The following is a 111,780-nucleotide window of genomic DNA, read 5'->3' on the forward strand; positions in this document are numbered from 1 at the left end:
GCAGCGCCAGCCGATCGCGCGCGGCGACGAGCAGCGCCGGCAGGCAGGCCATCGAGCTCTGGGTGCTCGCCGCGATCGCGAGCGGCGGCGAGGCGGCGCGGAAAAAGCGCGCGGACGCGATGCCACCGCCGACGATGCCGAGCAGCATCGCGCACATCACTGCGCCCGCCAGCACGACCGACAGAAGCACGACATATTGGATCATGCTCGCGGCAAGGCCCAGGCCGATGCCGAGCGCGGCCTGCAGCGCCAGCAGGAAAACGCCGATCGGCGCCAGGCGGAGGACCCAGTCGATGATTACCAGCATGGTTTCGCCCACCCCTTTGATCAGGCAGGTGACCGTTTCGGCCTCGCGCGGGCCCAGGCGGGTGGTGGCAGCGCCGAAGATCGCCGCGAAAACGATCAGCGGTGTCATCGCCGCTTCGGCGGCGGCGGCGATCGGATTGACTGGAATGATCGTCAGCAACTGATCGGCGAAAGACGGCGTCGCCGGCATCGCCACGGCCCCCTTGAGCAACGCCGCGCCGAACTCCACGGGCGGCCACAGCGCCATCACACCGAGCGAAAGCAGCGCCCCGCCTAGCGAAGCGACCGTCAGCAGAAGCGCGAACAGGCCAAGCGTGATGCCGACGATGCGGCCGGCCGAGGCCTGGCGGATCACGGCGGCCACGCCATTTGCCATCAGGCAGAAGATCAGCGGAACGAGCGTCATTCGCAACGCGTTCAGCCAGAGCTGGCCGATCAGCGTGATGTGCTGGACGACCGCGATCATCGACGGTTCGCCGCGCCAGCGCAACATTATGCCGAACAGGAAGCCCGCGAGAAGTCCGCCGAGAATCCACGCCACCCGCCGCATTGCTTAGCCCCCGCCAGGAAGCGGGCAGCGTAGGAGGGGAAAGCGCCGAAGAGAAGAGCCTCGCAGCTCCCGCGCGTCACCGGTCCTGTCGCTTGACCGCGACTCCGCGCTATGGGATTCTGCCCCACAGCGGAATTTCCACGGGCGCGACGCCCGAACAGCCGGGCAGACACGGACATGGCAAGTCGTAGCATCACCATTGCCGGCGGGGGCGGCGGACCGGGCGGCTGGCGCGACTCGCTGGCCGGCCTCGGCAGGCGGGCCGGCGCGATCCTCGCCGCGATCGCGCTGCTCGGCACGACGATCGCGCTCGGCTTCGTGCTCGCCAGCTATCATGTCACCGATCCGGCCTGGAACACCGCGGCCGGTGGCCCCGCCCAGAATATCTTCGGCACGCCGGGCGCTTGGATCGCCGATGTTGCTCTCAGCATCTTCGGACCGGCGATCGCGATGGTGCTGCCGCTCGGGCTGCTCTGGGGCTTGCGATTGTGGCGCGGTCATCCGGTCGGCCGCTGGGGGCGCTCGCTGGCGATCGCGCTGTTCGCCGTGCTGTTGCTCGGGATCGGCTTGGCCCTTTTCCGCGGCGGCTCCGTCGCCGGTCTGCCTGCGGGCTTTGGCGGCAGCCTCGGCCTCGGCGGTGCGGCGCTGATCGCGATGGGGCTGAACCAGCTCGCCGATCCGATGCTCGCCAATGGCATCCGGCTAGGCTCGGCCGCGCTGTTCGCCATCCTCGGGGTGACGCTCTGGGCGTGGGGCCTCGGCCTGCTCGGCGACGAGCGTGACTGGCTGTTCCGGCGCGGCGCCTATGCGCGCCGTCCCCTCGAGCCGTTCGACGTGGACGAGAACGAGGAGGAGGGCGACAACGGTTTCGAGACGATTGACCGCGCGCCGGTCCCGATCCGCCCACCTCGTTACGCCCCCGTCGGCGAGAATGTCGCCGACGCCCCGCCGCCGGTGATCGCCGACCGCAAAAAGTCCGCGGCGCCCTCGGCCAAGGCGGTCGCGCGCGAGCGGCAGAACAGCCTGCCGCTCGGCGACACCTACAAGCTGCCCAGCCTCGGCCTGCTCGCGCCGCCGCAGCCGTCGAACAATAAGGTAATCGACAAGGCTGCGCTCGAACGCAATGCACGGCTGCTGGAAACGGTACTCGACGACTTCAACGTCAAGGGCCGGATCGTCGAGATCCGCCCAGGCCCCGTCGTCACCATGTACGAGCTCGAGCCGGCGGCCGGCATCAAGGCAAGCCGGGTGATCGCCCTCGCCGACGATATCGCTCGCAACATGTCGGCGATGTCGGCACGTATTGCGGTCATCCCGGGACGCACCGTGATCGGCATCGAGCTGCCCAACGCGAAACGTGAATCCGTATCACTGTCCGAACTCATTGCCAGCGACGCGTTCGAGGACATTACGGGGCTGGGCCTCGTCCTCGGGAAGAATATCGGCGGTGATCCCGTGGTCGCCGATCTCGCCCCGATGCCGCACCTACTCGTCGCAGGCACCACCGGCTCGGGCAAGTCGGTCGGGCTCAACTCGATGATCCTGTCGCTGCTCTACCGGATGACGCCGGATCAGTGCCGGATGATCATGATCGATCCGAAGATGCTCGAACTCAGCATCTACGACGACATCCCGCATCTGCTATCCCCGGTCGTCACCGATCCGCCCAAGGCGGTGCGCGCGCTCAAATGGGCGGTCGAGCAGATGGAGGACCGTTACCGGATGATGTCCTCGATCGGCGTCCGCGGCCTCGCCAGCTTCAACGAGAAGGTGCGCGCCGCCAAGACCAAGGGCCAGCCGCTCGGGCGGCGCGTCCAGACCGGCTATGATGCCGAAACCGGCCAGCCGATCTACGAGGAGGAGAAGCTCGAATTCGAGCCGATGCCGCAGATCGTCGTGATCGTCGACGAGCTCGCCGACCTGATGATGACCGCCGGAAAGGAGGTCGAGTTCCTGATCCAGCGGCTCGCACAGAAGGCGCGCGCGGCCGGCATCCACCTGATCATGGCCACCCAGCGGCCGTCGGTCGACGTCATCACCGGCGTCATCAAGGCGAACCTGCCGACCAGGATCAGCTTCCAGGTGACCAGCAAGATCGACAGCCGCACCATCCTCGGCGAGCAAGGTGCCGAACAGCTGCTCGGCAAGGGCGACATGCTCTACATGCCGGGCGGCAAGCAGATCATCCGTGTCCATGGGCCGTTCGTCTCCGACGACGAGGTCCGTGCGGTCGCCGACCACTGGCGCAGCCAGGGTACGCCCGATTATATCAATGCGGTTACCGAGGAGCCCGAGGACGGCGGCTTCGCGATGGAAGGCGGCCCCTCCGGCCCCGACGACCCCGAAACCCAGACCTATCGCCGCGCCATCCAGCTGGTTGTCGAGAACCGCAAGGCTTCGACGAGCTGGCTGCAGCGCCAGCTGCGCGTCGGCTATAATTCGGCGGCGCGGCTGATCGAGCGGCTCGAGAAGGACGGCATCGTCTCGACGCCCGACCATGTCGGCCGCCGCGAGGTGATGATCGAGGTCGCCGATCTGGGGCGCTTCTTGAGTTAAAGTGCATCCGATCTTCTCGGACCCGGCCCGTCGCCCCGGCGGAGGCCGGGCCGCGGTCGTCAAGCGCCTCGCGCTGCGGCAAGGGTAGCAGGTGCCTCGCCGCCTTCGGACCCTTTGCGCGTCGACAGGATCATCCCGATCGACGCGACGACCACCAGCGTCACCGCAAGCCACTGCAGAACGGTCAGCTGCTCGTGCAGCAGGACGGCGCCCGTAATCGCGCCGATGGCAGGCTCGACGCTCAGCAGCACGCCGAAGCTGTTCGACGGGATGCGCTTCAGCGCCACCATCTCGAGCGAATAAGGTATCGCGCTCGACAGGATTGCAGTGACGACGCCAAGCAGCAGCAGGCCGGGCGCCAGCAGCGCGCTTCCCGCCTGGTAGACGCCGACCGGCACCACCAGCAGCGCCGCGGTCGCCATGCCGAGGGCAACCGACTGGCCGCCATGGAGGTGGCCCGTCTGCTTGCCGAAGACGATATAGAGCCCCCAGAACAGCCCTGCGGCGAGCGCGAAGAGCATGCCGGTCGAATCGAGCGCATGATCCGCCGCGCGGATCGGCAGCAGCAGGAGCAACCCCGCCACCGCCAGCCCGACCATGGCGAAATGGACGGGGCGGCGGGAGGTCAGCAGCGCTACCGTCAGCGGCCCGAGAAACTCGATGGCGATCGCCAGGCCCAGCGGGATCGTCCGCAACGCCATGTAGAAGCACAGGTTCATGCTGCCCATCGCCGCGCCATATCTGGCCGTGGCAAGCAGGTCGGCGCGGGTCAGCCCGGCCTGCCAGGGGCGCCAGATCAGCATCAGGAGCAGTGCCGAGAATCCGACACGATAGGCAGTCGTCGCCTCGGCGCCGACCAGCGGGAAGAGCTGCTTGGCGAAGGAGGTGCCGATGCAGAAGGCGAATATCGATCCCAGCAGCGACAAATAGGGTAGCGCGGGATAAAGGCCGGCGAGTCTGCGCGGAATTATCGTGGTGAACATGGGGAGTGGATAGCCGAAATGCTCTGACGGTGTTCGGCGATTTCTGCCATGAAATGGCGGAAACAGGCGGACTGGCACCTCTTATGACTGAATCCATTGAAATCGATTCTTTCGATCGGCGAATCCTGGCGATCGTCAGGCGAAACGTCCTGGAGCCCGCGCGCGTGATCGCCGAGCAGGTCGGCCTGTCGGAAAGTGCCGTGCTGCGCCGCTTGCGCAGGCTGCGGTCCAGCGGTGTGATCATTGCCGACGTGGCGCTGATCGACACGGCCCGATTGGCGCCAGCCATCACCATCCATGTGCTTGTCGAGTTGATCCACAGCGGCCTGAAGGCAGAGCGCGCCTTTGCCGCGACCCTCGAACAGCGGCCAGAGGTGATAGCGGCATGGAATGTCACCGGCCGCACCGATTTCCTGCTGATCGTGTCGGTGCCGTCGATCGAAGCCTATCAGCGCTTCGCCGACGACGTGCTCGCCTCAGATGACAATGTTCGCGCCTTCGAGACGCTGGTCAGCCTGCGCGAGATCGTCCGGTTCGATCCGTTGCGCGCGGGCGAACCGGCCTGAACCGGCGACGGATCACCGGGTTACCGGGTCGCGCGGCTCCACGGTGCTGTTGTCGGGCGCCGCGCCCGGCGTCGAGCTGATCGGTGTACGGTCGATCGGTTCGACGGTGCTGGCATTGTCGGCGCGTTTCGATTCGCTGCTGTTGGGGCCGGCCATGTCCTGCCGCATGTTGCAGCCCGCCAGCGCCACGACCGACAACAACAGGGCAGCGGCCGCCTTGCCGCCGGTCACGAGTCCGCCTCGATATCCTCCCCGGCGCCCAGCACATCCTCCTCGTCGCGGTCGAGCTGTCGGTCGATCTCCTCCGCGATCAGGTCCATCTGGTCGTAACTGGCAACGATCTCCACGGTATTGCCGTCGTCCGTGTTGAAGTGGATCAGATAGTCGTCGTCGCGCTTGGTGATCTCGAACCCGGTGAGCGGTGGCATGAGCTATTCCTTTCGGCCTTGAGGATGGTGCGCACATCGTGGCGGCGGACGCCCTCTCAAACGGCCGAGATCACGCGGGGTTCAAGCGTGTCAGCGAAACAATCTGAAAATTATCAATATCTTATCGTGCATCAGTAGCGAAAGGGTGGAGGCTGCTGCAAGGTCGTCGAACCAAAATCGGGCGCGGAGCCATGACGGCTGGCAAGCCGTTGTCAACTGGACCGCTTCATGAGGAACAACCATGGGGCGGACCATCATCGGCCGGTTTGAAACCCGGCGGGGCGCCGAACTGGCGGTCGAGCATCTCGCCCAGGATCTCGGCGTCGAACGCAGCGACATCTTCATCGATCTACGCGGATCTTGCCCGGCCCCGTCACGGCGGCTGCCGACATCATCTTTCCGCTCATCCTAACCTCGCGCGCTGGATGGACCCGCACAGCGCGAAGGAGCGTTTGAGCGGCTGCCTGAAATGGGAGAACGACTATGCCAGCGACCAAGAAGAGCGGTGCGAAGGTTGATGGCCTTCACCGGCCGGTACAGCCATCCGATGAACTGGCCCAGATCGTGGGCTCCAAGCCGATGACGCGTGCCGACGTGGTCAGCAAGCTATGGGAATATATCAAAAAGCACGACCTTCAGGACGCGAAGGACCGCCGCAATATCAAGGCCGACGACAAGCTGGCCAAGGTGTTCGGCAAGAAGGAAGCGTCGATGTTCGAGATGAACAAGCATCTGGCTGCACACCTCAAGCCAGTGGTCGGTTCATAGGACCGTCGGCGAAGCCGACATCGTCAATCCGTTGCCACTCGATATTGGAGTGCACGCGCCGCATATCGCGTATATACAACCTTGCCTGCGCGGCCTCGCCGCAACAATGTCAGGCAGATCCGGAGCATATGATGCTCACCAATGTAGCCGGCACCGACCATCTGCTGAGACTTGCCGAGCGCGCCGGCGCACGCTTCGTGCTGAGTTCCACCAGCGAGGTATATGGCGATCCCGAGACCCATCCGCAGCATGGGGATTACGGCAGATGGGTAAGCTGCACCGGCCCGCGCGCCCGCCATGACGAAGGCAGACGCGCCGCCGAAACGATGACCTTCGATTTCGCGCGAATGCGCCGTGCCCGGGTTCGCGCCGCCAGGATCTTCAATAGCTACTGGCCACACATGCACCCCGACGACGGTCGCGTCGTTTCCAACCTGATCTGCCAGGCGTTTCGGGGAACGACATCACAATCTATGTCCACGGCGCATAGCGCATGGTTTGCGCGGGAGATCGGCAGCCGGTGGAACATGACAGGCTCCAAGGGTGCCGCAGCCTGAGCGCAATCCTCCGGCGCCCGGCGCCGACATGCCGTTCACGTTTGCTTTTGGCCCGCCTCGTCGCTGCGGCCGGGTCGGGCAGCAGGCGGTTAACTTATGTCAATCCTCTGTATTTTGTAATGGCTTAGGGTTGGCTGCACATGACAAATGAAGATGTACTCGCCACCAGGCTTAGCAATTTTACAAAGCTGTCCGACGAAGAGTGCCAGGCATTGCGCATGCTCGCACGCGACCGGGTCCGGCGGGTCGGCGCGCGCGTTGATCTCGTCCGGGAGGGTGAACGGCCCCGCAGCGTATTCCTGATTCTCTCGGGCTGGGCCTACCGCTACAAGACGATGGAAGACGGACGACGGCAGATCGTCAGCTTTTTGCTGCCCGGCGACCTGTGCGATCTCAACAACTTCGTCCTTGCGGAGATGGATCACACGATCAGCGCCCTGACCGCTCTGCACTTCGTCGAGCTGCCGCACGAGCGCGTCGCTCAGATCTGCGAGGAATTCCCCCGCATCGCACGTGCACTGTGGTGGCATATGCTGTCAGCGATATCGACACAGCGACAGTGGACCGTCAGCCTGTCGCGCAGCGCGCACGAACGCATCGGCCACTTGTTCTGCGAACTGTTCCTGCGGCTCCAGACGGTGGGGCTTACACGCGGCAACATGTGCGATCTGCCGCCTACCCAGACCGAACTGGCAGAGGCTACCGGCTTGACTCCGGTGCACGTCAACCGGACCCTTCAGGAAATGCGCGCCGAAGGATTGATCGTGCTGAAGGACAGGATATTGGAAATCCCTGACCTTGCGCGACTACAGCACGCGGTGCTGTTCACGCCGAACTATCTCCACCTTGGCCAGGCGGAGGCTGGGACGAGTGTCGAAAAGGACGTCGCACCCGCGGTGGAGATCTGATGAACCAGCAGGAGATCGAGATCGCTGCACTGCGAAGCGCCCTCAAACAGGCGCAGGTGCGGCACGAGGAAGACGCATCGAGGATCGCCGAGCTGGAGGCTCAGGCGGTTGCCGCGCGCGCCGATCTTCAGCATTATGTTCGGAATACGCTGGCCGTGGTCCGGTCGATCGCGCGCCGTACCGCCGCCAATTCCGAAAGCGTCGAGGACTATCAGGATAATCTCGATGGCCGGATATCGGCATTTGCCCGCGTCCAGTCGGTGTTGATGCGCAATCCTGGCAGCGGCATCGATCTCGGATTGCTGATCGCCGACGAACTGATCGCCTTTGGAGTGGGGCTCGGGAAGGAGGCGCGACTGGACGGCGCTCCGCTCCGGCTCAAGCCCAAGCCCGCCGGGCTGCTGGGTCTGGCCATTCACGAACTGGCGGTGAACTCGATCAAGGTCGGCGCGCTTGCCGTCGGCGGCAGCATCGCCGTCGCCTGGTCGGTAGAGCCTAATGGTTCGGAACCGGGCCTGCGGATCAACTGGTCGGAAGCCGGCAAGGTCCCCGGCGCGGACATGAATGAGAAGAAGCAGGGATTTGGCCCCGAGGTGCTCAAGGAGGCCATTGCCTACGAATTGTCGGGATCGGCCATCATCGATGTCTCTTCCACCGGTCTGATGTGCCGCATCCACCTCCCGCTCGAATGTCTGCTGAACTGAACGCGCGGTGATGGCGGGCGGGGTCCGCAACGGGTGGCCTCTTCCTGATGCAGTCCTGTCGCGAACGCCGGAACCATCATGCCCGCCGCGCGATTCCCGGAAAAGCACCAGGAGCCCGTAAATGTCCTTCCTCGACAGGATCATCGCCATCGTAACGCCGGGCGAGAGCGAGCAGGATCGCGCCGCAGCCCGCCATAATGCACGCCAGGTGGCAAGCCCCGGCGACTGGCTGAACATGGTGCTCGATCATCATGAGCAGATCGAGGCGGCCTTCGCGAAGGTGCTGCGGGCCGTGGATTCCCGTGCGCGAACCACTGCCCAGAAAGATCTTGCGGTGCTGTTGACCAGCCATTCCAATGCGGAAGAATCGGTGCTTTATCCGGCTCTGGCCGAAAGTGGCGAGAAGGGCGCGGCCAGCCTGGCCTATGAGGAGCAGGCCATGGCCAAGGTCCAGATGGCCCTGATCGAGAAGATGGATCCTGCTTCGCAGGACTATATCGAGACGCTCGAGCATATTCGCGGCGCGGTGATCCATCACATGTACGAGGAGGAGAGCCACTGGCTCATCGAACTGAGGCAGCATGCGCCGGCCGGTGACCATGAGATGCTGACGTCGCGCTATGCGGAAGAGATCGCGCGCTATTCAGGCGCGGAACTGGCTTGATGGCCAGGGCGGTGCTGGCACCGGCTGAGAGAACGAGACTATGACGGACCGCGACAAGAAGACCGGACGACCGGAACTGAAGAGCGGCTATACGGGCGACGAAGAACCGAGCGAGCCCGAACCGGGCCCGCCGATCCGCACCGAAAGCTTTACGGCCGAACAGAACCGCGGCCTGCGGCCACCCCGGGAGGGGAGCGGCGTCGTCATTGGCAGCGGAGCCGCGGCAGGCGGCGGTGGCGGCGCGGAGGACCATGACACGGACCCACAAGCGGGAGACGGCGCGCGGCGCGTCAAGCATGCGGAACGGCGACCTTCAGAGGGCGGCGACGCGCCCGTCGGAGGCAGCCGGTAGTAGGCGGCGGCCTTTAGCTCAGGCAAGCATGGTCTGCACCAGATCGGCGATACGACACGCCTTCAGCGGCTTTTCCACCCGCATGATGTCGGCGAAGCGGTCGGGAACGGCCCATTCGTCGTAGCCGGTGGCGAAGAGGAACGGAATGCCGCGCTCTTTCAGAAGATCGGCGATTGGAAAGATCATCTTGCCCCGCAGGTTGATGTCCAGCACCGCCGCATCGATCTTGGTCTGTGCCCGGATCAGGGTGGCAGCTTCATCTACCGACGGCACGGGACCGAGGATATCAGCGCCAAGCTGGCTCAGCTCGTCACGCAGATCGTCGGCGAGAAGATACTCGTCTTCGGCGATAAGAATCTGGCATCCCTTGAGTTTCTGATCAGCCATTGCTCGTCTCCAATCGAATGTCCTCGCAGGGAACGTTCACCTCGATCGTACAATGTACGCCGTCAGGCTCGAACGCGTAGCTCGTCCGCGCACCAAGCGAATAGGGCAGTGCACGCTCGATCAATTCCCTACCATAGCCACTTCCCCGCGAGCACTCGTCGCTCGGTATCGCGCCGACGCCACGCTCCCGCCAGTCAATCCACAAAGGGCGCTCGTCCCCTTTTGCACCTCCTACGCGCCAACACACCTGAAGGCCTCCTTCTGCCCTTGAAAAGGCACCATATTTCACAGCATTTGTCGTAAGCTCATGCAAGGCCAGCGCGAGCGTCTGAACCGCGGCTGAGCGGAGCGATACCCCTTTCGGGCCGTCAAGCGAGATCCGCTCGGCCCATTCAACACTGTTTAGCGGCACCTGTGCAGCAAGCTCCGACCGCAGCAGCGCATCGAAGGTAACTCTCATGCCGTCACGTTGCGACAACAGGCCCTGCACGCGCGAAAGGGCCTGGAGCCGGTCCTCGATGCACTTCTGGAACTCTTCAAGGGTATCGCTGTCCTTCAGCGTCCGGGTGGTGACGGATTGCACCACCGCCATCAGATTGCGCGTCCGGTGTTGCAGCTCGGCCACAAGCACCGCCTGTTCCTGCTGCAGCTGAAGGATGTCGTCGACGTCCGTTGAAGTGCCGAGCCATTCCACAGGGCCGCCATCGTCGCCGCCGACCGGCAATGCGCGCGTGCGGAAATGGCGATAGCGACCTTCGTCGAGGTGTAGGATACGTGCCTCGAACTCGAGCACGCCGCCTCCTACAGCATTGCCCCATGCTGCCAGCGCGTCACTGCGATCGTCGGGATGGAAAGCGTCCAGCCAGCCCATCCCTCGACACTCATCGGCGGTCTGGCCGGTATAACTCGTCCATTGCGGGCTGGACCATGTCCACTGTCCTCCATCCAATGCGCGCCACACGAGTTGCGGCATGCCTTCGATCAGGGTGCGGAAGCGCAACTCGCTCTGCTTGAGCGCGTCGAGCATGGTGCGCTGGTCGTGGATGTCCGTGCCTGCCGCGAACCACGCGATGATCTTGCCCTGATCGTCGCGCAGCGGCTCCGCCCTGATCAGCAACCAGCGGTAACCGCCTTTCCTGTCACCGATCCGCAATTCGGCCTGATAGGCCCAGCCTTCGGATATGGTGGTGGCCCAGGCGGCGCGGGCCGCATCGCGGTCCATGGGATGAACCATGTCGATCCAGCCGCGGCCATGCGCTTCCGCTTCATTCTGCCCGGTATAGGAGAACCAGCGCCGATTGAACCAGTCGGCATCGCCAGCGGCATCGGTACGCCACAGCAGATCGGGCACGAGATCGGCAATCGCGCGGAGCGACGCTTCCGTGCGCAGCAATGTTCGATTGACCTCCTGCACCTCGCGGGTCCGTTCCTCAACACGCCGGTCGAGGTGCTGGTTGATCTCGTGGAGTGTGTTGTTGGCGGCTTCCAGCTCCTCGGCGAGCACCTGCATCTCCTCGAACGCTACGCGCAGTGCTTCCTCGCTTTCGTTCAGCCGCCGCGCGGCTGCATGATCGGTTGGTTCCTCGGCCAGGCGCCGCAGGGCGAACTGCCTGTGCGCCTCGCGCAGTTCGTGCGATAGGTCCGCGACGCGCCGGAGCAGCCGATCCCGATCCTCGACGAGGCGTTCATTCTCCTCGAACGCCGACTCAAGCGCAGCCTTCAATTGCTCAACCTCATCGAGCAATCTCACATCGCTACGTGACCTGTCATAATCCGCGGTCATATTCGAACCCTGTTACAGGCAGGATAACGCAAGAGCACGTCAAAAGACGCCAAAAATTAATCCACTGCGAACCCCCAAAGTCGTTTGCATCGTTATCGAGGGGAAGGAGATTGTCCTGTCTACCAAGGACATCATCGTAATTGCTTGTCCGCCGGCGGGATCGAGGCTCTGCAGCGCCTGTGTGCCAGCCTGCGTGGTGACCTTCCATCGGCGATCTTCGTCGCCCGGCATCTTTCGCCTTCCACCCGCAGCGTCCGGCCAGAGCTTCTCGCCAAGGGGCCCGCTTCGCGCCGTATCGCCGGCGGAGGGGCATGAGATCGAGCCCGTCATATCCATGTGGCGGCGCCCGATAGTCCGAACAAGATTTCTGCGAGGAGGCGGCGCGCGACGACGAGCCGACCTCCTGCTGCGGTAAGCCGTTCAGATGATTAACCCTGCTTAGGGGCACCCGTTGCCGCTGGACTAATCTGCACGCTATGATCGATCGGGTGATATTGGAGCACCGCAGTCTCGACATTTCCAAGCCGGTGCTCTGCGGGCAAGCGGGCAGCGAGCGGATACTCGTCGAGCTGGATACCAGCGCCACGATGAAGCTGTGCCCGCAGGGCAGCAGCGCCGACACGCAGCGTGTCATCGACCAGGGTTATGACCGGATCGTGCGCGCAGTCGAGCGGCTGCTCGAGGCGCGCTGTTCCGAGCGCTCGCGCGTCGATCACAGGACCCACATCATCGTCTCCGCACTGGATCTGGACGCGGAATAATCTGATTTGCCACCTCGCGGGAAAGTCTTCGTCGACGCCGCAACGATAGGAACGACCTCGTCGCTGATGCGGTTGAGCCGTTTCATCAAGCGGAGAATAGAACATGGACACGCCGGCAAGGTCGCGCGCGACGGCCGACGCCGCCCGACCGCCTGCTGGCGATCCGCCGATCCAGCCGATGGAGGCGCGTCTCGCCGATACGCTTCCCGTGGGAGCAGGCTGGCAATATGAGCCCAAATGGGACGGTTTTCGCGCGATCGCGGTACGGCGTGGCGGGCCTGTCTCGCTGACATCGAAGTCCGGCAAGCCGCTCGACCGCTATTTCCCGGACATCGTCGCCACACTCGAAGCCGTGGCCGAATGCGAGTTCGTCCTGGATGGCGAACTGGTGATCCCGGTCGGCGATCATCTCTCCTTCGGAGCGCTGCAGGCGCGCCTCCATCCGGCGGCCAGCCGCGTCGCACGCCTGGTGCGCGAAGCCCCTGCCCAATTCATTATCTTCGATTGCCTGTCGTCGCGCGGCAACCGGCTCGACGGAGCGCCATTGCGCCGACGGCGCGCGGCGTTGGTAGCGCTATTCGCTGATCTCGACCGGCCCGACCTGCTGCTGTCTCCGGCGACGACGGACGCCGGCATCGCGCAGCGCTGGCTCGACGACAGCGGCGGCGCACTCGATGGCGTCATCGCAAAGCCCCTCGCCGAGCCCTATCGCGCCGGTGAACGCGCGATGGTGAAGGTCAAGCAGCTACGCACCGCCGACTGTGTGGTCGGCGGCTATCGCGAAACCGACAACAGGGAGGTCGCGTCGCTGCTCCTCGGGCTTTACGACGAAGCAGGACGGCTCGATCATGTCGGCTTCACTTCGGCATTCGCCGCGGAGGATCGCCGGCAGTTGAGCGCCGTCGTCGAGCAGCATCGCGGCGGGCCCGGCTTCACCGGCGACCGGCCCGGCGGCCCCAGCCGGTGGAACGCCGGCAAGGAGAAGCCATGGATTCCGCTCCACCCCGAACTGGTAGCGGAAGTGATCTACGATCAGATCACCGACGGCCGCTTCCGCCACGGCACGCGCTTCCTCCGCTGGCGCCCGGACAAGAATCCCGCGCAGTGCGATCGCAGCCAGTTGGTTCGCGAGCTGCGCCCCAGCGAGCTCGCCGATGTCATCGCGCCTTCACCGGCCCGACTGCGATAAAGCAGAGCTACATTTTCCAGCCTTTGGAACCACTTGACGATTTAGATGCAATCACCAAAATATCGAATCGGCGGTTTCGCCATTTTGGAAGGAGTGACAGGAAGAAAGGAGGCAGATCCATGTCCCTCTCCCATTTTCGCCATCCCCTCGATGTCGCCGAACATCCCAGCCTCGAACCTGAGGTCAAGCGCGCCATCCTCGCATCCTGGGCTTCGGATGCCGCAGCGATATCCGGAAAGCCGGCCTTGCKGCGCCCGGCGGGACTCGGCCGTCCCGTTCCGGTGGACGACGTCCTCGACGCGCTGAAGTCACTCGATAGCTGAGAGGAGGAAATCATGTCGAACAAGTTCCTCACCTATCTCGAGCGGGAACATGCGCGACTGGAGCAGCTTGTCGCGAACGAAGCCCGCAAGCTCCAGCCCAGCCAAATCGAACTCGCGCGCCTCAAGAAGATGAAGCTGGCGGTGAAGGACCAGATCGCCGCGTGGCAGCACGACAGCCGGGCGCTTGCCAGCGCCTGAAGCGCCGGGGCGGGTCGCCCCGCCCCGGCATGCGCATCATTGGCGATCGGGATCATCGTGGACCCAGGCGGCGATCTGGTCCTGCTGCCCTTCCGACGGCGGCGGAACATCGCCTTCCTCGTCGGGGCCGAACCAGGCCTGCTCGTCGTCATCGCTGCCGCGCGGTATCGGCGGCGTGCCGTGCCGAGCCCTCACGATCGGCAGGTGATCCTGGATCGCCTGCTCGCGACGTCCGAGACGACGGGCGATCTCCGACACCGGCGCGCCGGCGGTGTCGAGCTGCTGCACCAATTCCAGATCGGCCTGGGTCCACTCGGGATCGCTGACATCGTCAACCATGATCTTCTCTCCGCGCATCCGTCGCGCGGACGACGAGGCATGCCGTGTAAACTTAGCATGGCCCGGTGCGTTCCACCCCAGAGCTGAGCCGTTCGGGCTACAGGCACAGGGCGAGAAGCGGCGGAGCTGGTGATGGCAGCAAAGAAGCTCAAGGTCTTCAGGACGACGATCGGCTTCCACGACGCCTATGTGGCCGCGCCCAGCCAGAAGGCGGCGCTCGCAGCCTGGGGCAGCGACCATAATCTGTTCGCGACCGGCGCGGCCGAACAGGTCAGCGACGCCGCCCTGACCGCGGAACCGCTGGCGAAGCCCGGCGAGGTGATAAAGAAGGTGCGCGGCTCGGTCGGTGAACATCTCGCCGCACTCACGGAAACGAGCCGGCCACGCCGCAGAGCCCGGCCCACCCCTGCCGCGACACCCGTCCTCCCGCGCCCGAGCCGCGCAGAACTGGATCGCGCCGAACAGGCGCTGGAAAAGGCGAAGGCCGCTCGCGACGAAACCATGGAGCAGCTTGCCCGGGAGGAAGCAGACTTGGCGCGCCGCCGCCGGAATCTGGAGCGCAGGCATGAGCGCGAGGCAGAACGGCTTGCCTGCATCCTCGACGAAAAACGCAGCGAATATTACAAGGCGATGGCCTCATGGCGCAGCGGATGAGCCTTCATCGGCACGAATTCGCCGCCTCAACAGCCAATCGCCAGGCCGCTACGGGGGAGAAGCGACCTGGCGACATCATGGGCATACCAGATATCTGGGGGGGTAACTGGCAGCTCCATAGATAGATGGTACCGCCGATGCAGCGCTAATCCATGATGGCGCGTTTATACGTCTCGGCGCGTGCAGGCGCCCGCTTGGCGCTACGCGGCGGGAATAGTTGATGATATCGGCGATGGTCCTGGTTGCGAAGAGGGAAGCATGAAGAAGATTGGCCTTTTGATCCTGCCTGCCGTGCTGACGCTGGGAGCGGCGCAGCCTGGCGCGATCGTCGACGGCAACCAGACGAAGCCCGCGGAAGGCGAACGGATGAGGTCGGTTCGGGACAGCGCCGGGCGGATCGCGTCCCAACCGGTGAAGGATGTCGGCGTGGTGCGCACCAATTTCCCTCCGGTCCTGCTCGCGGCGCGCGAGGACCCCTACAGCCTCAACGGCATCAAGACGTGCCGACAGATCTCCGCCGCTTTCGCCGAGCTCAGCGAAGCGCTCGGCCCCGATTTCGCCGCAGGGCCGGCCAAGAAGGAAAACCGCGCCGGCAAGCTTGCCGAAGCAGGCGGGCAGACGGTGGTCAACTCGCTTATCCCATTTCGCGGCCTGGTGCGGGAGATAACCGGTGCCGCACCGGCGCAGCGCCGGCTGAACAGCGCCATCGACGCGGGCTACGCCAGGCGGGGATTTCTGCGCGGGCTGCACACCGCCCGTCGATGCCGGACACCGCTGAGCTGAGGCTTAAGCGTCGGCATCGATTATTTGCTGGCCGCGGCTGGCCAGCACGCTATCGTCATCGCTCAGCAGAGGGAGAGGAAGCCAATGCTCGTCATGTTCGTCGGTACCGACAGGGTCGAAACCGCGGTCAATGCGTCGCAGATCACCTTCATATCCTCGGTGACCGAGGGAACCCGCATCCGCTTCGGCGAAGGCCGCAGCGTCACGGTCACCGAACCGATGGCGGAAGTTGTCGAAAAACTCAACGAGATGCTGAGACCGCACGAATAGGACGCCGTGGTCCTGATACCGAAGAGCATAGCTTGGGCGTAGCGCCCGCGTGATCAAGGTCCAAACCATCGACGAGAGCCTGATTCACGCTTTCGGTGGGAAGCGCATAGCGCTTCCACCTCAAACGATCAGGCTCTAAGACGGCCAAATGGAACGCCAAGACGTCATCATCCTCGGCGGTGGGCTGGTCGGCCTTACGCTCGGCATCGCGCTCGCCCGTCACCAGATCAGCGCGGCCGTCATCGATCCGGCCGATCCCGACCGGACGCTCGACGCCGGTTTCGACGGCCGTGCCTCGGCTGTCGCGAGCGCACCCTGGCGGATGCTGCAGGCGATCGGCGTGGGCGCCCTGCTGGAAGGCAAGGGCTGTCCGATCCAGTCGATCAAGGTGCAGGACGGGCTGAGTCCCGAGGCGTTGATGTTCGAACCATCGGCCGACGACGGCGCGTTGGGCCATATGTTCGAGAATCGCGACCTGCGGCGTGCGCTCGATAGCGCCGCGCGAGCGACCGAGGGTCTGACATTGTTGCGGCCATCGCGCCCTGTCGACGTCCAGCGCGATCTCGACGGGGTTCGCGTGACGCTCGCCGATGGGCAGGTCGTCACCGGTTCGCTGCTCATCGGTGCCGAGGGCCGCCAGTCGCCCAGCAGGGAAGCGGCCGGGATCAGCGTCGCCCGCTGGAGCTACGAGCATGTCGCGATGATCGCGTCGATCGCGCACGAAAAACCGCATGGCGGGGTCGCCCATGAGATATTCTACCCGGCCGGGCCGTTTGCGATCCTGCCGCTGATCGACGGGCAGGAGGGCGAGCACCGTTCGGCGCTGGTGTGGACCGTCGACAAGAAGCAGGCACCCGCGATGCTCGGCCTGCCCGACCGCGCCTATCAGGCCGAGGCCGAAAAGCGGATGGGCGGCATATTGGGGCAGGTGAGGATGATCTCTCCACGCAGCTCCTTTCCACTCGGCTTCCATCATGCCGCGCGGATTACCGACACGCGCTTTGCGCTGGTCGGCGACGCTGCGCACGGGATCCACCCGATCGCCGGGCAGGGCGTCAATCTCGGCTATCGCGATGTCGCGGCTCTGACCGAAGTTCTGGTCGAGGGCATGCGCCTTGGCCTCGATCCGGGCGACGCCCAGCTGCTCGCGCGCTATCAGCGCTGGCGCAGCCTCGACAGCTTCATGGTCGCCGCCTCGACCGACGGCCTGACCCGGCTGTTCGGCATTCCCGGACGCACGGCAAGGACGGTGCGGCGGATCGGCCTGGGCGCGGTGCAGCGCCTGGGGCCATTGAAGGGGCGGTTCATGTCCGAGGCGCGCGGCGAGACCGGCGCGTTGCCAAGGTTGCTGCAGGGACTGGCGATCTAGGGATTGCGCGTCTTTGCGGGGAGGGAAGGTCTATTTCCGAATCTTCCGAGCCTCTTCGACCAGCATGACCGGCACGCCCTCGCGCACCGGGAAGGCCAGACCCGCTGCTTCGGACACCAGCTCACCCGCCGCTTCGTCATAGCGTAGCGGCGTCCGGGTCACCGGACATACCAGCACAGCGAGCAGTTCCGGATCGAGGGTCATTGGAGCGTCGCGGGTTCGTCGTCCCCGCGACGGAAGAAGCCGAGGAACTGAGCGAGCAGATCGGCACGGTCGGCAAGGGTTGCGGATTCGAGCAGCGCCTGCTTGGCCGCCGCGTCGAATGGCGCGATCGCCGCGATGGCGTTGACCAGTGTCTCGTCATCGAGCCGGCTGACCGCGGTCCAGTCGACCGCGACCCCGCGGCTGTCGGCGAAGCGCCGCGCCTCTCGCTCGATTTCGGCACGGACGATGCTGGGCAATGGGTCGGGAGCCCCGGCATCGGCAAAACCCGAAAGGTCGGCCTCGACTTGCCGAAACGGAGTCGAGACTTCGAGTTCGCGCAGCACGCGGAAGCGGCTGATTCCGTCGAGCACCAAGTTGAAACGGCCGTCGTCGAGCCGTTCAACCTCGCGGATATGGCCGATGCAGCCCACATCGAACAATGGTGGGGGCTCGCCCGGTCCGCGCGGCTGGATCATCGCGATGCGCCGGTCGCGCGCCAGCGCGTCGGACACCAGCGCCCGATAGCGGGGTTCGAAGATATGGAGCGGCAACTGGCTGCGTGGAAACAGCAGGGCGCCTGCCAGCGGAAAGATCGACAGGCGTTGCCCCACCAGCTGCGCCATGATCAGGTGAACAGGATAGCCGAGAGCCGGCGGCGCTGGTCGCGCACCCATCCATCCTCGAGGCCAACCACCTCCATCAGCTTGAGCAGTCGGGCGCGTGCGGCACCCTCGTTCCAGTCGCGATCCCGGGCTATGATTTCGAGCAGCTGATCCGCGGCGCCATCGCGATCGTTGGCCGCCATCAGCCCGCCCGCCAGGTCGAAACGGGCCTCGTGGTCGTCCGGATCGGCTGCGACCCGCGCTCGCAGCGGGCCGAGATCGTCGACCGGCTGCGCCTCGCGGGCGAGCGCCACGGCGGCCAGGGCGCGTGCGATCGGCGCGTCCTTGGTCTTGTCGGCCGGCACCGTCGCAAGCAGCGCATCGGCCTCGTCGAGATCGCCGGCCTTGACCATCGTGCGAGCAAGGCCTGAAATCACGCCGGAATCCTCCGGTGCCATCTCGATCAACTGGTTGAACACCGACAGCGCGCGCTCAACATCGCCAGCCTCGAGCACCTCCTCGCCCATCGCGATGAGCGGCGCGATATCCTCTTGCAGCCTGCCGGCCGCGCCCTGGACCGGCACCTGGCGCAATATCTGGTCGAGCATCTGGGTGAGCTGGCTCTCGGTGCGCGCCGGCGTCAGGTCGGCGACAAGCTGCCCCTGGAACAGCGCATAGACGGTCGGGATCGACTGGACGCGAAACTGCGCCGCGATCATCTTCTGCTCGTCGACGTTGATCTTGACGAGGATTACGCCCTTGTCGGCATAATCCTGCGCCACCTTGTCGAGCATCGGTGCGAGCGCCTTGCACGGCCCGCACCATTCGGCCCAGAAATCAAGGATTACCAGCGAGGTCATCGACGGTTCGACCACGTCCCGCTTGAACGCTTCGATCGCTTCCCGTTCCGCCGCGCTCATCCCCAACGTCGCCACCAATGATTCTCCTGCAGGCCTTTGGTCTGCCCCCTTATGTGGGAGGCTGCCGCCCGATGCCAAGTCCCCGATATTTTATGCGAATCAGGCTTGCGGAGGAAACACCCCCACGCTAATAGCCGCGCCTCGACCGCAGGCAGGCCCTGCGGACGGCGCCAGAGCGGGCGTAGCTCAGGGGTAGAGCACAACCTTGCCAAGGTTGGGGTCGAGGGTTCGAATCCCTTCGCCCGCTCCAGTTTCTTCATTACATATCAACCACTTATGCTGTTACCCACAGCCGCTAAGTGTTTGTTGATTGGTGCCAGCCACCACCTCACCACCACGGATAGGTTGGGGCGCGTCGGCCTCGGTTTGGCACACATCACACCGAAATCTGCAAGAACGGGAGGGGAAAGCATTCCCCTGCCGCCGCGCCAATGTCGCGGCAGACCCTTTCTGCGGGCGGCTCCGCCCCCCAGGCTGTGCAGAAACTCGCAGGCCGCCCCCGAAAAATCGGCCCAAAAGATCTTAGGATCAGGCGACCCCGATCAATTTCCGGTGGCCAAAAGCATTCACGGCATGGAGGGCGTTAAATGCCAGGCTCGACAGAGCAGCGTCCGCTATCACGGCCCTTACTCTCACTCCGCTTATGCGGCAGCTTCATGAGGCCTGTCGAGGATGAGCCGAACAGATGCCTCAACGTCGAGCAGTATTTCCTTTAACGAATCGCTTTTCGGATGACCCGGCAGGCTGTCCATATGTATCGCGATCGCGTTCCAGAACATAAGCCCACATAGCCCCACGCGTGCCTGGGCGATGTGCGGAGGCAGATGAGACAAGCTGATCCGGATGCACTCCAGCCAGAATTCCAGCGCGGGCGTGCCGGAGCGGTCGACGGAGGAGTCGAACGGATCGCTAAGCAAGCCTGCCAGCCGCATGTGCAGCAGGAAACGGACATGCGCATAGGGTGCCAGTTCGTCCGCCGCATCGAGGGCGGGCCTTGTTACCCAAAGCCAGGCGATGAAGGCGTCGATTCCATCCGGGTTGGAGCATTTGTCGATCGCTTGGCCCCGGATAGCTTCAGCTTCTTGTAAGCGCATCTCGACCGTGGCGCGCAGGAGCTGTTGGATGGTACCGAAATGATAGGTGACCGCCGCCACGTTGCGCTGGCCGGCAATTTGCGCGACCCGGCGAAGCGTGACCGCCTCGAGCCCATGTTCGGCGACCAGCACCTCCGCGGCAAGACACAGGGATCGGCGTGCGGCGCTACCTCTTTTTTCGTTCATAACCCTTCATTCCATCACAAGCGCGCTGATTCAATTAAATCCTTTGATTTAATCTCCACGCCCCTTATCCACAGGACGCAATCGAGGGAGAGGGATATGGAGATCAAGCAGCTTCCTGGGCCGTTCGGCGTCGCGGTCGAAGGTATCGATCTTAGCTGCGATATGTCGGATACGACCATTCGCTCGCTGATCGGCTTGCTGCATGAGAACCAAATTCTCGTCATTCGGAACCAGCGCCTTACTGATGAAGACTATGTACGCTTCGGCTACAAATGGGGCCGCCCGCTGTCTTTCATGATCAAGTCGCATACCCAGAACGAACATCCTGAGCTGATCCGCGTTAACAACGCCGCGTCGACGCCCGCGCGCTACCGCGACGGCGCAATGCATTGGCATGCCGACAGCACTTACGAAAAGGAGCCGGCGAGCGTCACGATGCTGTACGGCGTTGAAGCGCCCGAGGTTGGCGGCGAGACATTGATCGCCAGCGCGCGCTTTGCCTATGACGCTTTGGACGAAGAGACCAGGCAGCGTATCGACGGGCTGACCGCTCAGCATTGCCTTGGCGGATCACCCGAACTGCCGGGCGAGAAGATCCCTATTGTCGCCGACCAGATCGCCATGCAGGGCGTTCAGCAGCACCCGCTCGTGCTGCGCCATCCGGTGACGGGCACGAAGGCGATCTTCACCTCCGGCACGGCCTTCGGTGCGGTCGGCCTGGAACGCGAGGAAGGACGCGAGCTCATCGACAAGCTTCGCCGCCACATTACTCGTCCGGAGTTTGTCACCAGCTACAAGATCGAGGCCGGCGACGTCTTTCTGTGGGACAATTTCCAGGTGCTGCACAGTGCGACCCCGATCGAATATTCTGACGAGGATGGGAAGCGTCGCCTGCTGTATCGGATCAGCACCAAGGGGCTACCGGACCTCTGTCAACAGGCGGCCTGAGGCGGCAGCACTGCACGTCGATTCGGCAATCAGGAGATCGGTATGGCGCGTTTCATTCTCGTTCATGGCGCTTGGCACGGCGGCTGGTGCTGGGAAGAGATCGTGCCCCGGCTGCAAGCTCTCGGCCACGAGGTGAACGCGCCGGATTTGCCTGGCATGGGAGCCGATGCCGCCTCGGGTCACGTCGCCACGCTCGACGAATGGGGGATGTTCATCGCGGGCATGGCCAGTGCTCGGGATGAGCCGGCGATCCTGGTGGGGCACAGTCGCGGCGGTATCGTCGTTAGCCGGGCTGCAGAGATCGCACCGGGCGCGGTGCGACGGCTCGTCTATCTGGCCGCGATGATGCCGATACCGGGTGAATCAATGGGCGATATTTTCGAGCGCCCGGAGAGCGGCCATGGCTCGGGCATCGCGGCGGCGATAAGCGTATCTGGGGACGGCAACACGATGATCCTGCACGGACGCGAGGCGGCGCTCGCGGCCTTCTACGGCATGACGCCTCCAGATCAGGCCGAAGCTGCATTCACGCGTCTAACGCCCGAACCGACAAGCATGCGGGCTGCTCCGGTCAATCTTTCCGAGTCACGGTATGGAACGGTTCCTCGCAACTACATATACTGCGAGAGAGATCAGTCCGTCCTGCCTGAGCTGCAGCGATACATGGTGAGCCGTCAGCCTTGCGACACCTATGTGCTCGAGACGGATCATTCGCCATTCTACTCGGCGCCTGACGAATTGACTGCCATGTTGCACGACCTCGCGGCTGCCGAAGGACAACCCGGATAATAGGGGCAGGGACGATTTGCTGCGCATCGACGCTCTATGCGAGCGATCGCGACGTCTTCCTGTTCCTCGTCGACGACCTCCACCCGATCGAGGCCGGGCGCCGCCCAAACGGCGACCCCGATCTCTTCTTCCGCGGTTTCTACGCCCGGAACAGCGAGGTGGGCTCGAAGACACTCGGCATGGCCTCCTTGCATCTCCGGGCGGTGTGCATGAACCGCAACATCTGGGGCGCGGACCGCTTCGAGGAAATCAGCATCAGGCACAGCAAGTTCGCCGCCAACCGCTTCGCGCATGAGGCGGCGCCAGCGCTGGAGAATGTCGCATCATCGTCGCCGGCCCCGTTCATTCAGGGATCAAAGCGGCGCGCGAACGCATCGTCGCTCGCAAGGCGTGAAAAATCAATTTGGTTCCGCTATTTACACGGGCTGCGCGAGGAGCTTGGGTTCATGCATGCCAGCTTTGCACCTGCCCCGCCGGTGCTTGCGCGTTTGCACCATCCATGAGAGGGGTCGCCAAAGGCTCGCACGATGGGCTGCAGGGGGGTATGGCTATGGCGGCAGTGGCACCGACAGCAGTATCGCGTGGCGTCGCCCGTCCGATCGTTCGCCGGATTTTCGCCGCGTGCCTCATGGTCGTGGCCCTGCCGCTTTGCCTGGGCGGCGCCTATCTGCTCTTTCTCGGCGGCTCGCCCTATTATGCCCTGGCCGGCCTGGCGACGCTGGCCTCGGGCGTGCTGACCTGGCGAGGCGACCGCCGCGGCGCGCTCCTCTACGCCGCGCTGCTGGTCGTCACGGTCCCCTGGGCGATATGGGAGGCGGGCTTCGATGGCTGGGCGCTCGCCGCCCGGCTATTCGCTCCGGCGGTACTCGGGCTCGGGTTCCTGCTGCCCGGGGTTTCACGGGGGCCGTCGGCAGAGCGCCGCCCGGCGTTCCGCACCGCCCTGCGCTGTGCGGCAGCGCTTGCCGTCGCCGCGTTGCTCGGCGCCATGATGCACGCGATCGGGCCGGGCGAGCTGCCCGATCCGCTCTATCAGACAGGCGGCCCCGTCGCCACGCCGCCGCCGCTGCCGGCGGCGCAGATCGCGAACGCCGCGCCTGCCGGAGAGTGGCACAACTACGGAAACGACCCGGCGGGCAGCCGCTTCAGCGAGCTGGCCCAGATCAACGCCGGCAATGTGAAGGATCTGCAGGTCGCCTGGACGATCGAAGCCGGCACGCGCCCTGCCAAGGTGGTGGCTTGGCTGCAGACGACGCCGCTGATGGTCGACGATACGCTGTATCTGTGCACCGGCGCGAACGATGTCCTCGCCGTCGATCCGGAGACCGGCCGTCTGCGCTGGCGATACGAAGCCGGCGTCGATCGCGCGATCAGCTCGCACATGGTCTGCCGCGGGGTCGCCTATTATGCGGTGCCGAATGCCGCTGGCCCTTGCGCCAAGCGCATCTTCACCAACACCAGCGACGCGCGGCTGATCGCGCTGGATGCGCTGACCGGCCGGCCCTGCGGGGGGTTCGGCGTCGGTGGCGCGGCCGATCTCACGGCGGGAATGGGCGCGGTGAAGCGGGGCTACTATGCGGTGACCTCGGCGCCCACGATCGTGCGCGGCAAGATCATCCTGGGCGGCGCCGTAACCGACGGCCAGTACTGGGGCGAGCCGTCCGGCGTCATCCGGGCGTTCGACGCGGTGACCGGCAAGCTGGCCTGGGCCTTCGACATGGGACGCCCGCACGAGCACGGCGAGCCGCAGGCCGGGCAGCACTATACCGAGGCGACGCCCAACAGCTGGGCCCCGATGAGCGCCGATCCGGCGCTCGGCCTCGTCTATGTGCCGACCGGCAACGCCACGCCTGATTATTACGGCGCGCAGCGGCGTCCCTTCGACGATGCCTACTCCAGCTCGGTGATCGCGCTCGACGTCGACAGCGGGGAGGTGCGCTGGTCCTTCCAGACGGTGCACCACGACCTGTGGGACTACGACGTCGCCGCCCAGCCGACCCTGGTCGACATACGCCGTGCCAATGGCGTCGAACATGCGCTGCTCCAGCCCACCAAGCGCGGCGAGATTTTCCTGCTCGACCGGGCCACCGGGCGTCCGCTCGCCCCGGTCGAAGAGAAACCGGTGTCGCAGAGCGGCGCGGCCCCCGGCGAGCGTCCCTCGAAGACCCAGCCGTTCTCTCTGGGCATGCCCTCCTTCAGCGGCGCGCTGTGGCGCGAGCGCGACATGTGGGGGCTCACTCCGCTCGATCAGCTGTGGTGCCGCATCCAGTTTCGCAAACTGCGCTACGAAGGCCGGATGAATCTGCCGGGCCTCGATCCGTCGCTCACCGAACCCGGCTTCATGGGCGGCATCGACTGGGGCGGCGTGTCGGTCGATCGCGATCGCGATCTGATGATCGTGAACTCCAATCGCATTGGCAACGTCAATCGGCTCATTCCGCGCCGGCAGGCCGACGCGATGGGGCTCAGCAAGGCCAGCCTGCGCGGCGAATCGGCAGGCGCCGTGCCGCAGATGGGCACCCCGTTCGCGGTGACGGCCACACCCTTCCTGTCACCGCTCGGAGCTCCGTGCAACGAACCGCCCTTCGGCCTGATCTCCGCGGTCGATCTGCGGACCCGCAGGGTCGTCTGGTCGCGTCCGCTGGGCACCGCGCAGGACAGCGGCCCCCGTGGCCTCGCCTCGATGCTGCCGATCACGATGGGCGTGCCGAACGTCGGCGGATCGATCGTGACGCGCGGAGGCCTGGCCTTCATCGCCGCAACCCAGGAACGCGCGATCCGCGCGATCGACGTGCGCGACGGCACGCTGCGCTGGAAGGCCCGCCTGCCAGCGGGCGGCCAGGCGACGCCGATGACCTTCTGGTCGCCCCGTTCGCGGCGACAGTTCATCGTCATCGCGGCGGGCGGGCACGCCTATTACGGGACCAAGCCGGGCAACTACATCGTCGCCTTCGCGCTGCCGCGGCCTTAGCGCAGCGGCGGAAGTCCCGCCTCCGTCTGAGCGCTATCGCCGCTCATCCGCATGGGGTGCGGCCCGCTCCCGCATCTGTTGCCTGCAATATCGTTTCCAATCGAGCGAATTCCACTATCAGGTAGCCGTAGATGGGGAGCCGGGCCCCCTCATCACGCCAGGTCTGCATGGCGAGGCGCAACGCGCCCACTGCGACCATGGCGGTCGTCTTCAGTTCTTCGTTCAAAATCGCCGGCCACATCCGACACAGGCAGCCGAACATCGTCTGCTCCAGCCTGAGGAACATCGCCTGCTTGTGTGCGGCGAGCGTGACATTGGATTCGAGCAGGGCATCCACCGTTGCGGCCTGGCGCAGGTCCTGTTCTGCGCTGAGCCGAAGCAGACTGTTTCGCGCCGCCTGCAATGGCCCCTGGTCTGCCGCCTCGCTGCTCATGATCCCCGGCAGATCGTTGACGAAGCCTTCCTGCCAATATTTGAGGGTGTCCTCCTTCGTCCGGAAATGCAGGTAGAGCGTGCGCGGCGAAATCCCGGAAGCCGCCGCGATGGCCGCCAGGGTCGTGTTCTCGTAGCCTTGGCCGACGTAGAGTCGCAGGCTCTCCTCGGCAATCCGCCTGCGTCTCGCCTGGTTCTTGCGTGCCCTGAGGCCCGCGCCCTTCGCGTCCATCATTCCTCTCGAAATCGCCTATTTTCGACGCGGACCAGGTCCGCGCGCGGCACGACTAGCACACGCCGTCCGTCCCCATGCAATTCCGTTTGGCGGATGGCACGGAACGGTGTAGAGATAAATGCAGTTACTGCACTTTTTAGATGCAGAGCGCGGTGGAGCGGATGATGGCGGTGACCGACCTTGGGCTCTTGAGGGTGCTTTCGCTCAAGGGTTTGGCAGGCGAGCAAGCGGTGCACGATGCGCTGCGCACTGGCGACAGCCGGGCGCGCATCGACGCTGCCTTGGCCGCAGGCGACGTGCGAGAGCTGCCGCGGGGCTTTGCGCTGACGCCACAAGGCCGCGCCGGAGTGGCTGAAGGCATTGCGGCGGAAGCCGGCGCGGTCGATGGACCGGCGATTGATGCGCTCTACGAGCGCTTCTGCACGTTGAACGCCGCGTTCAAGGCGCTGATGCGCGACTGGCAGGTGCGTCAGACTGCCGATGGCGAGGTGCCCAACGACCACGGCGATGACGCCTATGACGACGCGCTGGTCGAGCGCCTCGGCACGATCCATCAAGAGCTGACGCCGCTGCTCGACGCGATCGTGGCGGTTGCGCCGCGGCTGGCGGGCTGTGCCCCGCGCTTTGCCGATGCGCTCGCGGCTCTCCGTGCGGGGGACAAGGCCATGATGGCGCGGCCGATGATCGACAGCTACCACACGGTCTGGTTTGAACTGCACGAGGACCTGATCGGCCTCACCGGCAGGACCCGCGCCGCCGAGGCCGCCGCCGGGCGGGGAGATTGATGGGGCGCTACGTCTTCGGCATGGGCGACGCGATCCCCGCGGATACTGCCGTTGCCCGCGCGCTGCTGGGCGGCAAGGGGGCAGGCCTGTTCGAGATGCGGCGTCTGGGCATCGGCGTGCCCCCCGCGTTCGTCATCACGACAGAGGCATTCGCCAGGTGGCGGTCATCGGGATCGATCGCCTTCCTCGACGAAGAGCTCGCCGAGCAGCTTGGCGAGTTGGGGAGGGAGCTCGGTCGCACATTCGGTGGGCGCGAGCGCCCGCTGGTCGTCAGCGTTCGCTCCGGTGCTGCGGCGTCGATGCCGGGCATGATGGACACGATACTGAACCTTGGTCTCGACGACGCGTCTGTGGCGGGGCTGGCAGACATGGTGTCGCCGGATCGCGCATCGCGCGCTTACGATCGCTTGCGCACCACCTATGCCGAGATCGTCGGCGCCTCCTTGCCGCCCGATCCGTTCGATCAACTGCGCGGCGCAATCGCCGCAGTCTTCTCATCGTGGGATAGCGCGCGCGCGCGCACCTATCGCACGCGTGCCGCGATATCGGACGATCTGGGCACCGCGGTCACGGTGCAGGCGATGGTGTTCGGCACCGCGCCCGGCTTTTCCGGAACGGGCGTCCTGTTCACGCGCCACCCCTCGACAGGCGAACCGGAGCCGATGGGGGACTGGCTTCAGGATGCGCAGGGCGAGGATGTCGTTGCCGGTGGACACCAGACCGAGCCGCTCAGCGTCCTCGCCGCAGCGCGCCCCGATCTCTGGGCGGATCTCCGTCGGGTCGCCGCCACCCTGGAGGGGCATGTTCAGGACATGTGCGACATCGAGTTCACGGTGGAAGCCGGGGTGCTCTGGGCACTGCAGTATCGCCGCGGCAAGCGCAGTCCGCTCGCGGCGGTGCGCATAGCAACCGATCTGGCCGACGATCCGGCCATGAGCTTCTCCCGGCGTGATGCGGTAGCGCGGATCGCGCCGGAGACCATTGCGGCGCTGCTCGCCGAACGCGACGCGTCAACCGTAGCCGAACCCTTGGCTACGGGGCTGGGCGCATCCCCGGGTGTCGCATCGGGCAAGGCTTGCTTCAGCGTCAACGCCGCGCTCGATGCGGCTGACCAGGGCGTAGCCGTCATCCTCGTGCGGCCCGAAACCTCGCCCGACGACATTCCGGGAATGGACGCGGCGGAAGGGATATTGACCGCCACGGGCGGCCTGGTCAGCCACGCCGCCATCGTCGCGCGCGAATGGTGCAAGCCGGCCGTGGTCGGCACGACCGCCTTGTCGTTCGACGGCGCGACGGTCCGCATCGCTGGCCAGATTCTTTGCGAGGGCGACGAGCTGACCATTGACGGAACGAGCGGGCACATATTCCGCGGCCAGGTCACCGCAACCGCGGCCGCATTGCCGCGCTGCGCCGAACGGCTGATCGGCTGGGCGGGCGAGATTGCCGGGCGATCGGGTGGAGATCCCATCGCGCTGCTCAGCGATGCGCATTCGCGGCTGGCGCCGCGTTCAAAGGAGAACGCATGATCGACGCGGCAGATGAGGGACTGCACCTTCAGGAATGCGACCCGCAGAAAAACTGGATGGAGAACATGTGCTTCTTCGGCTTCGACGAGGCCGCCGACGCCGGGTTTCTCATCCACGTCAAGCACCGGCCGAACGAGGACATCGTCGAATTCCGGTTCGGCGCGAAGATCGGCGGGCAATCCTGCAGCTATGGCGTGGTCCACCCGATCAACGGAACGCTGGCCTACCCGGAGTTCCAGCTGGCGTGCTGGGAGCCGGACCGGCTCTGGACCATCACGGGTCAGGGGCAGGGCTGGCCGATCGAGGCGGTCGGTGGGGTGATGGGCCTCCCGGCGAGCCGCGCCGCGCCGCTGGCGTTCTCGATCGACCTCGAATGGAGCGCGACGATCCCGTCCGTCCACTGGGGGGTGATCCACGACGAATCGACCAGTGCACCGGGCGGGGCGCACTATGACCAGGGCGGGCGCTTTACCGGAACCATCCGGATCGGCGATGCCGAGGCCCGGGTCGATGCGCTCGCCTATCGGGATCACAGCTGGGGGCCGCGAAACTTCATGCAGATGAAGTGCGTGCGCTACATGGCGTTCGTCTCCGCGGACATGCGGACCTATTACGACGGGCTGCTGATGGATCACGGCGACCGGCAGACCGGCTTTTCTTATACCGTCGAGGACGGCGTCGGGCGACGCGGGCCGACCCCGCACTACGAGGTGCTCGAGGGCGAGGACTGGGACAATGCCTATCGCAAGATCGCCTATACGGTCGACGGCCGCCGCTATGTCGCGACGACCATCTGGAACCTGATGCTGCCGCTGGTGCCCGAGCGCTACCTGTCGAACGTCGCGATGGTCCGCATGGATCTGCCCGATGGCGGAACCGGTTTCGGCATCGTCGAGCGAGGGCGGCTGTTCGGGGATGACGACCTGAACCGCTGGCAGTCCGCGGCCCGCGCGCCGGCCGCCTGACCGTCCCGGAAACAGCCGACTGGAACCGCCATGCAGTTCGAACCCGCCAACGAAATCCATGCCATCAGCGAGCCGGGGGTGCGCTGGTCGCGCGTCAACGTCTCCGAATCCTTTCCGAACGTCGCCAAGCCATTGAGCTGGGCGTTCTTCGGGGAAGGGGCCAACCTCTCCTGGCGGCCGATTTTCGAGAACTTCGGGCTGATCGCGCCGGGCGAGCCGCTCCCGGGCTCGCGTGATACCGGATACATCCGGCTCTTCTTCGGCCGCTGCGCGATCAACATGGATGCGATGAGCACCGACGTGAAGCTCATGCCGGGCGATCACAGCGCCGATCATGCCCGGGACCTGTTTTCCGAGGATTTCGACGCGTCGCCGCAGTTGGAGGGGGAGCGCTTCTACGACCGGGAGAAGTTCCTGGCCTATTGCCACGGCGTCGCCGACATCGTCGTTCGCGAGTTCGACGAGATCATGGTCTTCTGGCGCGAGCTTGTCGGGCCGCAAGGGCTGGTGGAAGGCAAGGATCCGGTCGCCACGTACCGCGATGCGTTTGCGCGCTACGTGCGGGTCCAGACCAATCATTCGGCGAATTCCTCGCTGAGTCAGCAGCATTTTTCCCGCGCGACCGCGCTCGCGCAGGATGCCGGCCTGCCCGAGCTCGCCTCGAGCCTGACGACCGGGATCGGCGATACCTTCGACACCCGCGCGATGGCGGGCCTGTGGGCGGTCAGCCGCGGGCAGCGGACACTGGAAGACTACCTGGCCGAACTCGGCTTCCAGGAGACCTCCGGGGACGACATCTCGACCGCCTCCTGGCGCGAGAGTCCCGGGGCGATCCGGGCGCTCGTCGAGAACTACCGCAAGATGGACGAATCCGCCTCGCCGCTGGCCAGCGAACATATGCGGGTGGCGCAGCGCCGCGAGGCCGAGGCCCGGATCATCGCAGCGCTCCCGGAAGGCCGGCGCGAGGAAGCGCGCGCGCATTTCGCGGACCTGTCCCGGGCGATGCGGGTCCGAGAACTGGGCAAGGCGTCCTACCGCGTCGCCATCGACGTGGGCCGGGCGGCGGCCCGCGCGCGGGGCCGCGACCTGCAGCGTCTGGGCTGCATCGATGCCGCGGACGACGTGTTTTTCCTCACAGTCGACGAATGCATCGACGGTCCGCCGCGCGATTTCCGCGATGTGGTGGACGAGCGCAAGGCGATTCACGCCCGTTATGCGCAGCTGGACATTCCCGGCTCGTGGACCGGCAACCCCGAGCCGATCGCGTCGGAGACACGGATGGGCTCGGTCGAAATCGTGCGCGGCATTGGCGTATCCGCCGGGATCGCGGAGGGCCCGGTCCGGGTGGTCATCGACCATATCGCCGCCGAGGAGATGGAACCGGGCGAGATCCTCGTCACCAGCACCACTGATCCCAGCTGGGGGCCGTTTTTCGTGATGGCCGGGGCGCTGGTGATCGACATCGGCGGCCCGATGAGCCACGGCGCGATCATCGCGCGCGAACTCGGTATTCCCTGCGCGATCAACACCCGCGACGGTACCCGCCAGCTGCGCGACGGGATGATCGTGCGGGTCGACGGCGGCACGGGCGAGGTCCGCGTCCTCGCCGAGGCCGACACGCGCTGACGCCAACGGAGCCATGGTGCGCCTGGACGGCGAGCGGGGACTCGTCGCCCTGCTATAGCTGGGCAGCGGCGCGACGGGATCGGCAACAGGCTCGTCCGGAAGCCGGTTCTGTTTCCCGCCTGCATTTCCGAGCCGAATCAATGTTGCGCGCCGCTGCCGGAAGCGCTTTAGTGCGCCGGCGCCCGCCCAACGCCGCGCCAACAACCACCATCGGGAGACAGCTCCATGTCGATCAATGACCACGATTCCCTCACCGCGCGCGCCGAAGCCGGACGGGCGATGGCGCGGCAGGTGCTGAGCGGCATCGATATCGGCGGCATCGCCGGCTGGAGCGACTATCAGTGGATGACGATGAGCCAGCTGTTCGCGGAGATCTGGACGCTGCCGGAGCTCTCGATGCGCGACAAGCGGTTGCTGGTGCTGGGCGTGCTGGCCGCAGTGGGCAAGCAGGAGAAATTCGGCATCCATCTGACCTCGGCGCTGCGCAATGGCGAGTTCACTGCCGCGCAGGCGCGTGAAATCCCGCTGCTGCTGGTCCACTATGTCGGCCATCCGCTGGGCAGCGACCTGCCCGGCGTTGCCGAAGACTCGATTCGCGCGGCTGGCGTGACCGACTGAACCGGATGGCCGCCGCGGGCGAGACCCTGGGCTTCGTGGGCCTCGGCAACATCGGCGGGCCGATGGCGCGACGGATGGCCAGCCAGGCGCCGGGGGCGATCATATTCGACGCCGTGCCGGCAGCGATGACGGCGCTGGCCGGCCATGCCGAGCTGGCTGGGAGCAGTGCCGAGCTCGGCCGGCGGGCGCGGATCGTCGGCGTGTGCGTCCGCGATGATGCCGAGGTCGAGGCGGTGGTGGCCGGACCGGAGGGCCTGCTTGCCGGCATGGCGGCGGGCGGGTGCATCCTTGTCCACAGCACGGTGGGGCTCGACACGATCCGTCGGCTGCATGCGGTGGCCGCGGAGCGCGGAGTGGCGCTGCTCGATGCCGGGGTGACCGGTGGGGCGGTGCGCGCCGCCGAGGGCCGGCTGGTGACGATGATCGGCGGCAGCGCCGACGCGTTCGCACGGGCGCGGGTGCTGGCCGCGACGTTTTCCTGCGACGTGATCCATGCCGGGCCGCTGGGCACGGGGATCATCCTCAAGATCTGCAACAACGTGATCAGCTATGGCTTCGCAATGGCCGCCAGCGAGGGGCTGGGGCTGGCCGAGGCGGCGGGCATTGATGCCGAGGCGCTGCGCCGCGTGTTGATCGGAAACGGCAACATGAACGAACTGGTTGCCGCCTATCTGGCCGGGCGTGCCGGGGCCGGGCTGACCACGCGGGTCCATGCCCGGGCGCTGGCTGCCAAGGACCTGGGCCATGCCGCCGAACTGGCGCGCGAGGTGGGCTGGGCCGGCGAAGGGATCGAAGCGGTGCTTCGGCTGCTGCCGGGGATTTTCGCCGATTAGAGCGTAATGAGGAAAAGGCGTGACCGGTTGCGGGGCCATGGCGGGCGGCGGAAACATGAGCGACGCCTATGTCGAACAGGCCCGCTATCAGGGCGCATTCAACCTGACCGGGGAGCCGAGCCTGACCTTCCCCCGCCGGCAAGACCGCACAGGGCATGCCGATCGGCATACAGGTCGTCGGCCGGAGAATGGAAGACGAGGTGCGGCTACCTGTGGTGCACGCGTTCCAGCAAGCAACGGATTGGCATCGTAGGAAACCGGCCTCGCTTGGCTAGAGCCGCGTGCTCTTAATCTGAAGCACTTCCCGCTCATCCTGAGTAGGCATTGAGCGAAGTCGAAATGGCGTATCGAAGGACGTCCTTCGATACGGGGCTTCGGCAAGCTCAGCCCCTACTCAGGATGAGCGGTTCATATTAAAGGCGGGACGCTCTAGATTTCGAGGCAGATGGGATCATCTGCCGGCTCGGAAATCACGGAAAACGGACAAAATCTAGACTCGATCCGGTTCAATCTGAACGGGATCGAGTCTGGGCCCACTGCGCTTGCCGGACGAGGCAGGCAGGTCAGATCGTTGCGCCCGCGCCGACAGGTTCCGCGCCGACGTTCACGCAGACGAAGGTCACCGGCTCGGCCCCTTCGACGCGCCAGCCGTGGAGGATCCCGCGATCGACTACCAGATCGCCCGCTCCCAGCTCTACCTCGCCCGTCTCGAGGATCAGGGTGATGCGGCCGCTGAGAAAGAACATGTAGTCGATCGTGTTCGAGGCATGCATCGGAAAGCTCGAGCCGGGCTCCATCCTGGCGATCGAGAATCCTGTTCCGCCGCGCAGCAGATCCATGCTGGGCGGAACGTTGCCCGTGTCGGTAGTGCCCTCGTTGCTGACCGGCAGCGCGGTACTCCAGGCGATGACTGTTCCGCCGTCCGGGGCGGAGAGGCGGTCGTCGAAGATGACGCTCGAGCGTCCCTGCTCGTCCAGTCCGGTGACGACCCGGCGATAGCCAGCGCTCATTTGACGATCCTCTGCGTTTGCGCCGGCATCGCGGCATTGGCCTTGCGGCGAGCCTATATTCGCGCTCGCGCGGTCACTCGCCCCGTCCGCTCGGACGAGGCCAGGAGCCTCGTGCGGGTGCAATGCGATCGCCCGGGTGGTATCAACTTGCCGGAAGGACCGGCATGGCGCGGTTCGTGCCGAAGGCCCCTGGCTGACGGCAGGTCGTGGGATGAAAGCAGCGATGACGGACGGACGGCGGCTTCGGATCGGTTTCGTAGGGGTGCAGCCGGGGCGGAGCTGGGCGGCGGTGGCGCACATTTCGGCGCTGCGCGCGCTGGAGCATGAGTTCGAGATCGCGGCGGTCGCCAACACCACTCTCGCCAGCGCAGAGGCCGCGGCCCGCGATTGCGGCATCCCCCGCGCCTTCGCCAGCGTGGACGAGATGGTCGCGTCGGACGCGGTGGACATGGTGGCCGTGACGGTCAAGGTCCCGTATCATTTCGACATCGTCAGCAAGGCGATTGCGGCGGGCAAGCACGTGCTGTGCGAATGGCCGCTCGGCAACGGGCTGGCGGAGGCCGAGGCGCTCGCCAAACAGGCGCGAGAGCGGGGAGTGCTCGCGGTCATCGGCACCCAGGCGGTGGCCGCACCGGAGATCGCGCGGGTGCGGCAGATCATCGCCGAGGGGCGGATCGGCGCGGTCCGCTCGACGAGCATCACCGCCTATGGCGGGGGTGTCGCGTCCGACGAGATCGCACAGATCTATGCCTATATGCTCGATCGGCGGAACGGAGCGAACATGCTGACCATCCCGGTCGGGCACGCGCTGGCGGCGCTGCGCTCGGTACTGGGGGACTTCGCCACGGTCTCGGCAATCCTGGCGACCCGGCAGACGAGCGTGCGGGTTGCGGAGACCGGCGAGACCATGACGAGGGACGCGCCCGACGAGGTGCTGCTCCAGGGACGGCTCGACAGCGGCGCGCTGGTCTCGCTTCATTACCGACCGGGGCCGAGCCGGGCGAACGGGTTCGTCTGGGAGATCAGCGGCACCGAGGGCGCGATCACCGTAACCGGCGAGATGGGCAATCTCCAGATGACCGGGCTTGCGGTGACGCTGCTGCGCGATGGCGGTACGCCCGAGCGGATCGAGCCGCTTATGCCGGCTGGACTCACGCTGCCCGAGCACCCGATCCCGCGCAACGTCGGCTGCCTCTATGCGATGATCGCCGCCGACCTGCAGCACGGAACCCGAACCGCGCCGGACTTCGACGATGCCGTGCGGACGCATCGGGTGATCGCCGCCATGGAGCGCGCGTCGGACGAGGGGCGCCAGATTGCGGTCGGGCAGGCTGGATCGACGGTCTGACCGACTGAATGACTGGCCGGCTGACGCCGGTAGGATCATGGCGAGGGGCTGAAGCCATCGGTCCTTCCACCCGTTCGAACAGCGCGCGGCAGGCGCCGATGGCGTCCGTCGGCAGCTGACGGCGGCGCGCAGCTACTCCGCGGCTTCGGGCAGTGCCGCTGCCGTCGTCCAGCCCAGTCGGGGGATCGTGATCGAGCGCTTGCCCGACAGGTCGGTGCGCAGCACGAAGATGCCCTGCTCCTCCATATAGGCGATCAGTCGGCGGACCCGCCCTTGCGAATGGGTGCCATAGACCTGCGCAAGCGCTGCATCGCTGGGCGCTTCGAGCGCGTCGCGGGCGGCGCGGGCCACCAGCAGGAACGGCGCGAGCATATCGTCGGGCAATGATGCGCCGAGCGCCATGGCGTCGAGCCAGCCTTCGTCCAGTTCACCGAACAGCCCCGCGCGCGCCATCGCCAGCCGGCGGCGGAAGCCGGCCAGATCGAGCCCGCTGTCGGCCAGCCGATGCATCCGGCAGCGCACGCCGAAATCCTGGAACAGGATCACGGGCGCGCGGTAGGTCGCGTCCGGATCGTCGACGATCTCGCGCAGCACCTCGTCGATCACCGCCTCGCGTTCCTCGTCGGCCAGCGCCGGCGTGTTCACCGGCGCCGCTGTCGGCGTCAGCGTAGGACCGCCGCGGCTGATCGCGCGGAGCAGATCGTCGCTGGTCGGTGCGGGTGTCCGGGGCGCGGGCGGAGGAGGGGCGGGCCGATCGTCGCCGGGCGCGAACAGCAGGCCCTGCAGCTCCTCTCGGCCGGCCGCGGCGGTCGGGAGCGGCACCAGCTTGGGACTGCCGCTGCGCGCCGAGGTGGCGACCGCCCCGACGGTCACCGCAACGGGCCGGCGGGACACGGCGGGGCCCAGGGCAAGGAACTGCCCGCGCGGCAGGTCGCGGATCTGCTCGGCCTGGCGGCGCTCCATGCCCAGCAGGTCGGCGGCGCGGGCCATGTCGATGTCCAGGAAGGTCCGCCCCATCATGAAGTTCGACGCTTCGGCGGCGACATTCTTGGCGAGCTTGGCAAGCCGCTGGGTGGCGATCACCCCGGCAAGCCCGCGCTTGCGGCCGCGGCACATGAGGTTCGTCATCGCTCCCAGCGAGGCGCGGCGGGCCTCGTCCGATACCTCGCCGGCGACTGCGGGCGCAAACAGCTGCGCCTCGTCGACCACCACCAGCGCCGGATACCAATGATCGCGCGGAGCATCGAACAGCGCCGCCAGGAAGGTCGCGGCGCAGCGCATCTGCGCCTCGATCTCGAGTTCGTCGAGCGCCAGCACAACCGACACGCGATGCTCGCGGATCCGGGCGGCGAGGCGGGCGATTTCGATTTCGCTATGGTCCCCGGCCTGGATCGCAACATGACCGAAACGATCGGCCAGGGTCACGAAGTCGCCCTCCGGGTCGATCACCACCTGCTGGACGACATCGGCCGATTCCTCGAGCAGCCGGCGCAGCAGATGCGACTTTCCAGACCCCGAATTGCCCTGGACGAGCAGGCGGGTGGCGAGCAGCTCCTCGACGTCGAAAAATACCGATTGTCCGGGGCTGCTGGTGCCGATGTCGATTCGTGCGGTCACGCTGCCGTCTTGGCGGATCGGTGGCACGGTTCAAGGGGCTGACCGAGAAAACTGTGGATGACTCGGGCTATGAGGAGCGGCCCGGCTTCTTTCCGTCACCCCGGCCCTTCGACTGCCTGCAAGGCAGGCGCGGAGGATGAACTTCAGCCAAAGGCTGAAGGCCGGGGTCCCGGTCGTCAGGGACGGAGTTTAGGCTGCGCGCCTCTCCTGAGATTCCGGCCTCCGCCGGGTGACGAAGAGAGTTGGGCATCTGTCCAACGGCCCGCTTCCGCCGGTCTGGCGGGAGTCCTATATCCTCGCCCATGACCGATGCCGCAGAACTGCCCGCTATTCCCAGCCTGTCCCTGGCCACCGCGGACACTGATCCCGGCGCCTTCGCTCAGGCGATCGGCCGGTCTTTCGAGCGATTCGGTTTCGCGGTCGTGGCCGATCACGGCATTCCTGCAGAGCTGATCGCTCGCGCCGAGGAGACGGCCAAGCTGTTCTTCGCGCTGCCGGAGGAGGTGAAACGCAGCTACCATATTCCGGGGCAGGGCGGCGCGCGCGGCTATACGCCGTTCAAGGTCGAGACTGCCAGGGACGCCACCCATCCCGATCTGAAGGAGTTCTGGCATATCGGTCGCGAACTGCCGCCCGGCCACCGCTTCGAGGAGGTCATGCCCGCCAATATCTGGCCGAACGAGCTGGAGGCGTTCCGCGACACCTATCTGGCGCTGTTCGGCGTCTTCGACAGGGCGGGGCTGCGCATCCTGTCGGCGATCGCGCGCTACCTTGGCCTCGCGCCCGGCTTCTTCGACGACAAGGTCGAGGACGGCAATTCGGTGCTGCGCCTGCTCCACTATCCGCCGATCGGCGCCAACGCGTCCGGCATCCGCGCCGGCGCGCATGAGGATATCAATGCGATCACGCTGCTGCTCGGCGCGGAGGAGGGTGGGCTGCAGCTCCTCGACAGGGATGGCCGCTGGCTGTCTGTGGACATCGCGCCAGGCGAGCTGGTGGTGAACATCGGCGACATGCTCCAGCGGCTGACTAACGGGCGGCTGCCTTCGACCAGCCACAGGGTGATGAACCCGCCGCCCGAACGACGCGGCGTCGCACGCTATTCGATGCCGTTCTTCCTGCATTTCCGGCCGGACTACCTGATCGAGACGCTGCCGCAGACGATCACGCCGGACCGGCCGGACCAGTTTCCGGAACCGATCACGGCAAACGAGTTCCTGTTGCAGCGCTTGCGCGAGATCAAGCTGATGTGACGAAGAAGATGGGCTTTCACTCGTGTCAGCTGTTGCGCTAGCCTGATCCCCGATAAAAAAGGGATCCCGATGCGCATCACCACCCGCCTCGCTGCCCTCGCGATGGTCATCCTGCCGATCTCCGCTCATGCCGCCGACGACAAGAAGGCCGAAGCGCCCGACAGTCCGGTGCCACCGCCGATCGTCGCGGTGACCAGGCACAAGGGCAGCTTCGGCGGCCAGTCGATCGCCTACACGGCAACGACCGGCGAGACCTATCTGAAAGACAAGGACGGCAAGCCGCTCGCTGCGATCTTTTCGACCGCCTATGTAAAGAACGGCGGCGATCCCAGGACCCGGCCGATCATCTTCCTGTATAATGGCGGCCCCGGATCGGCGTCGCTCTGGCTGCACATGGGTGCGTTCGGGCCGAAGCGGGTCGTGATCCCCGAGGCACGCGACGATGGCGCGCCACCCTATCCGCTGGTCGACAATCCCGACAGCCTGCTCGATGTCGCCGATATCGTCTTCATCGATCCGGTCGGCACCGGCTTCGCCCATGCAATCGGCAAGAAGGAAGCCAAGGATTATTGGGGCGTGTCTGCCGACGCCAAGTCGGTTGCCGAGTTCATCCGCATATGGCTGAGCGACAATGGCCGCTGGAACTCGCCCAAATATATCGGCGGCGAGAGCTATGGCACGACCCGCTCGGTCGCCTTGGTGAGCGAACTCGAGGGCCAGTATAACGACGTCGCGCTCGACGGCATCATCCTGATCTCGACGGTTCTCGATTTCGGCGCGACAGCACAGGCGCAGGGCAATGAGATGCCCTATATCCTCAACCTGCCGTCGATGGCGACGACCGCCTGGTTTCACCATAAGATCGCCAATCCGCCCGCCACCGCCGCGGAGGTCGCGGCCCAGGCCCGCGCCTTCGCGATCGGCCCGTATGCCGCGGCGTTGCTCAAAGGCAACCAGCTGGGCGCGGAGGAGCGCGCGTCGGTGCGCGCGGAGCTCGCGAGGCTGAGCGGCCTGTCCGAGCAGTTCGTCGACAACGCCAATCTGCGCGTCAGCCCAGGCCGCTTCTACAAGGAGCTGCTACGCGACAAGGGGTTGACCATCGGCCGCCTCGACACCCGCTACACCGGAGCCGATTACGACCGTGCCGGCGAGGAGCCCGATAATGATCCCAGCTTCTACGCGATCGACGGCGCCTATACCGCGGCGATCAACAGTTATCTTCGCGAGGACCTGAAGCTCAAGATCGACCGCCAATATGTGACGATCGCCGGCGTCGGCGACTGGGACTGGAAGCTCGCCGACCAGAAGGGTCGGGACGGCGAGGTCTATGTCAATGTCGCGCCCTATCTGGGCCGGGCGATGCGCGAGAATAGCGGCCTGCGGGTGTTCGTGGCCCAGGGCTGGTATGATTTCGCGACACCCTTCTTCGCCGCCGAATATTCGATGAGCCGGCCGGGCTTCGATCCGGCCCGGATCCAGTTTCATTATTACGACGCGGGTCACATGATGTATGTGCGGCCCGACGATCTGCACAAGCTGAGCACGGACGTGCGGGCGTTTATCCGGGCGCGGTGATCAGAGCACATATCGCATCGCAAGCCCGCCCAGCGCGGAGCCGCCGAGCAGCCCGAACACCCCGACCCGGAACCGCAGCATCGTGACGACCGCCGCACCGGACAGCGCCGCGGCCGCCCAGTCGACCGTCGCAAGCTCGGGCCGCGCCAGGTGCAGCGGCCCGAGGCGCAATTGCCCGACTGCCCCGAACCAATAATGCAGCGCGAACCAGCAGGCGAGATTGAGGATCACGCCGACCACCGCCGCGCCGATCGCCGCCAGCGCCGAGGCCAGCGCGCGGTTGCCGCGGAGCCGTTCGACGAAAGGTGCGCCGACGAATATCCACAGGAAGCAGGGCACGAACGTCACCCAGGTGGTCAGCAAGCCGCCGAGCGTGCCCGCCAGCAGCGGATCGAGCCCGCCGGGGTGGCGATAGGCGGCGAGGAACCCGACATATTGGGTGACGATGATCAGCGGCCCTGGCGTGCTTTCCGCAAGCCCCAGCCCATCGAGCATCTCGCCGGGCGTTATCCAGTGATATTGTTCCACCGCCGCCTGGCCCACCCATGCGAGCACCGCATAGGCGCCGCCGAAGGTAAGCATCGCCATCCTGGAGAAGAAGGTTGCGATCGGCGCGAGCGCGCTGTCGGCAGGCGCATGGAGCAGCAGCAGTGCGACCGGAATCAACCATGCGGCGAGGAGCGTCGCCGCAACGCCTGCGAGCCGGCCGAAGCTCTGGCGGGAATGGTCGGGCATTTCCGTGCCGAGCGCACTGTCGGCATCGCTGAGCGACCCGGTCGAGCCGGGGTGACTCGATCCAGGGGTGAAGAGGGTGAGATGCCTCCATCCCGACACCCAGCCGGCCAGCCCGGCGGCGAGGATCACCAGCGGGAAGGGCAGGTGGAGCAGGAAAAGGCCGAGGAAGGCGAAGAACGCCACCGCCATGGCGGCGCGGTTGCGGAGAGAGCGCCGCCCGATCCGCACCACCGCCTGGAAGACGATCGCGACCACCGCGGCCTTGATTCCGAACAACAACGCCGCGACCGGTGGCGCGGCGACCGCGAGCACATAGAGCCAGGACAGCGCCATGATCGCGATCATGCCGGGCAGCACGAACAACACGCCCGCCGCCAGCCCGCCTTTGATTCGATGGAGCAGCCAGCCGATATAGATGGCGAGCTGCTGCGCCTCGGGGCCGGGGAGCATCATGCAGAAGTTGAGCGCGTGAAGGAAGCGCGCTTCGCCGATCCATTTCTTTTCGTCGACGAGAATGCGATGCATCACCGCGATCTGGCCTGCCGGCCCGCCGAAGCTGAGGAGTGCGATCCGGGCCCAGACGCGCAGTGCCTCGCCAAAGCCGATGCCGTGCCCGGGCGAGCCGGTGGCGCCCTGGTCCATCTAGCCTCGGCCGCGATAGCCGGGCACGCCCTGGTCGGGTACCCACAGCCCCGCGGGCGGTGCACCCGATTGCCAGAAGACGTCGATCGGGATGCCGCCGCGCGGATACCAGTAGCCGCCGATGCGGAGCCACTTGGGCTGCATCTCCGCAAATAGACGCTCGCCGATACCCACTGTGCAATCCTCATGGAAGGCGGCATGGTTGCGAAAGGCGCCGAGAAACAGCTTGAGCGATTTCGATTCGACGATGGTCTCGCCCGGCGCATAGTCGATAACCAGATGCGCGAAATCCGGCTGGCCGGTCACCGGGCAGAGCGAGGTGAACTCGGGCGCGGCGAAGCGTATCAGGTACAGCGCGGCGGCACGCGGGTTGGGAACATAGTCGAGCACTGCCAGTTCGGGAGAGGCGGGCAGGCTGCTGGTCTTGCCAAGATGGATGGTGGACATGATGCGCTCTTAGACGACTTGGGCGCACCGTGCCAACGCGTACCAAAATTACAATTTGAACAATATCGATGGAACATACTTGCTATCTTGATGCCGTTGCTATAATAAAAGATCACCTCCCCGGGTATTGATTCGCTGCCGCTGTGGCCGGATGATGCACTGTGCCCTTTAGAGGAGGTAATTATGGAAATGCTGGTTTCGACGGAGTGGCTCGAAGGCGAACTTGGCGCCAACGATCTGCGCGTCGTCGATGCGACCTATTTCGCGCTGGATCCGGCGCGCGATCCTCTCGCCGAATATGAGGCCGGTCACGTCCCTGGTGCGATCTTCCTCGATCTAGGCAATCTCAAGGACGACAACTCGGACTTGCCGGGCATGCTGCCCCCGGCGGAGAAGTTCGCGAGCCGGATGCAGTCGCTGGGCCTTGGCGACGGCAGCCGCATCGTCCTGTACGACAACAGCCCGCACCGGACGGCGGCGCGTGCCTGGTATATGTTCCGCATGTTCGGCGCGAACCAGGTGGCGATTCTCGACGGCGGCCTGCATAAATGGGTCGCCGAGGGGCGTCCGCTCGAACAGGGCAAGGTCAAGCTGCGCCACCGTCACTTCACAGTGTGGCGCGATCCGGCCGCCGTGCGCGATATCGACCAGATGAAGGCCAATGTCGCGAGCGGCGCCGAGGAGGTTGTCGACGCCCGTTCGGCGGCGCGCTTCACCGGCGAGGAAGCCGATCCGCGCGGTCTCGCATCGGGCCATATCCCGGGGTCGCGGAATCTGCCCTACGACCAGCTTCTCAATGCCGATGGTACCTTCAAGAGCAAGGACGAGATCCGCGCCGCCTTCGAGGCCGCCGGCGTGGACCCGGCCAAGCCGCTCGTCACGACCTGCGGTTCCGGCATAACCGCCTCGGTGCTGCTGTTCGGCGCGGCACTGCTCGGGCGCGAGGATATTGCGCTCTATGACGGGTCGTGGAGCGAGTGGGGCTTGCGCCCGGACACCGAAAAGGAGATCGGTGCCGCGTGCAAGACGACGAGCGCAGCAGCCTGAAGCCTGGTACCCGGCTGGTGACAGCCGGGCGCCACGCGTCATCCGCCGGCCGGGGGATCGTCAATCCCCCGGTCTGGCGCGCCTCCACGATCTTGTTCGACAGCGTGGCCGATCTGCGCGCCGCGGTCCGCAGGCCGAATGATGGCCTATATTATGGCCGGCGCGGCACCCCGACACAGTGGGCGCTCGCCGATGCGCTGACCGAACTGGAACCTGGCGCGGAAGGGACGATGCTCTATCCGTCCGGCGTGGCTGCAGTCACCTCGGTGCTGCTGTCGCTGCTGTCGCCGGGCGACGATCTGCTGATGGTGGACAGCGCCTATGAGCCGACCCGCGCGATCTGCAACGGCCTGCTCAAACGGATGGGCGTAACCACCCGATATTATGATCCGATGATGGGTGGCGGCATATCCGCCCTTATCGAGGACCGGACCCGGGCGATCTTCCTGGAAAGCCCGGGCAGCCTCACTTTCGAGGTGCAGGACGTGCCGGCGATCAGCGCCGCTGCCCGCGCCCGCGGCGTCACGACCGTGCTCGACAATACATGGGCGACGCCGCTGTTCTTCCCGGCCATTGCGCATGGCGTCGACATCAGCATCCTGGCCTGCACCAAATATATCGTTGGCCATTCGGACGTGATGATGGGATCGGCCACCGCCGGCCCGGGCCATTTCCAGGCGCTTCGCCGTGCCAGCCTGTCGCTGGGCCAGTGCGTCAGCCCCGACGACGCCTATCTGGCTGCGCGGGGCCTTCGCACACTCGGCGTCCGGCTGCGCCAGCACCAGGACGGGGCACTCGCCATCGCCCGCTGGCTCGAACAGCAGCCGCAGGTCGCGCGGGTGCTGCACCCCGCCTTGCCGGGCTGTCCCGGCCATGATCTGTGGCAGCGCGACTTTTCGGGCGCAGCCGGGCTGTTCAGCATCGTGCTCGATGGCGGGGACGATGCGGCCCGGGCGGCGATGATCGACGGGCTCGCCTTGTTCGGAATCGGTTTCTCCTGGGGCGGCTATGAAAGCCTCGCGCTGCCTGTCGATCCCGTCGGGCTCCGGACCGCCACCCGATGGGACGCCGAAGGCCCGGTCGTGCGGTTCCACATCGGCCTCGAGGACCCCGCGGATCTCATCGCGGATCTCGCGCGGGGGCTGGCGCGATTCGACGCTGCGCGAGGATGAAGCGATTCTGAACGAAGCTGACCGGGCGATCGATTTTTCCGCTGAGCCCGGCAGAGTGACATTCCGCTGCTGCTCAGATGGCCGGCGTGGAAACCAGCATTTCGAGCCGGCGGAGCGCTGATCCGAGCGAATTGCCTAAAAAACGGGCGGCCGCGGCAGTCGCTGCGTCGGCCGGGCCTGCCCGGCCGAGGATCAGTCCCAGACCCGCCATGCCGGTCGTTTCCGCCTCGCGCAGAATGGCGTCGAAACGCCGACGCGTGATCGAGTTCGCGGCAGTGTAACGCGCGGCGAGCGCTGCCCTACAATCCGCGCTATTTCCGTATTGCGGCGCGTCATCATCACGCCTTGCAACCGCCATGTCGTTGAGGAGTCCGAGCGCCAGATGGACCGGCGCGAGAATGTCTTCAGCGGCCGCAGGCACGGCGTTCTCGGTGGAGATGCGGCGATCGAGCATGGGAGACACCTGGCAACAAGCTGAAATAGACAGCAATCACTAGTGGATATTGCTTAATATTCGGTCAATCCCGGCTGCACCCGTTCGCGCGCCACGCACCGTCACAAATCGGAAATATCAGTGTTGCGGTATGGCAACACTATTGACCCAAGATGGGGCGTCTCACCGGATAAGCGTTGTGCAACGCAAGATGCTGCTGCACAAACGCACCGCTTCGTGCAGCAGTCGGCTCGTCCCTCTTTCGAGGGTTCAAAGAAGTCTGGCGCGGACGAGCAGGGGAACGGATCGAAGTTTTATATAAGGGGAATACCTATGCGCGCTTCCATGATCGGTCTTTCGGCCCTTGCGTTGGTCGCTTCCGCCGCACCTGCCCTGGCGCAGGACGACGTCAAGGATTTCACGCTGACCGGCAGTGCTGCCATCGTCAGCGACTATCGTTTCCGCGGCATCTCGCAGTCGGGCAAGCGCTTCGCTGCCCAGGCGAGCGCCACGCTGACCCACAGCTCGGGTTTCTACGGCAGCTTCTGGACCTCGTCGATCGATGATTATGTCGCGGCGGGCGCCGACGCCGAGCTCGATCTGATCGCAGGCTACTCCACCACCGTCGAAGGCTTCACGCTCGATGGCGGCGTGCTCTACTACGTCTATCCTTCGGCTTCGAAGGGCGTGAACACCGACTTCTTCGAGCCCTACGCCTCGATCAAGTACACCGTCGGCCCGGCAACCCTGAAGGGCGGCGTCGCCTATGCTCCCAAGCAGAAGGCGATCGCATCGCCGATCCTGGGCGGCACCAAGGACGACAACCTCTATCTGTATGCCGAAGCTTCGGGCGCGATCCCGGACACCGGATTCTCGCTGACCAGCCACGTCGGCTATTCGAAGGGCCGCAGCTTCCTGACCGCTGGCCTGAAGGACTATGTCGATTGGAACCTCGGCGCCGCCTACACCTGGCGCAACGCGACGTTCGCCGTGTCCTATGTCGATACCGACGCCAAGAAGGGCGAGTTCGTGGGCAATGCTCCGGCGTTCCGCAACGTCGCCAAGGCTGGCGTCGTCGGCTCGGTGACCTACGCCTTCTAAGATCGCGCGTCACGCGTAACAGGGAAGGGGTCGCGGCATGCCGCGGCCCCTTTTTGTCGTCCGGCCATGCTCTTGCGAGGGAAAACCCGTGCGTCAGCGGCTGGCGGCGACCAGCTTCCATGTCACCGGATGGCAAGGCGCGGCAATCAGTCGCTCGGTCGGGCCTTCCTCGATGATTACGCCGGCATCCATGACCGCGATCCGGTGGCACAGCCTCCTTGCCACGGCGAGATCGTGGGTAATCATCAGCACCGCGAGACCGCGGCTGCGTTGAAGCTCGGCGAGCAGGTCGAGGATCGTGCCTGCGACCAGCACATCGAGTGCGGAGGTGGCTTCGTCGAGCAGCAGCAGGGCGGGATCGGGGCCGAGCGCGCGGGCGATCGCCACCCGCTGTGCCTGGCCGCCGGACAGGCCGCCAGGCCGGCGGTCCCCCAGCGCGGGATCGAGCCCCACCTCGCCGAGCACGGCGGCGACCCGCCTGGCCACCGCGGCCCTGTCCAGCTCCGGCCGAAGCCGGCGGAGCGGCTCGGCGACGATGTCGGCGACCCGCCAAAGTGGATCGAGGCTGGCGACCGGATCCTGGAAGACCGGCTGGAGGCCGGCGCGGTCGCTAGGCCGCATCGCGTGGCGTGGCGGCAGCGGCTGGCCGCGCCAATCCACGTCGCCGCGGTCGATCGGGCCGAGCCGGGCAATGGCGCGCGCCAGGGTCGACTTGCCCGATCCCGATCCGCCGACGATCGCCAGCGCTTCGCCTTCGGCGATAGCAAGATCGGCGCCCGCCACCGCCTGGAACCGGCCGCGCCGCCAGCCCGGCCGCGCGAACGACACCGCGACACCGCGCGCCTCGACCAGCGGCGCGCCGATCGGCCCGAGCGGCGGCGGCGGGCCGTCGAGCCTGGGGCTCGCCGCGATCAACGCGCGCGCATAGTCGCTGGCGGGATTGCGCAGCAGCATCGGCGCCGGGCCGGTCTCGACGATCTGCCCGTCGTGCAGCACCGCCACCTGATCGGCGTGATCGGCGACGGCGGCGAGATCATGGCTGACCAGCAGCAATGCCATGCCCTGTTCCGAACATAGCCGCCGGAGCAGCGCCATGATCTCGGCGCGCAGCATCGCGTCCAGCGCGGTCGTCGGCTCGTCGGCGACGAGCAGCTTAGGGCGATGGGCAATGGCCATCGCGATCAGCGCGCGCTGCCGCTGGCCGCCAGACAGGCGGTGCGGATATTGATCGAGCCGCTCGGCCGCCCGGTCGAGGCCGACCCGTTCGAGGGCCGCCACCATCTCCGCGCGGGAAGGGCGGCGTGCGCCTGCCTGGGTCCAGGCCTCGCGCAGCTGGGCGCCGATCGTCAGGTGGGGGGTCAGCGCGGTCAGCGGCTGCTGGAACACGAAGCCGACATCCCGTCCGCGGATGATCCGCAGCCGCCCCTCATCGGCGCCGACCAGCTCCTCGCCGGCCAGTCGGAACGAGCCTTCGACCACCGCAGGCGAGAGACCGAACGGCGCGAGGCAGGTCTGGCTCTTGCCCGATCCCGAGGCGCCGACCAGCGCGAGCGACCGGCCGGCCTCGATGCGGAAGCCGATATCATGCACGATCGGCCGGCCGGCGATGGCGATACGCAGGCCTTCGGCCACGAGCAGGCTCATAGCGCGAACCGGTCGCGCAGCGTCTCACCGATGCGGGTCAGGCACAGCAGGATTGCCACGAGAACGATGCCGGGCAGCAGCAGCGCGTGCGGGGCGATGTCCATGTCATCCGCCCCGTCCTTGATCAGGATGCCGAGCGATGTCATCGGCTCCTGCACGCCCAGGCCGAGGAAGCTGAGGAAGCTCTCGATCATCACCACCTGGGGGATGGTCAGCAGCAGGTAGGCGATGGCGACCCCGGCGATATTGGGCAGCATGTGGCGCAGCACGATCGCGGCCGGCGGGACGCCCGCGGCCTCGGCGGCGGTGATGAACGGGCGCTGCTTGAGCGCGAGCATCTGCCCACGCACCACCCGCGCCATGGTCAGCCACTCGACCGCGCCGATGCCGAGGAACACCAGCAGGATGGATCGGCCGAATACCACCATCAGCAGGATGACGACGAACATGAACGGCAGCGCGTAGAGGGCGTCGACCACGCGCATCATCGCCTCGTCCATCTTCCCGCCGGACCAGCCGGCGATGGCGCCCCATGTGACGCCCACGATCAGCGAGACCAGCGCCGCCGCGGCCGCCACGCCCAGCGTCACGCGGGTGCCGACCAGGGTGCGCGCGAGCAGGTCACGGCCCACGCTGTCGGTGCCCATCGGGTGGCCTGCGGTCAGCGGTGCGGCGCGCACCGCGTTCCAGTCGATCATGTCATATCGCCAGTCGAGCGCCAGCGGGCCAAGCGCCGCGGCGATGGCGATGATTGCGAGGATCGTGAGCGCCGTCCTCATCGCCCTAATCCACCACCGCGCATCCTGGGGAGCCACTGAGCTTGCCGAAGTGGCGTCTCGAAGGAGCCAGCCGTCCTTCGAGACGGGCCTTCGCCTTGGCTCAGTCCCTCCTCAGGATGAGCGTTTGGGGTTGATCCCAGCCCGTTCACCGCCGCGCCCGCGGGTCGAGCCAGCCATAAGCGAGGTCGGCGAGCAGGTTGAACAGGATGATCAGCGCCGCGTAGAGCGTGACCACCCCGAGCACGAGCGGATAATCGCGGTTGAGCGCGCCCTGCACGAAATAGCGGCCGAGCCCCGGCAACGCGAAGACCGTCTCGATTACGACGGCACCCGTCAGCAGCCCGGCGGCGGCAGGCCCCAGATAGGAGGCGACCGGAACCAGCGCCGGCCGCAGCGCATGGACGATCAGCACGCGTCCTCCGCCCAGGCCGCGCGCCCGTGCCATGCGGATATGGTCCTGGCCCAGCACTTCGGCGAGCCCGGCGCGGGCCAGCTTCGCAATGGCGCCCGCGGCCGGCAGGGCAAGCGCGATCACCGGCAGGATAAGGTGCGCCGCGTCGCCATCGCCCCAGCCGGAGACGGGAAGCCATCCGGCCCACAGACCGAGCAGCAGGGCCAGCAACGGGCCTGTGACGAAGCTCGGCAGGGCGGTGAGCAGGGTCGCTACGAGCATCAGGGTCCGGTCGACGGGGCCGCCCGCTTTCGCCGCTGCGCTCAAGCCCGCGCCGAGCCCGAGCAGCAGCGCCAGCAGCAGTGCCAGGCCGCCCAGGGTGAGCGAGATCGGCAGCCCGCGGGCGATGAGATCGGTGACGGTGAAGTCGCGATAAACCAGCGAGGGACCGAAATCGCCATGCAACAGCCGCCAGAGATAGCGGCCGATCTGTTCGGGCAGCGGCCGATCGAGCCCGTAGCTGGCCATCAGCGCGGCGCGCGTTTCGGGATCGAGCGGGCGCTCGCCGTCGAACGGACCGCCCGGCGCGACACGCATCAGCAGGAAGGAGAGGATCACAACCGCCGCCAGCGTCGGCAAGGCGGTGAGCAGGCGGCGACGGATCAGGTCAAGCATGCTGTTATCCCTTCCCCTTCAGGGGAGGGGTTGGGGTGGGGGCTGTCCTCCACTCCAACGTCGGTCTCGATGAGATGCGGAGCCCGCACCCCTGCCCCTCGCCTGAAGGGGAGGGGTGAGAAAGGCGAAGGCGCGTCCCCCTCAGTTGCCGAGGGAGACGCTGGCGTTCGCGCCGTTCGTCGCGGCGGCGGCGAGGATGGTGCGGGTGGCGGGGCCCTTGTCGACCAGGTTGTCGCGGGTGTCGGCGACCGACGAGCGGATGCCCGGCTCGGGCACCGTCCTGGTCAGGCCGATGATATCCTTCTCGGTCTGGCTCTTGGCCGGCTGGGTGCCGGAGAACATCGCCGACAATGCCTGCTGGCTCGAATCGGCCTCCTGCGGGCGGGGCGCGCCGGGCTTGGGCGGCACCAGCACGAAATCGGGCGGGATGGTGAGCGGCGCGCGCTTGGACACGGCGAAGGCGTCCAGGGTGGTGCGGCCGGCCATCACGCCAGGGCGATCGCCCCGGCTGCTGCACCCGGCGAGCAGCGCCATGGCGACGAGCGCCGAACCGAGAAGCAACTTAGACCGCATCGACATTCTCCGCAGGAGCCTTGGGTTCGCGCACCAGAAGGGCGCGCGCCACCAGAAGCAATACACCAATGGTAATCGCGGCGTCCGCGACATTGAAGACCAAAAAGGGATGCCAGTTCCCGATATGCAGATCGAGGAAGTCGGCGACATAGCCGAGCCGCGCCCGATCGGTGATATTTCCCGCCGCACCGCCGAGGACAAGGCCGAGCGCCGCGACCTCCGGCCGCGCTTTCTCGCGGCAGATCCATAGACTGATGGCGGCTGCGATCAGCGCGGTCATCGCCACCAGGATCCAGCGCTCCTTGTTGGAAGCGGCGATCAGGAATCCCATCGACACGCCGTAATTCTCGACCCAGCGCAGATCGAAGAAGCTGGTGAGCGTCACCAGCCCACGCTCCGGCAAGGCGAGCGGCGTCATGATCAGCCATTTGGACAACTGATCGATGACGAAGATCGCGGCGGCTATGCCGAAGCCGAGCGGGCGATGGGTGATGCGGGCGAGCTCAGCCATGCACCACCGTCTCGCAGCGACTGCACAACGTACCTTCGCTCTTCACCTCGGGCAGGTGTCGCCAGCAGCGGCCGCATTTCTCATATTCGGTTTTCTGCACTTCGAACGCGATCGGATCGGCACCATTGGCCAGGTCGGCGGCGGCGGCGTCCCCGTCGCAGACCTCCACCCTGGCGACGATACCGATCTCGGCCATGTCGGCCGTGCGCAGCAGCGCGGTTTCACCGGGCGCGTAGCTGATGGCGGTCACGTCGACCTCGAGGCTCGATCCGATGATCTTCTCGCGGCGCAGCGGCTCGATCTCGCCGGTCAGCTTCGTCCGGTAGCGGCGCAGCAATTCCCAGCGCATCCGAAGGTCGTCATTGGCCCAGCCGGCGTCGACCTCGGGCCAGGTGAGCAGGTGGACCGATTCGGCGTCCGGAAAGCGCGTGGTCCACACCTCCTCGGCGGTGAAGCAGAGGATCGGCGCGGCATAGCGGACCAGCGCATGGAACAGGATGTCGAGCACGGTGCGATAGGCGCGGCGCTTGAGATCGTCCGGGGCGTCGCAATAGAGCGAGTCCTTGCGGATATCGAAGAAAAAGGCGGACAGGTCGTTGTTCGCGAAATCGACCAGCGCGCGGGCATAGCGGTTCAGCTCGAACGCGCCCGTCGCATCCCTGAGTTCGGCATCGAGGCTCGCGAGCAGATGGAGTATGTAGAGCTCCATCTCGGGCATTTCGCCGACCGGGAGCTTCTCGGCATCGCTGAAGCCCTCGAGCGCGCCGAGCAGGTAGCGGAAGCTGTTGCGCAGCTTGCGATAGGCGTCGGAAGTGCCGGCGAGGATCTCCTTGCCGATGCGGACATCCTCGAAATAGTCGGTCGAGGCGACCCACAGGCGCAGGATGTCGGCGCCGCTCTCGTTGATGATCTTGAGCGGATCGACGACATTGCCCTGGCTCTTCGACATCTTGCGGCCCTGGCCGTCGAGCGCGAAGCCATGGGTGAGCACTGCGTCATAGGGCGCGCGGCGGCGGGTGCCGCAGCTTTCGAGCAGCGACGACTGGAACCAGCCGCGATGCTGGTCCGATCCTTCGAGATAGAGATCGGCGCGGGTGCCGACGCCATAGCGCGCCTCGACGGTGAAGGCGTGGGTCGAACCGGAATCGAACCACACGTCGAGGATGTCGTTGACCGGCTCATAGTCGGCGGCGCTGTAGTCGGGGCCGAGCAGATCCTGGTGGTTCGCAGTGAACCAGGCGTCGGCACCGCCCGCCTCGAACGCGGCGACGATGCGCGCATTGACGGCCGGATCGCGCAGATAATCACCCGACTTGGCGTTGACATAGAGCGCGATCGGCACACCCCAGGCGCGCTGGCGGCTGATGACCCAGTCGGGGCGGCCGGCGACCATCGCGTGGATGCGGTTGCGCGCCTTCTCGGGCACCCAGCGGGTCTGCTCGATCGCGTCGAGCGCGACGTCGCGCAGCGTCGCGCCATTGCCCTGCGCCTTGAGGATCGCTTCCTCCTCGGCGCAGCGCGGGGCGATGCCGTCCTCGATCGGCCGGTCCATCGGGATGAACCATTGCGGCGTGCAGCGGAAGATCACCTTGGCCTTGGAGCGCCAGCTGTGCGGATAGCTGTGCTTGAAGTCGGCGCTCGCCGCGAGCAGACCGCCGGCCTCGCGCAGGTCGCTGCAGATCGGGCCATCGGGCGCGTTGAGCTTCGGCGCGATCACCGAGCCCTGGCCGCCGAGCCACGCCCAGTCGGCGCGATACCTGCCGTCCCCCTCGACCGCGAACACCGGATCGATGCCGTGCGCCTTGCACAGGAAGAAATCGTCCTCGCCATGATCCGGCGCCATATGGACGAGCCCGGTGCCCGCGTCGGTGGTGACGAAATCGCCGGCGAGGAACGGGCGGGGTTTGGCGAAGAAGCCGCCGAGCTTGTGCATCGGGTGGCGGGCGATGGTGCCGGCGAGGTCGGAACCTTTACCGCGCCAAAGTTCGTCGGAGTTGTTGATCGCCATATCGTCAACCGTGGATCTACCAAAGCGGCTGCCCGTCGTGCGTGCGAGGAATGACTTCCAAAGATCGGGGCTCAAAAGCACCTTCTTCGATGAGTCATCGTCAAATCCGATATTGACGAGCACATACTCAACCTCCGGCCCATAGGCCAAAGCCTGGTTCACCGGAATCGTCCAAGGCGTCGTCGTCCAGATCACCGCATAAGCGCCGACCAACTCGGCGATCGGGCTCTCGACGATCTCGAACGCCACATCGATCTGCGTCGAGACGATGTCCTCATATTCGACCTCGGCCTCGGCCAGCGCGGTCTTCTCGACCGGCGACCACATCACCGGCTTGGCGCCGCGATAGAGCTGGCCGCTCTCGGCGAACTTGAGCAGCTCGCCGACGATCGCCGCCTCGGACGCGTAGTTCATCGTCAGATAGGGATCGTCCCAGTCGCCCTGGACGCCCAGCCGCTTGAACTGCTCGCGCTGCACGCCGACCCATTTCTCGGCATAGGCGCGGCATTCGGCGCGGAACTGGACGGGGTCGACCTCGTCCTTGTTGAGCTTCTTGGCGCGATAGGCTTCCTCGACCTTCCACTCGATCGGCAGGCCGTGACAGTCCCAGCCGGGAACATAGGGCGCGTCCTTGCCGGTCAGCGACTGGCTGCGGACGATGATGTCCTTGAGCACCTTGTTCATCGCATGGCCCATATGGATGTCGCCATTGGCGTAGGGCGGGCCGTCGTGGAGGAGGAAGCGCGGCTTGCCGGCGCGCGCGGCGCGGAGCTGGCCGTACAGGTCGTCCGCCGCCCATTTCGCGAGGATCGCCGGTTCCTTCTGGGCGAGGCCGGCCTTCATCGGGAAATCGGTCTTCGGCAGGAAGACGGTGGCGCGGTAATCGGGCGTCGAGCTGTCGGTCATCAAAACTATCTCAAACCCGCTCATCCTGAGGAGGGGCCGAGCCTGGCGAGGGCCCGTCTCGAAGGATCCTTCGAGACGCCATTTCGCCTTCGCTCAATGGCTCCTCAGGATGAGCGGCGTAAATGGGTCGGGCAGGCCCTACGCGACCGGGCTGTACGCGGCAAGTATCCGCTTCGCCTCGGCGCAATCCTTGTCCATCTGCGCCATCAGCGGATCGAGGCCGTCGAACTTCGCCTCGGGCCGGAGATAGGCGATCATCTCGATCTCGATGCACTGATCGTACAGGCTTTCCGAGAAATCGAAGAAATGCGTTTCGAGCAGTTCCTTCGGCGGTTCGAAGGTCGGTCGGATGCCCAGATTGGCCGCGCCGTTCAGCACCCGCCCGTCGGGCAGGAGGCCGCGCACGGCGTAGACGCCATATTTGGGCCGGAGATAGCGGTCCAGCGCGATGTTTGCGGTGGGATAGCCGATCGTCCGGCCGAGCTTGTCGCCATGCTGGACCAGGCCCTGGATCCGATAGGGGCGGGTGAGCAGCCGCGCCGCTTCGATCGGATCGCCACCCACCAGCGCCTGGCGAATGCGGCTCGACGAGATCGGTCCTCCGTCGTCCGTGACGGGGCCGATCGCCTCGGCCGTCAGGCCTTGCGGCGGGCCGAGTTCGGCGAGCAGCGCGACATCGCCGGAGCGAGCCTTGCCGAAGGTGAAGTCCTGGCCGGTCACGACATGCGCGGCGCCCGTGCGGCCGATCAGCCATTCGGAGATGAAATCGGCGGCCGAAACATTGGCGAGCGCGGCGTTGAAGGTGAATACCAGCATCGCGTCGGCGCCGGCCTTCGCGAACAGGTCCGCGCGCTGCTCCAGCGTGGTCAGCCGGAAGGGCGGCGTATCGGGCCGGAAATAGCGGACGGGGTGCGGATCGAAGCTGGCGACGAGCACCGGCCGGCCGGTCGCGCGGCCGTTGGCGATTGCCGCGCCGACAACCGCCTGATGCCCCCTGTGGAAGCCGTCGAAATTCCCCAGCGCCACCACGCCCCCACGCAGATGCTCGGGAACCGGGCGGTCGCATGTCAGCCGCTCCATGCCGCGCCTATAGGTAGTCGCGGGGGACGGCGCAATCAGCGGCGGTGCAAAGTGATGAAACTATAGCCGGGGCGGCCGTCGGCGGCCGGGTGATCCTCGCGCGCGGCCTCGCGCCAGGCGGCCGGATCGAAGGCGGGCACGATGGCGTCGCCGTCGGGCGCGGCGTCGATCTCGGTCAGCTCGATACGATCGGCGTGGGGCAGCAGCAGCGCATAGATCTCGGCCCCGCCGACCACCGACAGCCGATCGTTTTCGGCTGCGGCAATCGCCTCCGCCACATCATGGAAGACCTCCGCGCCTTCCGCCCGCCATCCCGTATCGCGCGTCAGGACGATGTGCCGCCGGCCGGGCAGCAGGCCGGGCAGGCTTTCGAAGGTCTTGCGCCCCATCAGCATCGGTGCGCCCTGCGTCAGCGCCTTGAAATGCTTGAGGTCTGCGGGCAGGCGCCAGGGAAGGTTGCCGTCGCGCCCGATCACGCCGTTCCGGGCGCGCGCCAGGACGAAGACGATCTCGGGTTTCACACCGCCACCTCGGCCTTGATGTGCGGGTGGGGATCATAGCCCTCGATCTCGAAATCCTCGGGCGCATAGGCGAACATGCTCGACGGCTTGCGCGCGAAACGCAGCGTGGGGAAGGCGCGCGGCTGGCGCGAGAGCTGTTCCTCGACCAGATGGCCGTGGTTCGAATAGACATGGGTGTCGGCGCCCATCCACACCAGCTCGCCGGGCTCGAGATCGGTCTGCTGCGCCAGCATCCGGATCAGCACCGCCGCCTCGAAGATGTTGAACGGGAAGCCGAGGCCGAGATCGCACGAGCGCTGGTACAGGATGCCCGACAGCCGGCCGTTGGCCACATGATATTGATAGGTCATGTGGCAGGGCGGCAATGCCATTCCGGCGAGCTCGGGCACGTTCCAGCCGGTGAAGATCAGCCGGCGCGAGGCGGGGTTGCTGCGGATCATCTCGACGAGGTCGGCGATCTGGTTGACGCCCTTCTCCTCGCGCCGGAACAGCCCGTCGCCGACCGGCGTGTAGCGCGGCCAATCGACCCATTGCTTGCCATAGACCGGGCCGAGATCGCCCCATCGGGCCGCGAAGTCCGGATCCTCGACGATTCGCTGCTCGAAGACATCGCGGTCGATCGCCTCGCCGGTTTCCCGGCGATATTTGTCGAGCGGCCAGTCGGTCCAGATATGGACGTTCTGGCCGACCAGCGGGCGGATATTGGTGTCGCCCGACAGGAACCAGATCAGCTCCTTGATCGCGCTCTTCCAGAATATCCGCTTGGTGGTGATCAGCGGCACCGTGCCGTCCGACAGGTCGAACCGCATCGTCACGCCGAATAGCGCCCGGGTTCCGACGCCGGTGCGGTCGGTCCGCTCGTCGCCGCCATACCAGGCGCGCGCCATGGCATCGAGATATTGCTGTTCGGGGTGATCGCTCATGACGATGGGTTAGCCGCTACGCCCCCCGACTTTCAAGGCCGCTGCCCGGGAAGGGCGGCGAGCGTCAGGCCTGCCGGTTCAGCAGCGGCTTGATCGGGGAAATATCATAGCCGGCCTCGGCAGCCTTCTGCGCCAGCCGGTCGGCATCGTCGCCATCGGCGCCCCGCGCGAGCGCCCAGCAGAAGGTGGAGCGGGTGCCCGAGCGGCAGAAGGCGAGCACCGGGCCCTCGGCCTTGGCGAGCGCGTCGCGCATCGCCGCGATCTGGCTGGGCGCGAAGCCGCCCGGCGTGATCGGGATCGCGACATAGGCGAGCCCGGCCGCGCGCGCGGCCTCGCGGATCACGTCGCCGCTCGGCTGGCCCGGCTCTTCCTGCTCGGGCCGGTTGTTGATGATCATGGTGAAGCCCTGCGCGGCCGCCGTGGCGACATCGTCGGGACCGATCTGCGCCGCTACCGATATGCTGTCGTCGATCTTGCGGAACATGGGGTCTCTCCTCAGCCTCGATAATCGCGAATGGCGGCGAGGAACGCGTCGCCATAGGTTTCCAGTTTCTTTGCCCCTACCCCCGAAACCTGGGCGAGGCCACCCAGCGAATCGGGCTTGGCCGCCGCCATTTCACGCAGGGTGACGTCGGTGAAGACGACATAGGGCGGCACCCCCTGGGCCTTGGCCAGATCGCGGCGCAGGCTCCTCAGCACCTCGAACAGCGGATCGTGCGGATAGTCCGGCTTGCCGTCGCGGGCCTTGCGGCGGCGCTGCCGTTCGGGCGGCAGGACCAGCTGCAGCGGCTCCTCGCCCTTCAGGATCGACTTCGCCGCCGGGCCGAAGGACAGGCCGCCATAATCGTCGGCGCGCAGCGCGTCGCGCGCGAGCAGCGCCCGCGCCACCGGCTTGATCAGCTTCTGCTCGGCCTCGTCGGCGATGCCGAACACCGACAGGCGGTGATGGCCGAGGCCCAGTATCTTGTCGGTCTCGCGCCCCGCCAGCACGTCGGCCAGATGGGTGACGCCGTAGCGCATCTCGGTGCGGAAGGCGGCGGAGAGCAGCTTCTGCGCGACGACGCTGGCGTCGACGCCGGTCGGCGGGCTGAGGCAGTTGTCGCAATTGCCGCAGGCGGGCGGCGGGCTCTCGCCGAAATGCCGGAGCAGGATCGCGCGGCGGCAGCCCGGCGCCTCGACCAGCATCGCCATCGCGTTGAGCCGCTGGCGCTCGCCCGAACGGCGGCTCTCCTCGACATCGGTCTCGATCCGGCGCCGCGCGCGGGCGAAGTCCTCGGCGCCCCAGAACAGCTGGGTCACCGCCGGATCGCCGTCGCGCCCGGCGCGGCCGGTCTCCTGATAATAGGCCTCGATCGACTTGGGCAGGCCGGCATGGGCGACGAAGCGGACATCGGGCTTGTCGATCCCCATCCCGAACGCGACGGTGGCGACCATCACCATGTCCTCGGACGCGACGAACGCCTTCTGGTTGGCGGCCCGCACGCGCGGATCGAGCCCCGCATGATAGGCGCGGGTCGGCCGGCCGCCGCCGCCGAGCTGCGCCGCGAGCTTCTCGGTCGCGTCGCGGGTGGGGGCGTAGATGATGCCGGGGCCGGGATTGTCGTCGAGCAGCTGGGCGAGCTGCCGGCCGACGCCATCGCGTGGGCTGATGCCGTAGCGCAGGTTGGCGCGGTCGAAGCCGGCGAGGATCAGGCCGTCGCGCTCGATGCCGAGCTGCGCCAATATGTCGTCGCGGGTGTGGCTGTCGGCGGTCGCGGTCAGCGCCAGGCGCGGCACATCGGGGCGGGTGTCGAGCAGGCCGCGCAGCAGGCGGTAGTCGGGGCGGAAGTCATGCCCCCATTCGGAGACGCAATGCGCCTCGTCGATCGCGATCAGGGCCAGCGGCACCTGGCTGATCAGCCGGCGGAAGCCCTCGCTCGAAACCCGCTCCGGGGCGACATAGAGCAGGTCGAGCTCGCCGCCGCGCAGCCGGTCGATCGTCTCGTCGCGATTGTCGTCGGCCGAGGTGAGCGCGGCGGCGCGGATGCCGGCCGCCTCCGCCGAGCGCACCTGATCGTGCATCAGCGCGATCAGCGGCGACACGACCAGCCCGGTCCCCTCGCGGCACAAGGCCGGGATCTGGTAGGTCAGCGACTTGCCCGCCCCGGTGGGCATCACCGCCAGCGTGTTCCGCCCGGCCATGACGCGATCGATCACGTCCTGCTGGCGCCCCCGGAACTGCGCATAGCCGAAGGTTCGCTGAAGGGCTTCCAGGGGGGTGGGCATCCGGCGCTTCTAGCCGAAGATCGGGTGGTGTCGAGGGTGTCGAACAAGTGGCGATGAGATTGATCCGCTCATCCAGAGTAAGGGCTGAGCTTGGCGAAGACCGCATCGAAGGACGTCCTTCGAGACGCAACTTCGCCAAGCTCAGTAGCTCCTCAGGATGAGCGGTATCTTGCTCAGCGTAAACCAAACAGACTCTAGGAAACCGGCCGCCTCGGCCCCCGCCGGTTCATCCATCGCTGCGCCGGCAGCTCGAAGCCATGATAGAGCATCGCCGAAACCCCGAGCACCAGCAGCAGGAACAGGCCGAGCAGCGGCAGCGGCACGTCGCTGGGATCGCGGACGAACGCCATCTTGAACAGCAGGAACAGCAGCGCATGGGCGAGGTAGGTCGCATAGCTGATCTCGCCCAGCCAGTGGACCACCCGGACCCTGAGCGGGTTGGGCCCGTCCGCGCCGAGCGCGAGCAGCAGCAGCAGGCTGACGAAGACGAACGGCAGGGCGAGCGGCTCCGGCGCCCCCGCGGCGAAACCCAGCAGCCCGCCGATCACGCAGAGTCCCGCGACCAGCCGCGGCCGCCGCGGCGCCTCCCGCCAGCGCAGCCACAGCGCCGCCACGATCGTCCCCATCGCGAATTCGAGCAGGCAGCGGGGCAGGCCGAGATCGGGGATGTCGTTGCCGAGCAGCGCCTTGCCCGAGGCGTGGAACAGTCCGAACAGCGCCAGCATCAGCAGCGCGAGGATCGCCAGCAGCGCGACGCCCGGCAGCCGCCGCCAGTCGATCCGCAGCACCAGCAGCGGAAACAGCAGATAGGCGCCGAGTTCGCAGCTGATCGACCAGGCCGGGACGTTCCAGCCCAGCCCGTCGATCAGCCCCCAATTTTGCAGCAGCAGCAGGTGGAAGGGCAGCGTCTCCCACGCGAAGCCGAGCGGCATGCCCCGCCCGGTGCCGAGGCACAGCAGCGCCAGGCCAACCGCCGCCAGCAGGATCAGCAGGTGGAGCGGATAGATCCGCGCGATCCGCCGCCACAGGAAATGCGGCACCGCCCGCCAGCGCTGCTCGCGCAGCATCTGCCCATAGTTGAGCCAGATCACGAAGCCCGACAGGATGAAGAAGAAGTCGACCGCCAGATAACCCCGCGCCAGCACCTCGACCAGCGGCGCGGGCAGCCGCCCGGCCGCGCTGTCCCGGATATGATAGAGCACGACATACCACGCCGCGATCCCGCGCGCCGATGTCAGCGGACGAAGTTCATCCCGGACCTGCAAACCGCTCCCCTTTGCCCCAACATGCGCCACCCAGCGATCGCGGGACCTTTGCGTAGGTGCGCCACCACTTCAAAATCGTCATTCCCGCCCTTCGACTGCCTGCAAGGCAGGCGCTCAGGATAAACTTCAGCCAAGGGCTGAAGGCGGGAATCCACCGGCAAACGACCTCCGAACCAAGAGAGGCTTGACCAAGCCGCCAAGTGGATTCCCGCCTTCGCGGGAATGACGATAAAGGCGAGCAAAGACTTGCGCAAAGGTACCCCACTGGTGGGGTCCAGTCAGCGCCCCGCCGCGCCTTGTTTCCCCGCGATGCTGGCCTATATCCCTGATATGGTTTTCCGAAATGCCTTTCTCCGCTTTTCGGCTCATGGGGGTAGCCTCATGACGCGCCTGCGCCCCTCGGGGCTCCGCAGCCGCTAAACACGCGCACGGGCGCCCGAGGCAGTCTCCTAATATCCGATGATCAAGCGCTCCGATCGGCCCGCCGATCGAGGGCGATGTGCTGCCAGGAGAAAATGCATGCACCGCGATATGCTGTCGCAGGACATAATCGCTGTCCTGATAAACCGCCGTGAAACCATCGAAGCCGTGATGGCCCAACATCTCGCCGGCACCCATCAGGGCGCTGCGACCGACGAGGACAAATTCGCCTCTCACCGGCTCTTCGAAGCCCTGCTCGATGGCTTGAAAGCTGAGCCGCCGAGGCTCGATTATCGCGAGGTCCGGCGCCACGCGGGCCGCTTCGGAGACGGTCTGACCGCGATCCTAAGAGATGTGCTGGGACCGGACATATCCGAGGCGTCCCTGGCGCGATGCGTCGATCGCTATTGGACGACATTGCAGGCCGCAGCCGTCTGATCGGTCCGCTTCGGCCCGCGGTGGGGCGCAGTGGTCCGGCCGCGCGCTTCTCATGGAGATTCCCATGTCATCCAGTTTCGTCGTCGAGATGGACGGCCGCGTCGTCGGCCTTGCGGTGCGCTGCAAGGGCGGCTTCCGCTTCTTCGCCTCGGAGCATCTCTTGCGCCCGCTCGACCGCGTCCTCTTCCCGCGCGTCCGTGCGCTGCTCCGGGCAGTCTACGAGAAAGGTAGGTCGCAGGTGAAAAACACGCCCGATAAGCAGGGGCCGTCCCGGACGGATCGCAGCAGAAAGCAACGGCCATGAAGAACGTCCGCGCAACGGCCCGGCCTCCCATCCATATGATCGACGAGGAAGCCGACGCGCTCGGCGACCTCGCGATCAGCGTCGGCAAACGTCTGCCCCACATCGGCCAATTGCTGCTTGAGGAGGTTTCCCGGGCGCAGATTTCGAGTGCGGAGGCGCTTCCCGCAGGCGTCGTAACGATGAATGCGTTCGTCGAGTTCAAGGACGAGGCGAGCGACACCGTCCGCGCCGTGCAGCTCGTCTTCCCCCGCGATGCCGACATCGCCAATGGGCGGATTTCGATCCTGACGCCGATCGGGGCCGGGCTGATCGGATTGAGCCAGGGTCAGTCGATCCTGTGGCCGGACCGCGACGGCAACGAACGCAAGCTGACCATCGTCAAAGTGAATCAGGCGGCAACAACCGCCTGATTCCGATTAGCGGTTGGCGTCTGCCCATATTTGAGCCAGATCACGAAGCCCGAAGGGATGAAGATGAAGTCGACTGCAGGACGGCCCCGCGCCTGCGGGTCGACCAGCGGCGCGGGCGATCGGCCGGCGGTGGGACAAAGCGGCCGTTCGCAGGTCTGCTGGCGAACGGCAGCTGCGACCGAAAGCCGACGTTGGTTTGCGAGGCTAAGAACGGGCTGGGTTAGGGGACGTTGCTGACAGTCCGCTTCTGGCAATTCATAGGCTAAAGCGGACGTCGGCACGTGCAATGGCCTGAGGCAGCATTTGACACGTCCGATCCATTATAAGTGGATAGGGCCATGACGGGGCTTGTGTTGGCAGGCAAACATGCTGAAGTGGAAGCATGGCCGAAACGATCTTCCGATGGCTGCACATCAGCGACCTCCATGTCGGCGTCGACGGGCAAAACTGGCTGTGGCCAAGCTTCAAGGCGTCGTGGCACGATGATATTGCCCGGCAATTCGACCAGGCTGGAGCCTGGGACGCGGTGCTGTTCACCGGCGACCTGACCCAGCAGGCCGCCACTGAGGAGTTCGTCGAGCTCGACGCCATTCTCGCAGAAATGTGGGAATGGTTTGACCAGTTGGGCTTCCGTCCTACCCTCGTTACCATCCCGGGCAATCACGATCTGGTTCGGCCGGCGGCCCGTGCGGCTGAGACGCTGGCGCTCGGTCAATATTGGGACGAGCCCGAGCTCCGCGGCGACCTGCTCGCCGGCAAGGGCAAGGACTATGAAACCTTCCTGGCTGGCCGCTTCCAGTCCTACCGGCTCTGGCGTGATCGCGCGGTCGCGAACGGCCTGCATGCCACCCCTGAAGCCGATGGTTGGATGCCTGGCGACGCCGCCTACCGACTGCCGGTGGGCGATGCCACCATCGGCATCGTGGGGCTCAATTCCGCCTGGCTGCAGCTCGGCGCCCGGTCCCAAGGACGCCTGGCGGTCGAGCCGCGCCAGCTGCTGGCTGTCACCGGCAATGACCCCGATCGGTGGACCGCGTCCAACAGCGCCAATCTGCTGTTGACTCACCACCCGCGCGACTGGCTCCACGCCGACGCCCTGGCGGATTGGAACGGTCAGATCGAGGTCAACGGCCGCTTCGACCTGCATCTCTTCGGCCATATGCATGATCATGACATGCGCTCGACCGTGCAGGGCGGCGGCGCCCCGCGTCGCCAGGTGCAGGCCTCGTCGCTGTTCGGTCTGGAGAAGCTATCCGATGGCCGCACCGACCGAATCCAAGGTTACACGGTAAACACGCTGAGCGACGAGGGCCAGCGCCGCCTGTTTACGATGCGGCCGCGCAAGCTTATCACTCTCAAGGACGGCAGCCCCAAGCTTGCCGCCGATGTCGACCTCGGACTGATCGACGACCAATATCTTGTTCATTCCTATGCGAGAAGGGCCGGGCATCCCGCGCCACCGGGCGTAATCGGACCGAGCGAAATCAGCCTGGCGAGCACCCCGGACCAGATCGCGGCGGACCTTGAAACAATCCGCTACCATGTCCGGCCCGAGCCAGCGCATCGCAATGTCCGCCGCGTCGACCTCCGCCAGGCGTGCCACGCCTTGGCGGACGATCGCATTGTGTGGATCGTTGCCGATTGGGGCATGGGCGAGGACGGATTCCTCGGTGCGACGCTTGCCGAACTCAACGAGGTCGATGCTCGCATCTATCGCTTCGACCTCAGCGAGTTCCGAACCCGCGAACAGTTCTTCGAGGACAGTAAGGCCAGGTTCGGCGCGAGCTTCGAAGCGCTGTGCGGCAATATAGCCGCCGCCGGTCCCTGCTTCGTCATTTTGAATGATATCCCCGTGGATCTCGCCACCGATACCGGCCGGCCGTCGATCGAGAGCGACATCGAGGCGATCGCCACCATCCTGACCGACTTTGCCGCCAATGCGCGCGTCGTGCTGCGCGCGCAACGTCCCCCCGCCGCCGGACGGCGACGCGGCCTGGTCCATCTGCGCGCGCTCGACGAGGCAGACGTCGCGACCTACCTGCGCGACGCCCGCCCCGATGACGAAACTGTCGCCAAGATTGAGAACGTCAGCGGCCTGTTTCGCCACACCGACGGCGTGCCCAGCCGGCTCGACGAAGCCCTTCGCGAGCTCGACGTAACCTCGATTGAGGATGTGCTGAGCGCCAATAGCGATTTTGGCGATCGCGGCCTGGCGGCGACCGCGCCTCCGGCCCTGGTCGCCGCCGTCGGCCAGATCGAGGATCCCGACGATCCTGCCGACCTGCGTGCCTTCGAACTGCTGAAAGCTCTGTCGCTCCTCCCGCGCGGTGACCAGTTGAGTAGCATCGCCCGGCTGCATGGGCCCCGCCCATTCCGGCCGGCGCACGCATTGGCGCTGACCGGGCGGGCGCTCGCCGACAGCAACCAGTTGACTCTGCTCGGACAGAGTGGTGCCACCGGCCCGGCCCGGACCCTCGTCATCCCGCGTCCGGTTCGGGAATATGTGCTCGAACGTATGCCAGACGAAGAGACTCGCTCGCTCAACCGCAAGATCATTGAGCATTTCTTCGGGCACGATTGGAAATCGGGCGAAATCGCGGGGTCGCCGGCTGTCCGTCAAGCCTATCGGTCACATTGCGACACGCACGCCATCGCCAATGCCAATATGCTCATCGTCAGGCTGTTCCGGCGTGCCGCCACCGATGGCGACGCCCTCGAACTGGAGGCCGCGATCCGCCTAGCATCGGCCTTCGCCGAATGCCTGATCACGGGCAGCCATCACCGCAGCGCCGCATCACTGTGCGACGATGTCCTCCCGCTTTTTCCACCCTATGGATATCAGCGGCAACGCACCATTCTCGAGCACGAACGCGCCCGGTCGCTGCGGATGATCAATAAGACGCGGGAAGCCTGTGACGCGTTCGAACAGCTCGACACGAGCCAGCTCAGCAAGACCCAGAACCAAAGCGTCAAGCTCAATATCGCCCTGGGGTACAGCACGCTGGACGAACCGGTGCCTGCGGCCGCCGCGGCACGGGCCTGCATCGCCATCGATCCGCAATCGCATCGCGCACTGCAAGCCGAAGCGATCCTCGCCGGCCAGATCGATGACCCAACGAAACGGCAGGCGAAGCTCAAAAAATTGCTGAGGCGCTGCAAGCAGCGCAAGGCGCATGTGGCAGCGCATAACGTCGTCATCACGCTGGCAGGCGACGCCAAGCTCGCCGGTGATGAGGACCAGGCAGCCACGCTTTATCGCGAGGTCATCGCGTCGGCCAGTAGGGAGCAGGATTATTACAACGAGGCCCGGGCGATCGCGCTGCTGACCGGCTTGAGGAAAACGGGCACACGGATCAGCGACCAGGACAAGAGCCGCCTGATCAACGCATATCATTTTGCGCATAACGAGCGCGACCGGCTGCTGTTCAATCAATGTCATAAGGCGCTGTGGGATATTTTCGAGCAGGACGGTGACATCCGCAACCTGCTCAGCCTTTTCCGCAACAGCTCGTTCATCTGGCGCCTCCATCGTCAGGAAGACGAAGAAATTCAGTATCTAAGCCGGTTGCAGGACCTGCAGTCGCACATGCAACAACCATCGCGCGATCGCGATTATTTTCTGGTGCGCGTCGTCATTATCCTTGGCGCGGGACCAGGCTCGACTGCGCCCCTTCTCTCCGACGACTAGGCCCTGCATTACCGCACCCGCCGCCTATATCGATCCGTATGGATCTGCCGACACTCGACCGCTTCCCTGCCGTCAGCGCACGAAGATGATCGCGAGACGAAGGTGGATTAAAAGGCGGGCATTGCCGGCTCGGCCAGCAGGCGCCTGGCGCCTCCGGCGCGTCGATAGCGTAGAGCCAATCTGAGCGCCGCTTCGCGCCGCAGCGGATATCGTGAACGAACGACCGTTTTTGGGCAGCTTGGGGAGGCCGCCGAAGGTCCAAGATGTCGGCGGATCTCGTCGGACGGCCTCGCGCAACCCGAATGACCGCTTTCGTCAGATTGCGACGTTCGCGCCGTCAAATGCAAACGAACGGGTGTGGTCGACACCAGCCGGAGGTGCCGAGCCCAGCGAACGGCAGCGAACTCTGCGTTGTGGGCCGGAACCGGCCGTTCCGGACTTGCCCAAAAGGAGGCCTTTCACGCACGCCGAAATTTGGCCAGATCCCCGTCACAAGCGGAATGATGCTGTCTCGCGGGCTCGATCGGGGAGGAAATGCCCCCCCCACGCTACATGTTCCCATTATGTTCTATGATTGTAGGCCCGCCCTTGCTACCCTTCGACGATGAACGAGATGACCAGCACACCGCCGATCGCGCGGAGGCGCTTCGCTGTTGCGAGGGACGTGCTCCGGACGGGCCAGCCCCTGGCGCGGCTGGGGGACGAGGAGCGCCTCGACGCATTTTCACATCCGGCGCACCATCTCCAGGTGCGCGCCGGAACCCCTCCAAAGCGAAAATATAAAAAAACGAGCGAACAACCCCATGCACCCGGGAATTCGAGCGCAAACAGCGCAAAAGACGCCCCCGGCGCGCGCCGCCCCCAGCCTCTACGCCGCCTCGCGCTCCTCGGCTTCGCTCGCCTGGCGCATCCACATCTCGGCATAGAGGCCGTCGCGCGCCAGCAGTTCGGCGTGGCCGCCGCGCTCGACGATGCGGCCGGCTTCCAGCACCAATATCTCGTCGGCGTGCGCGACGGTCGACAGGCGGTGGGCGATGACGATGGTGGTGCGGCCCTGCTCGACGCCGCGCAGGGTGGTCTGGATGTCGGCTTCGGTGCGGCTGTCCAGCGCGCTGGTCGCCTCGTCGAGGATCAGCAGCGGCGGGTTCTTCAGCAGGGTGCGGGCGATCGCCACGCGCTGCTTCTCGCCGCCCGACAGCTTGAGCCCGCGCTCGCCGACGCGGGTGTTGTAGCCCTGCGGCAGCGACAGGATGAAATCGTGGATCGCGGCGCCGCGCGCGGCTTCCTCGATCTCCGCCTGGCTGGCGCCGTCGCGGCCATAGCCGATATTATAGCCGATCGTGTCGTTGAACAGCACCGTGTCCTGCGGGACGATGCCGATCGCCTGGCGCAGCGAGGCCTGCGTCACCTTCGCGATGTCCTGGCCGTCGATCGTCACCCGGCCGCTGCTGATGTCGTAGAAGCGGTAGAGGATCCGCGCGAGCGTCGACTTGCCCGCGCCCGACGGGCCGACCACCGCCAGCGTGCCGCCGGGGCGGATCGCCAGGTCGATGCCCTTCAATATCTCGCGCTCGGGATCATAGGCGAAGTGGACGTCCTCGAAGCGGACCATGCCGCCGTCGATCTTCAGTGGCACCGCGTCGGGCGCGTCGACCACCTCGGCGGGCGTGTCGATCAGCCGGAAGATCGCCTCCATGTCGATCAGGCCCTGGCGGATCTCGCGATAGACCATGCCGAGCATGTCGAGCGGGCGGAACAGCTGGCTCAGCATCGTGTTGACGAACACCACGTCGCCCGGCGAGAACCAGCCCCTGCTCCAGCCATAGACGCTATAGCCCATCGCCCCCGCCATCATAAGGTTGGTGATCAGCGACTGGCCGATGTTGAGCGCCGCCAGCGAGCCTTCATTCTTTGTCGCGGCCTTCGCATAGGCGGCGATGGCGACGCCGTAATTGTCGGCCTCGCGCTTCTCGGCGTTGAAATATTTGACCGTCTCATAGTTGAGCAGCGCATCGACCGCGCGCGCGGCGGCGCGGGTGTCTTGCTCGACCATCTCGCGGCGCATCTTCGATCGCCATTCGGTGACCCTGCGGGTGAAGACGATATAGCCGGCAATCGCGACCACCGTCGCGGCGACCAGCCCCGGGCCGAACTTCACCAGGAAGATCAGGCAGACGGCGGTCAGCTCGAACAGGGTGGGGCCGATGTTGAACAGCAGGAAATAGAGCATCGTGTCGATGCTCTTGGTGCCGCGTTCGACGATCTTGGTGAGCGCGCCGGTGCGGCGCTCGAGATGGAAGCGCAGCGACAGGCGGTGCAGTTGCCAGAACACTTCGAGCGACAGCCGGCGGGCGGCATCCTGGCCGACCAGCTCGAAGATCGCGTTTCGCAGATTGTCGAACAGCACGCCGCCGAAGCGCGCCCCGGCATAGGCGACCACCAGCGCGACCGCGATCGCGACGCCCGGCTCCAGCCCCGGCGCCATCCGGTCGATCGCCGCCTTGTAGGCGAACGGCATCAGCAGCACGACCGCCTTCGACGACAGCACCAGCACCATCGCGATCAGCACGCGGGCGCGCAGCGCCGGCTCCCCCTTGGGCCAGAGATAGGGCAGGAAGCGCCGGAGCGTGGCGAGGCCATGCTCGGGGTTGGCGTTGCTGGCGGAGGCGTGATCGGGTGGCATGGTCCGCCAAGATAGGGATGGCGGGCCGATAGGGGAAGATCGGCCCGTCATGCCCGCCATTGCCCGGCGGCGTTGTTGCCGACAGGATGGACGTCGGCCCCATGCGCGGCGATCCTGCCGGGCGGGATCGCCGGCGGCGCCTGTCACCATGAGGAGAGTTGAATTGCCCGATCTGCTTTGCTTCGACGTGGATGACGGCATCGCCACGCTCACGCTCAACAACCCCGAGTTGTACAATCCCATCTCCGACATCGCGATGGTCGAGGCGATCGAGGGCGCGCTGGCCCGGCTCAACGAGGATTTCTCGATCCGTGTCGCGATCCTGACCGGGGCGGGGAAGGGGTTCAGCTCTGGCGGCAACCTGCGGGAGCTCGGGCAGCCCGGCGGACTGGGCGGCGGCGCGCCGGCGGATACGCCCGCCGCTTACAAGCGCGGAATCCAACGCATACCACTGGCTTTCCAGGCTGTCGAAGTGCCGATCATCGCCGCGGTCAACGGGGCCGCGATCGGCGCCGGCTGCGATCTGGCGTGCATGTGCGACATCCGCATCGCCGGCGAGAGTGCGGTCTTCGCCGAGAGCTTCGTCAAGCTGGCGCTGGTTCCGGGCGATGGCGGGGCCTGGTTGCTGCCCAGGATTGTCGGCCATTCCAAGGCTGCCGAGATGGCCTTTACCGGCGATCGGCTCAGCGCCCGCGAAGCGCTGGAGTGCGGACTCGTCTCCCGCGTCGTCGCGGACGCGGATCTTATGGATGAAGCGCGGGCCCTGGCGGCGCGGATCGCGGTCAACCCGCCGCACGCGCTCCGCATGACCAAGAGACTGCTGATGCACGGGCGGGACAGTCGGCTTGCCGAGCATCTGGAGATGGCGGCGAGCTTCCAGGCGCTCGCGCACAGCACCGCCGACCAGCGTGAAGCCGTCGCGGCGTTCAACGAGAAGCGCAAGCCGAACTTCACCGGTGCCTAGCGGGAGGCGCGGCCGATGCGCGCTCCCGGAAGAGCGCTCTATCCCCGGATTCCCATCTGGGTTCATCCCACTGCCGCGGCCTTGATAGATTACGCCTATCTTGTCATGATCTTCGGCCATGCAGCTGCGCTTGCTACGATATTTCACGACGCTGGCGCGCGAGCAGCATTTCGCCCGCGCGGCCCAGGCCTGCGGTGTCACCCAGCCGACGCTGTCGGCGGGCATCGTCGCCCTGGAAGAGCAGTTCGGACACCGCCTGGTCCTGCGTGACCGACGCTATATGGGATTGTCCGCCGAGGGCCAGGCGATGTTGCCGTGGGCGCAGCAGCTGGTCGCGGTGTTCGACGGCATGGCGGATGCGATGGCGGCGATGACCGGCCCGATCCAGGGCGAGTTCAGGCTGGGTGCGATTCCGGCGGCCATGCCGGCCGTCGGCCATATCGCGCACGCGCTGCTGGATCAGCATCCGGGGCTGACTCTGTCGGTTCGCTCGATGACGTCGCGCGAGATCGAGCGGGCGCTGGGCGGTTTCGAGCTCGATGCCGGGCTTACCTATCTCGACCATGAGCCACCCGCCGACATGCTCACTGCGCCGCTCTATTCCGAACGCTATATCTTCCTTTCCCGGCTCGGCGGAGCTTTCGCCGGCCGCGACAGCGTCGGCTGGCAAGAGGCTTCCACGGCGGACCTGTGCCTGTTGCACCAGGGCATGCAGAACCGGCGGATCCTGGACGCGAGGCTCGCCGAGCGGGGGCTTGCGCTCAATCCCCGCGCGACGGCTGACAGCTATGTCGCCCTGCTCGCAATGGTCCAGTCCGGCGGTTTCGCGACAATCGTCCCCGACAGCTATCTCGCGCTTCTGCCCGGCCTCAGCTGGGCGCAGATATTGCCGTTCGAGGAGCCGATTCCGGCCAGCCGGATAGGCTTCATCATCCCCAACCGCGCGCCGATCGGCCCACTGGCCAGCGTCGCACTGTCCGCGGTCGGGCGCATCAGGATCCCCGGCATGGCCGCATGATAGACTATATCTATCAATCATCCGAATTAGTGATTTGACCGATGCTTGCGGTCGTATCAAGGCAGCAGCATGATCATTGCGAAACAGGAAGCTATCGAAGACGTCGTCGCGCGGCTGTCCGCGGCGCAGGGATCGAGGCGGGGCGCCTTGCTGCCGCTGTTGCACGACCTGCAGCGCGAGCTGGGGTGGATCGACGATGCTGCGGTCGCCGCGGTCGCGGCCGCGCTGAACCTGAGCCGAGCCGAGGTCCACGGCGTAGTGACCTTCTATCATGATTTCCGCCGTGTCCCGGCCGGTCGGCACGTCGTGAAATGTTGTCGGGCCGAAAGCTGCCAGGCGCGTGGCGGGGCTGCAACGGAGCAGGCGCTGGCAGAACGGCTCGGCGTCGCGATGGGTGAAACTCGCGCCGATGGACAGGTGACGCTCGAGCCGGTCTATTGCCTCGGCCTGTGCGCGATTGGGCCCAACGTGCTGATCGATGGCGAGCCGATGGCGCGGATCGACGGCCAGGCTGCGATCGAGCGGATCGCGGCGCGGGTGGCGGCATGACCCGGGTCTACATCAGCAAGGATATGGCATCGGTCGCGCTCGGCGCCGACGCGCTGGCCGATGCTTTCTCCGCGGCGGGCTGTGAGGTGGTCCGTACCGGCAGCCGTGGCCTGTTCGCTATCGAGCCGCTGGTCGAGATCGACAGTGAAGAGGGCCGGATCGGCTATGGGCCGGTCGCTCTCGAGGATGTCGCGGCGGTGTTGGCAGGCGACCATCCCAACCGACTGGGGTCGGTTGAGGCGCTGCCATTCTTCGCGAAACAGCAGCGCTTCACCTTTGCCCGCTGCGGCCTGAACGATCCGCTCGATCTTGCCGCCTACGCGCGGACCGGCGGCTGGCAAGGGCTGGGGGCGGCGCGGGCGATGGAACCCCAGGCCATAGTCGACGCGGTCAAGCAGTCGGGTCTGCGCGGGCGCGGCGGTGCTGGTTTCCCGACCGGGATCAAGTGGCAGACCGTGCTCGACGCCCGCGCCGATGAGAAGTTCATCGTGTGCAATGCCGATGAGGGCGACAGCGGCACCTTCGCCGATCGCATGCTGATGGAAGGCGATCCCTATAGCCTGATCGAAGGCATGGCCATTGCTGCCCAGGCTGTCGGCGCGGACCACGGTTATATCTATATCCGCTCCGAATACCCCCATGCGATCAAGACGATGCAGCAGGCGATCCTGCGTTCGGAGGCTGAGGTCGCGCCGTTCACGCTGGAGGTCCGTGTCGGCGCGGGAGCCTATGTCTGCGGCGAGGAGACCGCGCTGCTCGACTCGATCGAGGGCAAGCGCGGCCAGGTTCGCGCCAAGCCGCCGCTGCCCGCGATATCGGGGCTGTTCGGCCAGCCTACCGTGATCAACAATGTGCTCAGCCTGGCTGCGGTTCCCTTCATCCTGGCCCATGGCCCGGAAGCCTATGCGGCGGTTGGCTTCGGCCGCTCGCGGGGAACAATGCCGGTGCAGCTGGCGGGCAACGTCAGGCATGGCGGGTTGTTCGAGATCGGTTTCGGCATCACCCTGGGGGAGCTGGTCGACGAGATCGGCGGGGGCACTGCGACCGGGCGGCCTGTGCGCGCGGTTCAGGTGGGTGGCCCGCTGGGCGCCTATTTCCCGCCGTCGATGTTCCACCTGCCGTTTGACTATGAGGCCTTTGCGGCGGCCGGCGGGCTGATCGGCCATGCCGGGATCACCGTGTTCGACGACAGCGTCGACATGGCGGGCATGGCGCGCTTCGCCATGGAGTTCTGTGCGGTCGAGAGCTGCGGAAAATGCACGCCCTGCCGGATCGGATCGACCCGCGGGGTGGAGACGATCGATCGCATCATCGCGGGCGGCCGGCATGGCGGCGCGGTGGAGGCGCTGCCGCAGATGCGCAATGCCAAGCCGGGAGCCCGGACGGTAGAGCAGGAGATCGTCGTGCTGCGCGAACTGTGCGACACGATGAAATACGGATCGCTCTGCGCGCTGGGTGGTTTTACACCCTATCCGGTGCTGAGTGCGCTCGATTATTTTCCCGAGGATTTCGGCGGCGCACCGGCGCTGACCCAGGCGGCGGAGTAGGCCCATGGCGTGGATTGGCGAAATCGACCTGGGCACGCGTCCGGCACCGGCCGCTGGCCCGATGGTGTCGCTGATGATCGACGACCAGCCGGTGCAGGTACCGGAAGGCACCTCGATCATGCGCGCCGCAGCGCTGATGGGCACCTCGATCCCGAAGCTTTGCGCGACCGACACGCTCGAATCCTTTGGTTCGTGCCGGCTGTGCCTGGTCGAGATCGATGGCCGTGCCGGCTATCCGGCCTCCTGCACCACGCCGGTCGTGCCCGGCATGGTGGTACGCACCCAGAGCGAACGGCTCAAGGAGCTGCGCAAGGGGGTGATGGAACTCTACATCTCCGATCACCCGCTCGATTGCCTGACCTGTTCGGCCAATGGCGATTGCGAATTGCAGGACATGGCGGGGGCGGTCGGCCTGCGTGACGTGCGCTATGGGTATGAGGGCGAGAACCACCTCGCGGCCGCCAAGGACGAGTCCAATCCTTATTTCACGTTCGACAGCACCAAGTGCATCGTCTGTTCGCGCTGCGTCCGCGCCTGCGACGAGGTGCAGGGGACGCTCGCGCTGACCGTTGACGGGCGCGGTTTCGGCTCGCAGATCGCCGCGAGCCAGAAGCAGGACTTCCTCTCCTCGGAGTGCGTGAGCTGCGGTGCCTGCGTGCAGGCTTGTCCGACCGCGGCGCTCAACGAGAAGAGCGTGATCGAGATCGGCACGCCCGACCGCGCAGTGGTCACCACCTGTGCCTATTGCGGAGTCGGCTGCACCTTCCGTGCGGAAATGCGCGGCGAGGAGCTGGTGCGGATGGTGCCGTGGAAGGACGGCAAGGCCAATCGCGGCCATAGCTGCGTCAAGGGCCGCTTCGCCTGGGGTTATGCCAAGCATCGCGAGCGTATCCTGAAGCCTATGATCCGCAGCTCGATCGACCAGCCCTGGCGCGAGGTCGAATGGGACGAGGCGATCGCCTACACGGCCTCCGAGTTTCGCCGCATCCAGGCGAAATATGGCGTCCGGTCGGTTGGCGGAATTACGTCGAGCCGCTGCACCAACGAGGAAACATTCCTCGTCCAGAAGCTGATCCGCCAGGGCTTCGGCAACAATAATGTCGATACCTGCGCACGTGTCTGCCACTCGCCGACCGGCTATGGACTGAAGACGACCTTCGGCACCTCCGCGGGCACGCAGGATTTCGACAGCGTGATGCATGCCGACGTCATGATGGTGATCGGTGCCAATCCAACCGACGGCCATCCGGTGTTCGCGAGCCGCATGAAGCGGCGGCTGCGCCAGGGTGCGCGGCTGATCGTGGTCGATCCGCGCCGCATAGACCTGGTCCGCACGCCGCATGTCGAAGCCGATCATCACCTTCCGCTCAAGCCCGGCACCAATGTCGCCGTGCTGACCGCGATGGCGCATGTCATCGTCGAGGAAGGGCTGGCCGACGAAGCCTTCATCCGCACGCGCTGCGACTGGGACGAGTATCAGGACTGGGCGGCGTTCGTATCCGAGCCGCACCGCTCACCCGAGGCCACCGAGCCGTTGACCAACGTACCCGCCGCCGAGCTTCGCGCTGCGGCCCGGCTCTACGCGACCGGCGGCAACGCCGCGATCTATTATGGTCTCGGCGTTACCGAGCATAGTCAGGGATCGTCGACGGTGATGGCGATCGCCAATCTTGCCATGGCAACCGGCAATATCGGTCGCGAAGGAACCGGCGTGAACCCGCTGCGCGGCCAGAACAACGTCCAGGGCGCCTGTGACATGGGCAGCTTCCCCCATGAGTTTTCCGGCTATCGGCATGTCTCCGACAGCGGTACGCGCGCGTTGTTCGAAGAGGTCTGGGGCGTCACGCTCGATGCCGAGCCCGGGCTGCGCATTCCCAACATGCTTGATGCAGCCACCGAGGGCGCGTTCAAGGGGTTGTTCGTCCAGGGCGAGGATATCCTCCAGTCCGATCCGAACACCACCCACGTCGCGGCGGGGCTCGCGGCGATGGAATGCGTCGTCGTGCAGGACCTGTTCCTCAACGAAACCGCGAACTACGCGCACATCTTCCTGCCGGGCTCGACCTTTCTCGAGAAGGACGGGACCTTCACCAATGCCGAGCGCCGCATCCAGCGCGTCCGCAAGGTGATGGCGCCGTCGAACGGATATGGCGACTGGGAGGTGGTCCAGCTGGTCGCGCAGGCGATGGGGCTCGACTGGACCTATGCCCATCCGTCGGAGATCATGGACGAGATCGCCCGGCTGACGCCCAGCTTCGCCGGCGTCAGCTATGCCGCACTCGACGAACATGGTTCGATGCAGTGGCCGGCCAATGACAAGGCGCCCGCCGGCACGCCGATGATGCACATCGACGGTTTCGCGCGCGGCAAGGGGAAGTTCGTCGTTACGGATTATGTGGCGACCGACGAGAAGACCGGCCCGCGCTTTCCGCTGCTGCTGACCACCGGGCGCATCCTCAGCCACTATAATGTGGGTGCGCAGACCCGGCGGACCGACAACGTCGCCTGGCATCCGGAGGATCTGCTCGAAATCCATCCGGCCGATGCCGAGAACCGCGGGATCAAGGACGGAGACTGGGTGTCGCTGCGCAGCCGGGCTGGCGAGACGACATTGCGAGCCACCGTGACCGAGCGGGTCGCGCCGGGCGTGGTCTATACCACCTTCCACCATCCGGTGACGCAGGCCAATGTCATCACCACCGACTTTTCGGACTGGGCGACAAATTGCCCCGAGTACAAGGTGACGGCTGTCCAGGTTGGCCTCTCCAATGGTCCATCGGACTGGCAGGAACATTACGCCGAACAGGCCCGCCGCAGCCGGCGGATCGAACCTCTCGAGGCGGCCGAATGACAAGCGATGCCGATGGTCGCCTGATCTACATGGCCAACCAGATCGCCCGCAACTTCGAGGCGCTGGGGCATCACAATGCGGTGGCGGCCACCGCAGATCATATCCTCGCCTTCTGGGATCCGCGCATGAAGGCGCATATCTTCGCGTTGGGCGAAGATATGCACGCGGGCCTCTCTCCGATCGCCGCGGCGGCGGTGGCGCAGTTGCGCGCCGGCCGCGAGCCTGCGTCGCAGACCCGCGCAACGCGCTTCGCCGGTGCCATCGAACCGGGCGGCTCCGACGCCGGCTGAACCCTTCCGGCTTAGCCGGCAGCAGTAGCGCGCGACCATTCCTGCGGCGCTGCGTAAGATATTTCATGGGATCGGATTCGCTGCTCCGACGTTGACCGCCGAGTTGCCAGCGGTGCTGTCCGCTTCAGCCTCCGTCACATGGGAAGCCGGATATGCTGCCGAGGTCTATTACAGCCTCCATCCGGTTGCGTCGCGCAATATGACCCGAATGACCGGCTTGGCATCGATTCGTCGGCGGGCGCGAAGGCGTGCCTGGCCGCGTTCGCCGCATGGAGGCGGCCCATGACTGTTGGCGGCGGGGCGAAGTTGCTGGCCATCCTCGCGCCGGTCGCGCTGGCAGGCTGCGGCGGCGTGATGGATCCGCAGGGACCAGTGGGCGCGGCTGAGCGGACGATCCTGCTCAACAGTCTTGCGATCATGCTGGCCATCGTGATCCCCACGATCATTGCCCTGCTCGGCTTCGCCTGGTGGTTCAGGGCCGGCAACAAGAAGGCACGCTATCTGCCCGACTGGGCTTATTCGGGCCGTGTCGAGCTCGTCGTTTGGTCGATCCCCATCCTGGTGATCCTGTTCCTGGCGGGCGTGATCTGGGTCGGCAGCCATCAGCTCGATCCCTATCGTCCGCTTCCTGCCGCCAACACGCCGATCGAGGTGCAGGTCGTCTCGCTCGACTGGAAATGGCTGTTCATCTATCCCGCGCAGGGCGTCGCCAGTGTCAACGAGCTGGTCGTGCCCGCCGGCGTGCCGGTGCACTTCTCGCTTACCTCGGCCAGCGTGATGAACGCCTTCTTCGTGCCGCAGCTCGGCAGCATGATCTACGCGATGAACGGCATGGTCTCGCAGCTGCACCTGCAAGCGGACCGCCCCGGAACCTATGATGGCCTGTCCGCTCACTATAGCGGCGATGGCTTCTCCGACATGCATTTCGTCACCCGCGCCGTCCCGGCCGATCGATTCGTCGGCTGGGTCGCCCGGACGAGATCGGCGGGACCTGTGCTCGATGCGCGCAGCTATGCGGCGCTGGCGCGGCACAGCGTGGAGCGGCGGCCCTTCACCTATCGCGCCGTCGCGCCGGGGCTATTCGATGCGATCGCCACGCAGAAGATCCCGCCTTCGCCGGGTCCCGGCATCGGACGCACCGATATGCCCCATGATGTTTCGCCGCGAGATGTAGGATGAACTGGTTCGGGAAGCTCGACTGGTCCGCAGTTCCGCTGGACCAGCCCATCCCGCTGATGGCGTCCTCGGTGACCGGCGGCGGCATTGTCGCGGTGCTGTTCTACGCTTGGCGAAGGGGTTGGTGGCCGTATCTATGGCGCGAGTGGATCACCAGCGTCGACCATAAGCGCATCGGGGTGATGTATATCCTGCTCGCGCTGGTGATGTTGTTGCGGGGGTTTGCCGACGCGATCATGATGCGATCGCAGCAGTCGCTGGCGACGCATGGGGCGCTCGGCTACCTGCCGCCCGAACATTATAACCAGATCTTCTCGGCACACGGCACGATCATGATCTTCTTCGGTGCGATGCCGTTCATCATCGGGCTGATGAACTATATCGTGCCACTCCAGCTGGGCGTGCGCGACGTTGCCTTCCCGACGCTCAACTCGGTCGGCTTCTGGTTGACCGCTTCGGGCGCCTTACTGGTCAATATCAGCCTGGTGGTCGGCGAATTCGCGCGCACCGGCTGGCTGCCTTATCCACCCCTGTCGGAGCTTGCTTATTCGCCGGGTGTCGGTGTCGATTATTATCTCTGGGCGCTGCAAATAGCCGGTGTGGGGACGCTCATTACCGGTATCAACCTCGTTACCACCATCCTGAAGATGCGTGCTCCCGGCATGTCCTACATGCGCATGTCGATGTTCTGCTGGACCAGCATGGCGTCCAGCCTGCTGATCGTGGCGGCTTTCCCCATCCTCACCGCGACGCTCGCGATGCTGACGCTCGATCGTTATGCCGGCTTCCACTTCTTCACGAACGAGGCGGGCGGCAACCCCATGATGTTCGTGAACCTGATCTGGGCCTGGGGCCATCCCGAAGTCTACATCCTTGTCCTGCCGGCCTTCGGCATCTTCTCCGAGATATTCTCGACTTTTTCTCGCAAGCCGCTGTTCGGCTATCGCTCGATGGTGATGGCGACGATGTTCATCTGCATCGTCTCCTTCTTTGTCTGGGCGCATCATTTCTTCACCATGGGCGCCGACGCCGACGTCAATGGTTTCTTTGGGATAGCAACGTCGATCATTGCAGTCGGGACCGGCGTGAAGGTGTATAACTGGATTTTTACCATGTATGGCGGCCGTGTTCACTTTCAGGTGCCGATGCTGTGGGCGCTGGGTTTTGTCGTCACCTTCGTCATCGGCGGGATGACCGGTGTGCTGCTAGCAGTGCCGCCGGCCGACTTCGTGCTCCACAACTCGATGTTCCTCGTAGCGCATTTCCACAATGTCATCATCGGTGGCGTATTGTTCGGCGCCTTTGCCGGCTACGAATATTGGTTCCCCAAGGCATTTGGTTTCCGTCTTCACGAAGGTTGGGGCAAGGCGGCATTCTGGCTGACGATCACCGGTTTCTTCGTTACTTTCATGCCGCTTTATGCCGCGGGTCTGGAGGGGATGACGCGAAGACTGCAGCACATCGACAATCCGGCGTGGGACAAGTGGGTGATGTTGGCAGGATTGGGCACGATCATCATCGCGCTCGGCGCGGTGTCGCAGATCGTCCAACTCGTTGTCAGCATCAGGATGCGCGACCAGCTGCGCGACGTCACCGGCGATCCATGGGACGGACGAAGCCTCGAATGGGTGACGCCGTCGCCACCGCCGAGCTTCAACTTCCCGGTACTGCACGACGTGCATGGTGAGGAGGCTTATTGGAGCATAAAGCAGGCAGCAATTGCTGAGCAGCGCCTCCCGGACGAGCCCGACTACGAGTCGATCGAGATGCCGCGCAACAGTTCTACTGGTTTCGTCACCGCCTTCTTCACCAGTTTCATGGGCTTTGCACTGATCTGGCACATATGGTGGATGGTCGCACTTGGCTTCGTCGGCGCCTATGCGACCTTCGCCGTCTTCGCGTGGCGCGACCATGACAAATATGAGGTGCCGGCCGAGGAGGTCGCGCGCGTCGACCGCGCCCGCCGCGCGGCGCGCAATGCGGAATGGCTGGCCGCGCAGGGGAAGCCGGCGTGAGCAGCGCCGCGACGACGCCCTCCGGCATCTCGGCCGCGAATCGCCAGCGCGATCCGTACCGGATCGGCCATGACCGGCACGCTCATCGCGATGGCGGCGCGCGCGGCCATGGCGAGGGCGGTCCTGCACCCAAGCGCGTCATCGTCGGCTTTGGTTTTTGGATCTTCCTGCTGTCGGACATCGTCATGTTCGCGGGCTTCTTCGCTGCCTACGCGGTGCTGGCCGGATCGACCGCCGGCGGACCCAGCGGGCGCGACCTGTTCGATCTACAGCGCGTGGCGATCCAGACGGGCTGCCTGCTCGCGAGCAGCTTCACCTGCGGCCTGAGCTACGTCGCCGCGACGCGCCGCAACCAGCTTCAGGTCCAATTGTGGCTGCTGGTCACCGGTCTGCTCGGCCTCGCCTTCGTCACTCTCGAGCTGATCGAGTTCGTCGAGATGATGATGCAGGGTGCCGGCCCCGACCGCAGCGCCTTCCTTTCGGCCTTCTTCGCGCTGGTTGGCTGTCACGGCCTGCACGTGACCTTGGGCGGACTGTGGCTGCTTACGATGATGGCGCAGATCTGGGTCAAGGGATTCCGGCCGCGCATCATGCGGCGATTTCTCTGCTTCAATCTGTTCTGGCACGCGCTCGACATCATCTGGGTGGCGCTGTTCACGATCGTCTATCTATTGGGAGCAGGCATGTGACAGAACCTCCCGGCACTGGCCTCGACGACAACGATGACGATGCTGCGCCGGGCGACGAGTGCCATGGCGGGCCAAGCGAAGCGCATGGCCTGGGCATCTATGTTGCCGGACTGGCGCTAGCAGTTGCGTTGACGGCGGCGAGCTTCGCCACAGCCGCCTATGACATCGTCTGGGAGCCGGCGATTCCCGCGGCGCTCATCGCTCTGGCGGTGGCACAGATTGGCGTCCATCTGGTTTTTTTCTTGCACATCACCAGCGGCCCAGAGCACACCAACAACAGCCTGGCGCTCGCCTTCGGGCTATTCGTCGTCGTACTGGTGGTGGGCGGGTCGATCTGGATCATGGGTCATCTCAACCATCGCGTGATGCCGATGAGGCAGATGATGCAGATGCAGCGATAGGGACTGAGATCTGTCGCTTCGATTGGCGTCGAACTCAAACTCGAAATTGACTGGCGACATATAGTTGTTTGTAGTAGGAAAACTTTGCGTAGAGTGTCTGCAATTCATCGGTCGGGCGACGCGGTCGCTATTTTTCGATGCGAAAAGGTGCAGTCGAAGTTGGCTTTTCCGCGCACCGCATTATAGGGCGGGCGTTCCCAATGGAGTTTTTGATGTCTGACGATAACCTGCTTGAATTGACCGCCGAGATCGTGGCCGCTCACCTTTCATCGAACACGGTGGCAGCGAACGATGTGGCATCGCTTATAAAGAGCGTTCACGGCGCCTTGTCCGGATTGGGTGCGCCCGTTCCCGAACCTGAGGTGAAGCAAGAGCCGGCGGTGTCTATTCGCGCTTCGGTCAAGCCCGACTACATCGTCTGCCTCGAAGACGGCAAGAAGCTCAAGATGCTCAAGCGTCATTTGATGACCCATTATCAAATGACACCTGGTGAGTATCGGGCGAAGTGGAATCTCCCGGCTGATTACCCGATGGTGGCACCGAATTACGCAAATCAGCGTAAGGAACTGGCACTCAAGATCGGTCTTGGCCAGAAACGAAAAGCGGCACCCGTTCCGGAAACCGTGGCTGCGCCCAAGGCTGCCCCCGCGGCCAAGCCTGCCTCTGTCGCAAAGGCTGCGCCTGCCAAGGCTGCCACGGCAAAGGCTGTCGCTGCTGCAAAGGCTGCCCCTGCGAAACCGGCGGCGGCACGAAAAAAGGCGGCCGCAGTCATAGCGGCACCGGCGCCTGCGCCAGCACCGAAGACTCGTAAGCCCAGGGCTCGCAAAGCGGAAGCTTGATCGACGGCCGGGGCGGCTGTCAGTCGCCCCGGTTCGGGCTGCATTCTCGATGCATTTCCTGCTGTCGTCGCACCACGCCGGTGCAGATGGCGTGATCGCAACTTCTTGCGGGAGCGGCTGATCCAGCCGCTCCCGCATAGATGATTCTACCATGTCGAACGCGGTAGATACCCAATCTTCTAGCCACTTGCGGACAGCCCTTCACCCCGGCTAGAGCGTCGAGCGGCCAGATGGATCGTTCAATGCCATGGAATGTTCTTTGCTCCCGCCTTTTCCGAGTTGCCGGTGATTTCATCAGCCCAATAGATGGTCTAGTGCGTGGCTCCTCCTTCGTGGATTTCTTCCTGTGTCGCTCGTAATGCCCACCCCCGATGTCGAAACACTCGCGCGGCGCGACGACATCATTGCCGCACTTCGCAGGATCGTGCCCGGCGAGGGCGTGATCGACGATGCGGCGGAACTCCGTCCCTACGAAAGCGACGGCCTCACCATCTACCGTCAGCCGCCCATGGTTGTCGTCCTGCCCGAGACCGTCGAACAGGTTTCGGCAATCCTTCGCTGGTGTCATGCCCACGGCGTCAAGGTCGTGCCGCGCGGTGCGGGAACATCATTGTCGGGCGGTGCGCTGCCGCTGGCCGATGCGGTGCTGCTCGGCATGTCGAAGTTCAGCCGCATCATCGACATCAGCTATGAAGACCGGCTGGCCATCGTCCAGCCCGGCGTGACGAATCTCGCCATCACCCGCGCGGTGGAGGGGAGGGGCTTTTATTATGCGCCCGATCCGTCGAGCCAGATCGCCTGCACGATCGGCGGTAACGTAGCTGAAAATTCCGGCGGTGTGCATTGCCTCAAATACGGACTGACCACGAACAACGTCCTCTCTGTCGAGCTGGTTACCATGGAGGGCGAGGTGCTTCGGCTTGGTGGCCGCCATCTCGATCCGGCGGGGCTCGATCTGCTGGGGGTCATTGTCGGTTCGGAGGGGCTGCTCGGAGTTGTTACTGAAGTAACCGTCCGCATCCTGCCCCGTCCGCAGGCGGCGCGCGCCTTGCTGATCGGATTTGCGACGGTGGAGAGTGCTGGGCAGTGCGTCGCTGATGTCATCGCCGCCGGGATCATCCCAGCGGGCATGGAAATGATGGATCGTCCCGCCATCCATGCCGCTGAAGCCTTTGTGCAGGTCGGCTACCCACTCGATGTCGACGCGCTGCTGATTGTGGAGTTGGACGGTCCCGTCGCCGAATGCGATCACCTGATCGACGAAGTTGCCCGCATCGCCACCGCGCATGGCGCAGTCTCGCTGCGCGTCTCCCACGACGATCAAGAGCGCCTGGCTTTCTGGGCCGGCCGCAAGGCGGCGTTCCCCGCCGTCGGCCGTCTCGCGCCGGATTATTACTGCATGGACGGCACTATCCCCCGCCGTCACCTGCCCGAAGTCCTGCGCCGCATATCGATCATGGCCGAACAACATAGCCTGGCGGTGGCCAATGTGTTTCACGCCGGGGACGGCAATCTCCACCCACTGATCCTCTACGACGCGCAGAAGCCGGGCGACATCCAACGTGCCGAAGATTTTGGCAACGACATTCTCCGCCTGTGCGTCGAGATGGGTGGCGTGCTGACCGGCGAACACGGCGTGGGCGTCGAGAAACGCGATCTCATGCCCATCATGTTCAGCCAGACCGACCTCGACCATCAGCAGCGCGTCAAATGTGCATTCGATCCCGACCTGCTGCTCAACCCCGGCAAGGTCTTCCCCACTCTCCACCGGTGCGCCGAGGTCGGCCGAATGCATGTCCATGGCGGCAAGTTGCCGTTCCCCGAGCTTCCGCGGTTCTGATGCTGCAGCCAGCGACAATCGATGAACTTGCGGGGCTGTTCGCCGAAGCGGCGGCGCGCGGCCGGAAGATCGAATTACGCGGCGGCGGCAGCAAGTCCTCGCTCGGTGCGGATCGCCAGGCCGATATCGTCGACATGCGGAGCTTCAGCGGCATCGCCGATTATGATCCGCCCGAACTGGTCCTGACGGTCGGCGCGGGGACACCGCTCGCCGAGGTCGAGCGCTTGGTCGACAACCAGAACCAGATGCTTGCCTTCGATCCTTTCGATCATGGCCCGGTGCTTGGCGGAACATCCGGGCAGGCGACCATCGGCGGCGTCATCGCGGCGGGCGTCGGCGGTTCCGGGCGGCTGACCGCGGGCGGAGCACGCGATCATCTGCTCGGCTTCACAGCCGTTTCAGGACGCGGTGAGCGTTTCGTGGGCGGCGCCAAGGTGGTCAAGAACGTCACCGGCTACGATCTGCCCAAACTTGTCGCCGGCAGTTGGGGGCGCCTTGCGGCGCTCACCGAAGTGACGCTGAAGGTGCTGCCCCGGCCACCTGTGGTCGTGACCATGGCCGTTGCCGGTCTCGATCATCACGCGGCGCAAAGGGCAATGGCCTGCGCTATGGGCAGCTCGGCGGAAGTCGGCGCGGCTGCCCACCTTCCCGTTGGTCCGGATTCAACGGCACTGACGCTGTTCCGCGTGCCGGGCTTCGCCCCCTCGGTTGCCGCGCGCTGCGCTGCGCTGCCGGAACTGCTGCGCGATCACGGCCGCCTTTTCGCCTTGCCGGAGGATGAGGCGGCGGTGTGTTGGACGGCGATCCGCGAGGTGCGGCCATTGCGCGACGCGCCGGTGCTTTGGAAAATCAATGTGGCGCCATCGAGTGGTCCCGCACTGGTCGATCACTTCGCTCCGCTCGGCGCCAGCTGGCTGTTCGACTGGGCCGGCGGCCTCGTGTGGTTGGGCTTTGATGGCAATCCGGGGCTGGTGCGGCAGGCCGCGGAGGCGGTTGGCGGTCATGCCACGCTGGTCCGTGCGCCCGATGCCCTGCGCAACACGCTGCCGATGCAGCATCCTCGGATGCCAGGCGTCGCCGCGCTCGAAGCCCGTGTTCGCCGAGCGTTCGATCCCGCCGGGATATTCGAGACCGGCCGCTTTCTGGACGATAACGATGCGCACTGACTTCACCGCAGAACAGCTTGCCGATCCGGCCACGGCCGTTGCCGAAGCCGTGATCCGTAAATGTGTGCATTGCGGTTTCTGCACAGCGACTTGCCCGACCTATGTATTGCTTGGCGACGAACTCGATAGTCCCCGCGGCCGCATCTACCTGATCCAGAACATGCTGGAGACCGAGGCTGTCCCGACGCCGGAGGTGGTCAAGCATGTTGACCGCTGCCTGTCCTGCCTCGCGTGCATGACGACATGCCCCTCGGGCGTGAATTACATGCACCTGGTCGATCATGCCCGCGCCTATATTGAGGCACGATATCGTCGCCCGCTCCTGGACCGCCTGTATCGCGCTGTGTTGGCGGCGGTACTTCCGTATCCCGGCCGGTTCCGACTGGCGATCCGGCTGGCACGACTTGGCCGGCCGTTCTTGCCGGCAATGCGTCGGGTCGGGCAGTTGAAGCCGCTCGCAGCGATGGTGGCCATGGCCCCGGCGAGGCTGCCCGCAATCGCCTCAACCACTCCGGCGCCTGCGCGGGAGCGGCGCGGGCGGGTCGCCCTGATGCAAGGCTGCGCGGAGCCGGTGCTGCGTCCCGAGATTCGCGCAGCGACCGTTCGCTTGCTGAACCGCGCCGGTTACGATGTAGTCTTCGCATCGGGAGAAGGATGTTGTGGCGCGCTTGTCCATCACATGGGGCGTGACGCTGACGGGCGGGCGGCGGCGCGGCGGAATGTTGATGCCTGGACGCGCGAACTGGAGAACGGCCCCCTTGATGCGATAGTGATCACCGCATCCGGCTGCGGGACGACGATCAAAGACTATGGCTTCATGCTGCGCGACGATGCTGCCTATGCCGCCAAGGCTGCCCGTATTTCGTTGCTGGCAAAGGATGTCAGCGAGATACTGCGCTCAACCGGGTTGCCGCCCGCGGTCGGGGTCAAGCCGCTGAAGCTTGCCTATCACGCGGCCTGCTCGATCCAGCATGGCCAGCGGGCGGGCGAACACGCGCTCAGCCTGCTGCGCGAGGTCGGATTCGATGTCAGCACACCGACCGAAGCCCATTTGTGCTGCGGCTCGGCTGGAACCTACAACATACTACAACCCGATATCGCCGCGCAGCTGGGGGACAGAAAAGCAGATCGGCTGCGCGCGTTGGCACCCGATGTCGTCGCTACCGGAAATGTCGGTTGCGAACTGCAAATCGGCAGCAGGATGGCTTTGCCGGTCGTGCATGTCGCAGAACTCCTGGACTGGGCTACGGGAGGCCCCGTTCCTCGACGGTTGGTGGACATTGGCGTGGAAGATCGGAACGCCGATGAGATGTCGATCCACTCGGTGGGAGCCGATCGATAATAGTGCACCCATAGTGGGTCGTTCTCAGAACGGTTTGTTCTCGTTATTCCGCTGGCTGCCCATCGTTATCGGCAACCCCGCGCGCAGGACCTTCACCAGCCGGCTGTTTTTGGGTTAACAGATGCCGGCGCTGTGGATAGAGCCCATATCGGATCTTCGTCCGGCTGGAACTCGCTGAGTATGGGCCGTAATTTTCCTGAGCTTATATGCGGCAGAGGATAGAATTCGGGAAGCTGGCAGATGCCCATGTCGGCTAATGCCGCATGTCGCCGGCCGTCGGAGGTCAGCTATGAGACGGTGCGGCGCTGGGATGGTAAGTTCGGCGGTGCCTCCAGCCGACCACTGCAGGGCTGCGAAGCCCTCACCTCTCTGCACCTCGACGAGATGGTCGTGCGGATCGGCGGCGAGCCTTGCTGCGTACTGTTGACGAGGAAGGCGAGGTGCGCGACCTCCTGGTCCGGTGTCGCCGCGACAGGAAGGCCGCGATCCGGTCGACATCCTCATAACCATCAGAATCACAAAAGGAACGGCATTGCATCTAGGCCAATCAGACGACGTCGGCCCCGAGCACAGCTGACAGGTATGTTCGAAATCAAAGCTGTGGGGAGGTTTGGATGGTCTTGGTATCGCCCGACGCCGTGCGCTCGTCACCGGTTCGAGGAGCGGCATGGGCTCGGCCATTGTGAAAAATCTCGCCGTGTTCGGTGCGGAGCCGGACGGCGCGTGGATAACTAGGCTGCGCGAGCTGCAGGACATCTGGGGGGGCATCCACCATCCTTGCGGCACGTCACCGACCTCGCGGCCGCAGTGGCCCTTCGCCGCCTATTTCGAGGGAGCGGTCCATCATCGCATGGTGCCGGGGGTGGGCGAGCCCGCCGCTGGGCATCCTGCGGGGAAGGATGCGCCGACGCGGCTGGGGCGGTGCATGGCCGCAACCGGCGATCTGCTCGACCGGCTCTGAGCGGCCCGGGCCGCCCCGCTACGAATTCGACCAAAGAGGAATGACCATGACCCGACCATTGAAGGCGACCATCATCGGGACGAACATCGGCTGCACGCTCCACGTCAGGGCGCTGCGGGGCGCGGGGTTCACGATCCAGTCGCTGGTCGGACGCAATCCCGAGCAGACCGCCGCCCGGGCGCGCCACTTCGGCATTCCTCAGGCGCTGACTTCGTTCGAGGAGGCTATCGACAGCGACGTGGACGCCGTGATCGTCGCCACCCCGCCAGTGACGCACCATCCGTTCACGATGAAGGCGATCGCGGCCGGCAAGCACGTGCTGTGTGAAAAGCCGCTCGCCATCGACATTGGCCATGCGCGCGAAATGCGCGACGCGGCTGACGAAGCCGGCCTGGCCCATGCGATTTCCCACGAGTTCCGCTGGTTTGCGCGCAACGCCCTGACGCGGCGGCTGGTGGCCGAGGGCAGGATCGGGCAGCCGGTGCACGTCCAGGCTCTGTTCAACGCCGGCCTTTGTGCGGAGCCTGTGCCGCAGATCCCGGCCTGGTGGCGGTCGGCGGCCGAGGGCGGTGGCTGGCTGCGTAACTACAATGCCCACGGCATCGACGTCATCCGCTATGCGCTGGGCGAATTCGGTGCGGTGGCCGGCGGCACCCACGTGGGGGCTGACCGGGGCATGGATTCCGACGACGGCTATTCCTTCGCCTTTGCGCTGGCCAACGGCTGCCAAGGCGTGATGTCGGGCACCACGCGCGACCACGGCTTTCTCGACGTGCTGCGCATCTCCGGAGCAGACGCGACGATCGCTTCCACCACGGTCGGCTATGCGCCGCTGTCGCTGATCGACCGCACCGGCGCCCACGAACCGGAAGTGCCCACCGATCTCGCCGAGCAGCTACTCGGCACTGGTCCGCGGGTCTCAGAGGCCCCCGCGCCGCTGCACCCGATGGGAGACACGATCTATGAGCGGTCGCACGCCTCGGACATCGGCTATCCCGAGCAGGTCGCGCTGTCCGCCGCCTTCGGGGCGAAGATTCGCGACCGCGGCTACGCCAATCCGGCCATGGCGCTGTTCGACGACGGGGTTGCGCACATGGCGGTGATCGAGGCGGTGGAACGGTCCAGGCAGACCGGGCGGTGGATCGATCTCGCATGAGTTCGGCCCCGACATTGTCCACAACGATCGCAGGAGAGCCCCGGTGAACCATGGCAAGGCAGCGGCCGGCGCTGTAGGCCGGGAATGGCGCAGCGGCTGGCCATTGGTGCTGTGCGCCACCATCGGGATCGCCGTCGCCTCCATCAACTATCCGGCGGTCGCCACGATGATGCGCACGATCACGGCCGCCTATGGCTGGTCGCGGGCGGAGGTGGCGCTGGGCGTGACGATCATCACCTTGGCCGGGCCGCTCACCAACCTGCTGGCGGGGGCCGCCGCCGACCGCTTCGGCCCGCGCCGGGTGGCGCTGATCGGGGCTCCGCTGTTCGGCCTGTCCTACGCCACCTTCGCCTGGGCCGGCCCTGCGCTGGCGGGCTGGTACGTGGCCTGCGTGGTCTATGCGGTCTGTTCCAACTTCTCGGGGCCGGTCGTCTGGACCATGGGCGTGGTACGGCATTTCCGCGCGAGCCGGGGCCTTGCGCTCGCCCTTGCGCTGTCCGGCTCGGGCGTCGTCAGCTCGCTGATGCCGACGATTGTCCTCTCGCTGTTGGACTGGGCCGGACTGCGGGGTACCTTCCTGGTGCTTGCGGTCTCGGCCAGCCTGCTGATGTTCTTGCCGACCCTGCTGCTGTTCCGTGACGAGGGCGGGGGGCGGGCGGCGGGACGCCTTGCCGCCGCCGGCGCCGCATCCCTGCCGGGCCTGTCGCTCAAGCAGGCGCTCTCGACCGGGACCTTCTGGCGACTGGCGATCGCGCTGCTGCTGGTGGCCGCAGCGGTCGGCACCTTTCTCCTCCATTTCCAGTCGATGCTGATCGATGCGGGCATGGTTCCGGCCCGGGCAGCCTCGGCCGCGCTGATCATTGGCCCGATGATGATCACGGGCCGGATCACGACCGGCCTGCTGTTTGACCGCTTGCCCGCACCATTTGTGGCAGCCCTGGCCTTTGCGGTGCTGATCGTGGCCTGCCTGCTGATGCTGGCCTTCGACGGCAGCATGACCATGGCCGTGGTTGCGGCGGCGGCGATCGGCCTGGGCATGGGGGCGGAGGTGGACGTGGTCGCGTTTCTCACCAGCCATTACTTCGGCCTGCGCCGCTACGGCGTCCTGTTCGGACTGATCATGGGAACCTACGGCGCAGGCCTCGGCGTCGGCTCGGCCATGGCGGGCGAGGTGTTCGATCGCTTCGGCAGTTATGATCCCGCGCTGGTCGCGCTGGCCTTGGGCTGTGCCGTGGCGGGGCTGCTCGCCGCGACGCTGGGGACGCCCCGCGCCGCAGCGACGCAGGTGGGAGCCGGCGGACCAGAAACGGAGTGACGGCGCGACCATCCGGAAGCCGATTGGCGAAAGGGCAGAAGGGCGCTGTCAGGTTATCCGACGCGAGGCGACAGATATCGGAGACATTCTCCTCTCAGCAGCCGCGGCTATGAATTGCCGAGTGGCGGTGGCCTGAGGGCGAAAGGTCCGGCATGTGAAGGATGCCGCCTTCGGCCGAGTTGGCCGCCGACAAAGGCTATGACAGCCAGACATTGAGGAATGGCTTGTCGAGCGCGAAACCCAGCCGGCTATTCCCTTTGACAGGACCAGCGGGGGCATTCGGATCGGGACGAAGGGGCGCAGCGACAGGCGCTCGGATCTCGCCCGGACCCTATGAGTTCGTATCCGTCTTGAAATTTTCCAGATATTCGGTCGACAATTTCGACCATCGCAGGGAAGCCTGCATGCCGCCATCGACGAGCAGGTCTGTGCCGGTGATGTAGGATGCCTCGGGGCCGGCAAGCCAACAAACCGCGGCGGCAATATCCTCGGCGATGCCCAGGCGCGCAATCGGCTGGCTGGCGATGGTCTGGTCGATAGGTGCTCCCTGCTTGCGTTCATGACGGATCATCGGCGTCGAAATGATGCCCGGGCTGATCGAGAGCAAACGCGCCCCCCGGGCAGCCCACTCGGCGGCTTGCGCTTGCACGCGGAGCTGATTGGAACGCTTTGCAAGCCAGTATGACCCGATGCCGGTGTCGTGGCCGCTCACGCTCTGCACCACCGCCTTCAGTTCCTCGATCGGTGCAAGCGCCAGCTTTTCCTCGATATCCAACGGGACCGGAGCGTAATACGCAGCGTTGCTGGCGGTAACGAACGCCACCGTGCCCTGTACGGCCAGCGACTTGAAAGCGTTGAGGACGTGAATGGTGCCGACGAGGTTCACATTGAAGATCGTCTCCCAATCCGCCATGCCCGGAGAGACACCCGCCGTATGCACCAAGGTTGCGAGCCGTCCGGTTCTGGATACAAGATCGGCTAGCTCATTCACGGAATTTGGGTCGGCGACGTTGACCACGGCGGACAGCACCTTGTAGCCATCGTCCTCGAATTCCTGCGCGGTGCGGGCCAGGGTCTCGGGGTTGTTGTCCGCCAGCAGGAGTTGCTTGCCAACGCCAAGCCGGCGGGCGCAGGCAAGGCCGAGACCACGAACGCCGGTAACCACAACAACATCGTTCATGTGTTAATTCCTCCGAATTTCCAAGATATTGCGTGTGATTGCTGTTCATTCCGACGAACAGGCGGCTGCCGACATGTTGGCTATTTCATTAATCAGCTCGTCCAGGGTGAAACGGAGCACTTCCAGGTCATGGTCCTGACGTTCCCATTCGATCAGTGCATCGAAGAATGCCATGCCCATAATGCGCAAGCGGTAATGCAGCAAGACTTTCGGGACGTTGGGATGAAGTTCTTCCAGACGTTGCAATATTCGCAAAGTGGGATCTGAATCGTCGTAAAGCGAAGTGCGAATGGCGCGCGCCTCTCGGGAGCGCAACAACTGATTGATGAACGCCGCATGGGGATGCCGGCCATCCTCATCCTTGATAGCAAGATAGGGCCGGAGCAGGGCGCCGATCAGCTTGGAGACGTCGTCAAGTTGGTCTTCCGCTACGATCTTTTCATATTCCGCATTCGCGGCTTCCAGAAGCTGGGGCATCCGCCACATGCAAATTGCGGTCAGGAGACCGGCCTTGTCGCCAAAGTGATAAGTCACGGCGGAATTGTTGGACATTCCGGCGGCAAAATTGACCTGCCTGATCGACACGCCAGCGATGCCGTGCAGCCCGAACAGCTTTTCACCGGCAGCCAACAGAGACAGCGCGCCCGCTTTCCTGGGTGCCACTGCATTTCCCATAAGGCCGTCTCTGGGTCGGCGGCTGTTTCGCATTACATCTGACGCTCAGGAAGGGTCACCGTCAGGCCATCCAGGTCAGGCGTCAGCACCAACTGGCAGGTAAGCCGGCTGAGCGGGGTCCGCTCGCATACCGTACCTTCCAGCATGATATCTTCGGCTTCTTCGATCTGCGGCAGCCTGTCCATCCATTCCTTGTCAACATAGACGTGGCAGGTCGCGCAATTCGCATAGCCGCCACACATGCCGATGATGCCGGCGACCGTGGATTGCAGCGCTGCGTCCTTCAACGTGGTGCCTTCGCTGGCATCGATCTCCCGGACGTCGCCGTCTACGTTCCGAAACCTGACTTTCACGATCCTGCTCTGCCCTTGCCGATTAAGAAATGTTTCTTTATCGTGCCCGCATGGCTCGCGTCAAACCCTGTCACTCCGAATGGCTTCCGCAGCGAAAGTTCATAGCGGAGCATGATAGGGCGAATGTAGGAGGAGGATGGATATCATGACCGCTGTGGCGACCAAGGCGCCCGTTCCCGACAATGTGCCGCCGGAATGTGTTCGTGATTTCAATATCTTCGCCCCTCCTGGCCGAGACCACGACGTGCACGGCGCATGGCGCACGCTTCAGCAGACGAGCCCGGATTTCGTCTGGACGCCGTATCACGGGGGACATTGGCTGCCCATGCGGTTCGAGGACATCGACTATGTCCAACGGAACCATGACCCCTTCTCGATGCACGACATATCCATGCCGGGCGGGGCGAAACCGATTCGGGTTCTGCCGCTGGAAGCGAATCCGCCGGAACACCTCGGCTATCGCATCATCGTGAATCCCTTCTTCACCCCCCGCAAGATCAATGAGCTGGAGCAATCTACCCGCGATCTGGCAATAAGCCTGATCGAAGGCTTCAAGTCGGCCGCCACTTGCGAATTCATGCAGGATTTCGCCCTCAAGCTGCCGATCGCCATCTTCATGCAGCTGGCCGACCTGAGCATGGACGACGCTCCCTACCTCCTGGAATTGACCGAGCAGGTCACGCGCGGCGGGCCGGAGGCGGTTCCTGAAGCCTATCGCAAGATGATCGAATATATCGTGCCGATCACGGAGCAGCGCCGGGGCCAGCCCGGGTCGGACCTGATCAGCGCCGTCGTCCACGCCAAGATCAAGGGCGAGCAGCTTTCGCAGAATGACGTCATCAGCGTCCTCACGGTCGTGCTATTTGGCGGACTGGACACCGTGGCATCCAGCATGGGCTTCATGGCCGAATATCTCGCGCGCAACCCCGAAAGCCGCCGCGAGCTGATCGAAAATCCGTCGCTCATCCCCGCTGCAGTGTACGAGATGATACGGCGTTTTGCCCCCGCGACCAATGCGCGCACGCTTTCGCGGGACTTCGATTACAAGGGGATCCATTTCAAGGAGGGCGACAAGGTTTTCCCATCGACCTTGCTGGCGGGGATCGATGATCGCCGCTTCCTCGACGGTTACAACATCGACTTTCATCGCAAGGAGGGCGAAAACAGCGCTTTCGGCGCCGGCCCCCACCGGTGCCCGGGGCAGCTGCTCGCCTTGCTTGAAATGAGGATTTTCATCGAGGAATGGTTGAAGGCCATCCCGGATTTCCGCGTCAGCGAATCTGACCCGCCCCGCTATTCGGCCGGTCTGGTCAATTGCGTGGCGCGTCTCGTTCTGGAGTGGGACGTCTGATCCAGCATGACCGCCCCCTCTTCGGCGGGGCGGTCATTGTTCCCGGCCACGGGTAGCGTTGTCTCCATTTGCTGGCCTTGCGGTCAGAACCGCCGCGTCGCCCCGAGCAGCGCGACGACGGCATCCTCGTGCATCTCCGGCGAGGGGTAGTAATCGTTGCGGCCAGTGGCGTGCGCGACATATTCCACTCCGCGATTCCGATAGTCGGCGGGATCGATCGGCTTGCCCGTCCAGCGGTCGACGAGCGGCGCCCCCATCCCGCGATCACTCACACAGCTGGCGGCGGCGGCGGTGCACATCGCGGCCGCCTCATCCGCCATCGCCGCGTTGACCAGCTGCGAAAACGCGCCATACATGCGGTGAACCAACTCGACCGCCCGCCCCCGGACGCCTGCCGGGCGACCAGCCTTTCAAGCTCGACGCCCGCCATGGCAGGCGCACTCAAGCCGCGCCACGCAGCTCCGCGGCCGGGTTCACCCGCTCGACGACGATCGGCGTGCCATTGAAGCTTGCGCAGCCGCTCGGCACGTCGAAGGCAGCGTCGTCGCTCAGGCGATTATAGTTGGCGCCGTGCAGGCTGTGGGCAAGGGTCAGCCGGGAACCGTCCTGCGCCTCGCTCCAGCCGTGCGGCACGCAGACGGTGCCGATCCCGACCTCGTTGGTGATGCGCGCGGGCAGGGTGATCTCGCCGACGCGCGAGCGCAGTCGCACCTCGTCGCCCTCGCCAATGCCGAGTCGGGTGGCATCGGCCGGGTTGATCATCGCGGTGCAGCGCTTCGGCCCCTTCACCAGCGGCCGCAGATTGTGCATCCAGCTATTATTGGAGCGCATCTCGCGACGGCCGATCAGGCGCAGCGTGCCGCGCGCGAACTTGCCCTCGTCGATCGCCTGCTCCAGCCGGGGAATGTCCGCGAGGAACGGAGCGGCCGCGAGCGCGAGCTTGCCGTCCGGGGTGGCGATCGCCCGGGGCAGGCGTCCCGGCGACATGGGCCCGAAGGAAATCCCGGCCGGGCTCTCGCGCAGTCGCGCCAGCGACAGGCCGCCAGGATGGCTGCCGAAGCCGTCGCCGTTCTTGCCGCCGCGCAACAGGATATCGAAGATGCGTTCGGGCCAGTCCTCGCCGTCGGCGCGGGCCAGCAGCTCGGCGATGTCCGCCCCGGCGGGCAGGCGCGGCAGCTGCGGCGCCTGCCTTGACAGATATTCCACCGCGCAGCGCAGGTCGTAGGCGGCTTCGTCGACGCCGGCGAAGCGCGCGGCAAGACCATTGATGATGCTCCAGTCGGTGCGGCCGTCCGGATCGGGGGGCAGGATGCGCGGCGACCACGAGATCACGTCCTCGACCATCCAGTTGTTCCAGATCAGCGTGAACTCGCTGTGGCGCAGATGATCACCGGGCGGCAGGATGACGTCGGCGAAGCGCGTAGTCTCGTTGAGGTAGATGTCGACCGCGACGAGGAAGTCCAGGCTGTCCAGCGCGGCGGCGACGCGGCCGGCATTCGGGTTGGACAGCACGGGATTGCCGGCGATGATCGTCATGCCGCGGATCCGGCCGGGGCCCGGCGTCTCGATATCCTCCCACATCGCATGGGTGGGCATGGTGCCGCCCAGCTCAGCCGCGCCCGAGACGCGCGAGCGCCAGCGACCATGAGGCGGCTGATCGCCAACATAGGGATCGTGCGTGAACACCGGCAGGCTGCCCTCGGGGAAGAACACTCCGCCCTCGGCATCGCAGTTGCCGGTGAGGATGTTCAGACAGTCTATCGCCCAGACACCGAGAGTGCCGAAACTCTGGGTATTGATGCCGACACGGCTGTAGGCGGCGGCACTGCCGGCGGCGGCAAAGTCGCGCGCGAGCTGCGTTATGCGCTCCGCGGCGATGCCGGTTAGGGGGGCAACGCGTTCGGCGGTGAACTTCGCCGCGACGGTGCGCAACTCCTCGAGTCCCGAGACGTGCCCGTCCATGCGGCCGAAGCGCACAAGCCCCTCGCGGAACAGCGTGTCGATCATCGCCAGCGCCAGCAGCGCGTCGGTGCCCGGGCGGATGGCGAAGTGATCGTGGGCCAGCTCGGCGGTGGGCGTGCGGCGCGGATCGACCACCACCAGCCGTCCACCGCGCGCCTTCAACGCCTTGAGCCGTCCGGGCATGCCGGGGGCACCGAACATGCTCCCATGCGACACCAGCGGGTTTGCGCCGAAGATCAGGAAGAAATCGGTGCGGTCCACATCGGGGACGGGAACGTTGCCGATATCGCCATAGAGATACGCATCGACCATGTTGCGCGCGAAGTTGTCGATCGCCGCCGCCCCGGTGAGCTGCGCCGGCATGGCCCCGAGCAGCGAGCCGCCGACCATCTGCAACGCGGCGACATGCGCCGTGGGGTTGCCCAGATAGATGCCCAGCGCGGTCGGCCCATGTTCAGCCACGACGCGCCTGAGCCCGGCGCCCGCAAAGTCCAGCGCCTCCTCCCAGCTCGCCTCGCGGAAGCCCTCGCCTTCGCGGATCAGCGGCTTGGTCAACCGGTCCGGATCGTCGCGCAGCGCCTTGATCGCCTGCGACTTCGGGCAGACGTAGCCCTTGCTCGACGGGTGGGCCGGATCGCCGGACACCCGGCCCACTTCGCCGCTGACGGGATCGGCTTCGATCACCAGCCCGCAGCTGGCCTCGCAGGTCGGACAAATGCGGGGAAAAGGTTGTAGAGCCATCGATTTAAATCTCCCAACCCGGATCATCAATCGAATTTCCGGCGACTGCCTCGTCCATTCGGAGGATAAGGGAGCCGGCCCGTCCGACCGGACTTGGCCCTGATCACGGCATGCCGAGGCCGGCCAGCGCATCGACCACCGGACGGACCGTTGCGGCGCGCCTGCCCTTGAAGCTGCGGGCGATGTCTCCTGCGCGAAGCGGCGCGGGTGCGGTCGCGAGTATGGACTGCACCGCGCCGAGCTGCTCGGTCAAGGTCGACGGCCACGGAATGATGTTGCTGACTAGTGCTGCCGATGCCTCCCCTAGTAGGTCGAGCGTGGCCGCGACCGGCGCGCGATAGCCGGAGTCCTGGAATTCGGGGCGCAGATAATGCACCAGCCCGCGCGCGCCTCCTCGGCCGCCCCTCCCTATTGAGCGCGACGAGGCGGGTGAGAATCGTGCCCGCCGAGCGCGTAGGCCACGAGTTCTGCCCTGTCGTTCCCGCCGAGGGCCTTGAGGCCGCCCGCCGCGACGACGACATATTGCCGCCCCGTCCGCGCCCCGCGATAGACGGTCGGAACGGCGAAGGCGTTGCGCGGCAGCATGGCATGCCACAGCTCGCGCCCGCTGCTGACGTCGATCGCGCGCAACCGGCTGTCCTGCGTGCCGGCGATAAAGACCAGCCCGGATGCAGTCACGGTCGGCCCGCCGACCATGAGCGTGCCGAGGGTGAAGGGAATGTGGCTATGGTAGCCGAGCGGGCCGCTCCCGCTCGCCGCACCGAGAGGCCGCGACCAGATCAGCTTGCCCGACACTAGGTCCACCGCGCTGAGCCGGCCATAGGGGGGCGCCTGGCAGGGCACGCCGAGCGGCGAGAGGAACGGGCCGATGATCGCTCCATAAGGAGTGCCGATCTGCGGCACGCCGCCCTCGACGTCCGATCCGCCGCCATTTTCGCCCAGCGGCTTGAAACCCCGTCGCTCCGCCTCCAGCCTTCGGACCAGTCGATTGCGGTAGATGAACGCATTGCTGTTGACGATCATCACGCCGCGCCGGACGTCGATCGCCGCTCCGCTCCAATCCATGCCCCCGATGGTGCCGGGCGAATTGAGCCACGGTTCCAGGCCGGGCGGCGTCATCGTGCCCTCATAGCGAGATTCGCGATAGAGGATGCGGCAGTATAGTTGGTCCAGGGGTGTCAGGCCCCACATGTCCGCTTCGCGCAGGTCGGCGCCGCGAAAGGATGGCATCTCCACCGAAAAGGGTTGCGTCCGGGCCAGCCGTTCCTCCGGAACCGCGCCCGCCTGCGGCACGGGCCGCTCCTCGACGCGCCGCAGCGGCTGCCCGGTCAGGCGATCCATCACGAAGATCTCGCCGCGCTTCGTCACCTGGACGATCGCCTTTTGAATAGCGCCACCCGTTCCCGGTAGGTCGATGACAATCGGCTGTGCGGGCACGTCATAATCCCACAGGTCGTGATGCGTCGTCTGGAACGACCAGCGCGGTTTGCCGGTGACGATGTCGAGCGCGACGACGGAGCTGGAATACCGGTCGTCGATCGCCCGGCGATGGCCGCCGAAATAATCCGGCGTGGCGTTGCCTGTCGGCAGGAAGACGAGGCCCAAGGCTTCGTCGGAACTGATCGGCGCCCAGCTGTTGGGTGTACCGCGCGTGTAGGTTTCGCCAGGCGGCGGCAGGCCGCTGCGATCCGGCCGGCCCATGTCCCAGGCCCATGCCATCTTGCCCGTGATCGCGTCGAAGGCCCGGATCACGCCCGATGGCTCCCCCACATATTGGCCATCGGAAACCCATCCGCCCAGCACGATCCTACCGCGGACGATCGCGGGGGCCGACGTCACCTGATAATAGCCCTTCGGCGCCGCACTCAGGCCGGCGAGCAGATTCACCTCTCCGCCGTCGCCGAAACCCGCGCAGCGCCGGCCGGTCTCCGCATCCAGCGCCACGAGGAGAGCCGCGCCGCCAGCCGCAATGATTCGCCTGGCGCAAGGGCCGACGGCTCGCGGCGCGGCGAAATAGGCCACGCCGCGGCAAGTCCGCGCGTGCCCATCGCCGATCGACGCCCGCCAGCGGCCGTGCCCGTTTTCGGCATCGAGGGCGAAGATCTCTCCGGCGGCGTTGCAGGCGTAAAGGGTGTCGCCGACGATGAGTGGCGTGACCTCCAGCCCGCCGGTATCGCCGGCCGGCCCGGTGGCGATCGATGCCGACCACACCGGTTTCAGATCGCCGACATTGGCGGGGGTGATCTGGGTCAGCGGACTGTAGCGGGTGCCGGCCTCGTCATGGCCCCAACTCCGCCACTCGCCTCCTTGCGATACCGCACCGCTCGCCCGCACGTCGGGAAACGGCGCGGTTCCTGCCTGAAAGCGAGGATCGACCGGCATCGGCAGTACCGCATGAACCGCATATCCCGCGAGCAGTGCCGCAGCGAACAGCAGCAGCCAGGCGCGTTTCGCCAGCGTGCCCCCCTTCAGGCTGCGTCGGAACAGCGGCACGGTCATCCCCATGCCCAGCCCGATCCACGCGCCGATCCGTGGCAGCAATGCCCATCCGTCCAGTCCCACCTCCGCGACCGCCCACGCGGCGGTCGCGATCGACAACAGCCAGTAGAGGGTGAGACCCATTCGGCGTCCCGCCGCGATCAGCCCTGCCGAACAGGCCAGCGCACATCCGGCGAGCAGATAATAAAGGCTTCCGCCGAGCGCGACGAGACGGAAACCGCCGAACAGGAGGGCCATGGCGATCGCGCCCAACACAAAAGCGTAGAGCCAGCGGGCGAGAACAGCGCCGCCGCCGGGCGAACCGGGAGACCCTATCGCCGGACCGCTGCCATCCTCAGCCGCCCAGCCCACTTCGCGTCGCGCCATCCCCATCACCCTTCGCCCGTTTCGTCGGGAATCGCCTATCATGCAGGGCCGCCGAGGCCACATCCCTTCGGACGCGAAATGCGCGCCAATCGTCCGCTTGAACATATCCGTACGTGATCACACCCATAATATTCCGCGGAAAAGAGAGGGAGGATGCATGTCTGGAACCGGGAAACCTGCGGTCCTGCTGACGGAACCCCGCGCTGTCGACATGCTGGCGCCGCTCGCGGACGAATTCATCATCGTCCGGCTGGATGATGAGGCGGCAGTGATGCGCGAGCGCGAGCGCATTCGCGCGATCATGTTCGCGGGGCACAATCATGTGCCGGTGGAATTGATGGACCGTCTGCCCAATCTGACCCTGATGGTGTCGCCGTCGGCGGGGATCGAGGGTGTCGACCTCGAGGCAGCGCGCGCGCGGGGCATCACGGTCACCTCGGGCGGTGACACTCATAGCGGCGATGTGGCAAGCTATGCGGTGGGGCTGACGATGGCCGTGCGGCACCAGATCTTACGCAACGATCAACATGTGCGCAGCGGCGCGTGGCATGCGGGCTGGCCGGGCTTTCGCCGCTCGCTCCGCGCGGATCGGGTCGGCATCGTCGGACTCGGCCCGATCGGGCATTCGGTGGCCGAGGGGCTGAACGCGCTCTGCCGCGAGATAGGCTGGTGGGGCCCCAATCCGAAGGATGTGCCTTGGCGTCGGCATGAGAGCCTCCACGCGCTCGCGCAATGGTGCGATATCCTCGTCCTTTGCGCGCGGAGCGGCGCGGATACGGCCAAGCTGATCGACGCGCGGGTCATCGATGCGATCGGACCGGACGGGCTGTTCGTAAACATCGCGCGCGGCTTCATGGTCGACGAGGATGCGTTGATCGACGCGCTCCAGAGCGGCCGCCTCGGCGGCGCGGGACTCGATGTCTTCATGAACGAGCCGACCGATCCGGCGCGCTGGACGGACGTGCCGAACCTCGTGCTCAGCCCGCACGTGGGCGGCATGACCCACGAGGCGCGCAACGCGCTCAACGGACTGGTCCACTTCAATCTGCGGACCTTGCTGACGGGCGAGCGGCCACGACAGATCGTGGTCGAGGGAAAGGGCTGACATGACGGGACAGGTTACATTCGATTTCAGCGGCAAAGTGGCGCTCGTCACCGGCTCGACGAGCGGGATCGGCCGCGCGACGGCGGTGATGTTCGGACGCGCCGGCGCCAGCGTCGTCGTCACCGGCCGGCGCGAGAAGGAAGGCGCGGAAACCGTGGCCCTGGTCGAAGCGGCAGGCGGTAAGGCCTTTTTCCGGTCCGCCGACGTCACCAAGCCGGAGGATATGGCGGCGCTGACGGCGGCAGCGCTCGACCGCTACGGAGCGCTCCATTACGCGATCAACAATGCGGGCGAAGGCGCCTACGTCATGCTGGAGAGCCTTTCGGCCGAGGCGTGGGAACTGGAGATCGCGCGCAACCTCGGTTCCACCTTCCACGGACTCAAGCATCAGATCCCGGCGATCCGCGGTTCGGGCGGCGGCGCGATCGTCAACATGGCTTCGGCGGCGGCGGTCATCGGCCTCGTCGGGATGAGCGCCTATTGCGCGGCGAAGGCGGGTGTGGTCGCCATTTCGCGCGCCGCCGCTTCCGAAGCGGTCGGGGACAATATCCGCGTGAATTCGATCCTGATCGGCGCGATCATGACCGATGCCTGGTCGGGCTCCACGCCGGAGGAACTCGCGGCGCTTTCGGCGGACAGTCCGATGCGCCGCTTCGGCACCGTCGACGAGGTCGCGAACGCCGCTCTGTGGCTGTGCAGCGACAGCGCGAGTTTCGTGACCGGCCATTGTCTCGCGGTCGAGGGCGGCTACACGACGCTTCAGAACCAGCAATATCGCCAGCTGGGCGACTGATCTGCCGAGCGACGACCAGGAGATCGACGGATACGTGAGCCGGATTGAGTGAACTCGAAACGCCAGGGGCTCCGACGGTCGCATCATCATTGGACTGGGCTGGCGACCACGTCGCGAGTTGCAGCACCAGTCCCGGGCTTATGCGACCGGCGGCTTAGCGAAACCTTCACTCGAAGCGTCTTGACATAGTACGGCGCAATTGATGAACTTCACGAAGATATAATCCGAGGAAGAGAGATGGTCTCCGACATTGAAGCGTTCGAGACATCGAATCTGTTACTCTCTGCTATCTATGATGGCATAAAGAGCCCCGTGGGATGGGAAAAGGCGTTAGAAGCGGTGCGTCAGGCGATGAACGTCGACACCGCTATCTTGCGGGCTACGATATTGGGTCGTGCATCGCGTAATTATCTGCACATCGCTGCGCCGAACCTGTCGGAAGAGATGATCGCATCCTGGGATCAATTCAGCCCCTATGACCTCCTGCCCGTTGCGGGCGTGCACGAAAATGAGATCCGGGTGATCGACTGGCATAGTCAGTCGTTGCGACCAGAAATCGTCGCGCATTTGCGCCGCTGCGACATAGGCAGGACCATTTGCGCCTTCGTTGCCATCATGGACCAGGCTGAATACACCCTGCACTGCAGTCGTGGATCCAGCGCCAAGCCCTTTTCAGAAAGGGACAAAACCTTGCTCGGGATGGTCGCAGGGCATTTTCGGCGTGCCATAGCCTTGCGTGGTGAGCTTGCTGAAATTCGGATGCAGAAAGATCTCCATGTCGATGCTCTTGATCAACTCGGCATTGGCGTCGTGCTAGTGAGACATGATCAGCCACCGGTCATGCTCAATAGCGTCGCGAGACGATTGGAAGAGGCCGGCGATTTCTTCAAGGCGAGAGGGGATCAGATACACGCCACCAATGACATGGATAGGAGCGAACTGCTTTCATCCATCAGGGAGGCGTTAAGCGTCCATGGGTCCGCTTTTTCCCACGCCATGAATTTGCGATCAGCGAACGGCTCCATGAATATCATCATCCGCTCACGCGAGATAAAGCTGAACTCTACCGGCTGCGTAGATAGACTGGCGATCATTTTTCTAAAGTTAAGTGAGGCGCTGGACGATTGCGATGTGGCCTTCCTTCAGAAAAAATTCTCTTTCACAAGAACAGAGGCCAATATCGCGTTCCGTCTCGCAAATAGCATGAGAATGGAATCAATCGAGAATGAATTGAAGATAGCTCATAACACTGCGCGCACTCATCTGCGGTCGATGTTCTCTAAGACAAACTCTAGAAACCGTTCGGAGCTTGTGAACCGGGTTGCAAACAGCTTGGCCCCCTTGGGTCGTGGGCGGTACGACACCATACAATAGCTAATCGGACGGCAGGACAATGCCATCGGCCGGCGACGGCGATCTCATCGAGGGGCATCTCTACAGTGGTGAGCGGCGATTCGATTTATCGACGATCGTTTTCTCGCCCGTCATGCTGACGTTTCACCGCGTTATTCGAGAACAACCCTTGCCGAGGCCGAGCACCTCATAGGACAGGTCGCTTTCAGACCGCTGACCGCGCAAATAGTCCGCGATATCGACAATACTTCCGCCAAGCGGCCGACTCGACATCCATTCCTGAATGCAGCGGCGATGAATGAACGACCATCGGCCGTCTATCCGTTCCAGCCGATCGATATAGCGACCCAGTTGCTGGTCGAGCATCTCAACGCCATCCTCGTGCCGCGTCTGCGTCGCGTAAAACAAAGTTTCCGCGCCGGCCGTGTCGCCCGACACCTTGATGCGGGATTGGCCAAGAAGGTGGTTGCAGCTATCCCATTTCGTCAACAAGGCGTCCGTGACCGTTCGAGCATAATCATGTCCACGCGCCTTCATGTGACCGTGATCGTCCCAACTTTCCTCTGCGTAGACGTCGATGACCGCATCGACGTCGGCGCGATCGCAGGCATGAACATAGGACTCGATCACTTCCCTTATCTCAAAATGATCGATCAGCATTTGCACCTTGTCTGCAGATCGCGCCAATCGTTCTAAGATCTCCATCATCCTCTCCGCGATTAAAACCTAGGAAGTGTTCCAAATGTTATTGAATCGGACTGATGAGATACACGAGTCGACGGAAGGTCACTTCGTCCCGGATGCTTATGATCCTCAATCGCATTCTAATCCTAAAAGATTAGGTTGTCGCCTCCTCGGCGATCACAGCGCTGAGCTGGATGCCCTCCTTCGCCCGGCAAGCCGGAGCGCTTCGGCCATCGCTGGGCGAGAGAATAGGCCCATTTTGTGTCCCTTTGAGAGGGCATGGTCAGGACATTCGCTAGCACGGGTGCCAATGGGGAGTCTGTTGATCTGATGGCGACCGATCGCCGCGAGAGCCAGGCCCCCACCGCCCGCGTCCGCCCAGGGGACGAGCCGCACTGTGCCGTTCCTGGCCGAGGTGAGCAGGAAACCGCTTCCAGCGCCAATCGCCGCGCCCGCTACGGCATCGTACCAATGGTGTTTGCGCGCTTCGACGCGCGCGACGCCCACCAGCGTGGCCACCGCCAGCGCGGGAAGCCCCGCTTCCCAGCCGTACCGATTTTCGGGCGTCGCTGCGGCGGCAAAAGCCTCGGCTGTATGAGCCGACGGGAAGCTCTTGCGATCGCTATGATCGGGCCGCTCTTCGTGAATGAGCTGCTTGAGGCCGTAAGCAACGCCCCCACCAAGCAGCATGCTGCCTCCGGCTTGCACGTCGCCTGTCCAGTCACCCTGAACGGCCGGTGACGCCACTGGCGCTCCGTTCCCGCAGCTTCGTTGCGCTCAGTTCATGTCCTTTTTGTTGATGAGGCCTTGCGTGACTGTGGTCGCGCCGTCTCCATCAGTGCGCTGGGTGCCAGGATTGATCAACCGACGTTTCACTAGTTTGGACATCATGATGCGGGTTTGAGGATGCGGTGGCGTCAGAGCCATCATGCGGGTGGGATTTCTCTTCAATCACGATCAGGTTCACCAGATTGCGCACAGCCTGCCGATCGCGCTGGCGCTCAGCCAGGCGGGTGTCGATCTCGAGATTATCGTGGCGACCACCAATAGCCGCCTGACCGCCGAAGTCGTGCGGCTGGGCGGAAGCGCGATCGGACGCTCGATCCGGCTCGTCGAGCTTGGCCTCAAAAGCCGCGCCGCGATCCGCGTCGCGCATGCGCTCGAAACGATGTTGCCGGCGACCAAATTGCTGATATACGGCGACAATCTTGACTTCTTCAGGTCACTGGACGCGCTCGTCGTTGCCGAGAAGACCTCGCTGGTGCTCAAGACCCGCCATGGCTTGGCCGACCTGAAGATCATCCACACGCGCCACGGCGCCGGCGATCGCGCGATCGGGTTCGACAAGGCCAGCGCGCTGTTCGATCATGTGCTCGTATCGGGCAGCAAGATCCGCGAGCGGCTGATCCGCGAGACCGGCCTGGCCGAGGACCGCATCACCGTGGTCGGCTATCCCAAATTCGACCTGATCGATCCGCGCCCCGCGGTGCATCCCATGTGCAACGACGGGCGGCCGATCGTCCTCTACAACCCGCATGTTTCGCCACACCTGTCCTCCTGGTATCGCTGGGGCCGGCAGATCCTCGACTGGTTCGTCGCGCATGACGACTATCATCTGATCTTCGCCCCGCATGTGATGCTGTTCGAGCGGCCCTTCGTGCTGACGGTGGACCGGCTGCGCATCAGCCGGCCGGGCCATATCGACGAGCGCTATCTGCGGGCGCCCAACATCCACATCGATCTCGGAAGCCGGCTGTCGACGACAATGACCTACACCAATCGCGCCGACATCTACCTCGGCGACGTGAGCAGTCAGGTCTATGAATTCCTCCTGCGGCCCCGGCCCTGTCTTTTCCTGGATGCGCAGGGGACCGGCAGCGAGGATGATCCCAACTTCCTGCATTGGCGCGCGGGGCCGGTCGTAAAGGAGCTGGCCCGTTTCGGAGAAAAGCTGGAACTGGCGCGGACTGAGCATGCCGCCCGCTACGAGCCGATCCAGCGACAGCTGTTCGACCATAGTTTCGACCTTAGCGCCGAGCCCTCGTCGCACCGCGCGGCGCGTGCGGTTGCCGCGCTGCTCGGCCGCGCGGCAGTTTTCCTCGACACGACGCCCGGCCAACGCGCCTACGCCTGATGCGCATCGCCTATGCCATCAATTCCATGGAGGGCGGGGGGGCCGCAACACCGCTGCGCGCCGTGGCGCAGGTGCTGCAATCGCAGGGCGCCGCGCTCCGGGTGCTGGCGCTGACGCCGCGCAACCGGCTGGCGCTGCCTCCGCTGCTCTCGGCGGGGCTCGATGTCGCCGTCCGTCCGGGTGGCGAAGACGATCATCTCGCCGCCTTCCACTGGCTCGACGGGCAGGTGCGCGACTGGCGTGCGACCCATATCTGGACATCGCTGACGCGGGCGACGCTGATCGGACAGGTGGTGGGCCTGCGGCGGCACCTGCCGGTGATAAGTTGGCAGCATAATGCCCATCTCAGGCCGGCCAATGAGCGGATGCTCCGGCTGATGCGGCGGCTGCCATCGCTTTGGGTGGGGGACTCGGAATGCGTGACCGAGCTGACGGCGAGACGGTTGAAGGTCGATCCGGATCGGCTGATGTGCTGGCCGATCTTCTCGGCCGATCCCGACGCGCCACAGGCTCCGCCCTGGCAGCCTGGGCAAGTGATCCGGATCGGCAGCCTCGGCCGGCTTCACCCCAACAAGGGCTATGACGTTCTGGTCGCGGCACTGGCTATCCTGAAGGCCGAGGGCTTCTCGGCGCCGATGCCGTTCGAGATCGTCATAGCCGGCGAGGGCGCGCAGCATGCGGCGTTGGAGGCGGCAATCGCCGATGGAGGGCTGGCCAACATCAGGCTTGCCGGTTTTACGCAGCGTCCCCCGCATTTCCTGGCCGGGCTGCATCTTTATCTCCAGCCATCGCGGGCGGAGGGGTTCTGCATCGCGGCGCACGAGGCGATGCAGGCGGGTGTCGGCGTCATCGCCTCGGCGGTCGGCGAGATGCAGTACAGCGTCGACAATTGCTGCGGCGTGCTGGTCCCGCCGGGCGATGCCGGCGCGCTCGCCAGAGCATTGCGCCACATGCTGCTCTATCCGGAGATGCTAGGTTCGCTGGGCGACGCTGCGCGACGGCGCGTGCGCGCTCGCTATAGCCGCGAAGCCTTCACTGCGCGGGGGCAGGAGATATTGCAGCGGATGAGCGCACTCTAGCCGACCCTGCGGACCATCTTCGCACCATATGGTCGAACAGCTCGAGATATTGCGCCGATGCGCTGCCCAGGCGGTGGCGATCCAGCAGCTGAGCCAGCGCGGCCTCGTCCGGCGGCGGCGTATCGAGCATGGCCGTGACGGCTTCGGCGATGCTCAAGGGATCTGCATCGACGATCCGGCCGAACGACGGATGCAGCATGATCTCGTCGATCGCCGGCGAGCATCGCGTGGCGACGATCGGCCGGCGCGCGGCGAGCGCCTCGATCGCGACGGCCGGATAGCCCTCGAAATCGGAACTGATCAGCAGCATGGCGGCACGGGCGAGCGCGGGCCGGACGTCGGCGACGTGGCCCGCGAGCTCGATCCGGTCGGACAGGCCCGAAAGCTCGATCTCGCGCTGAAGCGCGGCGCGCTGATCGCCCTCGCCGAGGATCAGGAGCCGCGCGTTGCGATGGGCGGCGACGACCGCGAAGGCGCGGATGGCGAGGATGAAGTTCTTCTGCCTGACCAACCGTCCGATGCACAGGATCAGCGGCCGCACGTCCTTCGCCTCGGCGGCGCTCGACGCGACCGGCGCATCGTCCAATATGGGTTCGGCGACCATGCCGATCCAAGGCTCCCCAAGAATGCGCGTTGCTTCGGCATGCAGGCTTTCCGACATCGCGACAAAGCCGTCCAGCGGTGCGGCCAGCCACCGCGCGACCCGCTCGAACAGCCATTGCCGCGCAGGCCCGCGACCGGCGCGATGCAGCGGATTGCTGAGCTTGCAGATCATCGGCGGGCGGTCTTCGCCGAGCAGACCGGCGAGGCGGCTGGCGACCGCAAGGTGAAAATTGCCGGGCACGAAGATAAGGTCGGGCCGCAGCGCGCGGACCTGTGGAGCAAAGGCGACGGCCAGGCTCCAGCGGGAGAACAGGCCGCGGCGGATCTCGGGCTGCACCGCCACGACGTCGATCGAGCGATCCACCAGCGAGCGCAGCTGGCCGTCGTGCGTGCCGCACAGGATCGTCACCCGCCGCCCGGCCTTCGCCCAGCGGCTGGCCATGCGGATCGCGACGCGTTCGGTTCCCCCCGTCGAAAAGTCGTGCAGAATGATCAGGATGTGGTTGGCGCGGGCCGGCACCGCGATCATGCGGCGAAACGACGGCTGATGCGGCGGAGGCCCGCATAAGCGGCGAACAACCGCTCAAAATGCTGGTCCATCGTTCCGATCCGGCCTGCCGCCAGCGCGGCGGCGCGGCGAAGCTCAGCCTGGTCTCGCGCCGCCAGCCGCAGGATCGCGCGCGCCGCATCGCGCATATCCCCGGGCAGGTAGGTTTCGGATGTCTCGGGCCTGGCAAGGTCGGAGGCACCGCCTTCCGACGGCACCACCAGCGGCAGGCCCGAGCCGGCGGCTTCCGCCGCGACCAGGCCGTAAGTCTCGCATTCGCAGCCGTGGATCAGGGCATCGCCGCTGGCCATCACCCGCGCCAGCAGCGGGCGATCACGGATCGGCGCAAGCAGATGGACGTGCGGGCTCGCGCCGGCGTAGCGCAACACCCTGTCCCGATCGCGGCCTTCGCCGATCAGCACCAGCCCGATCCTGCGTTGCATCCCGGCGCGCAGGCAGGCGTCGATCACCATCGGCCAGCGCTTCTCCGCGGCATGGCGGCCGATGCCGAGCAGCAGCAGGGCATCCTCGTCGAGGTCGCATCGCCCCAGCAGGTCCCGCCGGATCGCCGGATCGCGCAGCGACGGCGAGAACAGGCCCGGATCGGTTCCCATCGGGATCGTCTCCACCGACGGCAGCCCGCCCAGGCGAAGCCGGCGCGACAGGCTGTCATTGGCGCTGACCACCATGTCGCAGGCTGCGGCGGAGCGGCGCAGATGGTTCCAGAACCATTGGAACTGGCGGTCGATGGCGGTGCGCCGGGCGATCCCGCCGAACCAGCGATAGGGATAGGCCGCCAGGGGATCGGCATGCATGATCAGTGCGCGGGGCGCAGTGCCCCGCCAGCCGGCGACGATGGACGCCGTGCGCCATGGCGAGGATGCCTCCACCATGTCGGGCCGCTCGGCGTCGAGCAGCCGATGTACGCGATCGGGATCGGCGAAGTAGCGGTAGCGGCGATCGAGCGGCAGCGTCGGGGACGCGATATAGACGATCCTGCCCCCGCCACGGCGGTGCTCGACGCCGTCCGTCGCACCGGGAGCGATGATCACGATCTCATGCCCCGCGGCCGCCCCGGCCTGCAGCTTCTGTTCGACATAGGTCCGTACGCCGCCGCCTTCGGGCGTGTAAAAGGCGCAGACATCGACGATTTTCATGGGACCTCCACAGGCCGCATCGACAGGCCGTGCCAATAGTTGGGAATGATGCTGAGCCGGGTAACACCCGGGCCAGCGACGGCGGCGGCGCTCGCCGCCTTCGGCTTCGACCAGCTCAGCCGGGGATTGCCCGCGAAGCCGACGCCGTCAGTTCTCAGGTCGAATTTGCGGCCTGCGTTGCGATTGTGGAGGAGCATCAGCGCATAGCGTCCGGGACGCGGCGCCCTGATGCACAACTCCACGACACCTGCCGCGGGAGGCGCGCCGACGACGCGGGCGAATGTCTTGCCAGTGGCGAGCAGCTTGTTGTCGTCGGCCAGGAAGTCAGCGTCATTGTCGGGATAGAGTTCGAGGCGCAGTTCGCCGCTGCGATCCTTCAGCCCCGTGACCACGACCTCGAAGGCGGGGCCGGGCTCGGGCGAACGACAGCGGCCCTCTGCGGTGCCCAGCGACGGAGTCGATGCGATCATGGTCATCGCCGCCAATGTCGCCGCGATCATGAAGTCTTCGCGGTCTCGAGCAGATCGGCGCCGGCCAGGGCGGCGCCGACGACCAGGTGCGTGGCGAGGATCAGGGCGGCAATCAGGGCGACCAGTGCGCCGATCCGGCTGTCGCCGCCCACCAGCAGGATCGTCGTAGCCGCGAACACAAGGTCCTTGTTGGGCACCAGCGGCAACCGGGTGACCAGCAGTTGCAGGGCGCCAAGCACCACCAGGCTCGACAGGGCGATGCCGGGCACGCCGACATGCCACAGCAGGATCGACAACAGCGTGGTCGTCGCCAGCCGGGCGAGATGCATAGCCGTGATGAAGCGCAGATCCCGGCCCGGCAGCGAGAATATCCTGCCGCGGAGCAGGCCGATCGCGGCGGTGATCGCGAGCACCGCCGCGATCGAGCCGACCAGCTCGTTGCGCGATATCGGCAGGTGCAGGGCGCCCAGATAGGGCCAGGCGGCGACGACCATGGCGAGCGTAGCGACATTGCCCGCCAATGCCGATGTAACGCTGACATCCTTGATCGCGCCGAACGGGGCCGAGCTGAGCCCCGAACGCGCACGAGCCCAACCGTAGAAGGCGAGCTCGCCGCTATAGCCGAGCAGTACCTCGTTGCTCACCAGCTTACGGAGCAGGGCGGCGAAACCAGCCGCCGGCAGCTTCCACAACCGGCGGTAGATCAGCCACTCGGATGCCGGCAAAGCGAGATAATAGGCGCCCAGAGCGCACCAGAACGCCGGTGCCGCCGGAAGGTCGTTGCGCAGCCGGACCATGCCGATCTTGTCGAGCTGGCTCGCGATCGTCGCGAGCAGCGCCAGCGATATCGCGGCTGACAGCCATTTTTGCCAGCGCCGATCGGGAAGGGGAAGGGGTGGTAGGCGGGATGAAATTGCAAGCGCTTCTGCAGACACCGTGAGGGATCTCCCATTCGCCCTGTCCAGCGATGGACGGCACCGGGTCGATGGACCCGCACCGCAGCCCTAGATTATTGTTGTGTCATCAGCGTTGCAGGAGATCGGCATATCGCCCCGCTATGCGATTGCGCATCAGCGCGGCGAGCGTCGCGTCGATGCTGGCCAGGAGCGTGGGTATCGCGGCGTCGCCGGGATGCACGGCGACGCGGACGATCTCGGCGCCGGCGAGGGCATGCCGCGCGAGTGCCGCAAAAAGGCGCGAACTCGCGATCCGGCGCGGGCTGCGGCTGGCCCAGGTGACGACCGGCCCGCGCGCCAGCACCCGGCCGTCGAGCGGAGACCATATCCGCAGATGATCTTCGGCCAGGGCGAAACCCGCCTCGGCCAGCGCGCTGCGGGCACCGGCTCCATAGAGCCAGGCCGGCGCCACGAAGCCGGCCACCGGCGCGCCGATGATGTCCTCGATCAACGCCTTGCCCGCGGTCATGCGGGCGAGCGCGACGTCGTGACCGAGGCCGAGGAATTCGCCTTCGCGCGCGGTCATGTGGCGCGCCTTGAAGGCGGCCGCGCCGCGATGCGTGCTGTCGTCGCGGTGGAACCAGCCATGGACGAAGATCTCGGCGCCATTCGCATGCCAGTCGCGCAGGCGCCGGTGGAAGGCGGCGTCCCGGGCGATCGGCGCCTCGCCCCAATGGTCGGGCACGACGAGCAGGGCGAAACGTGGCCCGCCGAGCTTGTCCGAGAGCCGATCGGCGAGGCGATCGACCGCATCGGAAAAACGCGGGCCGACATCGTGAATCGATGCCAGCATGCGGCGCGAAGTCGAAGGCTCAGAAACGTCCATCGATCGCGAACCTTATCGTGCGTGGCCGCAGCGGGGTGACCTGGCGGCCCTGCATGACGCCGAACGGATTGCCCAGCGAGAAGCGGTTGCCATGGGCGTCGAGCAGGTTGGTCGCGTCGAGCGACAGGCCCGCTTTGTCGCTGCCGATCCGAATACCGAGCGCGGTATCGGCATAGCCGCCCTGGACAATATCGAGTCCGTTGCCGATCCCGAGGCGGGAATGACCAAAATAGCGGAACGAGGCGTCCAGCGACAAGGCGATGTTCCCGCGCAGCCGGGTAGTGTAACCAAGCGCGGTGCGCGCGCCGAGCCGTGCGACATCCGGCAGCTCGGCATGCCGCGAGGCCGAAAAAGCCGCGGCCGGAGTGGTCAGGTCGCTGTCGTTGACGAACAGCCCGGCTTCGACGTTCAGCCCCGCCGCGGGCCGCCAGCCCAGCTTGGCCTCGAAGCCGACCGTCTGGCCGTTGCCGATGTTCGCGGTGTACGGAAGGCCGCTCGCATCCACCAGATCGGCCTGGATATTCTCCCAATGGGCATAGATCAGGCCGAGCGCCCCGCTGAAATGGTCGCTCGCGGGATCCCCTAGCCGCAGGCCCGCCTCGAAGGTGGCGATGCTGTCGCCCTTGAACCGCTGCGAAACGATGCCGGTGCCCGCGGCGGCGACCGAGAGGCCGCCGCCGCGATAGCCCTCCTGATAGCGGGCATAGGCGGTCAGCCGGCCGCTTGGCCGCCAGGCGACCGCGAGCAGCGGCAAGATACTTGCCTCGTTGCGATTGCGTTCGTCGCCGCTGTTCCTGGGCAGATCGAGCAGTTCGCCGGCGAGGTGGCTGAAGGCCAAGCGGCCGCCGGCGGTGAGCTGGACGCGCGGCGCGATGCCGAAGGTGGTCTCGCCATAGAGCGCGCCGCCGGTCAGGCTGTTATGGACGCCGGCGATCCGCATCGTCGCGCCGACCGGCCCGAGCGTGCGGCTGAGCTTCTCGCCATTGCTGATGAAGCTTGTGCCCAACAGCCATCCCGTGCCGTCCTTTTCGCGGTGGGACAGGCGGGTTTCGTTGGAGATGAGAGTGATCTTGTTCCTCTGGTCGAACGCGCTGGGCAGGGCCGCCGGAAAGCCGGTGGCGTCGAACCGCTCGCGCACGTCGTGACTGACGATCCCGGTGGCGGAGACGAGCTGCAGCCCCGCCCAGTGGCGCGACAGCGTCGCATAGCCGAGCCGATAGTCGTTATCGAATGGCTGGGCGATCGCGCTCGACCGCCGATAAGGCGGCAATCCACGCTCGGCATATTGGCCGTCGGCGCTGTAGATGTCCTGCACCAGCCCGCCGACATCGAGCGTCCAGCTGTCGCCGATCCTTGCGCGCAGGGTGACGCGACCACCCTTGATCTGCGAACGGTTCACATCGCGCAGACCGCGTTGAACGTCGTCGATATAACCGCCCGCGACCGCGCGGTAGCCGACCAGGCGCAGGGCGGCGCGGTCGTCGAACAGCGGCAGGTTGACCATGCCGGAAAGCTCGCTTCCGGGTCGCCCGTCCTGTGTCGCAAGATAGGCGGCGGTGGCGCTGCCGCTCCACTGCCCGAGGTCCGGCGCGTTCGGCACCAGCCTGACGATGCCGCCCAGCGACCCCGCGCCGTAGAGCGTGCCCTGCGGCCCCTCGAGCACCTCGACCCGCGCCATGTCATAAAGACTCAGGTCGGGATCGGGCGCATTATAGTTGAGGCGTATGTCATTGAGATATTGGCCGACCACGGCTTGGCTCGGGCCCGTGAAGCTGCTGTCCGCGATGCCGCGGATGATCAGCTTGTTGCGGCCCGGCCCCAAATTGGTCGACGACAGCGATGCGACGCTGTCGACCAGCGCCTCGGTCCCGCGGGCCGCCGCCCTGGCGAGCATGCCCCTGCCGGGATCGAGGATGGAAACCGCTCCGGCATAGTCGCCGATCCGCGTCTCGCGCTTGCTGGCCGTCACGACGATCTCGCTGGCTGCCAGGGACGGAGCGGGCTGGGTTACGGCACCGGGCCTGGGCTCGGTGGGCTTCACCGGGATAGCGATCAGCCGGAATGTGTTCGCGTCGATCCGCTCGAAGCCGAGGCCGCTGCCCTGCAGCAGCCGGCGCAGCGCCCGTTCGGGCGGCATGTCGCCGCGGACCGCCGCGCCGCGCAGTTGCCCGATCGGGCCGACCGTGCCGATCGTCGTCCCCGACTGCGCGGCAAAGGCGACGATCGATTGCTGGAGCGGCCCCGCCGGAATGTCGAAGTGCGACCGCGCGGCTGCGGACGCCGTGGCCGGCGCCGCAATCATCAGGGTCATCGCGGCGAGTTCAGCGCCCCGCACGCTTCCGCGGTGCCAGATGCCAGGCCTTGCCGTCGTCCACGGCATCGACATCGAGCAGCGCGCCGATCCGTGCGAACAGGCGCGGGCGATCCTTGTCCAGCAGGATGACGCCGCTGAAATGCTCGCGCTGAAGCTCGGGCGCGACGGTGACCAGCGCGCCGACATTGCGCGAAAGATCCGTCGCGATCCGGGCCAAGGAGGCATTCTGATAGACCAGTCGATCCCTCCGCCAGGCGCCAACCGCCGACGGATCGACCCTTCCTATGATGCCTGCACCCGTTCCGGAAACATATATCATCCTGCCCGCATCGAGCCGGATCGCATCGCCGTCCGGATCGAACAGCACGGCGCCCTCCGCGACGGCGGCTTCGGTGTCGGGCCCGGCGCGTAGGACGTTGAAGGTCGTGCCGACGTCGCGCAGCGTCACGTCTCCGGCATGAACTTCGAACGGCGCGGTCGGATCATGGACGACCGTGAAGGTCGCTTCGCCGCGATCGAGCGAGGCGAAGCGGGTATCACCGCGGCGCAGGCCGAGCCTGGAATTGCCGTTCAGTTCGATCCTGGTGCCGTCGTCGAGCATGACCATGCGGCGCTGGCCGGCCCCGGTCTCGATCGCATAGGCCGCGACCGACGGGTTCAGCCTGGGATAGGCGACCAGACCGCCGACCAGGATCGCGGCGGCCGCAGCCGTGCCCGCGAACCAGCGCGCCCGTGCGCGGGCGGGATGCGGGATGTTGTCGTTGGATGGACGATCGGCGAGCACCTGGTCGCCGATCCGCGATTCCACATCGTCGTCCGCCAGCGCGACTGCTTCATAGGCGGCATTATGTGCTGGATCGGCTTCCAGCCATGCGACAAAACCGTCCCAGTCGGCGCGTGTGGGATCGCGCTGGCGCAGGAACCAGCCGGCGGCTTCCTCCCGCATCTTCGCTTCACCCTGTCGCATCATCGATTCCTCCGATCGCATGACGCCGCGCCTGCGACAAATCCGCAGCCTCGACTTCGCGCATTTCCACCAGCACGCGATAGGCTTTCTGCAGATGCTTCTCGACCGCGCTCAGGCTGATGCCCATGACCGCCGCGATATCCCGCTGCGCAACGCCATCGATCCGGTGGCTGCGAAAGATCGCGGCGGTGCGGTCGCCCAGCGCCTCCAGCTTCTGGTCGACCAGCCGCAGCCGCTCGCGGGCGAGCAGCACCCGTTCGGCCGAAGGCTGGTCCGATACGCCGGGAACCGCGCCGCCGGCGGCATCGCTCCACGCATCGTCGCGCCGAAGACGCCGCTGTGCCGCGCGGCGGCGATCGAGCATCAGATTGTCCGCCATGCTATAGAGATAGCCGAGAGGATTGGCGATGGGCCGGGATGGCGCCGCCGAAGCCTTCACCCAGAGTTCCTGCAGCAGATCCTCCGCGTCCGCGCCCGCGCCGCGCGCCGCCAGGAAGCGCATCAGCGCCGGTCGGCTGTCCAGAAATACGGCCTTCAGGCCGTTGTCACTCATCTAGCGTTGTCCCAGCTGGTGCTCGGCGTTGGCTTTATGCGTCAGCGAGAGCCAGAGCAAACAGGATTCTAGCGGTAGATCCAGCGTTTGATTTACAAACGCCAGGCGGGACTACGGCAATGCCGGTGCGCGAGCGCTTGACAGAAATCGCCGACATAGCCCCCCTTCCGCCCCCTTGCTTCCCAAAAGCTGACTGTCCCGCACGTCCGACCTTGCCGCCATTCCAGTTTTGGCAAGTGGCGTCCGCATTCGGGCGAGCGAAGAATGGTTTCCGATGACGGAGATTAGGACGCGTAGCTGACGTCGATGTTACGCCTGAATGATTGGCAGCTTCCCGTCTACGCATCCCGATTCCGGACAGTCGGCATCGTCCCACATTACGGTCATTGGATTGAACGACGAAGGGACTGACTCTTGCAGCGATTGGGCGGGTGCACCAGATGGAAACCATGGGCTCGGACGATATAGTGAAGGCAATCACGGCCGCGGTATCGCAGGCTCCTGACTGGGTGCGGCGAGACCTGGCTTCGAAGGATGCGCTCACCAAGGAGCGTGCCGAAGAAACGCTCGCAGCCATCATCTCAGCGGCGCTCAAGGCGCCCGACTAAGGCGCGTCCGCACATGGCGGAGACAGGAAATCCTTGCGGAACAAGGATTTGAAATGGCTCCCCGGGCCTGATTCGAACAGGCGACCATTCGATTAACAGTCGAACGCTCTACCGCTGAGCTACCGGGGATCGCATTTCCACGCCAAGGCGAGGCGCGCCTATAGCAGCGGCTTCTCTCGCGTTGCAACCCCCTTAGAGGGATTCATGCGCGACGCGAATTCTGTCGCCAAAAACGGCGGCTCAGAACGCGAATTGCTCCATCGTGATGCGGTCGTCGAGCGCATGTTCGGGATCGAACAGCAGCGTGAGCGGACTGGTGCGGTCGATGCCGATGCTGATCTGCGCCACGTCGCGGACCTCACGCTGGTCGGCCACGGCGCTGACCGGGCGCT

At 65.7% G+C, this 111,780-nt stretch carries 110 protein-coding genes, 2 tRNA genes and 2 pseudogenes (2 of these 114 running past the window's edge); 63 read left to right on the forward strand and 51 right to left on the reverse strand.

All coding sequences use genetic code 11. The annotated features are described in order from the left end of the window. Window positions 1–856 carry the 5' portion of a dicarboxylate/amino acid:cation symporter gene (locus AC1DPF_RS04370; protein WP_477959910.1) on the reverse strand. It extends 407 nt beyond the left edge of the window, so 856 of the gene's 1,263 nt are visible here — the first part of the coding sequence; the start codon lies at window positions 854–856; its stop codon lies off the left edge, out of view. 177 nt (window positions 857–1,033) lie between these two features. Here AC1DPF_RS04370 and AC1DPF_RS04375 point away from each other — a divergent pair, with 177 nt between their 5' ends. Continuing rightward, window positions 1,034–3,412 carry an FtsK/SpoIIIE family DNA translocase gene (locus AC1DPF_RS04375; protein ID WP_477959912.1) on the forward strand — a complete coding sequence of 793 codons (2,379 nt, stop codon included), beginning with the start codon at window positions 1,034–1,036 and terminating at the stop codon, window positions 3,410–3,412. A gap of 59 nt (window positions 3,413–3,471) precedes the next feature. Here the strand turns inward: AC1DPF_RS04375 and AC1DPF_RS04380 are convergent, their stop codons facing one another. Further along, complete coding sequence (locus tag AC1DPF_RS04380; RefSeq protein ID WP_477959914.1) at window positions 3,472–4,395, reverse strand: EamA family transporter; 924 nt, start codon at window positions 4,393–4,395, stop codon at window positions 3,472–3,474. A gap of 83 nt (window positions 4,396–4,478) precedes the next feature. Between AC1DPF_RS04380 and AC1DPF_RS04385 the strand changes: the two genes are divergently transcribed. After that, window positions 4,479–4,961: an Lrp/AsnC family transcriptional regulator gene (locus AC1DPF_RS04385; RefSeq protein ID WP_477871288.1), complete on the forward strand. Its 483-nt coding sequence runs from the start codon at window positions 4,479–4,481 to the stop codon at window positions 4,959–4,961. 12 nt (window positions 4,962–4,973) lie between these two features. Here the strand turns inward: AC1DPF_RS04385 and AC1DPF_RS04390 are convergent, their stop codons facing one another. Both AC1DPF_RS04390 and AC1DPF_RS04395 read right to left on the reverse strand, forming a co-directional pair. Continuing rightward, the gene (locus tag AC1DPF_RS04390) at window positions 4,974–5,192 is read right to left on the reverse strand and encodes a hypothetical protein (protein ID WP_477871286.1); all 219 of its coding nucleotides are present in this window, start codon (window positions 5,190–5,192) and stop codon (window positions 4,974–4,976) included. Continuing rightward, window positions 5,189–5,389: a hypothetical protein gene (locus tag AC1DPF_RS04395; protein WP_477871284.1), complete on the reverse strand. Its 201-nt coding sequence runs from the start codon at window positions 5,387–5,389 to the stop codon at window positions 5,189–5,191. The genes AC1DPF_RS04390 and AC1DPF_RS04395 overlap by 4 nt, the downstream gene beginning before the upstream one ends. 241 nt (window positions 5,390–5,630) lie before the next feature. Between AC1DPF_RS04395 and AC1DPF_RS04400 the strand changes: the two genes are divergently transcribed. From AC1DPF_RS04400 to AC1DPF_RS04430, 7 genes are all read left to right on the forward strand, one after another. After that, window positions 5,631–5,801 (forward strand): hypothetical protein, encoded by a 171-nt coding sequence (locus AC1DPF_RS04400; RefSeq protein ID WP_477871282.1) that lies wholly within the window; start codon window positions 5,631–5,633, stop codon window positions 5,799–5,801. Window positions 5,802–5,872: 71 nt separating this feature from the next. After that, window positions 5,873–6,157 carry an SWIB/MDM2 domain-containing protein gene (locus AC1DPF_RS04405; protein WP_477871280.1) on the forward strand — a complete coding sequence of 95 codons (285 nt, stop codon included), beginning with the start codon at window positions 5,873–5,875 and terminating at the stop codon, window positions 6,155–6,157. A gap of 44 nt (window positions 6,158–6,201) precedes the next feature. Next, window positions 6,202–6,714 (forward strand): NAD-dependent epimerase/dehydratase family protein, encoded by a 513-nt coding sequence (locus tag AC1DPF_RS04410; RefSeq protein ID WP_477959916.1) that lies wholly within the window; start codon window positions 6,202–6,204, stop codon window positions 6,712–6,714. A gap of 140 nt (window positions 6,715–6,854) precedes the next feature. Then, the gene (locus AC1DPF_RS04415; RefSeq protein WP_477871276.1) at window positions 6,855–7,622 is read left to right on the forward strand and encodes a Crp/Fnr family transcriptional regulator; all 768 of its coding nucleotides are present in this window, start codon (window positions 6,855–6,857) and stop codon (window positions 7,620–7,622) included. Beyond that, window positions 7,622–8,326 (forward strand): HWE histidine kinase domain-containing protein, encoded by a 705-nt coding sequence (locus AC1DPF_RS04420; RefSeq protein ID WP_477871274.1) that lies wholly within the window; start codon window positions 7,622–7,624, stop codon window positions 8,324–8,326. Before AC1DPF_RS04415 ends, AC1DPF_RS04420 begins: the two co-directional genes overlap by 1 nt. A gap of 121 nt (window positions 8,327–8,447) precedes the next feature. Further along, complete coding sequence (locus AC1DPF_RS04425) at window positions 8,448–8,990, forward strand: hemerythrin domain-containing protein (protein WP_477871272.1); 543 nt, start codon at window positions 8,448–8,450, stop codon at window positions 8,988–8,990. A 40-nt stretch (window positions 8,991–9,030) separates the two neighbouring features. Next, entirely contained in the window at window positions 9,031–9,342 is a 312-nt protein-coding gene (locus AC1DPF_RS04430; protein ID WP_477959917.1) for a hypothetical protein, read from the forward strand. Window positions 9,343–9,360: 18 nt separating this feature from the next. Here the strand turns inward: AC1DPF_RS04430 and AC1DPF_RS04435 are convergent, their stop codons facing one another. Genes AC1DPF_RS04435 through AC1DPF_RS04445 form a run of 3 tightly spaced genes read right to left on the reverse strand, consistent with a single transcriptional unit; the run spans window position 9,361 to window position 11,743 of the window. Next, the gene (locus AC1DPF_RS04435) at window positions 9,361–9,729 is read right to left on the reverse strand and encodes a response regulator (RefSeq protein ID WP_477871268.1); all 369 of its coding nucleotides are present in this window, start codon (window positions 9,727–9,729) and stop codon (window positions 9,361–9,363) included. After that, the gene (locus tag AC1DPF_RS04440) at window positions 9,722–11,512 is read right to left on the reverse strand and encodes a sensor histidine kinase (protein ID WP_477959919.1); all 1,791 of its coding nucleotides are present in this window, start codon (window positions 11,510–11,512) and stop codon (window positions 9,722–9,724) included. Before AC1DPF_RS04440 ends, AC1DPF_RS04435 begins: the two co-directional genes overlap by 8 nt. 39 nt (window positions 11,513–11,551) lie before the next feature. Continuing rightward, entirely contained in the window at window positions 11,552–11,743 is a 192-nt protein-coding gene (locus AC1DPF_RS04445; protein ID WP_477871432.1) for a hypothetical protein, read from the reverse strand. Here AC1DPF_RS04445 and AC1DPF_RS04450 point away from each other — a divergent pair. From AC1DPF_RS04450 to AC1DPF_RS04470, 5 genes are all read left to right on the forward strand, one after another. Then, the gene (locus tag AC1DPF_RS04450; RefSeq protein WP_477960172.1) at window positions 11,702–11,827 is read left to right on the forward strand and encodes a hypothetical protein; all 126 of its coding nucleotides are present in this window, start codon (window positions 11,702–11,704) and stop codon (window positions 11,825–11,827) included. The genes AC1DPF_RS04445 and AC1DPF_RS04450 overlap by 42 nt on opposite strands. 161 nt (window positions 11,828–11,988) lie before the next feature. Then, window positions 11,989–12,273 (forward strand): hypothetical protein, encoded by a 285-nt coding sequence (locus tag AC1DPF_RS04455; RefSeq protein WP_477871266.1) that lies wholly within the window; start codon window positions 11,989–11,991, stop codon window positions 12,271–12,273. A gap of 103 nt (window positions 12,274–12,376) precedes the next feature. Beyond that, window positions 12,377–13,462 carry an ATP-dependent DNA ligase gene (locus tag AC1DPF_RS04460; RefSeq protein ID WP_477959921.1) on the forward strand — a complete coding sequence of 362 codons (1,086 nt, stop codon included), beginning with the start codon at window positions 12,377–12,379 and terminating at the stop codon, window positions 13,460–13,462. A gap of 119 nt (window positions 13,463–13,581) precedes the next feature. Then, complete coding sequence (locus AC1DPF_RS04465) at window positions 13,582–13,785, forward strand: hypothetical protein (RefSeq protein ID WP_477959923.1); 204 nt, start codon at window positions 13,582–13,584, stop codon at window positions 13,783–13,785. A gap of 12 nt (window positions 13,786–13,797) precedes the next feature. Continuing rightward, window positions 13,798–13,983 (forward strand): DUF465 domain-containing protein, encoded by a 186-nt coding sequence (locus AC1DPF_RS04470; RefSeq protein WP_477871260.1) that lies wholly within the window; start codon window positions 13,798–13,800, stop codon window positions 13,981–13,983. A 36-nt stretch (window positions 13,984–14,019) separates the two neighbouring features. Here the strand turns inward: AC1DPF_RS04470 and AC1DPF_RS04475 are convergent, their stop codons facing one another. Beyond that, window positions 14,020–14,322 (reverse strand): hypothetical protein, encoded by a 303-nt coding sequence (locus tag AC1DPF_RS04475; protein WP_477871258.1) that lies wholly within the window; start codon window positions 14,320–14,322, stop codon window positions 14,020–14,022. Window positions 14,323–14,454: 132 nt separating this feature from the next. On the opposite strand from AC1DPF_RS04475, the gene AC1DPF_RS04480 reads away from it, so the two are divergent. The 4 genes from AC1DPF_RS04480 to AC1DPF_RS04495 all read left to right on the forward strand — a co-directional run bounded on the left by AC1DPF_RS04480 (window position 14,455) and on the right by AC1DPF_RS04495 (window position 17,398). Continuing rightward, the gene (locus AC1DPF_RS04480) at window positions 14,455–14,976 is read left to right on the forward strand and encodes a hypothetical protein (RefSeq protein ID WP_477871256.1); all 522 of its coding nucleotides are present in this window, start codon (window positions 14,455–14,457) and stop codon (window positions 14,974–14,976) included. Window positions 14,977–15,234: 258 nt separating this feature from the next. Further along, window positions 15,235–15,759, forward strand: a complete 525-nt coding sequence (locus AC1DPF_RS04485; RefSeq protein WP_477871254.1) for a hypothetical protein — start codon at window positions 15,235–15,237, stop codon at window positions 15,757–15,759. A gap of 84 nt (window positions 15,760–15,843) precedes the next feature. After that, window positions 15,844–16,029 carry a hypothetical protein gene (locus AC1DPF_RS04490; protein WP_477871252.1) on the forward strand — a complete coding sequence of 62 codons (186 nt, stop codon included), beginning with the start codon at window positions 15,844–15,846 and terminating at the stop codon, window positions 16,027–16,029. Window positions 16,030–16,177: 148 nt separating this feature from the next. Further along, window positions 16,178–17,398 (forward strand): UbiH/UbiF/VisC/COQ6 family ubiquinone biosynthesis hydroxylase, encoded by a 1,221-nt coding sequence (locus AC1DPF_RS04495; RefSeq protein WP_477871250.1) that lies wholly within the window; start codon window positions 16,178–16,180, stop codon window positions 17,396–17,398. 30 nt (window positions 17,399–17,428) lie between these two features. Here the strand turns inward: AC1DPF_RS04495 and AC1DPF_RS04500 are convergent, their stop codons facing one another. Genes AC1DPF_RS04500 through AC1DPF_RS04510 form a run of 3 tightly spaced genes read right to left on the reverse strand, consistent with a single transcriptional unit; the run spans window position 17,429 to window position 19,124 of the window. Further along, window positions 17,429–17,602, reverse strand: a complete 174-nt coding sequence (locus AC1DPF_RS04500) for a Trm112 family protein (protein ID WP_477871248.1) — start codon at window positions 17,600–17,602, stop codon at window positions 17,429–17,431. Then, window positions 17,599–18,225, reverse strand: a complete 627-nt coding sequence (locus AC1DPF_RS04505; protein WP_477959925.1) for an LON peptidase substrate-binding domain-containing protein — start codon at window positions 18,223–18,225, stop codon at window positions 17,599–17,601. Before AC1DPF_RS04505 ends, AC1DPF_RS04500 begins: the two co-directional genes overlap by 4 nt. Before the next feature lie 2 nt (window positions 18,226–18,227). After that, a complete protein-coding gene (locus AC1DPF_RS04510; protein ID WP_477960174.1) occupies window positions 18,228–19,124 on the reverse strand; it encodes a tetratricopeptide repeat protein in 897 nt (298 codons plus the stop codon). Window positions 19,125–19,299: 175 nt separating this feature from the next. On the opposite strand from AC1DPF_RS04510, the gene AC1DPF_RS04515 reads away from it, so the two are divergent. Continuing rightward, window positions 19,300–19,374, forward strand: a tRNA-Gly gene (locus AC1DPF_RS04515). A 391-nt stretch (window positions 19,375–19,765) separates the two neighbouring features. On the opposite strand, the gene AC1DPF_RS04520 is transcribed toward AC1DPF_RS04515, so the two are convergent. Beyond that, complete coding sequence (locus AC1DPF_RS04520; protein WP_477871244.1) at window positions 19,766–20,350, reverse strand: TetR/AcrR family transcriptional regulator; 585 nt, start codon at window positions 20,348–20,350, stop codon at window positions 19,766–19,768. 150 nt (window positions 20,351–20,500) lie between these two features. Between AC1DPF_RS04520 and AC1DPF_RS04525 the strand changes: the two genes are divergently transcribed. From AC1DPF_RS04525 to AC1DPF_RS04540, 4 genes and pseudogenes are all read left to right on the forward strand, one after another. Then, on the forward strand, window positions 20,501–21,352 hold the full coding sequence (locus AC1DPF_RS04525; protein WP_477959926.1) for a TauD/TfdA dioxygenase family protein: 852 nt from the start codon (window positions 20,501–20,503) through the stop codon (window positions 21,350–21,352). 42 nt (window positions 21,353–21,394) lie between these two features. Continuing rightward, a complete protein-coding gene (locus tag AC1DPF_RS04530) occupies window positions 21,395–22,141 on the forward strand; it encodes an alpha/beta fold hydrolase (RefSeq protein WP_477959928.1) in 747 nt (248 codons plus the stop codon). Window positions 22,142–22,167: 26 nt separating this feature from the next. Then, a pseudogene (locus AC1DPF_RS04535) lies at window positions 22,168–22,526 on the forward strand (DUF932 domain-containing protein); the annotation flags it as partial. A 159-nt stretch (window positions 22,527–22,685) separates the two neighbouring features. Beyond that, entirely contained in the window at window positions 22,686–25,109 is a 2,424-nt protein-coding gene (locus AC1DPF_RS04540) for a membrane-bound PQQ-dependent dehydrogenase, glucose/quinate/shikimate family (RefSeq protein ID WP_477959930.1), read from the forward strand. 43 nt (window positions 25,110–25,152) lie between these two features. Here the strand turns inward: AC1DPF_RS04540 and AC1DPF_RS04545 are convergent, their stop codons facing one another. After that, window positions 25,153–25,776, reverse strand: a complete 624-nt coding sequence (locus tag AC1DPF_RS04545; protein ID WP_477871236.1) for a TetR/AcrR family transcriptional regulator — start codon at window positions 25,774–25,776, stop codon at window positions 25,153–25,155. A 161-nt stretch (window positions 25,777–25,937) separates the two neighbouring features. Between AC1DPF_RS04545 and AC1DPF_RS04550 the strand changes: the two genes are divergently transcribed. From AC1DPF_RS04550 to AC1DPF_RS04575, 6 genes are all read left to right on the forward strand, one after another. Then, window positions 25,938–26,561, forward strand: coding sequence for a hypothetical protein (locus tag AC1DPF_RS04550; RefSeq protein ID WP_477959932.1), 624 nt, complete (start codon window positions 25,938–25,940; stop codon window positions 26,559–26,561). Continuing rightward, complete coding sequence (locus AC1DPF_RS04555) at window positions 26,561–28,087, forward strand: pyruvate, phosphate dikinase (protein WP_477959934.1); 1,527 nt, start codon at window positions 26,561–26,563, stop codon at window positions 28,085–28,087. The genes AC1DPF_RS04550 and AC1DPF_RS04555 overlap by 1 nt, the downstream gene beginning before the upstream one ends. Continuing rightward, window positions 28,084–29,052: a DUF7065 domain-containing protein gene (locus AC1DPF_RS04560; RefSeq protein ID WP_477959936.1), complete on the forward strand. Its 969-nt coding sequence runs from the start codon at window positions 28,084–28,086 to the stop codon at window positions 29,050–29,052. Before AC1DPF_RS04555 ends, AC1DPF_RS04560 begins: the two co-directional genes overlap by 4 nt. 30 nt (window positions 29,053–29,082) lie before the next feature. Beyond that, entirely contained in the window at window positions 29,083–30,678 is a 1,596-nt protein-coding gene (locus AC1DPF_RS04565) for a PEP-utilizing enzyme (RefSeq protein ID WP_477959938.1), read from the forward strand. A 225-nt stretch (window positions 30,679–30,903) separates the two neighbouring features. After that, complete coding sequence (locus tag AC1DPF_RS04570; protein WP_477871226.1) at window positions 30,904–31,296, forward strand: carboxymuconolactone decarboxylase family protein; 393 nt, start codon at window positions 30,904–30,906, stop codon at window positions 31,294–31,296. 5 nt (window positions 31,297–31,301) lie between these two features. Next, window positions 31,302–32,129, forward strand: coding sequence for an NAD(P)-dependent oxidoreductase (locus tag AC1DPF_RS04575; RefSeq protein WP_477871224.1), 828 nt, complete (start codon window positions 31,302–31,304; stop codon window positions 32,127–32,129). A gap of 563 nt (window positions 32,130–32,692) precedes the next feature. Here the strand turns inward: AC1DPF_RS04575 and AC1DPF_RS04580 are convergent. After that, window positions 32,693–33,139 carry a cupin domain-containing protein gene (locus AC1DPF_RS04580; protein ID WP_477871222.1) on the reverse strand — a complete coding sequence of 149 codons (447 nt, stop codon included), beginning with the start codon at window positions 33,137–33,139 and terminating at the stop codon, window positions 32,693–32,695. Window positions 33,140–33,350: 211 nt separating this feature from the next. On the opposite strand from AC1DPF_RS04580, the gene AC1DPF_RS04585 reads away from it, so the two are divergent. After that, window positions 33,351–34,487 carry a Gfo/Idh/MocA family protein gene (locus tag AC1DPF_RS04585; RefSeq protein WP_477959940.1) on the forward strand — a complete coding sequence of 379 codons (1,137 nt, stop codon included), beginning with the start codon at window positions 33,351–33,353 and terminating at the stop codon, window positions 34,485–34,487. A gap of 132 nt (window positions 34,488–34,619) precedes the next feature. Here AC1DPF_RS04585 and AC1DPF_RS04590 read toward each other — a convergent pair whose 3' ends face one another. Further along, window positions 34,620–36,104: an ATP-binding protein gene (locus AC1DPF_RS04590; protein ID WP_477871218.1), complete on the reverse strand. Its 1,485-nt coding sequence runs from the start codon at window positions 36,102–36,104 to the stop codon at window positions 34,620–34,622. 302 nt (window positions 36,105–36,406) lie between these two features. Here AC1DPF_RS04590 and AC1DPF_RS04595 point away from each other — a divergent pair, with 302 nt between their 5' ends. Continuing rightward, window positions 36,407–37,357 (forward strand): isopenicillin N synthase family dioxygenase, encoded by a 951-nt coding sequence (locus AC1DPF_RS04595; RefSeq protein WP_477959942.1) that lies wholly within the window; start codon window positions 36,407–36,409, stop codon window positions 37,355–37,357. 69 nt (window positions 37,358–37,426) lie between these two features. Continuing rightward, window positions 37,427–38,932 carry a S10 family peptidase gene (locus AC1DPF_RS04600; protein WP_477959944.1) on the forward strand — a complete coding sequence of 502 codons (1,506 nt, stop codon included), beginning with the start codon at window positions 37,427–37,429 and terminating at the stop codon, window positions 38,930–38,932. Here AC1DPF_RS04600 and chrA read toward each other — a convergent pair whose 3' ends face one another. Then, on the reverse strand, window positions 38,933–40,309 hold the full coding sequence (gene chrA / locus AC1DPF_RS04605) for a chromate efflux transporter (protein ID WP_477959947.1): 1,377 nt from the start codon (window positions 40,307–40,309) through the stop codon (window positions 38,933–38,935). It abuts the gene before it with no gap. Beyond that, window positions 40,310–40,756: a preQ(1) synthase gene (queF, locus tag AC1DPF_RS04610; RefSeq protein WP_477871208.1), complete on the reverse strand. Its 447-nt coding sequence runs from the start codon at window positions 40,754–40,756 to the stop codon at window positions 40,310–40,312. A gap of 183 nt (window positions 40,757–40,939) precedes the next feature. Between queF and sseA the strand changes: the two genes are divergently transcribed. Together sseA and metC are read left to right on the forward strand one after the other, a co-directional pair. Continuing rightward, complete coding sequence (sseA, locus tag AC1DPF_RS04615; protein ID WP_477871206.1) at window positions 40,940–41,803, forward strand: 3-mercaptopyruvate sulfurtransferase; 864 nt, start codon at window positions 40,940–40,942, stop codon at window positions 41,801–41,803. Then, window positions 41,776–42,975 carry a cystathionine beta-lyase gene (metC, locus tag AC1DPF_RS04620; protein ID WP_477959948.1) on the forward strand — a complete coding sequence of 400 codons (1,200 nt, stop codon included), beginning with the start codon at window positions 41,776–41,778 and terminating at the stop codon, window positions 42,973–42,975. Before sseA ends, metC begins: the two co-directional genes overlap by 28 nt. A gap of 73 nt (window positions 42,976–43,048) precedes the next feature. Here metC and AC1DPF_RS04625 read toward each other — a convergent pair whose 3' ends face one another. Then, window positions 43,049–43,429 carry a hypothetical protein gene (locus AC1DPF_RS04625; RefSeq protein WP_477959950.1) on the reverse strand — a complete coding sequence of 127 codons (381 nt, stop codon included), beginning with the start codon at window positions 43,427–43,429 and terminating at the stop codon, window positions 43,049–43,051. A 312-nt stretch (window positions 43,430–43,741) separates the two neighbouring features. On the opposite strand from AC1DPF_RS04625, the gene AC1DPF_RS04630 reads away from it, so the two are divergent. Next, window positions 43,742–44,509 (forward strand): TorF family putative porin, encoded by a 768-nt coding sequence (locus AC1DPF_RS04630; protein ID WP_477871201.1) that lies wholly within the window; start codon window positions 43,742–43,744, stop codon window positions 44,507–44,509. Between the two features lie 93 nt (window positions 44,510–44,602). Here AC1DPF_RS04630 and AC1DPF_RS04635 read toward each other — a convergent pair whose 3' ends face one another. The 12 genes from AC1DPF_RS04635 to AC1DPF_RS04690 form a co-directional block, all read right to left on the reverse strand. Then, window positions 44,603–46,153 (reverse strand): ATP-binding cassette domain-containing protein, encoded by a 1,551-nt coding sequence (locus AC1DPF_RS04635; protein WP_477959952.1) that lies wholly within the window; start codon window positions 46,151–46,153, stop codon window positions 44,603–44,605. Next, the gene (locus AC1DPF_RS04640) at window positions 46,150–46,932 is read right to left on the reverse strand and encodes an ABC transporter permease (protein ID WP_477959953.1); all 783 of its coding nucleotides are present in this window, start codon (window positions 46,930–46,932) and stop codon (window positions 46,150–46,152) included. The genes AC1DPF_RS04635 and AC1DPF_RS04640 overlap by 4 nt, the downstream gene beginning before the upstream one ends. A gap of 145 nt (window positions 46,933–47,077) precedes the next feature. After that, complete coding sequence (locus AC1DPF_RS04645; RefSeq protein WP_477959955.1) at window positions 47,078–47,998, reverse strand: ABC transporter permease; 921 nt, start codon at window positions 47,996–47,998, stop codon at window positions 47,078–47,080. A 141-nt stretch (window positions 47,999–48,139) separates the two neighbouring features. Next, window positions 48,140–48,571, reverse strand: a complete 432-nt coding sequence (locus tag AC1DPF_RS04650; RefSeq protein WP_477871193.1) for a DUF3035 domain-containing protein — start codon at window positions 48,569–48,571, stop codon at window positions 48,140–48,142. After that, a complete protein-coding gene (lspA, locus tag AC1DPF_RS04655; protein ID WP_477871191.1) occupies window positions 48,561–49,082 on the reverse strand; it encodes a signal peptidase II in 522 nt (173 codons plus the stop codon). Before lspA ends, AC1DPF_RS04650 begins: the two co-directional genes overlap by 11 nt. After that, window positions 49,075–51,996: an isoleucine--tRNA ligase gene (gene ileS / locus AC1DPF_RS04660; protein ID WP_477959957.1), complete on the reverse strand. Its 2,922-nt coding sequence runs from the start codon at window positions 51,994–51,996 to the stop codon at window positions 49,075–49,077. Before ileS ends, lspA begins: the two co-directional genes overlap by 8 nt. Before the next feature lie 138 nt (window positions 51,997–52,134). Beyond that, entirely contained in the window at window positions 52,135–53,076 is a 942-nt protein-coding gene (locus tag AC1DPF_RS04665) for a bifunctional riboflavin kinase/FAD synthetase (protein ID WP_477959959.1), read from the reverse strand. 35 nt (window positions 53,077–53,111) lie between these two features. Further along, complete coding sequence (locus tag AC1DPF_RS04670; protein ID WP_477871185.1) at window positions 53,112–53,597, reverse strand: dihydrofolate reductase; 486 nt, start codon at window positions 53,595–53,597, stop codon at window positions 53,112–53,114. Then, window positions 53,594–54,520, reverse strand: a complete 927-nt coding sequence (gene thyA, locus AC1DPF_RS04675) for a thymidylate synthase (protein ID WP_477959962.1) — start codon at window positions 54,518–54,520, stop codon at window positions 53,594–53,596. The genes AC1DPF_RS04670 and thyA overlap by 4 nt, the downstream gene beginning before the upstream one ends. A gap of 64 nt (window positions 54,521–54,584) precedes the next feature. After that, window positions 54,585–55,004 (reverse strand): protein tyrosine phosphatase family protein, encoded by a 420-nt coding sequence (locus AC1DPF_RS04680; RefSeq protein ID WP_477959964.1) that lies wholly within the window; start codon window positions 55,002–55,004, stop codon window positions 54,585–54,587. A gap of 11 nt (window positions 55,005–55,015) precedes the next feature. After that, window positions 55,016–56,785 (reverse strand): DNA helicase RecQ, encoded by a 1,770-nt coding sequence (gene recQ, locus AC1DPF_RS04685; RefSeq protein ID WP_477959966.1) that lies wholly within the window; start codon window positions 56,783–56,785, stop codon window positions 55,016–55,018. 194 nt (window positions 56,786–56,979) lie between these two features. Then, window positions 56,980–58,050: an acyltransferase family protein gene (locus AC1DPF_RS04690; protein WP_477959968.1), complete on the reverse strand. Its 1,071-nt coding sequence runs from the start codon at window positions 58,048–58,050 to the stop codon at window positions 56,980–56,982. Window positions 58,051–58,569: 519 nt separating this feature from the next. Between AC1DPF_RS04690 and AC1DPF_RS04695 the strand changes: the two genes are divergently transcribed. From AC1DPF_RS04695 to AC1DPF_RS04710, 4 genes are all read left to right on the forward strand, one after another. After that, a complete protein-coding gene (locus AC1DPF_RS04695) occupies window positions 58,570–58,908 on the forward strand; it encodes a hypothetical protein (protein WP_477959970.1) in 339 nt (112 codons plus the stop codon). A 64-nt stretch (window positions 58,909–58,972) separates the two neighbouring features. Next, the gene (locus AC1DPF_RS04700) at window positions 58,973–59,212 is read left to right on the forward strand and encodes a hypothetical protein (RefSeq protein ID WP_477959972.1); all 240 of its coding nucleotides are present in this window, start codon (window positions 58,973–58,975) and stop codon (window positions 59,210–59,212) included. Continuing rightward, entirely contained in the window at window positions 59,209–59,622 is a 414-nt protein-coding gene (gene rnk, locus AC1DPF_RS04705; protein WP_477959974.1) for a nucleoside diphosphate kinase regulator, read from the forward strand. The genes AC1DPF_RS04700 and rnk overlap by 4 nt, the downstream gene beginning before the upstream one ends. A 382-nt stretch (window positions 59,623–60,004) precedes the next feature. Continuing rightward, entirely contained in the window at window positions 60,005–63,310 is a 3,306-nt protein-coding gene (locus AC1DPF_RS04710; protein WP_477959976.1) for a metallophosphoesterase family protein, read from the forward strand. A gap of 868 nt (window positions 63,311–64,178) precedes the next feature. Here AC1DPF_RS04710 and AC1DPF_RS04715 read toward each other — a convergent pair. Next, window positions 64,179–65,993, reverse strand: coding sequence for an ABCB family ABC transporter ATP-binding protein/permease (locus AC1DPF_RS04715; protein WP_477959978.1), 1,815 nt, complete (start codon window positions 65,991–65,993; stop codon window positions 64,179–64,181). A gap of 148 nt (window positions 65,994–66,141) precedes the next feature. Here AC1DPF_RS04715 and AC1DPF_RS04720 point away from each other — a divergent pair, with 148 nt between their 5' ends. From AC1DPF_RS04720 to AC1DPF_RS04800, 17 genes and pseudogenes are all read left to right on the forward strand, one after another. After that, on the forward strand, window positions 66,142–66,957 hold the full coding sequence (locus AC1DPF_RS04720) for a crotonase/enoyl-CoA hydratase family protein (protein WP_477959980.1): 816 nt from the start codon (window positions 66,142–66,144) through the stop codon (window positions 66,955–66,957). A 118-nt stretch (window positions 66,958–67,075) separates the two neighbouring features. Continuing rightward, window positions 67,076–67,975 (forward strand): LysR family transcriptional regulator, encoded by a 900-nt coding sequence (locus AC1DPF_RS04725; RefSeq protein WP_477871163.1) that lies wholly within the window; start codon window positions 67,076–67,078, stop codon window positions 67,973–67,975. A 69-nt stretch (window positions 67,976–68,044) separates the two neighbouring features. Further along, window positions 68,045–68,524, forward strand: coding sequence for a formate dehydrogenase subunit gamma (locus AC1DPF_RS04730; protein ID WP_477871161.1), 480 nt, complete (start codon window positions 68,045–68,047; stop codon window positions 68,522–68,524). Next, on the forward strand, window positions 68,521–70,071 hold the full coding sequence (locus AC1DPF_RS04735; RefSeq protein WP_477871159.1) for an NADH-ubiquinone oxidoreductase-F iron-sulfur binding region domain-containing protein: 1,551 nt from the start codon (window positions 68,521–68,523) through the stop codon (window positions 70,069–70,071). The genes AC1DPF_RS04730 and AC1DPF_RS04735 overlap by 4 nt, the downstream gene beginning before the upstream one ends. 4 nt (window positions 70,072–70,075) lie before the next feature. Continuing rightward, window positions 70,076–72,922, forward strand: coding sequence for a formate dehydrogenase subunit alpha (fdhF, locus tag AC1DPF_RS04740; RefSeq protein ID WP_477959982.1), 2,847 nt, complete (start codon window positions 70,076–70,078; stop codon window positions 72,920–72,922). Next, window positions 72,919–73,212: a formate dehydrogenase subunit delta gene (locus tag AC1DPF_RS04745; protein ID WP_477959984.1), complete on the forward strand. Its 294-nt coding sequence runs from the start codon at window positions 72,919–72,921 to the stop codon at window positions 73,210–73,212. Before fdhF ends, AC1DPF_RS04745 begins: the two co-directional genes overlap by 4 nt. 282 nt (window positions 73,213–73,494) lie before the next feature. Further along, window positions 73,495–74,391 (forward strand): ubiquinol oxidase subunit II, encoded by an 897-nt coding sequence (cyoA, locus tag AC1DPF_RS04750; RefSeq protein ID WP_477959986.1) that lies wholly within the window; start codon window positions 73,495–73,497, stop codon window positions 74,389–74,391. Next, the gene (locus AC1DPF_RS04755) at window positions 74,388–76,403 is read left to right on the forward strand and encodes a cbb3-type cytochrome c oxidase subunit I (RefSeq protein WP_477959988.1); all 2,016 of its coding nucleotides are present in this window, start codon (window positions 74,388–74,390) and stop codon (window positions 76,401–76,403) included. The genes cyoA and AC1DPF_RS04755 overlap by 4 nt, the downstream gene beginning before the upstream one ends. Then, window positions 76,400–77,092 (forward strand): cytochrome o ubiquinol oxidase subunit III, encoded by a 693-nt coding sequence (cyoC, locus tag AC1DPF_RS04760; protein WP_477959990.1) that lies wholly within the window; start codon window positions 76,400–76,402, stop codon window positions 77,090–77,092. The genes AC1DPF_RS04755 and cyoC overlap by 4 nt, the downstream gene beginning before the upstream one ends. After that, complete coding sequence (gene cyoD / locus AC1DPF_RS04765; protein WP_477959992.1) at window positions 77,089–77,493, forward strand: cytochrome o ubiquinol oxidase subunit IV; 405 nt, start codon at window positions 77,089–77,091, stop codon at window positions 77,491–77,493. The genes cyoC and cyoD overlap by 4 nt, the downstream gene beginning before the upstream one ends. A 200-nt stretch (window positions 77,494–77,693) precedes the next feature. After that, window positions 77,694–78,095, forward strand: a pseudogene (locus AC1DPF_RS04770) (Ros/MucR family transcriptional regulator); the annotation flags it as partial. Window positions 78,096–78,678: 583 nt separating this feature from the next. Then, on the forward strand, window positions 78,679–80,172 hold the full coding sequence (locus AC1DPF_RS04775) for an FAD-linked oxidase C-terminal domain-containing protein (protein WP_477959994.1): 1,494 nt from the start codon (window positions 78,679–78,681) through the stop codon (window positions 80,170–80,172). Further along, complete coding sequence (locus tag AC1DPF_RS04780; RefSeq protein WP_477871144.1) at window positions 80,172–81,338, forward strand: FAD-binding protein; 1,167 nt, start codon at window positions 80,172–80,174, stop codon at window positions 81,336–81,338. The genes AC1DPF_RS04775 and AC1DPF_RS04780 overlap by 1 nt, the downstream gene beginning before the upstream one ends. After that, window positions 81,328–82,680 carry a glycolate oxidase subunit GlcF gene (glcF, locus tag AC1DPF_RS04785; protein WP_477959996.1) on the forward strand — a complete coding sequence of 451 codons (1,353 nt, stop codon included), beginning with the start codon at window positions 81,328–81,330 and terminating at the stop codon, window positions 82,678–82,680. Before AC1DPF_RS04780 ends, glcF begins: the two co-directional genes overlap by 11 nt. Before the next feature lie 667 nt (window positions 82,681–83,347). After that, the gene (locus AC1DPF_RS04790) at window positions 83,348–83,641 is read left to right on the forward strand and encodes a hypothetical protein (protein ID WP_477959998.1); all 294 of its coding nucleotides are present in this window, start codon (window positions 83,348–83,350) and stop codon (window positions 83,639–83,641) included. Between the two features lie 58 nt (window positions 83,642–83,699). Beyond that, window positions 83,700–84,797 carry a Gfo/Idh/MocA family protein gene (locus tag AC1DPF_RS04795; protein WP_477960000.1) on the forward strand — a complete coding sequence of 366 codons (1,098 nt, stop codon included), beginning with the start codon at window positions 83,700–83,702 and terminating at the stop codon, window positions 84,795–84,797. A gap of 43 nt (window positions 84,798–84,840) precedes the next feature. Continuing rightward, a complete protein-coding gene (locus AC1DPF_RS04800) occupies window positions 84,841–86,112 on the forward strand; it encodes an MFS transporter (protein WP_477960002.1) in 1,272 nt (423 codons plus the stop codon). A gap of 331 nt (window positions 86,113–86,443) precedes the next feature. Here the strand turns inward: AC1DPF_RS04800 and AC1DPF_RS04805 are convergent, their stop codons facing one another. The 3 genes from AC1DPF_RS04805 to AC1DPF_RS04815 are packed head-to-tail and all read right to left on the reverse strand — an operon-like array spanning window position 86,444 to window position 88,320. Further along, a complete protein-coding gene (locus AC1DPF_RS04805) occupies window positions 86,444–87,292 on the reverse strand; it encodes an SDR family oxidoreductase (protein WP_477960004.1) in 849 nt (282 codons plus the stop codon). Window positions 87,293–87,337: 45 nt separating this feature from the next. Continuing rightward, a complete protein-coding gene (locus tag AC1DPF_RS04810) occupies window positions 87,338–87,955 on the reverse strand; it encodes a TetR/AcrR family transcriptional regulator (protein ID WP_477960006.1) in 618 nt (205 codons plus the stop codon). Between the two features lie 44 nt (window positions 87,956–87,999). Next, the gene (locus AC1DPF_RS04815; protein WP_477871130.1) at window positions 88,000–88,320 is read right to left on the reverse strand and encodes a 2Fe-2S iron-sulfur cluster-binding protein; all 321 of its coding nucleotides are present in this window, start codon (window positions 88,318–88,320) and stop codon (window positions 88,000–88,002) included. Between the two features lie 145 nt (window positions 88,321–88,465). Between AC1DPF_RS04815 and AC1DPF_RS04820 the strand changes: the two genes are divergently transcribed. Further along, window positions 88,466–89,671 carry a cytochrome P450 gene (locus AC1DPF_RS04820; protein ID WP_477960008.1) on the forward strand — a complete coding sequence of 402 codons (1,206 nt, stop codon included), beginning with the start codon at window positions 88,466–88,468 and terminating at the stop codon, window positions 89,669–89,671. An 83-nt stretch (window positions 89,672–89,754) separates the two neighbouring features. Here the strand turns inward: AC1DPF_RS04820 and AC1DPF_RS04825 are convergent, their stop codons facing one another. From AC1DPF_RS04825 to AC1DPF_RS04840, 4 genes are all read right to left on the reverse strand, one after another. Further along, on the reverse strand, window positions 89,755–90,027 hold the full coding sequence (locus AC1DPF_RS04825) for a hypothetical protein (protein WP_477960010.1): 273 nt from the start codon (window positions 90,025–90,027) through the stop codon (window positions 89,755–89,757). Between the two features lie 85 nt (window positions 90,028–90,112). Next, entirely contained in the window at window positions 90,113–92,374 is a 2,262-nt protein-coding gene (locus AC1DPF_RS04830) for a molybdopterin-dependent oxidoreductase (RefSeq protein ID WP_477960012.1), read from the reverse strand. A gap of 103 nt (window positions 92,375–92,477) precedes the next feature. Then, the gene (locus AC1DPF_RS04835) at window positions 92,478–92,750 is read right to left on the reverse strand and encodes a hypothetical protein (protein ID WP_477960014.1); all 273 of its coding nucleotides are present in this window, start codon (window positions 92,748–92,750) and stop codon (window positions 92,478–92,480) included. Window positions 92,751–92,782: 32 nt separating this feature from the next. Next, window positions 92,783–95,239, reverse strand: a complete 2,457-nt coding sequence (locus AC1DPF_RS04840; RefSeq protein WP_477960016.1) for a membrane-bound PQQ-dependent dehydrogenase, glucose/quinate/shikimate family — start codon at window positions 95,237–95,239, stop codon at window positions 92,783–92,785. Between the two features lie 157 nt (window positions 95,240–95,396). On the opposite strand from AC1DPF_RS04840, the gene AC1DPF_RS04845 reads away from it, so the two are divergent. From AC1DPF_RS04845 to AC1DPF_RS04855, 3 genes are all read left to right on the forward strand, one after another. Further along, the gene (locus AC1DPF_RS04845; RefSeq protein ID WP_477960018.1) at window positions 95,397–96,344 is read left to right on the forward strand and encodes an NAD(P)-dependent oxidoreductase; all 948 of its coding nucleotides are present in this window, start codon (window positions 95,397–95,399) and stop codon (window positions 96,342–96,344) included. A 1-nt stretch (window position 96,345) separates the two neighbouring features. Next, complete coding sequence (locus AC1DPF_RS04850) at window positions 96,346–97,137, forward strand: SDR family NAD(P)-dependent oxidoreductase (protein WP_477960020.1); 792 nt, start codon at window positions 96,346–96,348, stop codon at window positions 97,135–97,137. Window positions 97,138–97,374: 237 nt separating this feature from the next. Then, the gene (locus AC1DPF_RS04855; RefSeq protein WP_477960022.1) at window positions 97,375–98,511 is read left to right on the forward strand and encodes a helix-turn-helix transcriptional regulator; all 1,137 of its coding nucleotides are present in this window, start codon (window positions 97,375–97,377) and stop codon (window positions 98,509–98,511) included. 123 nt (window positions 98,512–98,634) lie between these two features. On the opposite strand, the gene AC1DPF_RS04860 is transcribed toward AC1DPF_RS04855, so the two are convergent. The 3 genes from AC1DPF_RS04860 to AC1DPF_RS04870 form a co-directional block, all read right to left on the reverse strand. Continuing rightward, a complete protein-coding gene (locus tag AC1DPF_RS04860; protein WP_477960024.1) occupies window positions 98,635–99,198 on the reverse strand; it encodes a nuclear transport factor 2 family protein in 564 nt (187 codons plus the stop codon). A gap of 153 nt (window positions 99,199–99,351) precedes the next feature. Then, the gene (locus AC1DPF_RS04865; RefSeq protein ID WP_477960026.1) at window positions 99,352–99,921 is read right to left on the reverse strand and encodes a phosphatase PAP2 family protein; all 570 of its coding nucleotides are present in this window, start codon (window positions 99,919–99,921) and stop codon (window positions 99,352–99,354) included. 30 nt (window positions 99,922–99,951) lie between these two features. Next, on the reverse strand, window positions 99,952–100,104 hold the full coding sequence (locus AC1DPF_RS04870; protein WP_477871108.1) for a hypothetical protein: 153 nt from the start codon (window positions 100,102–100,104) through the stop codon (window positions 99,952–99,954). Here AC1DPF_RS04870 and AC1DPF_RS04875 point away from each other — a divergent pair. Continuing rightward, the gene (locus tag AC1DPF_RS04875) at window positions 100,103–101,308 is read left to right on the forward strand and encodes a hypothetical protein (protein WP_477871106.1); all 1,206 of its coding nucleotides are present in this window, start codon (window positions 100,103–100,105) and stop codon (window positions 101,306–101,308) included. The two genes, AC1DPF_RS04870 and AC1DPF_RS04875, sit on opposite strands and share 2 nt — an antisense overlap. Beyond that, on the forward strand, window positions 101,308–102,387 hold the full coding sequence (locus AC1DPF_RS04880; RefSeq protein ID WP_477871104.1) for a glycosyltransferase: 1,080 nt from the start codon (window positions 101,308–101,310) through the stop codon (window positions 102,385–102,387). The genes AC1DPF_RS04875 and AC1DPF_RS04880 overlap by 1 nt, the downstream gene beginning before the upstream one ends. Here the strand turns inward: AC1DPF_RS04880 and AC1DPF_RS04885 are convergent. From AC1DPF_RS04885 to AC1DPF_RS04920, 8 genes are all read right to left on the reverse strand, one after another. Then, entirely contained in the window at window positions 102,341–103,519 is a 1,179-nt protein-coding gene (locus tag AC1DPF_RS04885) for a glycosyltransferase (protein ID WP_477871102.1), read from the reverse strand. The genes AC1DPF_RS04880 and AC1DPF_RS04885 overlap by 47 nt on opposite strands. Then, window positions 103,516–104,694: a glycosyltransferase gene (locus tag AC1DPF_RS04890; RefSeq protein WP_477871100.1), complete on the reverse strand. Its 1,179-nt coding sequence runs from the start codon at window positions 104,692–104,694 to the stop codon at window positions 103,516–103,518. The genes AC1DPF_RS04885 and AC1DPF_RS04890 overlap by 4 nt, the downstream gene beginning before the upstream one ends. Next, the gene (locus AC1DPF_RS04895) at window positions 104,691–105,194 is read right to left on the reverse strand and encodes a DUF2141 domain-containing protein (protein ID WP_477960028.1); all 504 of its coding nucleotides are present in this window, start codon (window positions 105,192–105,194) and stop codon (window positions 104,691–104,693) included. The genes AC1DPF_RS04890 and AC1DPF_RS04895 overlap by 4 nt, the downstream gene beginning before the upstream one ends. Beyond that, entirely contained in the window at window positions 105,191–106,099 is a 909-nt protein-coding gene (locus tag AC1DPF_RS04900) for a hypothetical protein (RefSeq protein WP_477871097.1), read from the reverse strand. Before AC1DPF_RS04900 ends, AC1DPF_RS04895 begins: the two co-directional genes overlap by 4 nt. An 88-nt stretch (window positions 106,100–106,187) precedes the next feature. Continuing rightward, on the reverse strand, window positions 106,188–106,913 hold the full coding sequence (locus tag AC1DPF_RS04905; protein ID WP_477960029.1) for a DUF2334 domain-containing protein: 726 nt from the start codon (window positions 106,911–106,913) through the stop codon (window positions 106,188–106,190). A gap of 19 nt (window positions 106,914–106,932) precedes the next feature. Beyond that, complete coding sequence (locus tag AC1DPF_RS04910) at window positions 106,933–109,281, reverse strand: TonB-dependent receptor (RefSeq protein ID WP_477960031.1); 2,349 nt, start codon at window positions 109,279–109,281, stop codon at window positions 106,933–106,935. Continuing rightward, window positions 109,268–110,230, reverse strand: coding sequence for a FecR family protein (locus AC1DPF_RS04915; RefSeq protein WP_477960033.1), 963 nt, complete (start codon window positions 110,228–110,230; stop codon window positions 109,268–109,270). The genes AC1DPF_RS04910 and AC1DPF_RS04915 overlap by 14 nt, the downstream gene beginning before the upstream one ends. Further along, window positions 110,214–110,780: an RNA polymerase sigma factor gene (locus AC1DPF_RS04920; RefSeq protein WP_477960035.1), complete on the reverse strand. Its 567-nt coding sequence runs from the start codon at window positions 110,778–110,780 to the stop codon at window positions 110,214–110,216. Before AC1DPF_RS04920 ends, AC1DPF_RS04915 begins: the two co-directional genes overlap by 17 nt. Before the next feature lie 440 nt (window positions 110,781–111,220). Between AC1DPF_RS04920 and AC1DPF_RS04925 the strand changes: the two genes are divergently transcribed. Next, the gene (locus AC1DPF_RS04925) at window positions 111,221–111,388 is read left to right on the forward strand and encodes a DUF6771 family protein (protein WP_477960177.1); all 168 of its coding nucleotides are present in this window, start codon (window positions 111,221–111,223) and stop codon (window positions 111,386–111,388) included. A 54-nt stretch (window positions 111,389–111,442) separates the two neighbouring features. Here AC1DPF_RS04925 and AC1DPF_RS04930 read toward each other — a convergent pair. Further along, window positions 111,443–111,517, reverse strand: a tRNA-Asn gene (locus tag AC1DPF_RS04930). Between the two features lie 111 nt (window positions 111,518–111,628). Beyond that, window positions 111,629–111,780, reverse strand: the final stretch of a protein-coding gene (locus AC1DPF_RS04935) for an NAD kinase (protein WP_477871085.1). 622 nt of this gene lie beyond the right edge of the window; the window shows 152 of its 774 coding nt (coding positions 623–774); its start codon lies off the right edge, out of view; it ends in the stop codon at window positions 111,629–111,631.

The sequence above is a fragment of the Rhizorhabdus sp. P4_G6 genome (assembly GCF_056401045.1).

Bases quoted from the DNA above. Each gene is read 5' to 3' on its own strand.
- AC1DPF_RS04920 (WP_477960035.1), bottom strand. From the start codon at position 110,780: ATGAGTGACAACGGCCTGAAGGCCGTATTTCTGGACAGCCGACCGGCG.
- AC1DPF_RS04915 (WP_477960033.1), bottom strand. From the start codon at position 110,230: ATGATGCGACAGGGTGAAGCGAAGATGCGGGAGGAAGCCGCCGGCTGG.
- AC1DPF_RS04700 (WP_477959972.1), top strand. From the start codon at position 58,973: ATGTCATCCAGTTTCGTCGTCGAGATGGACGGCCGCGTCGTCGGCCTT.
- AC1DPF_RS04595 (WP_477959942.1), top strand. From the start codon at position 36,407: ATGACCGATGCCGCAGAACTGCCCGCTATTCCCAGCCTGTCCCTGGCC.
- queF (WP_477871208.1), bottom strand. From the start codon at position 40,756: ATGTCCACCATCCATCTTGGCAAGACCAGCAGCCTGCCCGCCTCTCCC.
- AC1DPF_RS04525 (WP_477959926.1), top strand. From the start codon at position 20,501: ATGGAGATCAAGCAGCTTCCTGGGCCGTTCGGCGTCGCGGTCGAAGGT.
- AC1DPF_RS04855 (WP_477960022.1), top strand. From the start codon at position 97,375: ATGGTCTCCGACATTGAAGCGTTCGAGACATCGAATCTGTTACTCTCT.
- AC1DPF_RS04790 (WP_477959998.1), top strand. From the start codon at position 83,348: ATGGGCTCGGCCATTGTGAAAAATCTCGCCGTGTTCGGTGCGGAGCCG.
- AC1DPF_RS04875 (WP_477871106.1), top strand. From the start codon at position 100,103: ATGCGGGTGGGATTTCTCTTCAATCACGATCAGGTTCACCAGATTGCG.
- AC1DPF_RS04905 (WP_477960029.1), bottom strand. From the start codon at position 106,913: ATGCTGGCATCGATTCACGATGTCGGCCCGCGTTTTTCCGATGCGGTC.
- AC1DPF_RS04545 (WP_477871236.1), bottom strand. From the start codon at position 25,776: ATGATGGACGCGAAGGGCGCGGGCCTCAGGGCACGCAAGAACCAGGCG.
- glcF (WP_477959996.1), top strand. From the start codon at position 81,328: ATGCGCACTGACTTCACCGCAGAACAGCTTGCCGATCCGGCCACGGCC.
- AC1DPF_RS04880 (WP_477871104.1), top strand. From the start codon at position 101,308: ATGCGCATCGCCTATGCCATCAATTCCATGGAGGGCGGGGGGGCCGCA.
- AC1DPF_RS04380 (WP_477959914.1), bottom strand. From the start codon at position 4,395: ATGTTCACCACGATAATTCCGCGCAGACTCGCCGGCCTTTATCCCGCG.
- lspA (WP_477871191.1), bottom strand. From the start codon at position 49,082: ATGGCTGAGCTCGCCCGCATCACCCATCGCCCGCTCGGCTTCGGCATA.
- AC1DPF_RS04820 (WP_477960008.1), top strand. From the start codon at position 88,466: ATGACCGCTGTGGCGACCAAGGCGCCCGTTCCCGACAATGTGCCGCCG.
- AC1DPF_RS04430 (WP_477959917.1), top strand. From the start codon at position 9,031: ATGACGGACCGCGACAAGAAGACCGGACGACCGGAACTGAAGAGCGGC.
- AC1DPF_RS04805 (WP_477960004.1), bottom strand. From the start codon at position 87,292: ATGAACGATGTTGTTGTGGTTACCGGCGTTCGTGGTCTCGGCCTTGCC.
- AC1DPF_RS04415 (WP_477871276.1), top strand. From the start codon at position 6,855: ATGACAAATGAAGATGTACTCGCCACCAGGCTTAGCAATTTTACAAAG.
- AC1DPF_RS04510 (WP_477960174.1), bottom strand. From the start codon at position 19,124: ATGAGCGCGGCGGAACGGGAAGCGATCGAAGCGTTCAAGCGGGACGTG.
- AC1DPF_RS04405 (WP_477871280.1), top strand. From the start codon at position 5,873: ATGCCAGCGACCAAGAAGAGCGGTGCGAAGGTTGATGGCCTTCACCGG.
- AC1DPF_RS04560 (WP_477959936.1), top strand. From the start codon at position 28,084: ATGATCGACGCGGCAGATGAGGGACTGCACCTTCAGGAATGCGACCCG.
- AC1DPF_RS04845 (WP_477960018.1), top strand. From the start codon at position 95,397: ATGTCTGGAACCGGGAAACCTGCGGTCCTGCTGACGGAACCCCGCGCT.
- AC1DPF_RS04530 (WP_477959928.1), top strand. From the start codon at position 21,395: ATGGCGCGTTTCATTCTCGTTCATGGCGCTTGGCACGGCGGCTGGTGC.
- AC1DPF_RS04470 (WP_477871260.1), top strand. From the start codon at position 13,798: ATGTCGAACAAGTTCCTCACCTATCTCGAGCGGGAACATGCGCGACTG.
- AC1DPF_RS04420 (WP_477871274.1), top strand. From the start codon at position 7,622: ATGAACCAGCAGGAGATCGAGATCGCTGCACTGCGAAGCGCCCTCAAA.
- AC1DPF_RS04395 (WP_477871284.1), bottom strand. From the start codon at position 5,389: ATGCCACCGCTCACCGGGTTCGAGATCACCAAGCGCGACGACGACTAT.
- AC1DPF_RS04870 (WP_477871108.1), bottom strand. From the start codon at position 100,104: ATGATGGCTCTGACGCCACCGCATCCTCAAACCCGCATCATGATGTCC.
- AC1DPF_RS04550 (WP_477959932.1), top strand. From the start codon at position 25,938: ATGATGGCGGTGACCGACCTTGGGCTCTTGAGGGTGCTTTCGCTCAAG.
- AC1DPF_RS04455 (WP_477871266.1), top strand. From the start codon at position 11,989: ATGATCGATCGGGTGATATTGGAGCACCGCAGTCTCGACATTTCCAAG.
- AC1DPF_RS04720 (WP_477959980.1), top strand. From the start codon at position 66,142: ATGAGGAGAGTTGAATTGCCCGATCTGCTTTGCTTCGACGTGGATGAC.
- AC1DPF_RS04565 (WP_477959938.1), top strand. From the start codon at position 29,083: ATGCAGTTCGAACCCGCCAACGAAATCCATGCCATCAGCGAGCCGGGG.
- AC1DPF_RS04425 (WP_477871272.1), top strand. From the start codon at position 8,448: ATGTCCTTCCTCGACAGGATCATCGCCATCGTAACGCCGGGCGAGAGC.
- AC1DPF_RS04840 (WP_477960016.1), bottom strand. From the start codon at position 95,239: ATGGCGCGACGCGAAGTGGGCTGGGCGGCTGAGGATGGCAGCGGTCCG.
- AC1DPF_RS04445 (WP_477871432.1), bottom strand. From the start codon at position 11,743: ATGCCGGGCGACGAAGATCGCCGATGGAAGGTCACCACGCAGGCTGGC.
- AC1DPF_RS04575 (WP_477871224.1), top strand. From the start codon at position 31,302: ATGGCCGCCGCGGGCGAGACCCTGGGCTTCGTGGGCCTCGGCAACATC.
- ileS (WP_477959957.1), bottom strand. From the start codon at position 51,996: ATGACCGACAGCTCGACGCCCGATTACCGCGCCACCGTCTTCCTGCCG.
- AC1DPF_RS04695 (WP_477959970.1), top strand. From the start codon at position 58,570: ATGCACCGCGATATGCTGTCGCAGGACATAATCGCTGTCCTGATAAAC.
- AC1DPF_RS04570 (WP_477871226.1), top strand. From the start codon at position 30,904: ATGTCGATCAATGACCACGATTCCCTCACCGCGCGCGCCGAAGCCGGA.
- AC1DPF_RS04375 (WP_477959912.1), top strand. From the start codon at position 1,034: ATGGCAAGTCGTAGCATCACCATTGCCGGCGGGGGCGGCGGACCGGGC.
- AC1DPF_RS04495 (WP_477871250.1), top strand. From the start codon at position 16,178: ATGGAACGCCAAGACGTCATCATCCTCGGCGGTGGGCTGGTCGGCCTT.
- AC1DPF_RS04460 (WP_477959921.1), top strand. From the start codon at position 12,377: ATGGACACGCCGGCAAGGTCGCGCGCGACGGCCGACGCCGCCCGACCG.
- fdhF (WP_477959982.1), top strand. From the start codon at position 70,076: ATGGCGTGGATTGGCGAAATCGACCTGGGCACGCGTCCGGCACCGGCC.
- AC1DPF_RS04400 (WP_477871282.1), top strand. From the start codon at position 5,631: ATGGGGCGGACCATCATCGGCCGGTTTGAAACCCGGCGGGGCGCCGAA.
- AC1DPF_RS04385 (WP_477871288.1), top strand. From the start codon at position 4,479: ATGACTGAATCCATTGAAATCGATTCTTTCGATCGGCGAATCCTGGCG.
- rnk (WP_477959974.1), top strand. From the start codon at position 59,209: ATGAAGAACGTCCGCGCAACGGCCCGGCCTCCCATCCATATGATCGAC.
- recQ (WP_477959966.1), bottom strand. From the start codon at position 56,785: ATGCCCACCCCCCTGGAAGCCCTTCAGCGAACCTTCGGCTATGCGCAG.
- AC1DPF_RS04755 (WP_477959988.1), top strand. From the start codon at position 74,388: ATGAACTGGTTCGGGAAGCTCGACTGGTCCGCAGTTCCGCTGGACCAG.
- AC1DPF_RS04730 (WP_477871161.1), top strand. From the start codon at position 68,045: ATGATCATTGCGAAACAGGAAGCTATCGAAGACGTCGTCGCGCGGCTG.
- AC1DPF_RS04580 (WP_477871222.1), bottom strand. From the start codon at position 33,139: ATGAGCGCTGGCTATCGCCGGGTCGTCACCGGACTGGACGAGCAGGGA.
- AC1DPF_RS04630 (WP_477871201.1), top strand. From the start codon at position 43,742: ATGCGCGCTTCCATGATCGGTCTTTCGGCCCTTGCGTTGGTCGCTTCC.
- AC1DPF_RS04555 (WP_477959934.1), top strand. From the start codon at position 26,561: ATGGGGCGCTACGTCTTCGGCATGGGCGACGCGATCCCCGCGGATACT.
- AC1DPF_RS04440 (WP_477959919.1), bottom strand. From the start codon at position 11,512: ATGACCGCGGATTATGACAGGTCACGTAGCGATGTGAGATTGCTCGAT.
- AC1DPF_RS04895 (WP_477960028.1), bottom strand. From the start codon at position 105,194: ATGATCGCGGCGACATTGGCGGCGATGACCATGATCGCATCGACTCCG.
- AC1DPF_RS04490 (WP_477871252.1), top strand. From the start codon at position 15,844: ATGCTCGTCATGTTCGTCGGTACCGACAGGGTCGAAACCGCGGTCAAT.
- AC1DPF_RS04500 (WP_477871248.1), bottom strand. From the start codon at position 17,602: ATGACCCTCGATCCGGAACTGCTCGCTGTGCTGGTATGTCCGGTGACC.
- AC1DPF_RS04780 (WP_477871144.1), top strand. From the start codon at position 80,172: ATGCTGCAGCCAGCGACAATCGATGAACTTGCGGGGCTGTTCGCCGAA.
- AC1DPF_RS04860 (WP_477960024.1), bottom strand. From the start codon at position 99,198: ATGATGGAGATCTTAGAACGATTGGCGCGATCTGCAGACAAGGTGCAA.
- AC1DPF_RS04890 (WP_477871100.1), bottom strand. From the start codon at position 104,694: ATGAAAATCGTCGATGTCTGCGCCTTTTACACGCCCGAAGGCGGCGGC.
- AC1DPF_RS04725 (WP_477871163.1), top strand. From the start codon at position 67,076: ATGCAGCTGCGCTTGCTACGATATTTCACGACGCTGGCGCGCGAGCAG.
- thyA (WP_477959962.1), bottom strand. From the start codon at position 54,520: ATGAGCGATCACCCCGAACAGCAATATCTCGATGCCATGGCGCGCGCC.
- AC1DPF_RS04645 (WP_477959955.1), bottom strand. From the start codon at position 47,998: ATGCTTGACCTGATCCGTCGCCGCCTGCTCACCGCCTTGCCGACGCTG.
- AC1DPF_RS04745 (WP_477959984.1), top strand. From the start codon at position 72,919: ATGACAAGCGATGCCGATGGTCGCCTGATCTACATGGCCAACCAGATC.
- AC1DPF_RS04925 (WP_477960177.1), top strand. From the start codon at position 111,221: ATGGAAACCATGGGCTCGGACGATATAGTGAAGGCAATCACGGCCGCG.
- AC1DPF_RS04435 (WP_477871268.1), bottom strand. From the start codon at position 9,729: ATGGCTGATCAGAAACTCAAGGGATGCCAGATTCTTATCGCCGAAGAC.
- AC1DPF_RS04735 (WP_477871159.1), top strand. From the start codon at position 68,521: ATGACCCGGGTCTACATCAGCAAGGATATGGCATCGGTCGCGCTCGGC.
- AC1DPF_RS04505 (WP_477959925.1), bottom strand. From the start codon at position 18,225: ATGGCGCAGCTGGTGGGGCAACGCCTGTCGATCTTTCCGCTGGCAGGC.
- chrA (WP_477959947.1), bottom strand. From the start codon at position 40,309: ATGGACCAGGGCGCCACCGGCTCGCCCGGGCACGGCATCGGCTTTGGC.
- AC1DPF_RS04585 (WP_477959940.1), top strand. From the start codon at position 33,351: ATGAAAGCAGCGATGACGGACGGACGGCGGCTTCGGATCGGTTTCGTA.
- cyoA (WP_477959986.1), top strand. From the start codon at position 73,495: ATGACTGTTGGCGGCGGGGCGAAGTTGCTGGCCATCCTCGCGCCGGTC.
- AC1DPF_RS04665 (WP_477959959.1), bottom strand. From the start codon at position 53,076: ATGGAGCGGCTGACATGCGACCGCCCGGTTCCCGAGCATCTGCGTGGG.
- AC1DPF_RS04850 (WP_477960020.1), top strand. From the start codon at position 96,346: ATGACGGGACAGGTTACATTCGATTTCAGCGGCAAAGTGGCGCTCGTC.
- AC1DPF_RS04885 (WP_477871102.1), bottom strand. From the start codon at position 103,519: ATGATCGCGGTGCCGGCCCGCGCCAACCACATCCTGATCATTCTGCAC.
- AC1DPF_RS04830 (WP_477960012.1), bottom strand. From the start codon at position 92,374: ATGGCTCTACAACCTTTTCCCCGCATTTGTCCGACCTGCGAGGCCAGC.
- AC1DPF_RS04480 (WP_477871256.1), top strand. From the start codon at position 14,455: ATGGCAGCAAAGAAGCTCAAGGTCTTCAGGACGACGATCGGCTTCCAC.
- AC1DPF_RS04540 (WP_477959930.1), top strand. From the start codon at position 22,686: ATGGCTATGGCGGCAGTGGCACCGACAGCAGTATCGCGTGGCGTCGCC.
- AC1DPF_RS04475 (WP_477871258.1), bottom strand. From the start codon at position 14,322: ATGGTTGACGATGTCAGCGATCCCGAGTGGACCCAGGCCGATCTGGAA.
- AC1DPF_RS04650 (WP_477871193.1), bottom strand. From the start codon at position 48,571: ATGCGGTCTAAGTTGCTTCTCGGTTCGGCGCTCGTCGCCATGGCGCTG.
- AC1DPF_RS04640 (WP_477959953.1), bottom strand. From the start codon at position 46,932: ATGAGGACGGCGCTCACGATCCTCGCAATCATCGCCATCGCCGCGGCG.
- AC1DPF_RS04710 (WP_477959976.1), top strand. From the start codon at position 60,005: ATGGCCGAAACGATCTTCCGATGGCTGCACATCAGCGACCTCCATGTC.
- AC1DPF_RS04635 (WP_477959952.1), bottom strand. From the start codon at position 46,153: ATGAGCCTGCTCGTGGCCGAAGGCCTGCGTATCGCCATCGCCGGCCGG.
- AC1DPF_RS04600 (WP_477959944.1), top strand. From the start codon at position 37,427: ATGCGCATCACCACCCGCCTCGCTGCCCTCGCGATGGTCATCCTGCCG.
- AC1DPF_RS04485 (WP_477871254.1), top strand. From the start codon at position 15,235: ATGAAGAAGATTGGCCTTTTGATCCTGCCTGCCGTGCTGACGCTGGGA.
- sseA (WP_477871206.1), top strand. From the start codon at position 40,940: ATGGAAATGCTGGTTTCGACGGAGTGGCTCGAAGGCGAACTTGGCGCC.
- AC1DPF_RS04715 (WP_477959978.1), bottom strand. From the start codon at position 65,993: ATGCCACCCGATCACGCCTCCGCCAGCAACGCCAACCCCGAGCATGGC.
- AC1DPF_RS04680 (WP_477959964.1), bottom strand. From the start codon at position 55,004: ATGTTCCGCAAGATCGACGACAGCATATCGGTAGCGGCGCAGATCGGT.
- AC1DPF_RS04625 (WP_477959950.1), bottom strand. From the start codon at position 43,429: ATGCTCGATCGCCGCATCTCCACCGAGAACGCCGTGCCTGCGGCCGCT.
- AC1DPF_RS04825 (WP_477960010.1), bottom strand. From the start codon at position 90,027: ATGTATGGCGCGTTTTCGCAGCTGGTCAACGCGGCGATGGCGGATGAG.